General features: G+C 64.1%; 97 protein-coding genes and 2 pseudogenes. 54 read left to right on the forward strand and 45 right to left on the reverse strand.

The window, feature by feature from the left end; genetic code table 11:
* The first annotated feature begins 233 nt into the window (after positions 1-233).
* The 9 genes from AC3WLT_RS02850 (at position 234) to AC3WLT_RS02890 (ending at position 9,936) form a co-directional block, all read left to right on the forward strand.
* On the forward strand, positions 234-980 hold the full coding sequence (locus tag AC3WLT_RS02850) for an AzlC family ABC transporter permease (protein WP_492590422.1): 747 nt from the start codon (positions 234-236) through the stop codon (positions 978-980).
* Entirely contained in the window at positions 977-1,300 is a 324-nt protein-coding gene (locus AC3WLT_RS02855; RefSeq protein ID WP_492590423.1) for an AzlD domain-containing protein, read from the forward strand. Before AC3WLT_RS02850 ends, AC3WLT_RS02855 begins: the two co-directional genes overlap by 4 nt.
* Positions 1,301-1,575: 275 nt before the next feature.
* The gene (locus AC3WLT_RS02860; protein WP_492590424.1) at positions 1,576-2,769 is read left to right on the forward strand and encodes a phosphoglycerate kinase; all 1,194 of its coding nucleotides are present in this window, start codon (positions 1,576-1,578) and stop codon (positions 2,767-2,769) included.
* Between the two features lie 439 nt (positions 2,770-3,208).
* A complete protein-coding gene (gene pyk / locus AC3WLT_RS02865; RefSeq protein WP_492590425.1) occupies positions 3,209-4,645 on the forward strand; it encodes a pyruvate kinase in 1,437 nt (478 codons plus the stop codon).
* Between the two features lie 292 nt (positions 4,646-4,937).
* Positions 4,938-6,002, forward strand: a complete 1,065-nt coding sequence (gene fba / locus AC3WLT_RS02870) for a class II fructose-bisphosphate aldolase (protein ID WP_492590426.1) — start codon at positions 4,938-4,940, stop codon at positions 6,000-6,002.
* A gap of 132 nt (positions 6,003-6,134) precedes the next feature.
* A complete protein-coding gene (locus AC3WLT_RS02875; RefSeq protein WP_492590427.1) occupies positions 6,135-7,025 on the forward strand; it encodes a phosphoribosylaminoimidazolesuccinocarboxamide synthase in 891 nt (296 codons plus the stop codon).
* A gap of 41 nt (positions 7,026-7,066) precedes the next feature.
* The gene (purE, locus tag AC3WLT_RS02880) at positions 7,067-7,585 is read left to right on the forward strand and encodes a 5-(carboxyamino)imidazole ribonucleotide mutase (protein ID WP_492590428.1); all 519 of its coding nucleotides are present in this window, start codon (positions 7,067-7,069) and stop codon (positions 7,583-7,585) included.
* A gap of 109 nt (positions 7,586-7,694) precedes the next feature.
* Complete coding sequence (locus AC3WLT_RS02885) at positions 7,695-8,891, forward strand: 5-(carboxyamino)imidazole ribonucleotide synthase (RefSeq protein WP_492590429.1); 1,197 nt, start codon at positions 7,695-7,697, stop codon at positions 8,889-8,891.
* Between the two features lie 10 nt (positions 8,892-8,901).
* Positions 8,902-9,936, forward strand: a complete 1,035-nt coding sequence (locus AC3WLT_RS02890) for an L-threonylcarbamoyladenylate synthase (protein ID WP_492590430.1) — start codon at positions 8,902-8,904, stop codon at positions 9,934-9,936.
* 213 nt (positions 9,937-10,149) lie between these two features.
* Here AC3WLT_RS02890 and AC3WLT_RS02895 read toward each other — a convergent pair whose 3' ends face one another.
* The 3 genes and pseudogenes from AC3WLT_RS02895 to dacB all read right to left on the reverse strand — a co-directional run bounded on the left by AC3WLT_RS02895 (position 10,150) and on the right by dacB (position 13,581).
* Positions 10,150-11,313 (reverse strand): SGNH/GDSL hydrolase family protein, encoded by a 1,164-nt coding sequence (locus AC3WLT_RS02895; protein ID WP_492590431.1) that lies wholly within the window; start codon positions 11,311-11,313, stop codon positions 10,150-10,152.
* Positions 11,314-11,503: 190 nt separating this feature from the next.
* Positions 11,504-11,728: pseudogene (locus AC3WLT_RS02900) on the reverse strand (sterol desaturase family protein); the annotation flags it as partial.
* A 203-nt stretch (positions 11,729-11,931) separates the two neighbouring features.
* A complete protein-coding gene (dacB, locus tag AC3WLT_RS02905; protein ID WP_492590432.1) occupies positions 11,932-13,581 on the reverse strand; it encodes a D-alanyl-D-alanine carboxypeptidase/D-alanyl-D-alanine endopeptidase in 1,650 nt (549 codons plus the stop codon).
* Positions 13,582-13,761: 180 nt separating this feature from the next.
* Here dacB and AC3WLT_RS02910 point away from each other — a divergent pair, with 180 nt between their 5' ends.
* The 6 genes from AC3WLT_RS02910 to AC3WLT_RS02935 all read left to right on the forward strand — a co-directional run bounded on the left by AC3WLT_RS02910 (position 13,762) and on the right by AC3WLT_RS02935 (position 19,550).
* On the forward strand, positions 13,762-14,424 hold the full coding sequence (locus AC3WLT_RS02910) for a response regulator (RefSeq protein WP_115098934.1): 663 nt from the start codon (positions 13,762-13,764) through the stop codon (positions 14,422-14,424).
* 4 nt (positions 14,425-14,428) lie between these two features.
* The gene (locus AC3WLT_RS02915; protein WP_492590433.1) at positions 14,429-15,730 is read left to right on the forward strand and encodes an ATP-binding protein; all 1,302 of its coding nucleotides are present in this window, start codon (positions 14,429-14,431) and stop codon (positions 15,728-15,730) included.
* Positions 15,731-15,886: 156 nt separating this feature from the next.
* Positions 15,887-17,404: a DegQ family serine endoprotease gene (locus AC3WLT_RS02920; protein ID WP_492590434.1), complete on the forward strand. Its 1,518-nt coding sequence runs from the start codon at positions 15,887-15,889 to the stop codon at positions 17,402-17,404.
* Positions 17,405-17,720: 316 nt separating this feature from the next.
* Positions 17,721-18,218 carry a carboxypeptidase regulatory-like domain-containing protein gene (locus AC3WLT_RS02925; protein ID WP_492590435.1) on the forward strand — a complete coding sequence of 166 codons (498 nt, stop codon included), beginning with the start codon at positions 17,721-17,723 and terminating at the stop codon, positions 18,216-18,218.
* A 153-nt stretch (positions 18,219-18,371) separates the two neighbouring features.
* On the forward strand, positions 18,372-18,776 hold the full coding sequence (locus tag AC3WLT_RS02930) for a DUF427 domain-containing protein (protein ID WP_492590436.1): 405 nt from the start codon (positions 18,372-18,374) through the stop codon (positions 18,774-18,776).
* A 33-nt stretch (positions 18,777-18,809) separates the two neighbouring features.
* Positions 18,810-19,550: an SRPBCC family protein gene (locus AC3WLT_RS02935; protein ID WP_492590437.1), complete on the forward strand. Its 741-nt coding sequence runs from the start codon at positions 18,810-18,812 to the stop codon at positions 19,548-19,550.
* A 196-nt stretch (positions 19,551-19,746) separates the two neighbouring features.
* Here the strand turns inward: AC3WLT_RS02935 and AC3WLT_RS02940 are convergent, their stop codons facing one another.
* Positions 19,747-20,742 carry a helix-turn-helix domain-containing protein gene (locus tag AC3WLT_RS02940; protein ID WP_492590438.1) on the reverse strand — a complete coding sequence of 332 codons (996 nt, stop codon included), beginning with the start codon at positions 20,740-20,742 and terminating at the stop codon, positions 19,747-19,749.
* A gap of 164 nt (positions 20,743-20,906) precedes the next feature.
* Here AC3WLT_RS02940 and AC3WLT_RS02945 point away from each other — a divergent pair, with 164 nt between their 5' ends.
* Positions 20,907-21,539: a cysteine hydrolase family protein gene (locus AC3WLT_RS02945; RefSeq protein ID WP_492590439.1), complete on the forward strand. Its 633-nt coding sequence runs from the start codon at positions 20,907-20,909 to the stop codon at positions 21,537-21,539.
* A gap of 134 nt (positions 21,540-21,673) precedes the next feature.
* Here the strand turns inward: AC3WLT_RS02945 and AC3WLT_RS02950 are convergent, their stop codons facing one another.
* On the reverse strand, positions 21,674-22,342 hold the full coding sequence (locus AC3WLT_RS02950; protein ID WP_492590440.1) for a TetR family transcriptional regulator: 669 nt from the start codon (positions 22,340-22,342) through the stop codon (positions 21,674-21,676).
* Between the two features lie 428 nt (positions 22,343-22,770).
* On the opposite strand from AC3WLT_RS02950, the gene AC3WLT_RS02955 reads away from it, so the two are divergent.
* From AC3WLT_RS02955 to AC3WLT_RS02965, 3 genes are read left to right on the forward strand one after another with little or no spacing between them, the layout of a single operon-like run.
* Positions 22,771-23,985, forward strand: a complete 1,215-nt coding sequence (locus AC3WLT_RS02955; RefSeq protein WP_492590441.1) for an efflux RND transporter periplasmic adaptor subunit — start codon at positions 22,771-22,773, stop codon at positions 23,983-23,985.
* Between the two features lie 15 nt (positions 23,986-24,000).
* The gene (locus AC3WLT_RS02960) at positions 24,001-27,210 is read left to right on the forward strand and encodes an efflux RND transporter permease subunit (protein WP_492590442.1); all 3,210 of its coding nucleotides are present in this window, start codon (positions 24,001-24,003) and stop codon (positions 27,208-27,210) included.
* Position 27,211: 1 nt separating this feature from the next.
* Complete coding sequence (locus tag AC3WLT_RS02965) at positions 27,212-28,759, forward strand: efflux transporter outer membrane subunit (protein WP_492590443.1); 1,548 nt, start codon at positions 27,212-27,214, stop codon at positions 28,757-28,759.
* A gap of 152 nt (positions 28,760-28,911) precedes the next feature.
* On the opposite strand, the gene AC3WLT_RS02970 is transcribed toward AC3WLT_RS02965, so the two are convergent.
* The gene (locus AC3WLT_RS02970) at positions 28,912-30,321 is read right to left on the reverse strand and encodes a nucleobase:cation symporter-2 family protein (protein WP_492590444.1); all 1,410 of its coding nucleotides are present in this window, start codon (positions 30,319-30,321) and stop codon (positions 28,912-28,914) included.
* A gap of 442 nt (positions 30,322-30,763) precedes the next feature.
* On the opposite strand from AC3WLT_RS02970, the gene AC3WLT_RS02975 reads away from it, so the two are divergent.
* From AC3WLT_RS02975 to fghA, 3 genes are all read left to right on the forward strand, one after another.
* Positions 30,764-32,227, forward strand: coding sequence for a xylulokinase (locus AC3WLT_RS02975; protein ID WP_492590445.1), 1,464 nt, complete (start codon positions 30,764-30,766; stop codon positions 32,225-32,227).
* A 349-nt stretch (positions 32,228-32,576) separates the two neighbouring features.
* Positions 32,577-33,683, forward strand: a complete 1,107-nt coding sequence (locus tag AC3WLT_RS02980; RefSeq protein ID WP_492590446.1) for an S-(hydroxymethyl)glutathione dehydrogenase/class III alcohol dehydrogenase — start codon at positions 32,577-32,579, stop codon at positions 33,681-33,683.
* Between the two features lie 25 nt (positions 33,684-33,708).
* Positions 33,709-34,560: an S-formylglutathione hydrolase gene (gene fghA, locus AC3WLT_RS02985; RefSeq protein ID WP_492590632.1), complete on the forward strand. Its 852-nt coding sequence runs from the start codon at positions 33,709-33,711 to the stop codon at positions 34,558-34,560.
* 70 nt (positions 34,561-34,630) lie between these two features.
* On the opposite strand, the gene AC3WLT_RS02990 is transcribed toward fghA, so the two are convergent.
* The 3 genes from AC3WLT_RS02990 to AC3WLT_RS03000 are packed head-to-tail and all read right to left on the reverse strand — an operon-like array spanning position 34,631 to position 37,309.
* Entirely contained in the window at positions 34,631-35,413 is a 783-nt protein-coding gene (locus tag AC3WLT_RS02990) for a metal ABC transporter permease (protein ID WP_492590447.1), read from the reverse strand.
* The gene (locus AC3WLT_RS02995; RefSeq protein WP_492590448.1) at positions 35,406-36,353 is read right to left on the reverse strand and encodes an ABC transporter ATP-binding protein; all 948 of its coding nucleotides are present in this window, start codon (positions 36,351-36,353) and stop codon (positions 35,406-35,408) included. Before AC3WLT_RS02995 ends, AC3WLT_RS02990 begins: the two co-directional genes overlap by 8 nt.
* Positions 36,353-37,309 carry a metal ABC transporter solute-binding protein gene (locus tag AC3WLT_RS03000; RefSeq protein WP_492590633.1) on the reverse strand — a complete coding sequence of 319 codons (957 nt, stop codon included), beginning with the start codon at positions 37,307-37,309 and terminating at the stop codon, positions 36,353-36,355. Before AC3WLT_RS03000 ends, AC3WLT_RS02995 begins: the two co-directional genes overlap by 1 nt.
* 465 nt (positions 37,310-37,774) lie before the next feature.
* Here AC3WLT_RS03000 and AC3WLT_RS03005 point away from each other — a divergent pair, with 465 nt between their 5' ends.
* From AC3WLT_RS03005 to AC3WLT_RS03030, 6 genes are all read left to right on the forward strand, one after another.
* Complete coding sequence (locus AC3WLT_RS03005; RefSeq protein WP_492590449.1) at positions 37,775-38,557, forward strand: L-iditol 2-dehydrogenase; 783 nt, start codon at positions 37,775-37,777, stop codon at positions 38,555-38,557.
* 79 nt (positions 38,558-38,636) lie between these two features.
* Positions 38,637-39,959 carry an ABC transporter substrate-binding protein gene (locus AC3WLT_RS03010; RefSeq protein WP_492590450.1) on the forward strand — a complete coding sequence of 441 codons (1,323 nt, stop codon included), beginning with the start codon at positions 38,637-38,639 and terminating at the stop codon, positions 39,957-39,959.
* Between the two features lie 165 nt (positions 39,960-40,124).
* Positions 40,125-41,060 carry a carbohydrate ABC transporter permease gene (locus AC3WLT_RS03015; RefSeq protein ID WP_492590451.1) on the forward strand — a complete coding sequence of 312 codons (936 nt, stop codon included), beginning with the start codon at positions 40,125-40,127 and terminating at the stop codon, positions 41,058-41,060.
* The gene (locus tag AC3WLT_RS03020; RefSeq protein ID WP_492590452.1) at positions 41,057-41,941 is read left to right on the forward strand and encodes a carbohydrate ABC transporter permease; all 885 of its coding nucleotides are present in this window, start codon (positions 41,057-41,059) and stop codon (positions 41,939-41,941) included. The genes AC3WLT_RS03015 and AC3WLT_RS03020 overlap by 4 nt, the downstream gene beginning before the upstream one ends.
* A complete protein-coding gene (locus tag AC3WLT_RS03025) occupies positions 41,938-42,627 on the forward strand; it encodes an HAD family hydrolase (protein WP_492590453.1) in 690 nt (229 codons plus the stop codon). The genes AC3WLT_RS03020 and AC3WLT_RS03025 overlap by 4 nt, the downstream gene beginning before the upstream one ends.
* Before the next feature lie 140 nt (positions 42,628-42,767).
* Positions 42,768-43,877: an ABC transporter ATP-binding protein gene (locus AC3WLT_RS03030; protein ID WP_492590454.1), complete on the forward strand. Its 1,110-nt coding sequence runs from the start codon at positions 42,768-42,770 to the stop codon at positions 43,875-43,877.
* A 117-nt stretch (positions 43,878-43,994) separates the two neighbouring features.
* On the opposite strand, the gene AC3WLT_RS03035 is transcribed toward AC3WLT_RS03030, so the two are convergent.
* The 3 genes from AC3WLT_RS03035 to dalD form a co-directional block, all read right to left on the reverse strand.
* Positions 43,995-44,945 carry a sugar-binding transcriptional regulator gene (locus AC3WLT_RS03035; protein WP_492590455.1) on the reverse strand — a complete coding sequence of 317 codons (951 nt, stop codon included), beginning with the start codon at positions 44,943-44,945 and terminating at the stop codon, positions 43,995-43,997.
* Between the two features lie 85 nt (positions 44,946-45,030).
* On the reverse strand, positions 45,031-46,512 hold the full coding sequence (xylB, locus tag AC3WLT_RS03040; protein ID WP_492590456.1) for a xylulokinase: 1,482 nt from the start codon (positions 46,510-46,512) through the stop codon (positions 45,031-45,033).
* 67 nt (positions 46,513-46,579) lie between these two features.
* Positions 46,580-48,016, reverse strand: a complete 1,437-nt coding sequence (gene dalD, locus AC3WLT_RS03045) for a D-arabinitol 4-dehydrogenase (protein WP_492590634.1) — start codon at positions 48,014-48,016, stop codon at positions 46,580-46,582.
* 388 nt (positions 48,017-48,404) lie between these two features.
* On the opposite strand from dalD, the gene AC3WLT_RS03050 reads away from it, so the two are divergent.
* From AC3WLT_RS03050 to AC3WLT_RS03080, 7 genes are all read left to right on the forward strand, one after another.
* Positions 48,405-49,385, forward strand: a complete 981-nt coding sequence (locus AC3WLT_RS03050) for an AraC family transcriptional regulator (RefSeq protein WP_492590457.1) — start codon at positions 48,405-48,407, stop codon at positions 49,383-49,385.
* Between the two features lie 134 nt (positions 49,386-49,519).
* Positions 49,520-50,452, forward strand: a complete 933-nt coding sequence (locus tag AC3WLT_RS03055) for an ABC transporter substrate-binding protein (protein WP_492590458.1) — start codon at positions 49,520-49,522, stop codon at positions 50,450-50,452.
* 63 nt (positions 50,453-50,515) lie between these two features.
* On the forward strand, positions 50,516-52,036 hold the full coding sequence (locus tag AC3WLT_RS03060; RefSeq protein ID WP_492590459.1) for a sugar ABC transporter ATP-binding protein: 1,521 nt from the start codon (positions 50,516-50,518) through the stop codon (positions 52,034-52,036).
* A complete protein-coding gene (locus tag AC3WLT_RS03065; protein WP_492590460.1) occupies positions 52,023-53,102 on the forward strand; it encodes an ABC transporter permease in 1,080 nt (359 codons plus the stop codon). The genes AC3WLT_RS03060 and AC3WLT_RS03065 overlap by 14 nt, the downstream gene beginning before the upstream one ends.
* A 37-nt stretch (positions 53,103-53,139) precedes the next feature.
* Positions 53,140-54,240 (forward strand): alcohol dehydrogenase catalytic domain-containing protein, encoded by a 1,101-nt coding sequence (locus tag AC3WLT_RS03070; protein WP_492590461.1) that lies wholly within the window; start codon positions 53,140-53,142, stop codon positions 54,238-54,240.
* A gap of 34 nt (positions 54,241-54,274) precedes the next feature.
* Complete coding sequence (locus AC3WLT_RS03075; RefSeq protein ID WP_492590462.1) at positions 54,275-55,819, forward strand: FGGY-family carbohydrate kinase; 1,545 nt, start codon at positions 54,275-54,277, stop codon at positions 55,817-55,819.
* Positions 55,816-56,553, forward strand: coding sequence for an SDR family oxidoreductase (locus tag AC3WLT_RS03080; RefSeq protein ID WP_492590463.1), 738 nt, complete (start codon positions 55,816-55,818; stop codon positions 56,551-56,553). The genes AC3WLT_RS03075 and AC3WLT_RS03080 overlap by 4 nt, the downstream gene beginning before the upstream one ends.
* Before the next feature lie 134 nt (positions 56,554-56,687).
* Here the strand turns inward: AC3WLT_RS03080 and kynA are convergent, their stop codons facing one another.
* Genes kynA through kynB form a run of 3 tightly spaced genes read right to left on the reverse strand, consistent with a single transcriptional unit; the run spans position 56,688 to position 59,599 of the window.
* Positions 56,688-57,647: a tryptophan 2,3-dioxygenase gene (gene kynA / locus AC3WLT_RS03085; protein ID WP_492590464.1), complete on the reverse strand. Its 960-nt coding sequence runs from the start codon at positions 57,645-57,647 to the stop codon at positions 56,688-56,690.
* A 10-nt stretch (positions 57,648-57,657) separates the two neighbouring features.
* Entirely contained in the window at positions 57,658-58,908 is a 1,251-nt protein-coding gene (gene kynU, locus AC3WLT_RS03090; RefSeq protein ID WP_492590465.1) for a kynureninase, read from the reverse strand.
* A gap of 28 nt (positions 58,909-58,936) precedes the next feature.
* A complete protein-coding gene (gene kynB / locus AC3WLT_RS03095) occupies positions 58,937-59,599 on the reverse strand; it encodes an arylformamidase (protein WP_492590466.1) in 663 nt (220 codons plus the stop codon).
* A gap of 130 nt (positions 59,600-59,729) precedes the next feature.
* Here kynB and AC3WLT_RS03100 point away from each other — a divergent pair, with 130 nt between their 5' ends.
* A complete protein-coding gene (locus AC3WLT_RS03100) occupies positions 59,730-60,239 on the forward strand; it encodes an Lrp/AsnC family transcriptional regulator (protein WP_492590467.1) in 510 nt (169 codons plus the stop codon).
* A gap of 46 nt (positions 60,240-60,285) precedes the next feature.
* Here AC3WLT_RS03100 and AC3WLT_RS03105 read toward each other — a convergent pair whose 3' ends face one another.
* A complete protein-coding gene (locus AC3WLT_RS03105) occupies positions 60,286-60,795 on the reverse strand; it encodes a flavin reductase family protein (RefSeq protein WP_492590468.1) in 510 nt (169 codons plus the stop codon).
* Positions 60,796-61,075: 280 nt separating this feature from the next.
* Between AC3WLT_RS03105 and msrA the strand changes: the two genes are divergently transcribed.
* Positions 61,076-61,624 (forward strand): peptide-methionine (S)-S-oxide reductase MsrA, encoded by a 549-nt coding sequence (gene msrA, locus AC3WLT_RS03110; RefSeq protein ID WP_492590469.1) that lies wholly within the window; start codon positions 61,076-61,078, stop codon positions 61,622-61,624.
* 100 nt (positions 61,625-61,724) lie between these two features.
* On the opposite strand, the gene AC3WLT_RS03115 is transcribed toward msrA, so the two are convergent.
* From AC3WLT_RS03115 to pdxH, 3 genes are all read right to left on the reverse strand, one after another.
* Entirely contained in the window at positions 61,725-63,158 is a 1,434-nt protein-coding gene (locus tag AC3WLT_RS03115; protein WP_492590470.1) for a DUF72 domain-containing protein, read from the reverse strand.
* 94 nt (positions 63,159-63,252) lie between these two features.
* Positions 63,253-64,467 (reverse strand): class I SAM-dependent methyltransferase, encoded by a 1,215-nt coding sequence (locus AC3WLT_RS03120; RefSeq protein WP_492590471.1) that lies wholly within the window; start codon positions 64,465-64,467, stop codon positions 63,253-63,255.
* Between the two features lie 149 nt (positions 64,468-64,616).
* Entirely contained in the window at positions 64,617-65,258 is a 642-nt protein-coding gene (gene pdxH / locus AC3WLT_RS03125) for a pyridoxamine 5'-phosphate oxidase (RefSeq protein ID WP_492590472.1), read from the reverse strand.
* 227 nt (positions 65,259-65,485) lie between these two features.
* On the opposite strand from pdxH, the gene tcdA reads away from it, so the two are divergent.
* Positions 65,486-66,340, forward strand: a complete 855-nt coding sequence (tcdA, locus tag AC3WLT_RS03130) for a tRNA cyclic N6-threonylcarbamoyladenosine(37) synthase TcdA (RefSeq protein ID WP_492590473.1) — start codon at positions 65,486-65,488, stop codon at positions 66,338-66,340.
* Between the two features lie 196 nt (positions 66,341-66,536).
* Here the strand turns inward: tcdA and trxA are convergent, their stop codons facing one another.
* Positions 66,537-67,385, reverse strand: coding sequence for a thioredoxin (trxA, locus tag AC3WLT_RS03135; protein WP_492590474.1), 849 nt, complete (start codon positions 67,383-67,385; stop codon positions 66,537-66,539).
* A gap of 82 nt (positions 67,386-67,467) precedes the next feature.
* Entirely contained in the window at positions 67,468-68,343 is an 876-nt protein-coding gene (locus tag AC3WLT_RS03140) for a pirin family protein (RefSeq protein ID WP_492590475.1), read from the reverse strand.
* A 254-nt stretch (positions 68,344-68,597) separates the two neighbouring features.
* Between AC3WLT_RS03140 and AC3WLT_RS03145 the strand changes: the two genes are divergently transcribed.
* Entirely contained in the window at positions 68,598-69,479 is an 882-nt protein-coding gene (locus AC3WLT_RS03145) for an EamA family transporter (RefSeq protein WP_492590476.1), read from the forward strand.
* Between the two features lie 128 nt (positions 69,480-69,607).
* On the opposite strand, the gene AC3WLT_RS03150 is transcribed toward AC3WLT_RS03145, so the two are convergent.
* Positions 69,608-71,212: an N-acetylmuramoyl-L-alanine amidase gene (locus AC3WLT_RS03150; protein WP_492590477.1), complete on the reverse strand. Its 1,605-nt coding sequence runs from the start codon at positions 71,210-71,212 to the stop codon at positions 69,608-69,610.
* Entirely contained in the window at positions 71,194-71,778 is a 585-nt protein-coding gene (tsaE, locus tag AC3WLT_RS03155) for a tRNA (adenosine(37)-N6)-threonylcarbamoyltransferase complex ATPase subunit type 1 TsaE (protein WP_492590478.1), read from the reverse strand. The genes AC3WLT_RS03150 and tsaE overlap by 19 nt, the downstream gene beginning before the upstream one ends.
* Before the next feature lie 17 nt (positions 71,779-71,795).
* On the opposite strand from tsaE, the gene queG reads away from it, so the two are divergent.
* The 3 genes from queG (at position 71,796) to xerD (ending at position 74,559) form a co-directional block, all read left to right on the forward strand.
* On the forward strand, positions 71,796-73,037 hold the full coding sequence (gene queG, locus AC3WLT_RS03160; RefSeq protein WP_492590479.1) for a tRNA epoxyqueuosine(34) reductase QueG: 1,242 nt from the start codon (positions 71,796-71,798) through the stop codon (positions 73,035-73,037).
* A 119-nt stretch (positions 73,038-73,156) separates the two neighbouring features.
* On the forward strand, positions 73,157-73,627 hold the full coding sequence (locus AC3WLT_RS03165; RefSeq protein WP_492590480.1) for a methylated-DNA--[protein]-cysteine S-methyltransferase: 471 nt from the start codon (positions 73,157-73,159) through the stop codon (positions 73,625-73,627).
* The gene (gene xerD / locus AC3WLT_RS03170) at positions 73,624-74,559 is read left to right on the forward strand and encodes a site-specific tyrosine recombinase XerD (RefSeq protein ID WP_492590481.1); all 936 of its coding nucleotides are present in this window, start codon (positions 73,624-73,626) and stop codon (positions 74,557-74,559) included. The genes AC3WLT_RS03165 and xerD overlap by 4 nt, the downstream gene beginning before the upstream one ends.
* Positions 74,560-74,600: 41 nt before the next feature.
* On the opposite strand, the gene AC3WLT_RS03175 is transcribed toward xerD, so the two are convergent.
* Positions 74,601-76,163 (reverse strand): class I adenylate-forming enzyme family protein, encoded by a 1,563-nt coding sequence (locus AC3WLT_RS03175; RefSeq protein WP_492590482.1) that lies wholly within the window; start codon positions 76,161-76,163, stop codon positions 74,601-74,603.
* A 140-nt stretch (positions 76,164-76,303) separates the two neighbouring features.
* On the opposite strand from AC3WLT_RS03175, the gene ybaK reads away from it, so the two are divergent.
* Complete coding sequence (ybaK, locus tag AC3WLT_RS03180; protein ID WP_492590483.1) at positions 76,304-76,795, forward strand: Cys-tRNA(Pro) deacylase; 492 nt, start codon at positions 76,304-76,306, stop codon at positions 76,793-76,795.
* 113 nt (positions 76,796-76,908) lie between these two features.
* Positions 76,909-77,553: a glycerol-3-phosphate 1-O-acyltransferase PlsY gene (gene plsY, locus AC3WLT_RS03185; protein WP_492590484.1), complete on the forward strand. Its 645-nt coding sequence runs from the start codon at positions 76,909-76,911 to the stop codon at positions 77,551-77,553.
* 122 nt (positions 77,554-77,675) lie between these two features.
* Here the strand turns inward: plsY and AC3WLT_RS03190 are convergent, their stop codons facing one another.
* Positions 77,676-78,161 carry a YajQ family cyclic di-GMP-binding protein gene (locus AC3WLT_RS03190; RefSeq protein ID WP_018421633.1) on the reverse strand — a complete coding sequence of 162 codons (486 nt, stop codon included), beginning with the start codon at positions 78,159-78,161 and terminating at the stop codon, positions 77,676-77,678.
* Positions 78,162-78,333: 172 nt separating this feature from the next.
* On the opposite strand from AC3WLT_RS03190, the gene murB reads away from it, so the two are divergent.
* Positions 78,334-79,374, forward strand: a complete 1,041-nt coding sequence (murB, locus tag AC3WLT_RS03195) for a UDP-N-acetylmuramate dehydrogenase (protein ID WP_492590485.1) — start codon at positions 78,334-78,336, stop codon at positions 79,372-79,374.
* Positions 79,375-79,601: 227 nt separating this feature from the next.
* On the opposite strand, the gene AC3WLT_RS03200 is transcribed toward murB, so the two are convergent.
* Positions 79,602-80,828: an argininosuccinate synthase gene (locus AC3WLT_RS03200; RefSeq protein ID WP_492590486.1), complete on the reverse strand. Its 1,227-nt coding sequence runs from the start codon at positions 80,826-80,828 to the stop codon at positions 79,602-79,604.
* Between the two features lie 252 nt (positions 80,829-81,080).
* Complete coding sequence (argF, locus tag AC3WLT_RS03205; protein ID WP_492590487.1) at positions 81,081-82,010, reverse strand: ornithine carbamoyltransferase; 930 nt, start codon at positions 82,008-82,010, stop codon at positions 81,081-81,083.
* 442 nt (positions 82,011-82,452) lie between these two features.
* Between argF and AC3WLT_RS03210 the strand changes: the two genes are divergently transcribed.
* Entirely contained in the window at positions 82,453-82,791 is a 339-nt protein-coding gene (locus tag AC3WLT_RS03210; RefSeq protein WP_492590488.1) for a DUF3579 domain-containing protein, read from the forward strand.
* 192 nt (positions 82,792-82,983) lie between these two features.
* Here AC3WLT_RS03210 and rpsT read toward each other — a convergent pair whose 3' ends face one another.
* Complete coding sequence (gene rpsT / locus AC3WLT_RS03215; protein WP_020069158.1) at positions 82,984-83,262, reverse strand: 30S ribosomal protein S20; 279 nt, start codon at positions 83,260-83,262, stop codon at positions 82,984-82,986.
* 547 nt (positions 83,263-83,809) lie between these two features.
* Between rpsT and murJ the strand changes: the two genes are divergently transcribed.
* Both murJ and AC3WLT_RS03225 read left to right on the forward strand, forming a co-directional pair.
* Complete coding sequence (gene murJ, locus AC3WLT_RS03220) at positions 83,810-85,360, forward strand: murein biosynthesis integral membrane protein MurJ (RefSeq protein WP_492590489.1); 1,551 nt, start codon at positions 83,810-83,812, stop codon at positions 85,358-85,360.
* Between the two features lie 5 nt (positions 85,361-85,365).
* Positions 85,366-86,208 carry a SirB1 family protein gene (locus tag AC3WLT_RS03225; RefSeq protein WP_492590635.1) on the forward strand — a complete coding sequence of 281 codons (843 nt, stop codon included), beginning with the start codon at positions 85,366-85,368 and terminating at the stop codon, positions 86,206-86,208.
* Between the two features lie 96 nt (positions 86,209-86,304).
* Here AC3WLT_RS03225 and AC3WLT_RS03230 read toward each other — a convergent pair whose 3' ends face one another.
* The 5 genes from AC3WLT_RS03230 to lpxK all read right to left on the reverse strand — a co-directional run bounded on the left by AC3WLT_RS03230 (position 86,305) and on the right by lpxK (position 90,350).
* Positions 86,305-87,063: a 3-hydroxyacyl-CoA dehydrogenase gene (locus tag AC3WLT_RS03230; protein WP_492590490.1), complete on the reverse strand. Its 759-nt coding sequence runs from the start codon at positions 87,061-87,063 to the stop codon at positions 86,305-86,307.
* 260 nt (positions 87,064-87,323) lie between these two features.
* Positions 87,324-87,989: an adenylate kinase gene (adk, locus tag AC3WLT_RS03235; protein ID WP_492590491.1), complete on the reverse strand. Its 666-nt coding sequence runs from the start codon at positions 87,987-87,989 to the stop codon at positions 87,324-87,326.
* 215 nt (positions 87,990-88,204) lie between these two features.
* Positions 88,205-89,005 carry a 3-deoxy-manno-octulosonate cytidylyltransferase gene (kdsB, locus tag AC3WLT_RS03240; RefSeq protein WP_492590492.1) on the reverse strand — a complete coding sequence of 267 codons (801 nt, stop codon included), beginning with the start codon at positions 89,003-89,005 and terminating at the stop codon, positions 88,205-88,207.
* A 144-nt stretch (positions 89,006-89,149) separates the two neighbouring features.
* Positions 89,150-89,353 carry a Trm112 family protein gene (locus AC3WLT_RS03245; RefSeq protein WP_492590493.1) on the reverse strand — a complete coding sequence of 68 codons (204 nt, stop codon included), beginning with the start codon at positions 89,351-89,353 and terminating at the stop codon, positions 89,150-89,152.
* Entirely contained in the window at positions 89,334-90,350 is a 1,017-nt protein-coding gene (gene lpxK, locus AC3WLT_RS03250) for a tetraacyldisaccharide 4'-kinase (RefSeq protein WP_492590494.1), read from the reverse strand. Before lpxK ends, AC3WLT_RS03245 begins: the two co-directional genes overlap by 20 nt.
* Positions 90,351-90,958: 608 nt before the next feature.
* On the opposite strand from lpxK, the gene xseA reads away from it, so the two are divergent.
* Both xseA and sodB read left to right on the forward strand, forming a co-directional pair.
* Positions 90,959-92,338, forward strand: coding sequence for an exodeoxyribonuclease VII large subunit (gene xseA / locus AC3WLT_RS03255; protein WP_492590495.1), 1,380 nt, complete (start codon positions 90,959-90,961; stop codon positions 92,336-92,338).
* Between the two features lie 196 nt (positions 92,339-92,534).
* The gene (sodB, locus tag AC3WLT_RS03260) at positions 92,535-93,113 is read left to right on the forward strand and encodes a superoxide dismutase [Fe] (RefSeq protein ID WP_492579061.1); all 579 of its coding nucleotides are present in this window, start codon (positions 92,535-92,537) and stop codon (positions 93,111-93,113) included.
* A 164-nt stretch (positions 93,114-93,277) separates the two neighbouring features.
* Here the strand turns inward: sodB and AC3WLT_RS03265 are convergent, their stop codons facing one another.
* Positions 93,278-94,720, reverse strand: coding sequence for an NYN domain-containing protein (locus AC3WLT_RS03265; RefSeq protein ID WP_492590496.1), 1,443 nt, complete (start codon positions 94,718-94,720; stop codon positions 93,278-93,280).
* A gap of 196 nt (positions 94,721-94,916) precedes the next feature.
* Positions 94,917-95,564, reverse strand: coding sequence for an ATP-dependent Clp endopeptidase proteolytic subunit ClpP (gene clpP / locus AC3WLT_RS03270; protein WP_492590497.1), 648 nt, complete (start codon positions 95,562-95,564; stop codon positions 94,917-94,919).
* Positions 95,565-95,836: 272 nt separating this feature from the next.
* Between clpP and AC3WLT_RS03275 the strand changes: the two genes are divergently transcribed.
* On the forward strand, positions 95,837-96,802 hold the full coding sequence (locus tag AC3WLT_RS03275) for a sigma-70 family RNA polymerase sigma factor (RefSeq protein ID WP_492590498.1): 966 nt from the start codon (positions 95,837-95,839) through the stop codon (positions 96,800-96,802).
* On the opposite strand, the gene AC3WLT_RS03280 is transcribed toward AC3WLT_RS03275, so the two are convergent.
* From AC3WLT_RS03280 to AC3WLT_RS03290, 3 genes are all read right to left on the reverse strand, one after another.
* Positions 96,758-98,032, reverse strand: a complete 1,275-nt coding sequence (locus AC3WLT_RS03280) for an EAL domain-containing protein (RefSeq protein ID WP_492590636.1) — start codon at positions 98,030-98,032, stop codon at positions 96,758-96,760. The two genes, AC3WLT_RS03275 and AC3WLT_RS03280, sit on opposite strands and share 45 nt — an antisense overlap.
* A 262-nt stretch (positions 98,033-98,294) precedes the next feature.
* Entirely contained in the window at positions 98,295-99,755 is a 1,461-nt protein-coding gene (mdtD, locus tag AC3WLT_RS03285; RefSeq protein ID WP_492590499.1) for a multidrug transporter subunit MdtD, read from the reverse strand.
* A gap of 176 nt (positions 99,756-99,931) precedes the next feature.
* The gene (locus AC3WLT_RS03290) at positions 99,932-101,347 is read right to left on the reverse strand and encodes an aminotransferase-like domain-containing protein (protein WP_492590500.1); all 1,416 of its coding nucleotides are present in this window, start codon (positions 101,345-101,347) and stop codon (positions 99,932-99,934) included.
* Positions 101,348-101,553: 206 nt separating this feature from the next.
* Between AC3WLT_RS03290 and AC3WLT_RS03295 the strand changes: the two genes are divergently transcribed.
* Positions 101,554-101,859, forward strand: a complete 306-nt coding sequence (locus AC3WLT_RS03295; RefSeq protein ID WP_492590501.1) for a DUF2917 domain-containing protein — start codon at positions 101,554-101,556, stop codon at positions 101,857-101,859.
* A 76-nt stretch (positions 101,860-101,935) separates the two neighbouring features.
* Here AC3WLT_RS03295 and AC3WLT_RS03300 read toward each other — a convergent pair whose 3' ends face one another.
* On the reverse strand, positions 101,936-103,171 hold the full coding sequence (locus tag AC3WLT_RS03300) for a citrate/2-methylcitrate synthase (RefSeq protein ID WP_492590502.1): 1,236 nt from the start codon (positions 103,169-103,171) through the stop codon (positions 101,936-101,938).
* Between the two features lie 116 nt (positions 103,172-103,287).
* Between AC3WLT_RS03300 and AC3WLT_RS03305 the strand changes: the two genes are divergently transcribed.
* Positions 103,288-104,679, forward strand: a complete 1,392-nt coding sequence (locus AC3WLT_RS03305; RefSeq protein WP_492590503.1) for a CoA transferase — start codon at positions 103,288-103,290, stop codon at positions 104,677-104,679.
* Positions 104,680-104,730: 51 nt separating this feature from the next.
* Here AC3WLT_RS03305 and AC3WLT_RS03310 read toward each other — a convergent pair whose 3' ends face one another.
* Positions 104,731-105,477 (reverse strand): GntR family transcriptional regulator, encoded by a 747-nt coding sequence (locus tag AC3WLT_RS03310; RefSeq protein WP_492590504.1) that lies wholly within the window; start codon positions 105,475-105,477, stop codon positions 104,731-104,733.
* A 181-nt stretch (positions 105,478-105,658) separates the two neighbouring features.
* Between AC3WLT_RS03310 and AC3WLT_RS03315 the strand changes: the two are divergent.
* A pseudogene (locus tag AC3WLT_RS03315) lies at positions 105,659-106,482 on the forward strand (aldo/keto reductase).
* 65 nt (positions 106,483-106,547) lie between these two features.
* Here AC3WLT_RS03315 and AC3WLT_RS03320 read toward each other — a convergent pair.
* The 5 genes from AC3WLT_RS03320 to AC3WLT_RS03340 form a co-directional block, all read right to left on the reverse strand.
* Complete coding sequence (locus AC3WLT_RS03320) at positions 106,548-107,009, reverse strand: hypothetical protein (protein WP_492590505.1); 462 nt, start codon at positions 107,007-107,009, stop codon at positions 106,548-106,550.
* A gap of 216 nt (positions 107,010-107,225) precedes the next feature.
* Positions 107,226-109,382: an ABC transporter ATP-binding protein gene (locus tag AC3WLT_RS03325; protein WP_492590506.1), complete on the reverse strand. Its 2,157-nt coding sequence runs from the start codon at positions 109,380-109,382 to the stop codon at positions 107,226-107,228.
* Positions 109,379-110,257 (reverse strand): ABC transporter permease, encoded by an 879-nt coding sequence (locus tag AC3WLT_RS03330; RefSeq protein WP_492590507.1) that lies wholly within the window; start codon positions 110,255-110,257, stop codon positions 109,379-109,381. Before AC3WLT_RS03330 ends, AC3WLT_RS03325 begins: the two co-directional genes overlap by 4 nt.
* Entirely contained in the window at positions 110,254-111,273 is a 1,020-nt protein-coding gene (locus tag AC3WLT_RS03335) for an ABC transporter permease (protein WP_492590508.1), read from the reverse strand. Before AC3WLT_RS03335 ends, AC3WLT_RS03330 begins: the two co-directional genes overlap by 4 nt.
* Positions 111,274-111,301: 28 nt before the next feature.
* A complete protein-coding gene (locus AC3WLT_RS03340; RefSeq protein WP_492590509.1) occupies positions 111,302-112,966 on the reverse strand; it encodes an ABC transporter substrate-binding protein in 1,665 nt (554 codons plus the stop codon).
* Positions 112,967-113,282 lie beyond the last annotated feature (316 nt).

Genomic DNA, 113,282 nt, shown 5'->3' on the forward strand with positions numbered 1-113,282 from the left:
GGGGACTTCCTGCGGGGCGGAAAACCCGGGGGGCGGCCCGGCGTTTTCTTGTGAGGCGGTGCGAAGACCGGTATTTTAGCGTCTTTTGCACACGGAACGGGCATTTGGCCGCATTCCGGGCGCTATAATTCGGCGCACGCATAATTCAAATCCGAATGCGCCAGCGGGTGCTTGATGACCTGGTGCCGACTTCCCTTCGTTGCGGCGCGTTTGGCGCCAACGCGTTTCGCCTCATGCTCGCTCGCCTGTCAGACCTCGATCGCCGTGCCTTCCGTCAGGGCGCGCGCGACTATTCGCCCACGCTGATGGCGATTTTTTCCTGGGGCCTCGTGACCGGCATTGCGATGAGCAAGTCCGTGCTCACACTGCCGCAGGCGCTGACCATGTCGCTGCTGTGCTACGCCGGCTCGTCGCAACTGGCGGTGCTGCCGCTGCTGGCGGCCAGGCTGCCGGTGTGGACCGTGCTGCTCACGGCCGCGATGGTCAATACGCGTTTCGTGATCTTCAGCGTCGGTCTCGCGCCGCATTTCTCCTATCTGCCGATGTGGCGGCGCATCGTGCTCGGCTATTTCAACGGCGATGTGATCTACCTGCTGTTCCAGAAGAAAAGCTTCCCGACCGGTTACGTGCCGGGCAAGGAGGCCTATTTCTGGGGCATGGCGTTCTGCAGCTGGCTGTCGTGGCAGGTGTCCTCGATCGTCGGCATTCTGCTGGCGAGCCTGATTCCGGACACCTGGGGGCTTGCGCTGGCGGGCACGCTGGCGCTGCTGCCGATCATGGTGTCGGCGATCGCGACGCGCTCGACGCTGGCTGCGGTCAGCATCGCCGGCATCGTTTCGCTGCTGGCCTTCGACCTGCCTTACCGGCTCGCGCTGCCGCTGGCGGTGATCGCGGCGATCATCGCGGGCAGTGCGGCCGATCTGATGGCTGAGCACGCCGACTTGCGCCGCATCCGCAACAGCGCGGGAGATTCCCCATGACGTCCACGCAGATCTGGCTGGCCATTTTCGGCATGACCTTCGTCACCGCGGTGACACGCGCGATGTTTCTAATCGGCGGCGAGCGAACCGTGTTGCCGGAGCGCGTGCAAAGGATGTTGCGCTACGCGCCGGCCGCGGCGCTCGCCGCCGTCGTGCTGCCCGACGTGCTGACCACTCCCGAGGGCCTGTCTTTCGCGCCGTCGAATCACGAGTTTTACGCGACGCTGTCCGGTCTCGTGTGGTTTTTGTGGCGCCGCACCATGCTTGGCACGATCGTCGTCGGGATGGTCGTATTTACGCTCATGCGGCTCTTCATGTAATTGAGCAGGCTTGAAATGCTGCGTTGCGGCATGTGTGTGGCATCTTTCGAATACGGGACATTCGCCGAGTTGCGGGTTAGAAGGCAACGTGGATCAGTTAAAATGCACTTTTCCGGGATAACCGCGCCGGTGCATAGCGCGAGAGCCGCGGCGCATGCCGCCGGCGCCCGATTCAGCGGAGCCGCTGCTGTGCCGAAGCGCTGGAGTTCTGTTTTGCGCTGTGCGTCAGTGCGCCGTCCGTCACCGCCTTCTCATCAACTCGCACATACACGCCCATGAACAAGGTATTGCGTCTCTCCGATCTGATCGCCGAAGGCAAGCTATCCGGCAAACGCGTGTTCATCCGCGCCGATCTGAACGTGCCGCAGGACGACCAAGGCAACATTACCGAAGACACCCGTATCCGCGCCTCCGTGCCGGCTATCAAGGCCGCGCTGGACGCCGGCGCCGCCGTGATGGTCACCTCGCACCTGGGCCGTCCGACCGAAGGCGATTTCAAGCCGGAAGACTCGCTCGCCCCGGTCGCCAGGCGCCTCGCCGAGTTGCTCGGACGCGACGTGCCGCTGGTCGCGAACTGGGTGGAAAACGGCGTGAACGTGGTGCCGGGCCAGGTCGTGCTGCTGGAAAACTGCCGCGTCAACAAGGGCGAAAAGAAGGATTCCGACGAGCTCGCGCAAAAAATGGCGAAGCTCTGCGACGTCTACGTGAACGACGCATTCGGCACCGCGCACCGCGCCGAAGCCACCACCCACGGCATCGCCAGATACGCGCCCGTCGCGTGCGCCGGCCCGCTGCTGGCCGCTGAACTCGAAGCGCTCGGCAAGGCGTTGGGCTCGCCGAAGCGCCCGCTGGTGGCGATCGTCGCCGGCTCGAAGGTGTCGACCAAGCTGACCATCCTGAAGTCGCTGGCCGAGAAGGTCGATCAGCTGATCGTCGGCGGCGGCATCGCCAATACGTTCATGCTGGCCGCGGGCCTGAAGATCGGCAAGTCGCTCGCCGAAGCGGATCTGGTGAACGAAGCCAAGGCCATCATCGACGCAGCGAAAGCGCGCGGCGCCTCGGTGCCGATTCCGACCGACGTGGTCACGGCCAAGGCGTTTTCGCCGACCGCCAAGGCTGAAATCAAGGCCGTCGCCGACGTTCAAGACGACGACATGATCCTCGACATTGGACCGGAAACGGCCAAGGTCCTCGCCGCACAACTGGAAAAAGCCGGCACGATCGTGTGGAACGGCCCGGTCGGCGTGTTCGAATTCGATCAGTTCGGCAACGGCACGAAGACGCTGGCTGACGCGATCGCCCGGTCGTCGGCGTTCTCGATTGCAGGCGGCGGCGATACGCTCGCAGCGATCGCCAAGTACGGCATCCACGACAAGGTCAGCTACATCTCGACGGGCGGCGGCGCCTTCCTCGAATTCCTCGAGGGCAAGAAGCTGCCGGCGGTCGAAGTTCTGGAATCGCGGGCTTAACGTGGCGACGCGCTCCCCAACGGCAAAGTCTGCAAAGGCGCGCGGCGGCAAGTCGCCGCGCAACAACGCGGCAGCGACGGCAGGGGAGCGCGCAGCGCGCTCCGCCACTAAGCCGGCCACGCTGGCCGCTGTTATCCAGCAAGAAGAATCCGGGTCGCCCCGCGCGCTCGCGGAGTTGACCACTGCCGGCGAGGCGGCGGAATTGTCCGGTGGACAAGCCGCCGCTCAATCCGCCCCGTCGCAGGCAGAACTCCCGGACGGCGAGGTCGTGCTCGCCTCCCCACCGGCGCCCCCCGTGCCGGTGTCGAACACCGCTTCACCCCATAAAGCGACGCTGGTTTCAACCGGCGCGCAGCCCCTGGCAGCATCCTTCGGTGCGCAGCCTCCGCATCCGACTCGCAGCGCTCTTTCCAGCGATCCTATCCAGACGAGGAGACTCATGCATCGCGCCACCAAGATTGTCGCTACCATCGGACCGGCTTCCAGCACGCCGGAAATCCTCCTGCAAATGATTCAGGCAGGACTGGACGTGGTGCGGCTCAATTTCTCGCACGGCACCGCCGATGACCACCGCCAGCGCGCCGAATTCGTGCGCGAAGCGGCCCGCCAGGCCGGCCGCGAAGTCGCCATCATGGCCGACCTGCAAGGCCCGAAGATCCGGGTCGGCAAATTCGAAAACGGCAAGACCACGCTGATCGCGGGCAACCCGTTCATCCTCGACGCAGACTGCGAACTCGGCAACGATGATCGCGTCGGCCTCGACTACAAAGACCTGCCGCGCGACCTGAAACCGGGCGACGTGCTGTTGCTCAACGACGGCCTGATCGTGCTGAACGTGGTCCGCGTGCTCGGCAGCGAGATTCACACGACCGTGAAGATCGGCGGCGAACTGTCGAACAACAAGGGCATCAACCGCCAGGGCGGCGGCCTGACGGCGCCGGCGCTGACCGCGAAAGACATGGAAGACATCCGCACCGCGATGTCGATCGGCGTGGATTTTGTCGCGGTATCGTTTCCGAAGAACGCGACCGACATGGAAATGGCCCGCCAGCTCGCGAATATCGCGGGCGCGCCATACGGCATCAAGCCGAAGATGATCGCGAAGATCGAGCGTGCGGAAGCGATTCCGGCGCTGCAAGGTATCCTCGACGCGTCGGACGGCATCATGGTCGCGCGCGGCGATCTGGCTGTGGAAGTGGGGAATGCCGCAGTCCCCGCGCTGCAAAAGCGCATGATCCGGATGGCGCGCGAATCGAACAAGTTCGTGATTACCGCGACCCAGATGATGGAGTCGATGATTTACGCGCCGGTGCCGACCCGCGCCGAAGTGTCGGACGTCGCCAACGCCGTGCTCGACGGCACGGACGCGGTGATGCTGTCGGCGGAATCGGCGGCGGGCAAGTACCCGGTGCAGACCATCGAAACGATGGCGGCGATCTGTCTCGAAGCCGAGAAGTCGGAAGAGTCGGAACTGGACAAGGATTTCCTCGACCGCACGTTCACCCGGATCGACCAGTCGATCGCGATGGGCGCGCTCTTCACGGCCTATCACCTGGGCGCGAAGGCGATCGTCGCGTTGACCGAATCCGGTTCGACCGCACTGTGGATGTCGCGCCACTCGACCCACGTGCCGATTTTCGCGCTCACGCCGCGGGTCGGCAGCGAACGGGCCATGGCGCTGTACCGCAACGTGACCTCGCTGCATCTGGACACCAACACCGACCGCGACACCGCGTTGCAACAGGCGTTGGAAACCGTGGTCCGCAAGGGTTACGCGGCGCGCGGCGACATGGTGGTGCTGACCGTCGGCGAGCCGATGGGGCAGGCCGGCGGCACGAACACGCTGAAAATCGTACGGGTCGGTGAACCGTATTGATTACGCAGCAACCATCTTGCATGGGATCGGAGTAAGCGCTATGGGACCAGAGTAAGCGCTAAAGCGCTAACTCTGGTCGACACAGGGGACTGCACGATCGGCACAGGCTTGATCGAGCGAAGCAGGCTGCATCGCCCCGCGAGAGGCGGCGCACAGACTCCGGGCGCGCGTGCGGCGAATGCACGCCGGGTGCTTTAGGGAATGTGTGAGCGGGTAGGTGGTTTGCTTCGCGATAAAATCGCCCAAAAGATGCCGGCGGTACAGAATTCTTTTCAATCTAAGGAGTTACAGCATGCCTCTCGTATCAATGCGTCAACTGCTGGACCATGCTGCCGAAAATGGCTACGGCCTGCCGGCATTCAACGTGAACAACCTGGAGCAGGTGCAGGCGATCATGGCGGCGGCCGACAAGGTCAACGCCCCGGTCATCATGCAAGCTTCGGCCGGCGCGCGTAAGTACGCGGGCGAGCCGTTCCTGCGCCACCTGATCGAAGCAGCGGTCGAGTCGTATCCGCATATTCCGGTCGTGATGCACCAGGACCACGGCCAGTCGCCGGCAGTCTGTATGGCGGCGATCCGCAGCGGCTTCACCAGCGTGATGATGGACGGTTCGCTCGAAGCCGACGGCAAGACGGTCGCTTCGTACGAATACAACGTCGAGGTGTCGCGCAAGGTGGTTGAAGCGGCGCATTCGATCGGCATCACGGTGGAAGCGGAACTGGGCGTGCTCGGTTCGCTGGAAACCATGAAGGGCGACAAGGAAGACGGCCACGGCGCGGAAGGCACGATGACCCGCGAGCAACTGCTGACCGATCCGGAGCAGGCTGCGGACTTCGTCAAGCTGACCCAGTGCGACGCTCTGGCGATCGCCATCGGCACCTCGCACGGCGCGTACAAATTCAGCAAGAAGCCGACGGGCGACATTCTGTCGATCCAGCGCATCAAGGAAATTCACCAGCGCATTCCGAACACCCATCTGGTGATGCACGGTTCGTCGTCGGTGCCGCAGGAGCTGCTCGCGGAAATCCGCGAATTCGGCGGCGACATGAAGGAAACTTACGGCGTGCCGGTTTCAGAGATTCAGGAAGGTATCAGGAACGGCGTGCGCAAGGTCAACATCGACACCGACCTGCGTCTGGCGATCACCGGCGCGATCCGCCGCTACATGGCGACGAATCCGGGCAAGTTCGACCCGCGCGATTACCTGAAGCCGGCGCGTGAAGCCGCGATGAAGATCTGTATCGAGCGCTATACGCAATTCGGCTGCGAAGGCCAGGCCGGCAAGATCAAGCCGGTTTCGCTTGATAAAATCGCGGAGAAGTACAAGTCGGGCGAGTTCGCGCAAGTCGTCCGCTAAGCTGTCAATAAGCTCTGCGCCTGGCCGTTCGGCCAGGTTGTCGTTAGATCGCCGTTCCCGCATCATCCGGGGAACGGCGTTTCCCTTTTGTTCCGGTCACACTTTTTGCCTCACTTTTAGCGAACCACGACGATGTCTACCCTTTACGAATCCACGCTCCGCTCGCTGCCGCTGCTCGGCCGCGGTAAAGTCCGCGACAACTATGCGGTGGGCAACGACCAGTTGCTGATCGTCACGACCGACCGTCTGTCGGCGTTCGACGTCATCATGGGCGAGCCGATTCCGAATAAGGGCCGCGTGCTGAACCAGATGGCCAACTTCTGGTTCGACAAGCTCCAGCACATCGTGCCGAATCACCTGACGGGCGTCGCGCCCGAATCCGTGGTGGCGGCAGATGAAGTCGAGCAGGTGAAGGGCCGCGCCGTAGTGGTGAAGCGCCTCGAGCCGATTCTCGTCGAAGCGGTGGTGCGCGGTTATCTGGCCGGCAGCGGCTGGAAAGACTATCAGGCAACCGGTGCGGTTTGCGGCGTGGAGTTGCCGCCGGGGCTGCAAAATGCGCAAAAGCTGCCCGAGCCGATTTTCACGCCGGCAGCCAAGGCCGAAATGGGCCACCACGACGAAAACATCACCTACAACGAGATGGAACGCCGCATCGGCACCGAACTGTCGGCCACGATCCGCGACATCTCGATCAAGCTGTACAAGGAAGCGGCTGACTATGCGGCCACGCGCGGCATCATCATCGCGGATACGAAATTCGAGTTCGGCTTGGACAATCACGGCAAGCTGTACCTGATGGACGAAGCGCTGACCGCCGATTCGTCGCGCTTCTGGCCGGCGGATCAGTACCAGGTCGGCACCAACCCGCCGTCGTTCGACAAGCAGTTCGTGCGCGACTGGCTGGAAACCCAGCCGTGGAAGAAGGAACCGCCCGCACCGAAGCTGCCGGACGACGTCGTCACGAAGACGGGCGAGAAGTATCAGGAAGCGCTCGAACGCCTGACCGGGCAGAAGCTCGCTTAATCCCGGTTATCGCGCCGCTCGAGAGACAAGGAAGCCGTAAGATGAGTGAAGTCCAGACCGCCCATACGCATAGCGCACCCGTTGTCGGCGTGCTGATGGGGTCCAGTTCCGATTGGGAAGTGATGAAGAACGCCGTGGCGATCCTGCAGGAATTCGGCGTGCCGTACGAGGCGAAGGTCGTGTCCGCGCACCGGATGCCCGACGAGATGTTTGCGTATGCGCAGAGCGCGCGCGAGCGCGGCATTCGCGCGATCATCGCGGGCGCGGGCGGCGCCGCGCATCTGCCGGGCATGCTGGCCGCCAAGACCACGGTGCCGGTGCTTGGCGTGCCGGTGGCGAGCAAGTATCTGAAGGGTGTGGATTCGCTGCATTCGATCGTGCAGATGCCCAAGGGCGTGCCGGTTGCGACGTTTGCGATCGGCGAAGCGGGCGCGGCGAATGCGGCGCTGTTCGCGGTGTCGATCCTGAGCGGCACGAGCGCCGAGTATGCAGAGAAACTGGCAGCGTTCCGCGTGCGCCAGAACGAAGCGGCCCACGCGATGGTGCTGCCTGCGCTGTAAGCGCAAAGGCTGATTGCTCTTTTAGACGTCCCCATGTCTGACCCCCGGCCGGGCGCGCGTGCACGAATTGCACGAATGCATGCGCACCCGGCCGCGACCAACCACTAAGATGAACCCAGACAACACACCGGTTTCACCGATTCTGCCCGGCGCATGGCTTGGCATGGTCGGTGGCGGCCAGCTCGGCCGCATGTTCTGCTTTGCCGCCCAGGCGATGGGCTATCGCGTCGCCGTGCTCGACCCGGACGAAAACAGTCCGGCGGGCGCCGTCGCCGACCGCCATCTGCGCGCGTCTTACGACGACGAAGCGTCGCTTACCGAACTCGCGCGGCTGTGCGCGGCGGTGTCGACCGAATTCGAGAACGTGCCGGCTGCGAGCCTCGACTTTCTCGCGAAGACCACCTTCGTCAGCCCGGCTGGCCGTTGCGTCGCGGTGGCGCAGGACCGGATCGCCGAGAAGCGCTTTATTGCGTCGTCGGGCGTGACGGTGGCGCCGCACGTGGTGATCGAATCGTCGGATGCGCTTGCCGCGCTCGACGATGCGAAGCTCGAGACCGTGCTGCCCGGCATCCTCAAAACCGCGCGCCTCGGCTACGACGGAAAAGGCCAGATTCGTGTGCGCAACGCCGAGGAAGTGCGCGAGGCGCATGCGTCGCTGGCGGGCGTGCCGTGCGTGCTGGAAAAGCGCTTGCCGCTGAAATTCGAAGTGTCCGCGCTGATTGCGCGCGCGTCGAGCGGCGCGTCGGTGGTGTATCCGCTCGCGCAGAACACGCATCGCGAGGGTGTGCTGTCGCACACCATCGTTCCCGCGCCGGATGCGAGCCCGACGCTGGTTGCCCAGGCGCAGCAAGCCGCGCTGCAAATCGCCGACAAGCTCGGCTATGTGGGCGTGTTGTGCGTCGAGTTCTTCATTCTGGAAGACGGTTCGCTGGTGGCCAACGAAATGGCGCCGCGTCCGCACAATTCCGGCCACTACACCGTCGATGCCTGCGCGACCAGCCAGTTCGAACAGCAGGTGCGCGCGATGACCGGCATGCCGCTCGGCGACACACGTCAGCATTCGCCGACGGTGATGCTGAACATTCTCGGCGACGTCTGGTTCCCGGACGGCCCGAAGCGCGCGGCGGTCACGCCGCCGTGGCACGAAGTGGCGGCGATGCCGGCGGCGCGATTGCATCTGTACGGCAAGGAGGAAGCGCGTTGCGGCCGCAAGATGGGTCACGTGAACTTCACCGCCGCGACGCTCGAGGAAGCCCGCACGTCCGCTCGCGATTGCGCGCGGCTCCTGCACATCCTCAGGAGCTGACGCGAGCGCCATGCCGGATCAAACCAAACCCTCCGAGGGCGCTGTGAGCGCTGCGCAGATCGAGCACGCGGCAGCGTTGCTGGATGCCGGCGAGCTGGTCGCGTTTCCGACTGAGACCGTCTATGGTCTGGGCGGCGACGCCGAGAGTCCGGAAGCGGTCGCGCGCATATACGCGGCGAAGGGGCGGCCGGCGAATCATCCGGTGATCGTGCATCTGGCGCCGCAGGGCGATCCGCACTACTGGGTCGAGCATTTGCCTGCCGAGGCGCAGCGCCTGATCGACGCGTTCTGGCCGGGGCCGCTGACGTTGATTCTGAAGCGCGCCGCGAGGATTCCGGCGGCGGTGAGCGGCGGACAGGATTCGGTGGGGTTGCGGTGTCCGTCGCATCCGGTTGCGCAAGCTTTGCTGGAGGCGTTCAGCGCGTTGCGCGGCGGGCATGGTGGTGTGGCTGCGCCGTCGGCGAATCGTTTTGGCCATGTCAGTCCGACTACGGCGCAGCATGTGCGGGACGAGTTTGGCGGCGCGATTCATGTGCTGGACGGTGGCGCGTCGGATGTCGGGATTGAGTCCACGATTCTGGATTTATCGCGGGGGTTTCCGGCGCTGCTGAGGCCCGGGCGGGTGACGCCGCAAGACATTGCCGATGTGCTCGGCGAGGCGCCGCGATTGGCCGATGGTTCGGATGCGACCGCGCCGCGGGCTTCCGGGACGTTGAAGGCGCACTATGCGCCGCAGACGCCGTTGGCTTTGCTGCCGTTCGATGCGCTTGAGCCTTTGCTCGCTGCGCGGCAGAGCGGCGAACGCGTGGCGTTGGTGGCGCGGGTTTCTCGCGCTGGGCGGTGGGTGGATGCGGATGGCGTGCATTTCATTGCCGCGCCTGAGGATCCGCATGTTTATGCGCGCGAGTTGTATGGCTTGCTGCGCGCGCTGGATCGAGCGAACGTGACACGGATTCTGATCGAGAAGCTGCCGGATACGATCGAGTGGATCGCCGTCAATGATCGGCTCGGGAGAGCGGCGGCTGCTTTTGAAGCGCAAAGTTGAGGTTTTTTGCGCGTAACGCCTAGCCGGGTTGTTTGCCTGCGGCGTTGGTTTTTATTGATTCTTTTTGCCTTCGCGGCGCTTTGGGTTGTGCGCCGTAGACCGACAGTCCATCGCGCCGCTGTGCGGGCAAAAAAGCAAAAACGCCCAGCCAACCAGATAGCCGGGCGTCCCGCGAAACAAAAACCTCACCGCCGCGTAGCGGCAAAAACCAAACTATTTCCCAAGCCCGCTAGCAGCGACCTGCGACTGCACATACTGTGCAAAAAGCGCGTGCACATGCGTAGTCGGGTGCACCGTATCAGCAAACATATAAGTCTGGTCAGCGCCCGCGACCGTCAAAGTTTGCGGTGAGCAGAACAACGACGAAGCAAACGCCGTCGGATCAGGTTCGCCGAACTTGGCCGCGGCCGTCGCCATCGCGGTCAGATTGCAGGCCGTGTCCGTGTTCGTCACGGTAAAGCCGCTGGCCGACGCATTGGCCATCAGCTTGTCCTGCCACGTGAACACATCGATCGGAATGACTTTGCTGTAAATGCCGGCCTGCTGCAACGCACCGAAAAACGCGGCGTTGTAGACCTGCGTGATGCCCGTGATCAAAGCCGGTGCCTGTGCGCCCAAAGTCTTGACCTCCAGCAGCGCCAACGGCGTCGAGCCGATATCCGGCACATTCGACACCACCACATGGGTCGCGCCGCTCTGCAAGATCACGCCGACCTGTTGAGCCAACGCAGCCGCCACCGGCCCAAGCGTCTTGAGCGTTTCCGTTTGCACCGCCAGCTGGCTGTTCATGCCGCCCGCGATGTCCGTCGTGATCGCGGTCGCCAGCGCCGGGAGTTGCGTGAAGATGTCGTTCGCGCCGCCGTTCACCAGCACCAGCTGATTCGAATTGAAGCTGCCGTGCGCGCTCAGATAGTTCTGCACCTGCGTGACAATCGGCACCGTGGTGGCCTGCGCGTAACTCGGCTGGCCAGCCGGCGCATGACCCGGACCGTTCGGGTCCACCACACGCGCGCCGCCCTGCGCATAGCCAAAACCGGAAGTGTTCACGAGCGGCTGGCCAAAGCCGCCGAGCGCCGCCGCCGTCAGCGTGTCGCCATAGTACTCGGCAACCTTTTGCGTCCACACTTCGCCAGGGTTGGTCGTGAAACGGCCGCCGCCGAAGCTCGCCTGAATCACCGGCGCATACGTGCCGGCATCCGACAAGCTGTCGCCGAACGACACGACCTGCAATTTCACACCGCCAGCAGGCGTGCTGCTGCTCGAGCTGTTGTTATCGCTGCTGCCGCCGCAAGCCGCGAGCAGCGCAAACGCGGCACTGGCGATAGCGATCTGCGTGACGCGTACGAAACTGCGCTTCTTCGATGCTGTTTGTTTCATGTTGACTGCATCTCCTCGTATGTTTGGCCCTTGTGCCATGTGCTGCAGGCAGCGCCCGCCGCGTCGGCGGCGTGGCGACAGCTTACAGAATCTTCTACGGCTTGCGCGACGTTCGAAACGCGGCCGTATTGTTCTCATTGATGCTGGTTTCTTTGCCCGATACCGCAGACCTGGCGGCGCGGCGCGCGTGATAATCCGCAGCCCATGCGGGCGGCGCGAACAGCGCGCGCAATTTATTGCGCCAGCCACGCACGGCTTGCTGCATCAGTGCGAGCGCGGCGTTGCAGAGCGTGTCGCGCCAGCTATAGAGCCGCGCGCCGGGGCGCGTGCGCCGCAGGTGCCGCGCCTCCCAGCCGATGCATGCGAGAAAGACTGGCGCCATGGCGAGCAGCAGCAATTCGGCATCGAATTGCATCGGGTCTTCCTCCGTGGTCCCTGGCCGCTGCGCTTGCCGTAGCGGACGTTGTCGTTATCGTTTGATTGGGCCACGCCCGCGCGGCCGTAACCGGCGCGCAGCTCATGCACCGCGCATTGCGTTTTCCGCGCGCCCTTCAAACACTGCCCGACAGCGTACACGCTCGGACGCGTTGCCGCGTGCGGCTTCGCTAGAAGGAATCCTCAATGGGCTCCGCGCTTGTGCGGGTTTTTCCTGGGCTTGCTGCGCGTCGGGTCAGCGGCTTCCGCAAGCGGTTGCGTGAAACCCTGAGCGGGGCCCTGATACACCCATTCGAGCAACGCGTCGTGCGCGGCGCGCGCGGCTTCCGAATGCGAGTCGTTGATCAGGCTGACGACGACATAGCTGTTGCCGTCCGCCGACGCGACATAGCCCGCGATCGCCCGCACGTCGCGCAGCGTGCCGGTCTTGATGTGCGCGTTGCCGCCCGCGCCCTGGTTGGTCAAGCGGTTGCGCATCGTGCCGTCGACGCCCGCGATCGGCAGCGACTCGACGAATACCTGAGCCACCGGGCTCGCGTTGGCCCGCTGCAGCAGATCGGCGAGCGCGAGCGCGGTGACGTGCTCGTCGCGCGACAGGCCCGAGCCGTTGTCGAGCGTCAGGTACTCCATGTTGATCGCGTCGCGGCGCAGGAATGCCTGGATCGCGCGCGCCGATTTGGCCGGCGTGGCGGGCGGCTGTTCTTCCATCGCGCCGATCGTCAGGAACAGGTTGCGCGCCATCGTGTTGTTGCTGAACTTGTTGATGTCGCGAACGATGTCGGACAGCATCGGCCCCTGGTGCGTCGCGATCAGGCGCGCGCCGGTGGGCACCTGGCCTTCGCGGGTTGCGCCGCTGAAGGTGCCGCCGGTTTGCTGCCACAGCGCGAGGAAGCCGCCCGCGAAGAACGCGGAGTGATCGAGCACGGCAACGTTGATCGTGCGCGGGCCGCAGCGCACCGAGTAGTCGCCGTTGAACGACGCCACCACCGTGCCATTCGGCTGCGGCGTGACGCTCGGCGAGACGGAGGCCGCGTCGCCGCGGCAGGGGCCGTTGACCGCGCGCATCTGATTGTCGATCTGCAATTGCGCGAGCGCGGGCAGCACGTCGATCGCGACGCTGCCGTCCGGCGACGGCGTCAGCGTGAACGACAGCGATTTGAACGCATACAGCAGAGGATCGGGGCCGACGTTGTACGGCGCGGTGGTGTCGTCGTCGAAGGGCGGCAGGTCGCGCGTCGAGGCGTCGAAGTAGCGTTTGTCGAGCACCAGCGCGCCGTCGAGGCCAGTGATACCCGCCTTGTGGATCTTCTGCACCAGATCGATCAGTTCTTCGGGCACGAGCTTCGGATCGCCGGTGCCCTGAATGTACAGATTGCCGTGCAGCACGCCGTTGCCGTCCACCGTGCCGTCCGCGTAGGCGCTGGTGCGCCAGCGATAGTCCGGGCCGAGTATCGACAGGCCGGAGTAGGTGGTGACGAGTTTCATCGTCGAGGCGGGCATCATCGGCTTACCGGCGTTCAGCGCGACGATCGGCGTGCGGTCGCCGACCTTTTCGACCACCACGCTGATCGACGACAACGGCACGTGAGCGCGCTGCAAGCCGGCCATCACGGATTGCGGCAGAACCGTGCTGACGTTGACGCTTGGATGCTTCGCCTTGACGCGGGCCTGAGCGGACAGTGGCAGCGCCGTGCCGCAGGCGAGTGCGGCGCAGGCGAGCAGCAACGCCGCCGTGCGCGCCGCGAACCGGCGTGGCGTGGGACCGGCAGTGGCACAACGGAGCGGGCGCGGCGCCACATGGCGTGCGAGAGAAGACAGGAAAGCGTGCGTCATGGACGGGCGAAAAAGCAGGATTTCAGGGCGTAGAGCACGGGCATTCATTCAGCCGCGCGACGCAAAGCGCCCATTGTAGAGACATGCCGTGAGGCTGCGGTGAAAAAGCGTCGTGCGACGCGCACCTCGGGGGCGGGCGCTAGAATGCGGCATCAATGAATGTTTCAGGACCGTACTGCCATGCGCATTTTGCTAGTCGAAGACGACCGGATGATTGCCGAGGGCGTGCGCAAAGCGCTACGCGGCGAAGGCTTCGCGGTCGACTGGGTGGAAGACGGCGAGGCGGCGCTGAGCGCGGCGGCCAGCCAACCTTACGATCTGGTGCTGCTCGACCTCGGCCTGCCCAAACGTGACGGCCTCGACGTGCTGCGTACGCTGCGCGCGCGCGGCCATGCGCTGCCGGTGCTGATCGTCACCGCGCGCGACGCGGTCGCCGATCGCGTCAAAGGCCTCGATGCCGGCGCCGACGATTACCTCGTCAAACCTTTCGATCTCGACGAACTCGGCGCCCGCATGCGCGCGCTGATTCGCCGGCAATCGGGCCGCAGCGATTCGACGATCCGCCACGGCAATCTGACGCTCGATCCGGCCTCGCATCAGGTCACGCTCGACGGCGCGCCGGTCGCGTTGTCCGCGCGTGAATTCGCGCTGCTCGAAGCGCTGCTCGCACGGCCGGGCGCGGTGCTCTCGAAGAGCCAGCTCGAAGAAAAGATGTACGGCTGGGGTGAGGAAATCGGCAGCAATACCGTCGAGGTCTACATTCACGCGCTGCGCAAGAAACTCGGCGCGGATCTGATCCGCAACGTGCGCGGTCTCGGCTACATGATCGCGAAGGACGCCTGAGCCGATGCGTTCGATTCGCCGTCAATTGTTGTTCTGGCTGCTGGCGCTGGTGCTGCTCGGCGTCGGCATTGCGGGTTGGCTGATTTACCGGCAGGCGCTCGCCGAAGCCAACGAACTGTTCGATTACCAGCTGGAGCAGATCGCCGCGGCGCTGCCGTCGGAACCATTCTCGCAAGTGCTCGGTTCGCGCGACACCGGCGACGAAGGCATCGTGCTGCAAATCTGGAATCGCAACGGCGTGCTGATGTACTACTCGCGTCCGCGTGCGCCGCTTGCGCCGCGTGCCGAACTCGGCTTTTCCACCGAGCATACCGACCGTGGGGATTGGCGCGTGTACGGCGCAATCGTCGGCGATAACGTCGTGCAGCTGGCGCAGCCGGTGTCCGTGCGCAACCGGCTGGCGGCGAATGTCGCGCTGCGCACCTTATGGCCGCTGATCGTGTTGCTGCCGCTGATGGGCCTTGCGGTGTGGATGATCGTCGGGCGCGGGCTCCGGCCGCTGCGGCGCGTGACGAGCGCGCTCGACGCGCGTCGCCCGGAAGCGTTGGATCCGTTGCCCGATCAGGGCCTGCCGCTCGAAGTGCAGCCGCTCGTGCGCGCTCTGAACGGCCTGCTCGAGCGGCTCGCCACCGCGCTCGACATTCAGAAAGCTTTTGTCGCCGATGCCGCGCACGAACTGCGCACGCCGCTCGCCGCCGTGCAGATTCAATCGCAACTGGTGGCGCGCGCGAAAGACGATACGGCGCGCAATGAAGCGCTCACCGATCTGCAAGCCGGCGTCACGCGCGCGACGCGTCTTGCCGAACAGTTGCTGGCGCTCGCGCGTTCGGAGCCGGACGGTCTGACCGTCAGCGACGCGATCGATCTGCGCGCGCTGCTGCGTGACTGTGTCGCGGCTTACGCGCCGCTTGCGCAGAATCGTGGCGTCGATCTCGGCATCGAGGCGAGCGAGGCGGCCAGGGTGACCGGCGACGCCGACGCGCTGCGTGTGATGTTCAACAACCTCGTGGACAACGCGACCAAGTACACGCCGCGCAGCGGCCGTGTCGACGTCAGCCTGCATGTGGAAGACGGGCACCCGGTGGTGCGGATCGCCGACAGCGGGCCGGGCATCGAGCCGTCCGAACGCGATCGCGTGTTCGATCGCTTCTATCGCGCCGGCGCCGGCGCGAACCGCGTGCGCACCGACGTGGCGGGCACCGGCCTCGGCCTCGCGATCGTGCGCCGCATCGCCACGCAACATCACGCGGCGGTGACGCTCGACGAATCGCGGGCGGGCGGATTGCAGGTCACCGTTCGCTTCTGAACGTGCAGCTTCCTGTAGGGAAAGAGGCTTAAAACAGCCTTAAAACCGGGCTAAATCAGGGCTCAAGCGATCTGGCGCTGCTTAAGACTCTTTTAAGCGATGCCACGTACGCTTCGTGACATCCAGAAGCCTCTCTCTCCCAGTCAGGAGTACACGATGAACGCGAAAACCTTGTCCCGTAGCGCTATAGCAGTAGCGCTCGCCGTTGCGTTGTCCGCCGGTTATGTGGCGGGACATCGCGACGTTCCCGCGCCGCAGGTCATCACGCCGGCGCAAGCCGCGATGATGCCCGCCGAAGCCGCCGCGAAAACAGGCATTCCCGATTTCTCCGGGTTGGTCGAAACCTACGGCCCGGCCGTCGTCAACATCAGCGCGAAGCATGTGGTCAAGCAGGCCGCGCTGCGTGGCAACGGCGGCGGTAACGGGGGCGGCGGCAATCAGTTGCCGATCGATCCGAGCGATCCTTTCTACCAGTTCTACAAGCACTTCTTCGGCGGCGTGCCGGGCATGCAGGGCGGCGACGGCGGCGATGCGCCGGATCAGCCGAGCGCGAGCCTGGGCTCGGGATTCATTGTCAGCAATGACGGCTATATCCTGACCAATGCGCACGTGGTGGACGGCGCGAACGTCGTGACCGTGCGGCTGACCGACAAGCGCGAATTCCGCGCCAAGGTGATCGGCGCCGACAAGCAGTCGGACGTCGCCGTATTGAAGATCGACGCGAGCAACCTGCCGACCGTGAAGATCGGCGACCCGCGTCAAAGCAAGGTCGGGCAGTGGGTGGTCGCGATCGGCTCGCCTTACGGTTTCGATAACACCGTGACCTCGGGCATCATCAGCGCGAAGTCGCGCTCGCTGCCTAACGAAAATTACACGCCGTTCATCCAGACCGACGTGCCGGTCAATCCGGGCAACTCGGGTGGTCCGCTGTTCAATCTGCAAGGCGAAGTTATCGGCATCAACTCGATGATCTACTCGCAGACCGGCGGCTTCCAGGGCCTTTCGTTCGCGATCCCGATCAATGAGGCGATCAAGGTCAAGGACGATATCGTCAAGACCGGCCACGTGAGCCGCGGACGGCTCGGCGTCGCGGTGCAGGGCATGAACCAGACGCTCGCCGATTCGTTCGGGATGCAGAAGCCGCAAGGCGCGCTCGTCAGTTCGGTCGATCCGGGCGGTCCGGCCGCCAAGGCCGGCTTGCAGCCGGGCGACGTGATCCTGTCGGTGAACGGCGAGCCGGTGGGCGACTCGACGGATCTGCCGTCGCAGGTCGCGGGTCTCGCGCCGGGCAGCTCGGCCACCGTGCAGGTGTGGCGCGACAAGGCCACCAGGGATCTGAAGGTGACCATCGGCTCGCTGTCGGATGCGAAGCTCGCCTCGGACAAGGCCGATCAGCCGGCGCAGTTGCAAGGCCGTCTCGGCGTGGCAGTGCGGCCGCTCACGCCGGAAGAGAAGAACGGCGCGTCGGTGTCGCACGGTCTGCTGGTGCAGCAATCGGGCGGGGCGGCTGAAAGCGCCGGCATCCAGCCGGGCGACGTGATTCTCGCGGTCAACGGCCGTCCGGTGACGAGCGTCGATCAGCTGAAGCAGATGATCGCCGGCGCCGGCAACAGCATCGCGTTGCTGATCCAGCGCGACAATGCGCAGATCTTTGTGCCGGTCGATCTTGGCTGATTTTTGACCTGACTTTGGCCTGCTTTTGGTCTGATGGTTGGTCGAAGTTTTGGCCCGGTTTCTGGCCAATTCTCTGACCAATTCGCCAAGGTTCATGAAGTAACGCTTGCCGGTCTGTTGCACTTACTGCCGACAGACCGGCTTTCTTTTACCGCTTCGGGCGCCATCGAAAATCTCGCCGAGCGCCACCCGGCGCGGCGAAGCAGCGGTTTGAGCGCGATGCGACCAGCTTGTTGGCATGCAGGTTGCGTCTTCTGAGTCAATCCGGCCCTCTCCAGAGGGACCGGATGGCGAGAACCTTAAAGGGAGCGAACCGATGAAAACCCAACGCAATCAGCGAAGGATCGTAGCCGCTGCGGTGTGCGCAGCGCTCACGCTCGGTCTGGCGGGCGGCGCTTATGCGCAGCAGGCGAGCGAAGTGGCAGGCGGCACGACCACCGATGAAACTAGCGCCGGCAACGCCAACGGTGGCGGCCTGCCGCAAATTCAGCAGCAGGGCGACGTATCGTTCGTGTCGGGCGGCGTCGGTCTCGACGAATCGAAGGCGTTGCAGCAGGCGCAAAACCAGTGGCCGCTGTCGTTGCGTTTTACGGGCCCCGGCTCCGACTATCTCGCCGACGTCCACGTGCGGGTGGTCGATGCCCATAACGGCGAGGTGCTGAGCGCCACGTCGCGCGGACCGTACATGCTGGTCAAGCTGCGCCCGGGCCGCTACACCGTTCACGCGCAATACAAGGATCGCGACCAGTCGAGGGCGGTGACGGTCCCTGCCAAAGGCAGCGCCAAGGCTGCGTTCTACTGGAATATCCAGTAATCGCCTGGTTTTCCTGACCTTTTGCCGTGCGGATCGTCCGGCAAAGCGCAGGAAGGCCGCGCAATCGGCCGGAGTTTGGCTGATAATGAAGCCGCGGGTGCGCCCCGCGGCTTTTTTTGTTTGCACGACCACACATCATCACGGAGCCGAGACATGAGCGATGCCTTGACACCTCACGGAAGCCCAAGCCCGGGCGCCGGCGCAAGCTCGGGCGGGCACACCGTCGTCATTACCGGCAACCACCACCGGGTTCGTGTGATTCACGGCGGCGTCACGATGGCCGACACGCAAGCAGCCTTGACGCTCGCCGAAACCGGTCTGCCAGACGTGTTCTATTTTCCGCGCGCCGACGTGAACATGGCGCGGCTCGAACGGTCCACGCATACTTCGCATTGCCCGTTCAAGGGCCATGCTTCGTACTTTCATTTGCGCACCGAAGACGGCCTGATCGAAAACGCCGTGTGGACCTATGAGACACCGCTCGAAGCGGTGCAACAGATCAAAGGGTATCTCGCGTTTTACGCATCGCGCGTCGACCGTATCGATCAGACATCCTGATCCCGCAGTCGCGCGTTCATCGGGGAGGCTGTCATGGAACTGAACGACGCGTTGAGAATTCCGCTCGCGCCTTCCGACGTTTGGGACGCGTTGCAGGATCTCGCTTTGTTACGTGCCAGCCTCGACAACTGCGAGTCGTTCACGCGGCTTGGCCGCGGCGAATATGCGTTGACCCTGACCGTGCCGCTTGGACCTTTGCGCGCGCGTTACGAAGCGCGCGCGCATGTCGCCGGCCAGGACTCCGGGCCGGCGGAGGCGCAGCGCCGCACCATCAACTTCAAGGCTCGCGCCGAGGGCATCGGCTCGCTGCGCGGACAGATCGAAGTCAGGCTGCGTGCGGAAGATGCCGCGCTCGGCATCGGCAGGGAGCGCGGCACGCGGATCGATTACACGATCTGGGCGACGTCGTCCGGGCCGCTCGCCGAGCTGCCGGCGCGGCAGCTCGAAAACGCGCTGCATCGTCTCGCTGACGACTTTTTCACCGAATTCGGCGCGGTTGTCCGGGCCAAGCATGGGCAAGGGCCGAACCGCGCGCGCGGTTCGTCGGCGCGTCGTCAGCACGTCTTTCTACGGCCGATCAATCTCAGCGGCATCACGCGGCGTCCGCGCCCGCCCGAGCATGGCAATACGCTGACCGGGCGCGCCGCCAGCGCCTCGCACGGGGTTTCGCATCGCGAGCCCAATCCGCATGCGGTCCCTTACTGGGCGTGGGCGGCGATGATTTTTCTGGTCGCGCTGCTGCTGTATGTCGCGCGCTGGGTCAGCGAGCACTGACGGCGCGGCTTGGCGCGGATCGACTCAACTCGCCGACGCGCTGCTGCCGCTCCGCTGCCGTGTTGCCGTCGTGCCGCTGCCTTGTTGCTGTCGCGCCGGCGCGACTACGAAATCCCGGTGACTCGCTACGAAACGCTGTTGGCTGCGTGGGGCCTTTGCGGCCCCCGCAGGCTCTCACGCGTCTCCATATACGCGTTCATACGCCGCGAAACTCGCGCCGCCACGCGGACGGCGAAGTGCGGAACGCCTCCGCGAAATGCTGCCGCAACGAGGCCGTCGAGCCAAAGCCCGCGATTCCCGCAATGGCTTCGATCGACTTGTCCGAGCTTTCGAGCAATTGCTGCGCGCGGGCGAGCCGTTGCGACAGCAGCCACGCGCCGACGGTCGTGCCGGTGGCGAGACGGAAGCGCCGCGTGAAGGTGCGGCGGCTCATCAGCGCGCGCTCGGCGAGCGAGTCGAGCGTGTGCGGCGCGTCCAGATTTCCGCTGACCCAATCGAGCAGGCCCGACAACCGGTCGCCGCGCACGTTCGGCGGCACAGGCTGCTCGATGTATTGCGCCTGGCCACCCTGCCGATGCGGCGGGACCACGAGTCGGCGCGCCACATGGTTCGCCGCCTGCGCGCCGCACATCTTGCGCAGCACGTGCAGACAGCAGTCGAGTCCGGCGGCAGTGCCCGCCGAGGTCAGCACGTTGCCGTCGTCGACGTAGAGCACGTCGGGGTCGAGGCGCACGCGCGGATAGCGGCGCGCGAAATCGTCGGCCCATGCCCAGTGGGTGGTCGCTGGCCGCTCGTCGAGAATGCCGGCGGCGGCCAGCACGAACGCGCCCAGACACAAGCCGACCAGCTGCGCGCCACGTGCATGCGCGGCCCGCAGTGCATCGAGCAGGGCCGCGGGGGGCGCTTCGTCCGGATCGCGCCAGCTCGGCACGATGATCGTCTGGGCGTCAGCGAGCGCTTCGAGCCCATGCGTGACGGCGATCGAGAAGCCGGCGGTGGTGGTCAGCGCGCCCGTCTCAGCCGCGCACACGCGAAAATCGAAGTCGGGCAAGCCGCCGCCGCTGCGGTCCTCGCCGAAGACGACGCAAGGCACTGAAAGATGGAACGGGCTGATGCGGTTGAACGCAACCACCGCGACGATGTGGCGAGGCGCGGCGGCCGCGTCGGCTGATAAAGAGATCGGTGCCGTCATCTGCCATCCCATGAAATTCAACGATGGCCCGATTCTAGCGAATCTTGTCATTTGGGTCACTTTCCGTAAGACTGCGGCAAGCGAACAATGCAGTCATCGCCGCTGCCTGTTCAGCGCCCATCCCGGGCCACGCAGCGCGAGCCTTATCTGACAGGAGTCTTGCCATGACCACACCACGCCGCGCGCTGATCGTCATCGACGTGCAGAACGAATACGTGACGGGCGATCTGCCGATCGAATACCCGGATGTGCGAACCTCGCTCGCCAACATCGGCCGCGCGATGGATGCGGCGCGTGCCGCCGGCGTGCCGGTGGTGGTCGCGCAGAACTTCGCGCCGGCCACCTCGCCGCTGTTCGCGCGCGGCAGCGACGGCGCGGAGCTGCATCCGCTGGTGGGCACGCGCGCTCGCGATCACTACGTGGAGAAGTCGCTGCCGAGCGCCTTCACCGGGACCGATCTGGCTGACTGGCTCGCCGCGCAGCAGATCGACACGCTGACAGTAGTCGGCTACATGACGCACAACTGCGACGCCTCGACCATCAATCACGCGTTGCACATGGGCCTCGCGGTCGAATTCCTGCACGACGCGACGGGCTCTGTGCCGTACGAAAACAGTGCGGGCTTTGCGAGCGCGCAGGACATTCATCGGGTATTCAGCGTCGTGCTGCAGTCGCGCTTCGCGGCGGTGGCAAGCACGGAGCAATGGATCGCGGCAGTGAAGGGCGGGACGCCGCTCGAACGCAGCAATATCTACGCTTCGAACCAGAAGGCGCGCGCCAGCCAGGCGGCGGTGTGAAGCGGTGGCGGCGTGAAGCCGTAACTCATCCTATAGCGGCACCCACATAGCGGCACGCGCAGGCACGCGTAAACGGCGGCGGGCGGGTTGCGTGAATGCACACCCGCCCGCCGCCTGGAATCCGCCGTATCTATCTAGGTAGCTGACCGATCGGAGCGCCGCGCCGCATGGTCCTTGCGCAGCGCCGGGCTCAGCCGCAGCGCGTCGAACATCCCTTCGACCATCTGCTCCGCATGCGCGGCGAAATCGGTGGCGTCCGGCAGGAACAGCATGTCGCGCAGCGCACCGCTGACGAACGCATGCACCATCGACGCCGCCAGCTTCGTGTCGAGGTCGGCCGGCATTTGCCCTTTGGCGATTGCATTGCGCAGACCGGTTTCGATTTTCGTGAGCCCTTCGCGCATGTTGGTCTGATATCGGGCCATCACCGGGCCCATATCTTCGACGAACTCGCATTTCAGAAACAGGATGTCGAACACGCGCCGGCGGCGCGGGTCGTTCGTGGTGTCGCGCAGACAGACCGTGCAGATTTCCATCAGGCGTCCGAGCGGGTCGGGCTCATTCGGGTCTTGCGCGGCGGCCTTGAGTTCGTCCAGCGGCAGCAGCACGCGGTCGAACATCTCGGTAAACAGATCGCCTTTGTGCGCGAAATGCCAATAAATCGCGCCGCGCGTGACACCGGCGGCTTGCGCAATGTCGGCCAGCGACGTGCGCGATACACCCTTCTCGAAGAATACCCGTTCGGCCGCGTCGAGAATGCTGTTGCGCGTCTCCTGCGCCTCTTCCTTGGTTCTTCTGACCATATTGGTGTGATCTTTCGTGATTGTGGGGTTTTCCCGAGCGGTTTTAAGTGCGCTCAATGACAATCTGTCTTTAGTTAACCGTTTTGTGAGTCGATCTTGCAGGCCCTCGCCCACAAGAGACGCAAACGCACTTTTACATGCATTCGTGAATGTATATATAATAGCATCCCACGATCGGATAGCCCAAGCCGTGACGACCAGTTAATATCCGTCACTGTTGCCTTTCAAAACGCTCTTATGCCGTGCCCGGACGGGCGGCGTCGTGCGGCATTTCCCCGGTATGGCGCATTTCTCTCAGGATGCCCCTGCAGGTTCGGTTTGCATCCATGGGTTTCCGGTCAGGCGTCGCAAGACGCATGTTGCGCTGTCGTCTCCGGGGTAGGGATGCGCGCACTTTTTCATTCTCAGTCATTGACAGAGGTCGCTCCATGCGCGTCGAACGGGTTCCATTCCGCTTAATCTGTGCCGCGACGGCTGCCGTATTGCTGGCAGCGTGCGGACCAAAACAATCGGCCCCGCCGCAACAAACGCCCGAAGTGGGCATCGTTACCGTCCAGCCGACGACGGTGCCCGTCGTCACTGAATTGCCCGGCCGCACCAGTGCGTTCCTCGTCGCGCAGGTGCGCGCACGGGTCGACGGCATCGTGCTGCGCCGCGAGTTCACCGAAGGCAGCCAGGTCAAGGCCGGCCAGCGTCTGTACAAGATCGATCCGGCGCCGTACATCGCGACGTTGAACAACGCGAAGGCGACGCTTGCCAAGGCGCAGGCCAACCTCGTGTCGACCACCGCGCAAGCGAACCGCTACAAGGTGCTGGTCGCGGCCAACGCGGTCAGCAAGCAGGACTACGACAACGCGGTCGCCGCGCAAGGCCAGGCAGCGGCTGACGTAGCCGCCGGCAAGGCCGCGGTCGACACGGCGCAGATCAACCTCGGCTATACGGATGTCGTCTCGCCGGTGACGGGCCAAGTCGGCATCTCTCAGGTAACGCCGGGCGCGTATGTGCAAGCGAGCGCGGCCACGCTGATGTCGACGGTCCAGCAACTCGACCCGGTTTATGTCGACCTCACGCAATCGAGCCTCGACGGCCTCAAGCTGCGCCGCCAGGTGCAGGAAGGCCGCCTGAAGACGAACGGGCCGGACGCCGCGAAGGTCACGCTGATTCTTGAAGACGGCCGCACCTACCCGGAGAAGGGCAAGCTGCAGTTCACCGACGTCACGGTCGACCAGGGCACCGGTTCGGTCACGATCCGCGCGATCTTCCAGAACAAGGACCACGTGCTGTTGCCGGGCATGTTCGTGCGCGCGCGCATCGACGAAGGCGTGAACGACCGCGCGATCGTCGTGCCGCAAACGGGCATTACGCATGATCCGAAGGGCCAGCCTACTGCGTTCGTGGTCGGTCAGGACGACAAGGTCGCCGTGCGCCAGCTGGTCACGTCGTCGACGTACGGTCCGAACTGGGTGGTCGAAAGCGGCCTGAACCCGGGTGACCGCGTGATCGTGCTCGGTACCGACAAGGTGCGTCCGGGTATGGCGGTCAAGACGGTTCCGGCGCAACTGCCTGCATCCGGCACTGCGGCTGAAGGTGCGCCGGCGGCAAGCGGCGCCCAGCCGGCCTCCGCTGCATCGGCCGCGCAATAACAGGGAGCCTGTTACATGGCAAAGTTCTTTATTGATCGCCCGATTTTTGCATGGGTGATCGCCATCATTCTGATGCTCGCGGGCATCGCGTCGATCTTCAGCTTGCCGATCGCGCAATACCCGACCATCGCTCCGCCGGGGGTGCAGATCAGCGCCGTCTATCCGGGCGCGTCGGCGAAGACGGTGGAAGACACCGTCACGCAGGTGATCGAGCAGCAGATGAGCGGCCTCGACCACCTGCTGTACCTGTCGTCCACCTCGGACGACTCCGGTACGGCGACCATCACGCTGACGTTCGCGGCCGGCACGAATCCGGACATCGCCCAGGTGCAGGTGCAGAACAAGCTGCAGCTCGCCACGCCGCTTCTGCCGACAATCGTGCAGCAGCAAGGGATCAACGTCACCAAGTCGAGCAGCAGCTTCCTGCTCGTGCTGGCGTTCACTTCCGAAGACGGCAGCATGAACAGGACCGACCTCGCGAACTACGTGGCGTCGAACGTCAAGGACTCGATCAGCCGTCTCGACGGCGTGGGCACCGTGACGCTGTTCGGCACGCAGTACGCGATGCGGATCTGGCTCGACCCGGTGAAGCTGAACAACTTCGGTCTGACGCCGGTCGATGTCCAGACCGCGCTGCAGGCGCAGAACGTGCAGGTGGCGGGCGGCTCGCTCGGCGGCACGCCTTCGGTGCCGGGCCAGATGCTGCAGGCGACCATTACCGAGGCGACGCTGCTCAATACGCCTGCGCAGTTCGGCAACGTGCTGCTGAAGGTGAACCAGGACGGCTCGCAGGTGCGCATCAAGGACGTCGCGCGCATCGAGCTGGGCGGTGAAAACTACAACTTCGACACGCACTACAACGGTCAGCCGACCGCCGGTCTCGGCATTCAGCTCGCGACGGGCGCCAATGCGCTGCAGACCGCGAAGAACGTGAAGGCGAAGATCGACGAGCTGTCGAAGTATTTCCCGCACGGCCTCGTCGTGAAGTACCCGTATGACACGACGCCGTTCGTGCGCCTGTCGATCGAAGAAGTGGTGAAGACGCTGCTCGAAGGTATCGTGCTCGTGTTCCTCGTGATGTACCTGTTCCTGCAGAACCTGCGCGCGACGCTGATTCCGACGATCGCCGTGCCGGTAGTGCTGCTGGGTACGTTTGCGGTCATGAGCGTGGTGGGTTTCTCGATCAACACGCTGTCGATGTTCGGTCTCGTGCTGGCCATCGGCCTGCTGGTGGACGATGCGATCGTGGTGGTGGAGAACGTCGAGCGGGTGATGGCCGAAGAGGGGTTGTCGCCACGCGACGCAACCCGCAAGGCGATGGGCCAGATCACCGGTGCGCTGATCGGCGTGGCGCTGGTGCTGTCGGCGGTGTTCGTGCCGGTCGCGTTCTCGAGCGGCTCGGTCGGGGCGATCTACCGGCAGTTCTCGCTGACGATCGTGGCGGCGATGGTGCTGTCGGTGCTGGTCGCGTTGATTCTCACGCCGGCGCTGTGCGCGACGATCCTCAAGCCGATCCCGCAGGGTCATCACGAAGAGAAGAAGGGTTTCTTCGGCTGGTTCAACCGGACTTTCGAAACGAGCCGCGACAAGTATCACTCCGGCGTGCATCACGTGATCAAGCGCTCGGGCCGCTGGCTCATCATCTACCTGGTGGTGATCGTCGCGGTGGGCATGCTGTTCGTGCGGCTGCCGAAGTCGTTCCTGCCGGATGAAGACCAGGGGATCATGTTCGTGATGGTGCAAACGCCGGCCGGCTCGACGCAGGAGCGCACGGCGCACGCCCTCAAGGACGTATCGGACTACGTGCTGACGCAGGAAAAGGACATCGTCGAATCGGCGTTCACAGTGAACGGCTTCAGCTTCGCGGGCCGTGGTCAGAATGCCGGTCTCGTGTTCGTGAAGCTGAAGGACTACGCGCACCGCCAGCACGCGAACCAGAAGGTGCAGGCGCTGATCGGCCGGATGTTCATGCACTTCTCGTCGTACAAGGATGCGCTGGTGTATCCGGTGAATCCGCCGTCCATTCCGGAACTGGGTACGGCGTCGGGCTTCGACTTCGAGTTGCAGGACCGTAGCGGTCTGGGCCACGCGAAGCTGATGGAGGCGCGCAACATGCTGCTCGGCATGGCGGCGAAGGATCCGTCGCTGGCGCTCGTGCGTCCGAACGGCCTGAACGATACGCCGCAGTTCAAGATCTCGATCGATCACGAAAAGGCGGCTGCGCTGGGTGTGTCGCTGTCGGCGATCGACCAGACGTTCTCGATCGCGTGGGCCTCGCAGTACATCAACAACTTCCTCGATACCGACGGCCGGATCAAGAAGGTGTACGTGCAGGGCGACGCGCCGTTCCGGATGAATCCGGAGGACCTGAGCAACTGGTACGTGCGCAACACCGCAGGCGGGATGGCGCCGCTCAGTTCGTTCGCTTCAGGCATCTGGACCTACGGTTCGCCGAAGCTCGAACGCTACAACGGCATTTCCGCGGTCGAAATCCAGGGTGCCGCTGCCGCTGGCAAGAGTACCGGCCAGGCGATGTCGGCCATGGAAGCGATCGCGGCGAAGCTGCCCGCGGGTATCGGCTACGAATGGACGGGTCTGTCGCTGCAGGAACGCCAGTCCGGTTCGCAGGCGCCGATTCTGTACGGCATCTCGATCCTCGTCGTGTTCCTGTGTCTCGCCGCGCTGTATGAAAGCTGGTCGATCCCGTTCTCGGTGATCATGGTGGTGCCGCTCGGCGTGCTGGGTGCATTGCTCGCCGCCACGCTGCGCGGGCTCGAGAACGACGTGTTCTTCCAGGTGGGTCTGCTGACCACGGTGGGGCTGTCGGCGAAGAACGCGATCCTGATCGTGGAATTCGCCCGCGAGCTGCAGCAGAGCGAAGGCATGGGGCCGATCGAGGCCGCGCTGGAAGCGGCGCGCCTGCGGTTGCGCCCGATCCTGATGACCTCGCTCGCGTTCATTCTCGGTGTGATGCCGCTCGCGATCAGTAACGGTGCGGGTTCGGCCAGCCAGCACGCGATCGGTACCGGCGTGATCGGCGGGATGTTGACGGCGACCTTCCTCGCGATTTTCATGATCCCGATGTTCTTCGTCGTGATCCGCGCGAAATTCGGCGGTGAGAAGGAAGACCCGGATGCGGCGCTCGCACATTACAACCAGCACCATCCGCATGATCCGCAGGGTGGCGGGTCGGCTGGTGAAGGCTCGGGCAAGGACGGACATTGAGATGCAAAAACACTCTTTGATTGCAGTGGCGGTCGCGTTCCTCGCCGCGGGTTGCACGATGGCGCCGAAGTACGAGCGTCCGGCCGCGCCCGTGCCGGGGGCCTTCCCGGCCGGCGGCGTGTACGAAACGCAGCCGGGCGCGACCCAGCCGGGCGGGGGGCGGCCGGGTGCAACGGGCGCCGCGCGCAGCGCGAATGGTCAGACGGCGGCCGATATCGGCTGGCGTGATTTCTTCGTCGACGCGCGTTTGCAGCGGCTGATCGAAATCGCGCTGAAGAACAACCGCGATCTGCGCGTGTCGGTGCTGAATATTCAGGCGTCGCAGGCGCAGTATCAGATCACCCGCGCGGCGCTGTTCCCGACGCTCAACGCGGCGGCGTCGCAAACCAGACAGCGCACGCCGAAAGATCTGACGTCGACTGGCCTGACGATCTCCAACTCCTACTCGGTCGGTCTGAACGCCTCGTGGGAAATCGACTTCTTCGGGCGGATCCAGAGCCTGAAGGACCAGGCGTTGGCTCAGTACCTGGCCACTGCTCAGGCGCGCAAGGCGGCGGAAATCTCGCTGGTGTCGCAGGTGGCGAATCAGTACCTGACGGTGCTCGAACTCGACGATCTGCTGAAAGTCACGCAGGGCACGCTGAAGACCGCACAGGAGTCGTACCGGATCACCAAGCTGCAGTTCGATACCGGCACCGGTTCGGAACTCGATTTGCGGCAGTCGCAAACGGTGGTCGAGCAGGCCAACGCGAACCTGCAGTCGCAGGCGCGTCTGCGGGCTCAGGCTGAGAATGCGCTGGTGCTGCTGATCGGCGAGCCGTTGCCGGCCGATCTGCCGCCGGGCTCGACGCTCGACAACCAGAATCTCCTCACGGATATTCCGGCGGGCTTGCCGTCCGATCTGCTGACTCGTCGGCCGGACATCGCCGAAGCCGAGGAGAATCTGCTCGCGGCCAACGCGAACATCGGAGCGGCACGTGCGGCGTTCTTCCCGAAGGTCTCGCTGACCGGCAGTTTCGGCACGCTCAGCCCCACGCTCGGCGGTCTGTTCAAGCCGGGTTCGGCGGCGTGGAGCTTCGCGCCGTCGATCACGCTGCCGATCTTCGAAGGCGGCCAGAACAAGGCCAATCTCGATCTCGCCCACGTGCAGAAGAACATCCAGATCGCCACGTACGAAAAGGCAATCCAGACGGCCTTCCGCGAAGTGGCGGACGGACTGGCGGCACGCGGCACGTACGATCAGCAGATCCAGGCGCTGGAGCGCAATACCTTTGCCGAACAGCGCCGGCTGGATCTGTCGAATCTGCGTTATACGAACGGCGTCGACAGCTATCTGTCGGTGCTGACCGCGCAGACCGATCTGTATTCGTCGCAGCAGTTGCTGGTTACCGCGCGGATGCAGCGTCTGCAGAACCTGGTCACGCTGTATCAGGCTCTGGGCGGCGGCTGGATCGAACGGGCCGGCGAGCAGCCGCGTCCCGCCGATGCACCGGTCGATTATGGCGCGGCAAGCGCACCGGTGGCGGCTTCGGCAGCCACCGCGGGCTAAGTCTCGTAGCAGCCGGCGCGCGGGGCGGGTTTCTGTTGCAGGGAAGTCGCCTCACGCAGCCAGCAATAAAAAAAACGCCACGGCATGCCGTGGCGTTTTTGTTTGGTGCGCTGCGCTCGCTTGCACGGCTCTGGCCATCTGGCTATCGACACTCAATGCAAGTCCGCCGCCCGCAGCATCTCGTCGCGCTGCGGTTCATGGCCGCCGCGTCCGCCGAAATCATGTCCTGCCCGGCGAATTTCGCTCTTCGCTTTCTTCTCGCTCCTGACGCCGTTGAAGATCAGGTTCAGCACGACCGCCGACACCGATGCCAGCAAGATCCCGCTATGCAGGAGCGGCGACAGCGCAGGTGGCAGCTTCGAGAAAAAGTGTGGCGACACCACCGGCACCAGACCCAGACCGATGCTCACCGCGACGATGAACAGGTTGTCGTGGTTCTTCACGAAGTCGACCTTCGACAGCACCTTGATGCCGTTCGCCGCGACCATCCCGAACATCACGATGCCCGCGCCGCCGAGCACGAAGGCCGGCACCGACGCCACTACCTGCGCCATCTTCGGGAACAGACCCAGCAGCACCAGGATCACGCCGCCCATCGCGCACACAAAGCGGCTCTTCACGCCCGTCACGCCGATCAGGCCGACGTTCTGCGAGAACGAAGTATGCGGGAACGAGTTGAAGATGCCGCCGATCAGCGTGCCGAGGCCGTCGACGCGCAGGCCGCGCACCAGCGTCTTCTGATCGACCGGACGATCGACCATGTCGCCGACCGCGAGGAACATGCCGGTCGATTCGATGAAGGTCACGAACATCACGGTGACCATCGTCGCGATCGAGAGCGGATCGAAATGCGGCAGGCCGAAGTGGAACGGCATCACGAAGCCGACCCACGGTGCGTGCGTGACGCCGTCCATGTTGACGCGGCCGAGCGCCAGCGCGATCACGAAGCCCGCCACGATGCCGAGCAGCACTGAGATGTTGGCGATAAAGCCCTTGGCGAACCTGTTGATGAGCAGAATCAGCATCAGCACAACCAGCGACAGGCCCAGATAGATCGGATTGCCATAGTCAGGATTGCCGACCCCGCCGGCCGCCCAGTTGATGCCCACCCCCATCAGCGACAGGCCGATCACCGAGATCACCACGCCGACCACGACCGGCGGGAAGAAGCGCAGCAGCTTGCCGATCGCGGGCGCGAGGATGATGCCCACCACGCCCGCCGCGATCGTCGAGCCGAAGATGTCGAGAATGCCGAGTGAAGGATTGGTGCCGATCGCGACCATCGGGCCGACGGCGGCGAACGTGCAGCCCATGATGACCGGCAGACGGATGCCGAAGATCCACAGACCGAGCGTCTGAATCAGCGTGGCGATGCCGCAGGAAAAGAGATCGGCGCTGATCAGGAACGCGATCTGGTCTTTCGGCAGTTTGAGCGCCGCGCCGATAATCAGCGGCACCGCAACCGCGCCTGCGTACATCACCAGAACGTGCTGAATGCCGAGCGTGAGCAACTGGCCCGCGGGCAGCCGTTCGTCGCACGGGTGAACCGTGTTCGATTGCATATCGTCTCTCTCCACCATCTCGTTTTGGGATGGCTCCAAGGTATGCGGAACGAAAAAGTGCAACAAGACCGCTGGGGCCTATTCCGGTCTTCCCGGCGACGATATGCGTGAGGGCCATTTGAAAGCCAAAAGAAATGCGCGCGCCGCGCAAAACGGCGGCGAGCCCTATGCAGCGGTGGCACGTGGCGGCGCGCGGCGTCGCCCGACTCAATCGGATATGTGTGAGAATCAATGAGGTATATCTGGCTTTGCGCATAGTGCTGTTTTCGTGCGGCCCGCGGCGTAGCGGGGTTAACCCGCGAATCCCCGCGAATCCCCGCGAATCGCGGTTTTGCGCGAGTTCGGGCGTGCTTTCGGAGCGGGCCCGCGATGATGGAAAATGCAGCATTCCCGGCACCTTCTGCGTGCTTATTCCCCTGACCAACCTGGCGTTTTTCCGCTCATGAGTTTTCTTGGCATCGACCTCGGCACCGGCTCCCTCAAAGTAGCAATCGTCGACGAAAACGGCCGCGAGCAAGCGGCGGCGAGCGTCGCTTATGCGCTCGATACGCCGCATCCAGGTTGGGCTGAAACGTCGGTGCAAACCTGGTGGCGCGCACTGTGCGAAGCGGCGGCGCACTTGCCCGCCGGTCTGCGCCGCGAGGTTCGGGCGATCGGCTTCTCCGGACAGATGCACGGTGTCGTGTTGATCGGCGCCGATGGCGAAGCGGTGCGCCCCGCGATGCTCTGGCCCGACACGCGCGCCTTGGCGTTGCTCGATCTATGGCCCGAGCCGCAACCCAATCCGGTTGCGCCCGGCATGGCCGGTCCGTTGCTGCGCTGGATCGTGCAGCATGAACCGCAGTCCGCACATAAGACGCGTTGGGCGTTGCAACCGAAGGACTGGTTGCGCGTCGCATTGGGCGGCGTGGTTGCGACCGATCCGTCCGATGCCTGCGCGACCGCGCTCGCCGATCCCGCGGGCGGGTGGGATCGCGCGTTGCTCGAGCGGCTCGAATTGCCGCATGAATGGTTTGCGCCGTTGGCGCCCTCGTATGCGGCGGGCGGCGTGTTGTCAGAGCAGGCCGCGCAAGCGCTCGGTCTGCGCGCCGGTATCGTGCTCGCAACCGGCGCCGCCGATACGCCATGCGCGGCGCTCGGCAGCGGTCTTGCTCGCGACGGCGATGCGCTGCTCACCACCGGCACCGGCGGGCAGATCGTCGTGCTCGCCGAACACGCGCCCGGCGCGGTGAGAGGTCTGCATCGTTATCGCGCGGCGAGCGATCACTGGTATCGGATGGCGGCGATGCAAAACGTCGGCGTCGCGCTCGAACGTGTGCGCGGCTGGCTGTCGTATGAATGGGCCGATGCCTATCGGGATGCATTCAGTGATGCTGTCGGCGACACTGATACCGCCGCGGCAGGTCTCACGTTTCTGCCGTACCTCACCGGCGAGCGCACGCCCTGGCTCAATCCGGCGGCGCGTGGCGGCTGGCTCGGCCTTGCACTCGACCACACGCGCGGCACGATGATGCGGGCGGCCTTCGAAGGCGTTGCGTTCTCGTTGCGCGCCGGGCTCGATGCGATTCGTCAGAGTGGCGCGACGGTCAGCACCTTGAAGCTGGCCGGCGGCGGTTCCGTCGATGCGCGCTGGCGGCAGTTGCTCGCCGACGCGCTGAACGTCGAGTTGCATGCGGTCGATTGCCCGAACGCGGCGCCGCGCGGCGCGGCGATTCTCGGCGGCCTGGCGAGCGGCCACTGGCAGGCGGGTGATCTTGCGGGACTGGCTCCGGGCGCAACGCGTGTCGCCGGTCCGCGAGGCGATGCGGCGCTTGCCGAACGTTACGCGCGCTTTCTCGATCTCTATGGCCGCGTCGAAACCTGGTTCGGTGAAACCGGCTGTCCGCAACCGGCCGTCCGTGACTGAGCGCCCGCGAGTGGCGCTCCGCAACCGGGCCTCCGCAACCGGGCCGTCCGCAACCGGGCCTCCGCAACCGGGCCTCCGCAACCGGGCTTCCGCAACCGGGCTTCCGCAACCGGCCCTGCGCAGCCAGTCCGATGTCACGTTCAGACAATGCCGCGACGCACTTTGCAATACCATTACGGCTTTCGTGCGCTAAGTTAGCCGTGGGCACGCGCTGCCGCGTACGAGCGACAACATCCGTGCGCGACGTGGCACGCCAATTAACTGCAGCAGCCGAACCGCAACACCGGCGCGCCGCGAGATAGTCCGCCGCGACGCGCCACGCATTCACAGACTCACAGGAGCATTCACGATGAAGACCAAAGCAGCAATCGCATGGAAAGCCGGCGCCCCGTTGACGATCGAGGAAGTGGATCTGGAGGGTCCGCGCGCCGGTGAAGTGCTGATCGAAGTGAAGGCGACGGGCATCTGTCACACCGACTACTACACGCTGTCCGGCGCAGATCCGGAAGGCCTCTTCCCGGCGATTCTCGGTCACGAGGGCGCGGGCGTGATCGTCGATGTCGGTCCGGGCGTCGGCACGCTGAAGAAGGGCGATCACGTGATTCCGCTCTACACGCCGGAATGCCGCCAGTGCAAATTCTGCCTGTCGCGCAAGACCAACCTCTGCCAGGCGATCCGCGCGACGCAAGGCAAGGGTTTGATGCCCGATGCTACGTCGCGTTTCTCTCTGGATGGCAAGCCGCTGTTTCACTACATGGGCACGTCGACGTTTTCGAACTACATCGTCGTGCCGGAAATCGCGGTTGCGAAGGTGCGTGAAGACGCGCCGTTCGACAAGATCTGCTATATCGGCTGCGGCGTGACGACGGGCGTGGGCGCGGTCGTGTACTCGGCGAAGGTCGAGGCGGGCGCGAACGTGGTGGTATTCGGTCTCGGCGGCATCGGCCTGAATGTGATCCAGGGCGCGAAGATGGTCGGCGCGGACAGGATCATCGGCGTCGACATCAATCCGGGCCGCGTCGAACTCGCCAGGAAGTTCGGCATGACGCACTTCATCAACCCGAACGAAGTCGAAAACGTCGTCGATCACATCGTGCAACTCACCGATGGCGGCGCCGATTACTCGTTCGAGTGCATCGGCAATACGAAGGTGATGCGCCAGGCGCTGGAGTGCACGCACAAGGGCTGGGGCCAGTCGTTCATCATCGGCGTGGCGGCGGCGGGCGAAGAGATCAGCACGCGGCCGTTCCAGCTGGTGACCGGGCGCGAGTGGAAGGGCTCGGCGTTCGGTGGCGCGCGCGGGCGCACCGACGTGCCGAAGATCGTCGACTGGTACATGGAAGGCAAGATCAACATCGATGACTTGATCACGCACCGTCTGCCGCTCGAACGCATCAACGAGGGCTTCGATCTGATGAAGAAGGGCGAGTCGATCCGCTCCGTCGTGCTGTACTGATCCGGCTCGGAGAAGGAAGATGGCGATGCTAGAACTTTTGTCGTCGCACGCCTGCCACGGCGGCGAACAGCACATCTATCGGCACGACTCGCAGACCATCGGTCTGCCGATGCGCTTTTCAGTGTATCTGCCGCCGCAGGCCCTGCAGGCCAACGCGAACGTGCCTGCGCTGTTCTATCTCGCGGGCCTGACCTGCACGGAAGAAACCTTTCCGATCAAGGCCGGCGCGCAGCGCTTCGCGGCGCAGCACGGCATCGCTTTAGTCGCGCCGGACACGAGTCCGCGCGGCGCAGGCGTGCCGGGCGAAAGCGCGGCGTGGGACTTCGGCGTGGGCGCGGGTTTTTACGTCGATGCCACCCAGCAACCGTGGGCGAAGCACTATCGGATGTACTCGTACGTGCGGGATGAGTTGCGCGAAACGGTGCTCGCGAGTCTGCCGGTGGACGGCACGCGCCTCGGTATCTTCGGGCATTCGATGGGCGGTCACGGCGCATTGATGCTGGCGCTGCGCAACCCGGCGATCTACCGCTCGGTGTCGGCGTTCGCGCCGATCGCCGCGCCTTCACGGTGCCCTTGGGGCGTGAAGGCATTCAGCGGTTATCTGGGCGAAGACCGCGAGACGTGGAAGCAGTACGACTCGAGCGAGCTGATCGCACAGGCGTCGCACAAGTTTGCGGCAGGGATTCTGGTCGATCAGGGACTGGCGGATCAGTTTCTCGGCGAGCAGTTGAACCCCGACGTGTTCGAAGCCGCTTGCAAGGCGGCAGGGCAGCCGCTGTCGCTGCGCCGTCACGCAGGCTACGACCACGGTTACTACTTCATCTCGACCTTCATCGAAGATCACATCGCGCATCACGCGAAGGTGCTGCTCGGTTGAAATGCTGCGGAACGATAGCGACGGCATGCAAGCGTGCCGCCGCTATTTCCACGAGCTCCACGAGCGCGATTCAACGCCGCCTCAGCAAACTCCCGCCATACACTACCGCCGACAGCACAGTGATCCAGAAGCTCGTCGGCCAGTCGGTATAGAACGCCAGCGTCAGACCCAGCCACGCCTGCACCAGCGCGAACACGGCGGCGAGCACGAGACCGGTCGAGAGTCGCGTCGATATGTTTTGCGCCGCGGCGGCCGGGCCGACCATCAGCGTGAACACCAGCAGCACGCCCACGATCTGCGTACACGCGGCCACCGCCAGCGCCGCGATCGCCAGAAACAGCACCGACACCAGACGCAGCGACACACCCTTGGCTTCGGCCAATTCCGGTTGCAACGAAGCGAATAGCAGCGGCCGCATGATCGCCGCGAGCGCCAGCAAACTGACCACGCCCAGACCCGCGAGCACGCCGAGCGTCGACGCGTTCACGCCGAGCACATTGCCGAACAGGAGCGCGGTGACTTGCGTCGCGTAGGCGGTGAAGAAGTGCAGGAACAGCAAACCGAAGCCGAGCGAGAGCGACAGGATCACACCGATCGCCACATCGCGTCCGGCGAGCCGCTCGCCGAGGGCGCCCATGCCGACGCCCGCGGCCAGCGTGAAGCCGATCATCCCCCAGATCGGCGAGATGCCGATCAGAACCGCACCGGTCGCGCCGGTGAAGCCGACGTGCGACAGTGCGTGACCCGCAAAGGTCTGTCCGCGCATCACCAGAAAATAGCCGACCACCCCGGACAGCAGCGCGACGATCCCCGACGCCGCGAACGCGTTCACCATGAAATCGTATTCAAACATCGTGCGTGTGTCCGTCGCGTGAGTCGTGCTGGTGTGAGTGACCATGGGCATGCGAATGCGCGAGGCCGCCGTTCTCGTCCTGTTCGTGCTCGTGATCGTGCTTTTCGACTTCGACGTCGCCCGACATCACGAAGATGCGGCCGTTCACGCGCATCACGTCGATCGGCGAACCGTACAGGCGCGACAGCACCGGTCTGGTAATCACTTCATCGACGGTGCCGAGCGCAGCGACACCGCTGCCGAGATACAGCACGCGATCGAGCGAGTTCAGCAGCGGATTCAGTTCGTGCGCTGAAAACAGCACGGCGATGCCGAGTTCCTGCTGCACGCGCCGCACCAGTTCGACCACGCTCTTCTGATGATGCGGATCGAGGCTGATCAGCGGTTCATCGAGCAGCAGCAGTTTGGGATTGCCCAGCAGGCATTGCGCAAGCAGCAAGCGCTGACGCTCGCCGCCCGACAGTTCCGACAACGGCCGCTCCGCCAGCTTGCGCCCGCCCACCAGATCCAGCACGCGCTCGACATCCGCTCGGGTTGTGCTGTCAGCATGCGGCAGACCCCAGCGGTGTCCGTCCGCGGCCATCGCGACGAAATCGCGGCCACGCACGCGACGCCCGGCAAGCGCGCTACGCGTTTGCGGCATATAGCCGATCGACGCATTGCCGCGCTCGACCGGTTGCCCCAGCACGCGAATCGCGCCGCTGACCGCCGGTACGAGGCCGAGCACGGCGCGCATCAGCGTCGTCTTGCCCGCGCCGTTCGGCCCGAGCACACCGATGAATTCGCCCTGGTTCACCACGAAGCCGGTGTCGCGCAGAATCGCGCGACCGCCGAGTTCGAGCGTCACGTGCTCGAGTTCGAGCACAGGCGCGTTGCTTCCTGCATGGCCTGATGCATTGGCAGGGGGATGGGCTGGCGCGCTGCGGCCAGTTGCATTCATTACGTTTTTCCTTTGGTGGCGGAGGCGCTCGCGCCGCCGGCGTCGCCCGCGGCCAGCGCCTTGGAGAGCGCGTCGAGCTGCGTCAGCATCCACGTCTGATAGGTCTTGCCGGCCGGTTCGGTTTCGGTGACGCTCATGGCCGGCACCTTCGATTGCTGCGCGAGCTTCAACATGCGTTTGGTCAGGGCCGCGGTTGCCTGGCTGTTATAGATCAGAACGCGCACGCGCTTTTCGCGCAGATCGCGTTCGAACGCGGCGATATCGGTCGCGCTTGCTTCAGTACTGTTCATCGTCGCCATCTGGAAGGGCAGATTGCGCATCGTCAGGCCCACCGCGTCCGACATATAGCCGAACACCGGCTCGGTCGCCGTCACCGGCACGCCCGCGTAGCGGCCGTGCAGCTCGGCGACCTTGGCGTCGATCGGTTTGAGCGAATCGAGAAACTTCGCGAGGTTCGCATCGTACGCCGACTTGTGCGCCGGGTCAGCCGCGACGAGCGCCGCGCTCACTGCGCGCGCTACCGCCGGTATGGTCGACGGTTCGTACCAGAGGTGCGGATTGTCGCCGCTTTTCTTGCCGACGAGATCGGCGGCGACGATCGTGGTGCGCTTCGCGCTCTTCGAGGCGGCCAGCAGTTTGGCCATCCACGGATCGTAGTCGGCGCCGTTGTAGACCACAAGGCTCGCATGCTGCAACGCGCGCGCGGTCTTCGGGCTGGCTTCGAACAGATGCGGGTCCTGATCCGGATTGCTGAGGATGCTGGTTACCTCGACCCGGTCGCCGCCGAGCTGCTGCACCACATCGCCGTAGAAATTTTCCGCCGCGACCACCGGGATTTTCGCCTCCGCGGCGAGCGCGCCATGACCGAGCGCCAGCGCGGCAGCGCCCGCGGCCACGTACTTCGACAGCTTCAGCGCACGGCGCGCCTCGTTCCACATCGAGCCGATTATTTTCATCGTTGTTCCCTGTTGCGTGAGAGTTGAATGAACGATCTCCGCGTATATCTGGCGCCGCAGCGGCGTGAGCCCGAGACGGTGCGAGGCGGCGTGCGCTTCGGCATGCGCGAGCCGCACGGCGTGGTGTTCTGCAATCGTCGTAGCCATCGGCGCGGACCTCCTGACGAACTGGCAAGGCTTCGAAGCGAAGCGAGTTCGAAATGATATAACGTATCTCGAATTTTTGTCAGCGTCTCGAGCAGAAAGCGGATTGGCTGTTTGCGATTTCTCGTATTAGTGTGGATCGAGGTGGATCGAGCAGGCGCGAGGCGCTGGAATCCTGCCGCGCTGCACCATCGAAATCTGGTCGCGCGCCTTGACATGACCCTGTGCGTATCCGATCATTCGATCACTAACAGAGCAATTGTTCGCGCAGTGAGCGTTCGCTCACTGCGCTTCAAGAAGCAAACCAACCGGAGACAAGCAGTGGCAGCACGATTGCAAGACAAGGTGGCCATTCTTACGGGCGCGGCAAGCGGAATCGGTGAAGCCGTGGCCCGCCGATATCTGGATGAAGGTGCGCGGGTCGTGCTCGTCGACGTGAAGCCGGCCGACAGCTTCGCGCATGAGCTGCTCGCCGCTTATGGCGACCGCGTCCTCGCGGTCAGCGCCGACGTGACGCGCCGCGACGACATCGAACGCATCGTGGCGAGCACGCTGGAGCGGTTCGGCCGGATCGATATCCTGTTCAACAACGCGGCGCTGTTCGATATGCGCCCGCTCCTCGACGAATCCTGGGACGTGTTCGACCGCCTCTTCGCGGTCAACGTGAAGGGCATGTTCTTCCTGATGCAAGCCGTCGCGCGGCAGATGGTCGAGCAGGGCCGCGGCGGCAAGATCATCAATATGTCGTCGCAAGCGGGCCGGCGCGGCGAGGCGCTGGTGTCGCACTACTGCGCGACCAAAGCCGCCGTGCTCAGCTACACGCAATCCGCCGCGCTGGCGCTCGCGCCGCACAAGATCAATGTGAACGGCATCGCGCCGGGTGTCGTCGATACGCCGATGTGGAACGAGGTCGATGCGCTCTTCGCCCGTTATGAAAACCGGCCGCTCGGCGAGAAGAAGCGTCTCGTCGGCGAAGCGGTGCCGCTCGGCCGCATGGGCGTGCCGGACGACCTGACCGGCGCCGCGCTGTTTCTCGCGTCGGCGGATGCAGACTACATCACCGCGCAAACCCTGAACGTCGACGGTGGCAACTGGATGAGTTGAGCCCGGAACATCGAACGAACCAGGAAACCACGGCAGAACAAACGCAGCACCACATAACGTACGTGAAAGGAGACAAGTCATGAAACCATCCCTCAAATCCGCGCTGAAGACGGTCGGCGCCGGCGCTGTCGCATGCGCCGCGCTGAACGCCTCGGCGGCCACGGTGACGATCGCCACGTTGAACAATCCGGACATGATCGAGCTGAAGAAGCTCTCGCCCGCTTTCGAGCAGGCGAATCCGGACATCAAGCTCAACTGGGTGATTCTCGAAGAAAACGTGCTGCGCCAGCGCGCCACCACGGACATCACGACCGGCAGCGGCCAGTTCGACGTGATGACGATCGGTGAGTACGAAACGCCGCAATGGGGCAAGCGCGGCTGGCTCACGCCGCTCACCGGACTGCCAGCCGATTACGATCTGAACGACGTCGTGAAGACGGCTCGCGACGGCCTCTCGAGCGGCGGCCAGCTGTATGCGCTGCCGTTCTACGTCGAAAGCTCGATGACGTACTACCGCAAGGACCTGTTCGCGGCTAAGGGCCTGAAGATGCCCGATCAGCCGACCTATGACCAGATCGCGCAATTCGCCGACAAGCTCACCGACAAAGCCAACGGCATGTACGGCATCTGCCTGCGCGGCAAGGCGGGCTGGGGCGAAAATATGGCGTACAGCACGACGGTGGTGAACACCTTCGGCGGGCGCTGGTTCGATGAGAAGTGGAACGCGCAGCTCACGTCGCCGGAATGGAAGAAGGCGATCACGTTCTACGTCGATCTGCTGAAAAGAGACGGTCCTCCGGGAGCGAGCTCGAACGGCTTCAACGAAAACCTCACGCTGATGTCGTCGGGCAAATGCGCGATATGGATCGACGCGACTGTGGCGGCCGGCATGCTCTATAACAAGCAGCAGTCGCAGATCGCGGACAAGGTCGGTTTCGCCGCGGCGCCGGTCGCGGTCACGCCGAAGGGTTCGCACTGGCTGTGGGCATGGGCGCTGGCGATTCCGAAGTCGTCGAAGCAGACGGAAGCGGCGAAGAAGTTCATCACGTGGGCGACTTCGAAGCAGTACATCGAACTGGTGGCGAAGGACGAGGGCTGGGCTTCGGTGCCTCCGGGCACGCGTCACTCGACGTACGCGCGTCCCGAGTACAAGCAGGCTGCACCGTTCGGCGACTTCGTGCTGAAGGCGATCGAAACGGCGGACCCGGACCATCCGACGGCGAAGCCGGTGCCGTACACCGGTGTGCAGTTCGTCGGCATTCCTGAGTTCCAGTCGTTCGGCACGGTGGTCGGACAGAGCATCTCCGGCGCGATTGCCGGACAGATGACGGTCGATCAGGCGCTGGCAGCCGGTCAGGCAACCGCCGACCGCGCGGTCAAGCAGGCTGGGTATCAGAAGTAAGCCGCTCTGCAGGCAACCCAGTCACGTGAAACGCGCCGGCTGACGCCCGTCAGCCGGCTCATGCAGCACAGCGGGCCGTCCCGCCGGATTCGCCTTGCGCGACAGCAAAACCGTGTCGCGGCAGGCAAGGCGCCGGCCCGCGCATTACCGAACAGGTGGTCAACCATGCGTCATCTGCGCCTTCCTCTCATGCATGTTCATCCTCAGACAGAAAAAGAACGCGAAGTCCGCAAGGCCAATTCCGCCCGCTGGCTAGTCTCGCCGTCGGTCGGCGTACTGGTGCTGTGGATGGCGATTCCGCTCGCGATGACGATCTGGTTTTCGTTCTCGCGCTACAACCTGTTGAACCCGGATCTCAAGGGCTTCGCCGGTTTCGACAACTACAAGTTTCTCGCCGGCGATCCGTCGTTCGGACCGTCGATCGGGCACACGCTCGAACTGATCCTCTCGGTGCTGGTGATCACCGTGGTGGGCGGCGTGCTGATGGCGATCCTGTTCGACCGCAAGTTCTACGGTCAGGGCGTGGCGCGCCTGCTCGCCATCGCGCCGTTCTTCGTGATGCCGACCGTGAGCGCGCTGATCTGGAAGAACATGATCCTGCATCCGGTGTACGGCCTGATCGCGAGCGGCATGCGCGCGCTGGGCATGCAGCCGATCGACTGGTTCGCCGACTATCCGCTGACCGCCGTGATCATGATCGTCGCGTGGCAGTGGCTGCCGTTCGCGTTCCTGATCCTGTTCACCGCGATCCAGTCGCTCGATCAGGAGCAGAAGGAAGCGGCGCGCATCGACGGCGCGGGTCCGTTCTCGATGTTCTTCTACATCACGCTGCCTCACCTGAGACGGGCGATCGCGGTGGTCGTGATGATGGAGACGATTTTCCTGCTGTCGATCTTCGCCGAAATCTATACGACCACGGGCGGCGGTCCGGGCACCGCGACCACCATTCTGTCGTACCTGATCTTTTCGCTGGGCCTGCAACAGTTCGACGTCGGTCTCGCGTCGGCAGGCGGCATTCTCGCCGTGGTGCTGGCCAATATCGTGTCGTTCTTCCTCGTGCGGATGCTCGCGAAGAACCTGAAAGGGGAGTACGAAAAATGAGCCAAGTTGCCGCTACGCCGGCGTCGGCCGCGACGCCCGCTGTGTCCGTTACCGTACCGGCCAAGTCGCCGTTCGAGGGAATTCGCCGCGGCATTCCCGGCGTGATCGCCTGGCTGGTCGCGCTGCTGCTGTTCTTCCCGATCTTCTGGATGACGATCACCGCGTTCAAGACCGAGCAGCAGGCGTATTCGTCGTCGCTGTTCTTCATCCCGACGTTCGACAGTTTTCGCGAGGTGTTCGCGCGCAGCAATTATTTTTCGTTCGCATGGAATTCGGTGATGATCTCCGCGGGCGTGACGGTGCTGTGCCTGCTTCTCGCCGTGCCGGCCGCGTACGCGATGGCGTTCTTTCCGACGCGCCGCACGCAGAAAGTGCTGCTGTGGATGCTGTCGACCAAGATGATGCCGTCGGTCGGCGTGCTGGTGCCGATCTATTTGCTGTGGAAAAACAGCGGGCTGCTCGATACCGTGTCCGGTCTGATCATCGTCTACACGCTGATCAATCTGCCGATCGCGGTGTGGATGTCGTTCACGTACTTCGCCGAAATTCCGCGCGACATTCTCGAAGCCGGGCGCATCGACGGCGCGGTGACGTGGCAGGAAATCGTCTATCTGCTGATGCCGATGTCGCTGCCGGGGCTCGCATCGACAGCGCTCCTGCTGGTGATCCTGTCGTGGAACGAAGCGTTCTGGAGCATCAACCTGTCGAGCTCGCACGCCGCGCCGTTGACCGTGTTCATCGCGTCGTATTCGAGTCCTGAGGGGCTGTTCTGGGCCAAGCTGTCGGCGGCTTCGCTGCTGGCGGTCGCGCCGATCCTGATCGTCGGCTGGTTGTCGCAGAAGCAACTGGTGCGTGGCCTCACCTTCGGGGCGGTCAAATGACGGCAGCCAACTTCGCGCTGATCTGCGATTGCGACGGCGTGCTGATCGACAGCGAAGCCGTGGCGGCGCACATGCTGGTGCTCGAACTGGAAGCGCGCTGGCCCGATACCGAGGTCGAGCCGGTGGTGCTGCCGCTGCTCGGCCTGCGTATCGAGAAGGTGCTGCAAGGCACGGCGGCGCATCTCGGCAAAAGCCTGTCCGCCGACGATATCGACGCGATCCGCCGCGCCGTGGAAGCGGCGGCGATGCAGGCGCTGGCGGTCGATGGCATCGAGGCCGCGCTGGCGCAGGTGCCACTCGTCAAAGCCTGCGCGAGCAACAGCTTCCGGCCGTATGTGGAGACCGTGCTTGCGCGCACCGGCCTCGTCAGGTTTTTCGGCGAGCGCCTCTTTTGCGCCGATGCGGTGCCGAATCCGAAGCCCGCGCCCGACGTTTATCTGGCTGCCGCGCGAGGCCTTGGCCTCGCGCCCGCGGCGTGCCTCGTGGTGGAAGACAGCGTGACCGGCGTAACGGCGGCGAGCGCGGCGGGCATGACGGTGCTCGGCTTCATCGGCGGCGGTCATGCGGGCGATGCGCAAATCGACGCGTTGCATGCCGCAGGCGCGCGTCACGTATTCGACGACATGCAGCAATTACCGGAGCTGGTCGCGCAATGGACGCTAAGCGCGACGGCGGCCACGCCCTGAGCGCAGCACGAGACGGCGCATGTAAACGAAGCAACACGAAGCAACACGAAGCAACGCCGAACCAAGCAACGCCGCTGAAACAACGGACAAGCAGTACGCAACAACACATAGCAACACACCGCATTACACGGAGACACATCATGGCAAGCCTGACTCTGCGCAATATCGCGAAGCGCTACGACGAAAATGAAGTGATGCGCGACATCAATCTCGACATCGCGGACGGCGAGTTCGTCGTGTTCGTGGGCCCGAGCGGTTGCGGTAAATCGACACTGATGCGGATGATCGCCGGCCTCGAAGACATCAGCGCCGGCGACCTGACCATCGACGGCACGCGCGTGAACGACGTGCCGCCCGCCAAGCGCGGCATCGCGATGGTGTTCCAGTCGTACGCGCTATATCCGCACATGACGCTGTACGACAACATGGCGTTCGGCCTGAAACTGGCGGGCACGAAGAAGCCCGAGATCGACGTGGCGGTGCGCAATGCGGCGAAGATCCTGCACATCGACCATCTGCTCGATCGCAAGCCGAAGCAGCTCTCGGGCGGTCAGCGCCAGCGCGTCGCGATCGGCCGCGCGATCACGCGCAAGCCGAAGGTGTTCTTGTTCGACGAACCGCTGTCGAATCTCGACGCCGCGCTGCGCGTGAAGATGCGCCTCGAATTCGCCCGTCTGCATGACGAATTGAAGACCACGATGATCTATGTGACGCACGATCAGGTCGAGGCGATGACGCTGGCCGACAAGATCGTCGTGCTGTCGGCGGGCAACGTCGAGCAGGTCGGCAGCCCGACGATGCTCTATCACGCGCCGGCCAACCGCTTCGTTGCGGGCTTCATCGGCTCGCCGAAAATGAACTTCATGGAAGGCGTGGTGCAGTCGGTGTCGCGCGACGGCGTCACGGTGCTCTACGAAACCGGCGAGACGCAGCGCGTCGCGGTGGAACCGTCCACCGTCAAGCAGGGCGACAAGGTGACGGTCGGGATTCGTCCGGAGCATCTGCATGTCGGCACGACCGAGGACGGCGTCTCGGCTCGCACGATGGCAGTCGAATCGCTCGGCGACGCGGCTTATCTGTACGCGGAATCGAGCGTCGCGCCGGATGGCCTGATCGCGCGGATTCCGCCGCTCGAGCGCCAGTCGAAAGGCGCGGTGCAGAAACTCGGCGCAACGCCGGAGCATTGCCATCTGTTCGACAGCGATGGGAAGGCATTCCATCGCAAGATCGTCGAGGTGCTGGCCGCGTGACGATTGGGCAAGCGGCGGGGCAAGCGGCGCGCGCGCCGCTTGGCTTTTTCAACCACGCTCAGGATGACGGAAGGTTGGCCAGCCCGGCTCGATAGGCCGCGCCGGCCAGCGTCGTGCTCAGGCTGCTTCGAGCGCCGCCCGGGCGCACAGTTCGTCGGTCACGAGCCCCGACAGCCAGCCGCCTTTGAGCACTGCGATCACCGCGTCGCGCTTGCGCGCACCGCCGGCAAAGCCGATGGTCGGGCGCTTGGGCGGCGTGTCGAGCGCGATGCTGGTGACGCGCCGGCCGGTCGGCGATTCGACGTGCGCGCCGGCTGCGTCGATCGGCAAGCCGAGCATTTCGGCGACCGCGCCGTTCTGCATCAACTCCTTCACTTCCGCCGACGTAATGAAGCCGTCTTCGTGCAGCGGACACTTCGGCCCGATATTGCCGATGCCGACAAACGCGACATCCGCCTGAGCCGAAAGCGATTCGACGATCCGGTACAGCCGGTGATTGCACCACTGCGCACGCTCCGCCTCACTATCGGCGAGCAACGGCGCCGGCAACAGGAAATGCTTGCCGCCGGTCTTCTCGGAAATGTGCAGCGCGACGTCGTAGCGGTTCGAGGAGCCGTCCGAGGCGATCGCCCCGACCATCGACACCAACCGGTGCTGCGGACGCTCCAGCTGCGCGATCTGATCGACCGCGGCCTTCAGCGTACGGCCGCTGCTGACCGCGACCACCATCGGTTTGTCTTCGCCGAGATAGCGTTCCATGACCTGGGCGCCGGCCACCGCGAGTTTGCGGTCGACTTCCTCGGAAGTGTCGTTGTCGATCGGCACCACTTCGCACATGCTCAGGCCGTAGCGCTTCGACAACTGATCGGCGAGCGCGAGGCAATCGGCCAGTTGATGATCGACCCGCACGCGGATCAGATTCTTCTCCACCGCGAAGGCGACCAGCCGTTGCGCGACCGGACGCGATACCTGCAGCTTCTCGGCGATTTCGTTCTGGGTATTGCCGGCGACGTAGTAAAGCCACGCGGCGCGCGTGGCGAGGTCGAGTTTTTCTGTGGACTTGGGCACGGTGATGTTTCGCTTGAAGTGCGCCGATGATAGCAGCCGAGGTTCGCCTCGCCCCGCGGCGCGAACCCGGCTGCGGTTTGCCGGGTCAGGCGAGCGGCTGGCGCGCCGGCTCGAACAACGGGCGCACGTGGCGGTAGAGCGCGCGATACGCTTCGAGGCGCGTGCGCAGCTCGGCGTGCCGCTGCGGATTCGGCGTGAACTCCTTTTCGATCGGCGGTTTGGTCAGCACCTTGGCGGGGTCGCCGCCGGCCGCCAGCCAGCCAAGGCGAGCCGCGCCCAGCGCCGCGCCGGTTTCGCCGCCGCCGTGCTTGCGGGTGGCGGTGTCGAGCGCGTCGGCGAGCAGTTGCGCCCAGTAGTCGCTGCGGGCGCCGCCGCCGAGCAGCGACAGCGCTTTCGCCTCGGTGCCGGCGGCGCGCAATGCGTCGAGGCCGTCGGTCAGCGCGAGCGTCACGCCTTCGAGCACCGCATAGCCGAGCAACGCGCGGTCGGTCGCGTGAGTCATGCCGAAGAACACGCCCTGCGCATACGGGTCGTTGTGCGGCGTGCGTTCGCCGGACAGATACGGCAGGAACAGCGGCGCGGTGTTCAACGCAGCAGGCGCGAGCGCCTCGATTTCGGCGAGCAGCGTGGGCTCGTCGGTGGAGGTGAGCTTGCAGACCCAGCGCAGACAACTCGCCGCCGACAGCACCACGCTCATCTGATGCCAGCGATCCGGAATCGCGTGGCAGAACGCGTGCACCGCGGACGCCGGATTCGGTCTGAAACTATCGCCGACCACGCACAGCACGCCCGACGTGCCGAGCGACACGAAGCCGTCGCCCGGTTGCGTCGCGCCGATGCCGATCGCGCTGGTCGCATTGTCGCCGCCGCCGGCCGCGACGATCACGCCGTCGCTCAGGCCAAATTCACGCGCCACCTCGGGCAGCAGCGTGCCGGACGGCGCGCTGCCTTCGCACAGGCCCGGCATCTGCGCGCGCGTCATGTCGCAGGCGGCGAGCAGCGCATCGGACCAGTCGCGTTTGGCGACGTCGAGCCACAGCGTGCCGGCCGCGTCCGATGGATCGGACACCTTGCGGCCGGTCAGTTGCAGGCGCAGGTAATCCTTCGGCAGCAATACGCAGGCGGTTTGCGCGAAGATATCCGGTTCATGGCGCGCGACCCACAGCAGCTTCGGCGCGGTGAAACCCGGCATCGCCAGATTGCCGGCGACGCGGTGCAGCTCCGGCGCGCGCTCGGTCAGCTCCGCGCATTCCCTGTCGCTGCGCATGTCGTTCCACAGGATCGCGGGCCGCAGCACGCGATCCTGCGCGTCGAGCAGCACGGCGCCGTGCATCTGCCCCGAGAGGCCGATACCGCGGATCTGCGCGAATTCGTCGGGATGCCGGGCGCGCAGCGCGGCCAACGCCGTACGCGTGCCGGCCCACCAGTCGGCGGGATTCTGTTCGGCCCAGCGCTGATGCGGGCGCGACACGGTAAACGGTGAGCCTGCAGTGCCGATCACGCGTCCATCGGAGGCGAGCAGCAGGACTTTCACTTCGGACGTGCCGAGGTCGATGCCAAGATACATGGGCGCGGAACCTTCGTCGTTAGGGATGCGCTACTTTAGCCGCACACGGTGCGCGGTGCCATGCGCGTTAAGCCTGGCACCCTGGTTGGGCGCCTGAAGCCTGGCGTTTGCTCAACCACACGTCGACGCGCGCCAAGGCGCCCGCCAACGCGCTTTCCAGTTCAGGCGTCTGCGCCATGCTGCCCCACAGCAGCCGGTCTGCGGCGAAGGCCTGCAGCGGATCGGGCGCCGCGAAAAAGCCGCGCGCGACGCGCTCGTCCATCACGCCATCCTGATACGCGTACGGCAGCTTGCCGGCCTGCCAGCGGTCGAGAAAGCGGAAGAACAACGCCGGCAGCATCGCGGTCGCCGCCGGCGTGACGCCGCGCTCGAAGCATTCGGCGAGCGTCGGCGCGATGAAGCCCGGCAGCTTCGAAAAGCCGTCGGCCGCGACGCGCTGGTTGGTGTCCTCGATATAAGGATTGCTGAAGCGTTCGAGCACCACGTCGCGATAGCGTTCGAGATCGAGCGGACTCGGCGTGAGACACGGCATCACGTCTTCGGTCACGTAATCGAAGGCGAACCGGCGAATGTCCAGGTCCAGCGTGCCTTCGTGGATGTAGTTCAGCCCGACCAGCGTGCCCGCCCACGCGATGCAGCTATGCGTCGCGTTGAGAATGCGGATCTTCGCTTCCTCGTAAGGCAGCACGGAGTCGACCAGTTCCGCGCCGACTTTTTCCCACGCCGGACGGCCGGCAATGAACCGGTCTTCGATCACCCATTGAATGAATGCCTCGCCCATCACCGGGCATGCGTCGTCCACACCGGTGGCCGCCTTCACGCGTTCGCGCACGTCCGGGGTGGGGCGCGGCGTGATGCGATCGACCATCGAGCTGGGGCTCAGCGTGTTGTCGTCGAACCATTGCGCCAGGTCGTTCGCGCCGCGCCGTTCGAGAAACTCGCTCATGCCCGCGTGAAAACGCTCGCCGTTGCGGCGCAGGTTGTCGCAGGTTTGCAGCGTGACCGGGCCGGCGCCGCGCTTCATGCGCGCGTCGAGAATGGCCGCGAGCGCGCCGTAGATCGTGGTGTGGCCGCCTTTCAGATCGGCGGCGAGATCGGCGTTGGCGGTGTCGAGTTCGTCGTGTTCGTTAAGGTAATAGCCGCCCTCGGTGACGGTGAACGCGATGATCTTGCAAGCCGGATCGGCGCCCGCTTCGATCAGCGCGTCGAGACTCGCGGACCACGGCACCACGCGCTCGATCGAACGAATCGTCTCGTATGCGCGTTCGCCCTGCGGCGTGACGGTCTCGAGCGTATAGACGCCTTTTTGCGCGGCGAGCGCATCGAGCACGGCATTCATGTCGCTGCGAATATTGCCGACCGTCAGCGACCAGTGCGGCTCGCCGGGCGGCCGCATTTCGTTCAGTCGATGGAGATACCACGCCTGATGCGCGCGATGGAACGATCCCGCGCCGATGTGCAGGATCACGTGTGCGGCCGCGCCGCTGCCTTGCCCGCTGTTCATATGCGTCTCCTGAATGTCTTTCATCGCACGGCTCGGAGCGTGCGTTTTTCTAGGCTGGAGCATTTGCTCTGTCTGTGAGCGAATGATCGTACCCGGCGAAACGAAAGTCAAGGCGGCGCGCACGGCTTTTCGTGGCGCAGCGCGGCGTGGCGGGGTTCCCGGCAGGGCTTGCGGCCTGGCGGCGCTTTGTGGGCAGCGTCTGAGCGAGGCTATTGCGTTGCATCAAATTTGACTTCGAGCTCGTCAGGACTAACCCGAATGCAAAAAAGTATCGGTTGGCGGTTTCATTTCTAGTGGTGGATCACGCGCTGGAAGTCTACTTTTCGCTATACAAGACGAAGATCAGCGGCGCCCTCAGCGAGCCGCTTCATGGAGGAAGGAGGACGCGATGCAACCCGATCTCGAACTCGTTGCCGTACGCCGCGACGAATCGTTCAAAGTGTGGTCGCACGGCTATCCGTATCGCACGGTGCGCTGGCATTTTCATCCCGAGTACGAAATCCATCTGATCGTGGCGACGACCGGCAAGATGTTCGTCGGCGACCATATCAGCAGCTTCGCACCCGGCAACCTGGTGCTGATGGGCCCGAACCTGCCGCATAACTGGGTCAGCGACGTGCCGGAAGGCGCAACCATCGCGCAGCGCAATCTGGTGGTGCAATTCGGTCAGGCGTTCGTGTCGAACTGTCTCGAGAGTTTTCCGGAGTGGCGTCAGGTCGAAGCGCTGCTCGCCGACTCGCGCCGCGGCGTATCGTTCGGCGCGCAAACGAGCGCGGCGATCCAGCCGTTGTTCCTCGAATTGCTGGCGGCGCGCGGGCTGCGCCGCCTCGTGCTGTTCATGTCGATGCTCGAAATACTGATGAACGCGGAAGACCGCGAGACGCTCGCAAGCCCCGCGTACCAGGCCGATCCGGCCCGCTTTGCGTCGACGCGCATCAATCACGTGCTGTCGTATATCGGCAAGAACCTCTCGGGCGAGTTGCGCGAGTCGGATCTGGCGCAACTCGCCGGGCAAAGCGTCAGTGCGTTTTCGCGCTACTTTCGCCGTCACACCGGGCTGCCGTTCGTGCAGTACGTGAACCGGATGCGCATCAACCTCGCTTGCCAGTTGCTGACCGACGACGCGTTGAGCGTCACCGATATCTGCTTCAAGGCGGGCTTTAACAACCTGTCGAATTTCAACCGGCAGTTCCTCGCGGTGAAGGGCATGGCGCCTTCGAAGTTTCGCCGCTATCAGCAACTGAACGACGCGAGCCGCGACGCCTCCGAAGAAGCGGCGGCACGCGGCGCGGGCATCGACAACGCGCCCGCGATCGTGCTGGCGCCTGGGTTGCCGCGCACCGTCGCCGCCGCTTATCCACCAACCTAGCCCTACGCAGCCCCGCTTAAGCGTTAAGCCTACGCGTTAAGCCGAAGCGTTTCACTTCACCCGCGTTTCAACACGCATCGCGCTGTCCAGGACAGCGCGAGGGACGTGCTCACTTTTAAATAACGGAGACAACCATGACGCAATTCACCTCGAAGCAGGCATCGTTGAAGACCTTCGCGACGCTCGCGCTCGGCCTGTCGTTCATCGCCGCGCCGGCTGCGCAAGCCACGCCGCTGAAAATCGGCATGACGTTCCAGGAGCTCAATAACCCGTACTTCGTGACGATGCAAAAGGCGTTGAACGAAGCGGCGGGGACGATGGGCGCCACGGTGGTTGTCACCGACGCGCATCACGACGTCAGCAAACAGGTCAGCGACGTCGAAGACATGTTGCAAAAGAAGATCGACATTCTGCTCGTGAATCCGACCGACTCGACCGGCATTCAGTCGGCGGTGAGCTCAGCGAAGAAGGCGGGCGTGGTGGTGGTCGCCGTCGACGCGAACGCGAACGGTCCGGTCGATTCGTTTGTCGGCTCGAAGAATTTCGACGCGGGGCAGATGGCTTGCGAGTACCTCGCGAAGTCGCTTGGCGGCAGCGGCGAAGTGGCGATTCTCGACGGCATTCCGGTCGTGCCGATTCTCGAACGCGTGCGCGGCTGCAAGGCGGCGCTCGCGAAAGCGCCGGGCGTGAAGCTCGTCGATACGCAGAACGGCAAGCAGGAACGTGCGACGGCGCTGTCGGTCACCGAGAACATGATTCAGGCGCATCCGAATCTGAAGGGCGTGTTCAGCGTGAACGACGGCGGCTCGATGGGTGCGCTCTCGGCAATCGAATCGTCGGGCAAGGATATCAAGCTCACCAGTGTCGACGGCGCGCCGGAAGCGATTGCCGCGATCCAGAAACCGAATTCGAAGTTCATCGAAACCTCCGCGCAGTTCCCGGCTGACCAGGTGCGCATTGCGCTCGGCGTCGCGTTGGCGAAGAAGTGGGGCGCCAATGTGCCGAAAGCGATTCCGGTCGACGTGAAGATGGTCGACAAGAGCAACGCCAAGGGCTTCAGCTGGTAAGCCGAATGCGGGTTGCCGTGCTCTTTCGTCAAAGCGCGGCAGCTCGCGGTAGAGGAGGACCCGATGGACACGATACTCAAGCTCGACAACATCACCAAAAGCTTTCCCGGCGTGAAGGCGCTGCAAGGCATTCATCTCGAGATCGCGCGCGGCGAGATTCACGCATTGCTCGGCGAAAACGGCGCGGGCAAGTCGACGCTGATGAAAATCCTGTGCGGCATCTATCAGCCGGATGAAGGCACGATCACGATCGAAGGCGAAGCCCGCCACTTCACGAACTATCACGATGCGGTCGCCGCGGGCGTCGGCATCGTGTTTCAGGAGTTCAGCCTGATTCCGTATCTGAACGCGGTGGAGAACATGTTTCTCGGCCGCGAGTTGAAGAACGGCCTGGGTCTGCTCGAACGCGGCAAGATGCGGCGCGCAGCGGCGGAGATTTTCGAGCGGCTCGGCGTGGCGATCGATCTGGCGGTGCCGATTCGCGAGTTGTCGGTCGCGCAGCAGCAGTTCGTTGAAATCGGCAAGGCGTTGTCGCTGCAAGCGCGCATTCTGATTCTCGACGAACCGACCGCAACGCTCACCCCCGCGGAAGCGGAGCATCTGTTCGCGATCATGCGCGACCTGAAGAAGCAGGGCGTCGCGATGATTTTCATCTCGCATCACCTCGAAGAAATTTTCGAAGTGTGCGACCGCATTACGGTGTTGCGCGACGGCCAATACGTCGGCATGACCGAGGTCGCGCAATCCGATGTGAGCCGCCTGGTCGAGATGATGGTGGGGCGCCGCCTCGAAAGCAGCTTTCCGCCGAAGCCGCCGTTGCGCGCCGACGCGAACATCGTGCTCGAAGTCGGCAAGCTGCAATTGCGTAAAGACAGCCCGGTGCTGAGCTTTACGCTGCGTGAAGGCGAGATTCTCGGCTTCGCCGGACTGGTCGGTTCGGGCCGCACGGAGACCGCGCTGGCCGTGATCGGCGCGGACCCGGCTTACGTGAAGGAGATCCGCATCAACGGCACGGCCGCGAAGCTGGCCGATCCCGCCGACGCGTTGCGAGCCGGCGTCGGCATCCTGCCCGAAAGCCGCAAGACCGAAGGCCTGATCACCGGTTTCTCGATCAGGCAGAACATCTCGATCAACAACCTCGGCAAATATCGTTCGCTGCGTTTCTTCATCGACCAGCGCAGCGAAGCACGCGCGACCGCGGACATCATGAAGCGCGTCGGCGTGAAGGCACCGACGATGCATACCGAGGTCGCAACGCTGTCAGGCGGCAATCAGCAGAAGGTGGTGATCGCGCGCTGGCTGAATCACCACACCCACATCCTGATCTTCGACGAACCGACGCGCGGCATCGACGTCGGCGCCAAAGCCGAAATCTATCTGCTGATGCGCGAACTCACCGCGCGCGGCTACTCGATCATCATGATCTCGTCCGAACTGCCGGAGATCGTCGGCATGTGCGACCGCGTCGCCGTGTTCCGGCAAGGCCGCATCGAAGCGCTGCTCGAAGGCGGCGAGATCGACTCGAACGCCGTGATGACCTATGCAACAGCCGGCACCCGTGGAGCGACACATGAACACGCCTAATCCTTTTTCTTCGCCGAAAACGCCGACCGTCAGCGGCGACGCTCCGAAGGAAGTCCTCTTGGGGGGCGCCCCGAAGGAAGTCCCCCGCCCCGAAGGTGGGGGATCGGGGGACACGCCGGGGGCGCCGATGCGCGTCATGTGGGCCGCGTTGAAACGCTCGACGCTGTTCTACCCGTTCATCGGTTTGCTGGTGGTCTGTCTCGTCATGGTGTTCGCGAGCGACAGCTTTTTGTCCGGCGCGAATCTGGAGAACGTGCTGCGCCAGGTGTCGATCAACGCGATCATCGCTGTCGGCATGACGTGCGTGATTCTGACCGGCGGGATCGATCTGTCGGTCGGATCGGTGATGGCTCTCGCGGGCACGCTCGCGGCCGGCTTGATGGTCGCCGGGATGAATGCCGCGGCTGCGCTGGCGGCAGGTGTCGCGGTGGGGTTGGGCTTCGGCGCGGCGAACGGTTTCTTCGTCGCCTACGCCGGCATGCCGCCGATCATCGTCACGCTCGCGACGATGGGGATCGCGCGCGGTCTCGCGCTGATCTACACGGGCGGCTATCCGATCGACGGGTTGCCGGATTGGGTCAGCTTCTTCGGCAGCGGCAAGATGTTCGGCATCCAGGCGCCGGTGGTGATCATGGTGGTGATCTATGCGATTGCGTGGGTGTTGCTCGAACGCATGCCGTTCGGCCGTTACGTGTACGCGATCGGCGGCAATGAGCAGGCCACGCGTCTGTCCGGTGTGCGGGTGGCGCGCGTGAAGCTGATTGTCTACACGCTCGCCGGATTGACGTCCGCCTTCGCCGCGATCGTGCTGACCGCGCGCCTGATGAGCGGCCAGCCGAACGCGGGCGTCGGCTTCGAACTCGACGCCATCGCCGCGGTGGTGATGGGCGGCACGTCGATCTCCGGCGGGCGCGGCTCGATCATCGGCACGTTGATCGGCGCGCTGTTGCTCGGCGTGCTGAACAACGGGCTGAACATGGTCGGCGTGAATCCTTATGTGCAGAACGTGATCAAGGGCGGAATCATCTTGCTCGCGATCTACATCAGCCGCGACCGCAGAAAGTAACTCTCCACTGACTTCCCTTCTTAAGCAGGACCATGCAATGACGAACCACTACGACTCGCAAACCGACAAGCAGAACATGACAGCCATCGTCTGTCACGCGCCGAAAGACTATCGCGTCGAGCAGGTAATCCGGCCCCGTGCGCGAACCCATGAACTCGTGATCCGCATCGCCGCGTGTGGAATTTGCGCAAGCGATTGCAAATGCCATTCGGGCGCGAAGATGTTCTGGGGCGGCCCAAGTCCGTGGGTCAAAGCGCCGGTGATTCCGGGCCACGAGTTCTTCGGTTTCGTTGAGGAAATCGGCGAGGGCGCGGCCGAACACTTCGGCGTAAAAACCGGCGACCGCGTGATCGCCGAACAGATCGTGCCATGCGGCAAGTGCCGCTATTGCAAATCCGGTCAGTACTGGATGTGCGAGGTGCACAACATCTTCGGCTTCCAGCGCGAAGTGGCGGACGGCGGCATGGCCGAATACATGCGCATTCCGCCCACTGCGATCGTCCACAAGATCCCCGACGGCATTTCGCTCGAAGACGCCGCGATCATCGAGCCGCTGGCGTGCGCCATTCACACGGTGAATCGCGGCGACCTGCAACTCGACGACGTAGTGGTGATCGCGGGCGCCGGACCGCTCGGTCTGATGATGACGCAAGTCGCGCATCTGAAGACGCCGAAGAAACTGGTGGTGATCGACCTGGTTGAAGAGCGTCTTGCGCTCGCGCGCGAATACGGCGCCGACGTGACGATCGATCCGAAGCGGGACGACGCGCTGGCCATCGTCCGATCGCTGACTGACGGCTACGGTTGCGACGTCTACATTGAAACGACCGGTGCGCCGATCGGCGTCAACCAGGGCATGGACATGATTCGCAAGCTCGGGCGTTTCGTCGAGTTTTCCGTGTTCGGCGCGGAGACCACACTGGATTGGTCGGTGATCGGCGATCGCAAGGAACTCGACGTGCGCGGCGCGCATCTCGGTCCATACTGCTATCCGATCGCCATCGATCTGCTGGCGCGCGGGCTCGTCACGTCGAAAGGGGTTGTCACGCACGGCTTTTCGCTGGAAGAATGGGACGAGGCGATCAAGGTCGCCAACTCGCTCGACTCGATCAAGGTATTGATGAAGCCGCGTGCCTGAACGCTCGGAATAAGCGGCACTTAACGGAGACTTTATGGACTACGTCATCGGCGTCGATATCGGCACGCAGAGCACCAAGGCGCTGCTGGTCGATCAGCACGGCGCGATTGTCGCGCAGCATGCGTCGAGCTATCAGCCGGATACGCCCAAGCCGCTATGGGCCGAGCAGTGGCCGGCGGTGTGGTTGAAGGCGGTGGTGGAGTGCGTCGCCGCGTGCGTGCGAAAGGCGCAGGAGGCGGGCGTCGCGGCGAAGTCGATCAAGGCGGTATGCGTGAGCAGTCTGTACGGCGGTTCGGGCATTCCGGTCGATAGCGACATGCGGCCGCTTTATCCGTGTCTGATCTGGATGGACCGGCGTGCGACCGACCAGGTCGAATGGGTGCGCAACAACGTCGATCTCGAACGGCTCCATACGATTACCGGCAACGGCGTGGACAGCTATTACGGCTACACGAAGATGCTGTGGCTGCGCGATCAGGAGCCGGACGTGTGGGCGCATACGCGTTACTTCCTGCCGCCCAATGCGTACGTGATCTACAGGCTGACCGGCGAAGTGGCCGTCGACCATAGTTCGGCGGGCAACATCGGCGGCATCTACGACATCGCGAAGCGTGACTGGTCCGACGAAGCGCTCGACATGCTCGGCATTCCTGCGACGATGATGCCGGAGCGGCTGGTGGAAGCGTCGGACGTGGTGGGCGGATTGCTGTCGCAGTGGACCGAACAGCTGGGACTCGAAGCGGGGACGGCGATCGTCGCGGGCGGCGTCGATGCGGCGGTGGCGACGTTCGCCGCGGGCGTGACGCGCGCGGGGCAGCACGTCGCGATGATCGGCACCAGTATGTGCTGGGGCTATATCAATCAGAGCGTCGATGCGCGGCATGGTTTGATCAGCATGCCGCATGTGTTCAACGGCCAGCGCGACATCTACATTTTCGGCGGCGCGATTACGGCCGGTGCGTCGGTGACGTGGTATCGCGAGCAGTTCTGTCATGCGGAGACTGAAGCCGCGCGCGCGACGCCGCACGGCGATCCGCATCGTTTGCTCGAAGAAGCGGCTTGCAGGATTCCGGCGGGTGCCGACGGCGTGATGTTTTTGCCGTATCTGATGGGCGAGCGCAGTCCTGTATGGGATGCCAGGGCAAGCGGCGCGTTTGTCGGCTTGAGTTTGTTTCACACGCGAGCGCATCTGTATCGGGCGGTGCTCGAGGGTGTGTCGTTTGCGTTGAAGCACAACATCGAAGCGGGGCGCAAAGGCGCGCAGTCGCTGGACGACAAATTGATCGTGGTCGGCGGCGCTGCGCATTCGGATCTGTGGATGCAAATCATTGCCGACATCACCGGCTATCCGGTCTACACGATCGCACAGGAAGTGGAGGCGGCCATGGGGGCGGCGTTGCTGGCTGCGGTGGGCGTCGGGTTGATTTCGCGCGAGGAGGCGCAAGGCGGGTGGGTGACGTTGATCGAGCGCGCTGAGCCTGACGCCGCGCAAATGGTTTTGTATGAACGGCGATTCGGCGTTTATACGGATTTGTATCCGGCGTTGAAGCCGGTGATGCATCGGTTGCAGACATCATGAACACTACTTTCGATTTTTCCGGCCGCTCGATTCTTGTTACGGGCGCATCGAGCGGGATTGGACGAGCGACCGTCGAGGTCTTGTGCGCCAGTGGCGCGAGTGTGATTGCGGCGGCGCGGAACGTGAACGAGCTCGCGCGATTGGCTGAGGAGACGGGCTGCGAGCCGCTGGTGCTCGACGTGAGCGATGAAGCCGCTATTGACGAAGCGCTGGGATCGCTCAATGCGTTTGATGGGCTGGTGAATTGTGCGGGGATTGCTTTGCTCGAGCGCGCGGTGGATACCACCGGGGCTAGTTTTGATCGTGTGATGGCGGTGAATGCGCGTGGCGCGGTGCTGGTTGCGCGGCACGTCGCGCGCGGGATGATCGCGGGCAGGCGCGCCGGCAGCATTGTGAATGTTTCCAGTCAAGCCGCGCTTGTGGCGCTGGATGATCATTTGAGTTATTCGGCTTCCAAGGCGGCGCTTGACGCTGTTACTCGCTCCTTGTGTGTCGAGTTAGGGCCCTTCGGCATTCGGATCAATAGCGTCAACCCGACTGTGACGTTGACGCCTATGGCGGTGCAGGCATGGAGCGATCCTGCCAGGAGAGAGCCCGCTTTGATGGCTGTTCCTTTGCGGCGCTTTGCCGAGCCTTTTGAAGTGGCAATGCCGGTCGCGTTTTTGCTCAGTGAGGCGGCTTCCATGATTAGCGGGGTTTGTTTGCCAATCGATGGCGGGTATACCGCCAGGTGAGATTTTTTGCCTTTGGCGGTGGCATTCGCTGGTTTGCCTGCGGCGGTGGGTTTTTCTAGCTGTATGCCTACGGCGTTGGCCGCCGCAGGCGTACAACCAAGGCGCCGCGTAGGAAAAAACCAAAAAGCAAAAACCTACAACATCGTCCTCACATGCCAAAGCTCAGGAAACAACACGACATCCAGCATCTTGCGCAGATACGGCGCCCCACTCGTCCCGCCAGTGCCCTGTTTAAACCCAATAATCCTCTCAACGGTAGTCACATGCCGGAACCGCCATTGGCGAAAAGCATCTTCGAGATCGACGAGTTCCTCAGCCATCTCATACAGCTCCCAATGCTGGGAAGGATTCCGATAAACCTCGAGCCAGGCGGCCTCGACGGAAGCGTCATGAGTAGTAGGCTGAGTCCAATCCCTCTCCAACCTGGAAGGTGAAATGGCAAACCCGCGACGAGCCAACAACCGGACGACTTCGTCATAGAAGGAAGGCGCCTCCAGCGATGCCTTCACCTCGGCAAAAACCTCAGCCCGATGCGCATGCGGCTTGAGCATCTGGTCATTCTTATTCCCCAGCAAAAACTCGATCTGCCGATACTGATAAGACTGAAACCCGGAGGAACTACCGAGGTAAGGCCGCATCGCCGTGTACTCGGACGGCGTCATCGTCGCGAGAACGCTCCATGCCTGCACGAGCTGCTCCATGATCCGCGAGACCCGCGCCAGCATCTTGAACGCCGGCGGCAACTCGTCACGATGCACCGCCTTCAGCGCCGCGCGCAATTCATACAACGCGAGCTTCATCCACAGTTCGCTCGTCTGATGCTGAATGATGAACAACATCTCGTTGTGATCCGGCGACAACGGATGCTGCGCATTCAGCACCGTCCCCAGCGACAGATAATCGCCGTAACTCATCGACTCCGAAAAATCGAGCTGCGCGTCGTGCCAGCCTTCGCCGGAAGCAGCACCAGCACCAGCACCAGCACCAGCACCAGCACCAGCACCAGCACCCGCCGCACCGCTGCCATGCCCAAACGGGCAACCCTGCGCCGGTTTCTCTTCCGGCAGACCAGGTGTTTGCATATGATCGGTCATCGAGTGCTCCTCAGGTCACAGCGCCGCGCGCGGCAAATTCAGGTGCCCGCCAGGTCTCTTGCGTCAGCACGTCGCGCAGCGTTTCCACCGCATCCCACACATCGACAAAGCGCGTATACAGCGGCGTAAATCCGAAGCGCAACACGTGCGGCTCGCGATAGTCGCCGATCACGCCACGCGCGATCAACGCCTGCATCACCTCGTAACCATGCGGATGCTCGAAGCTCGCATGCGAGCCGCGTTGCGCATGCTCGCGCGGCGTCACGAGCGTGAGCGGAAATTCGCCGCAACGCGCTTCGACCAGTTCGATGAACCGATCGGTCAGCGCCAGCGACTTCTTGCGGACCGCCTGCATGTCGGTTTGCAGGAACACGTCGAGTCCGCATTCGACCAGCGCCATCGATACCATCGGCTGCGTGCCGCACAGGAAGCGGCCGATGCCGTCGTCGGGCTGATACGCCGGGTCCATCCGGAACGGCGCGCGATGTCCCCACCAGCCGGACAGCGGCTGCGCAAACTCGTTCTGATGACGCTGCGGCACCCACACGAAGGCCGGCGAACCCGGGCCGCCGTTCAGATACTTATACGTGCAGCCCACCGCGTAGTCGGCGCCGACGCCGTTCAGATCGACCGGCACCGCGCCCGCCGAATGCGCGAGGTCCCACAGCGCGAGTGCGCCCTTGTCATGAATCAGTTTCGTCAGCGCGGCCATGTCGTGCATGTAGCCGGTGCGGTAGTTCACGTGCGTGATCATCGCGATGGCCGTGTCGTCGCCGATCGCGGCGGGCAACTCGGATGGGTCGTCGACGAGGCGCAATTCGTAGCCGCGGTCGAGCTGCTCGATCAGCCCTTGCGCGATGTACAGGTCGGTCGGGAAATTCGAACGCTCGGAGACGATCACGCGGCGCTTCGGATCGCGCGCGTTGGCCACGCGCACGGCCGCCGAGAGCAGCTTGAAGAGGTTGATCGAAATCGTATCGGTGACCACCACTTCGTTGTCGGCCGCGCCGATCAGCGGCGCGAGCTTGTTGCCGAGGCGCCGCGGCAGTGCGAACCAGCCGGCGGTATTCCAGCTCCGGATGAGGCCTTCGCCCCATTCGGCGCCGATCACGGTCTGCGCGCGCTGAGCGGCGGCGGCCGGCGGCACGCCGAGCGAGTTGCCGTCCAGGTAGATGGTCGCCGGCGACAGCGCGAACTGGTCGCGCAGGGCGGCAAGCGGGTCGGCGCGGTCGAGCGCCAGTGCTTCGTCACGGTGGTTCATGGTGGTCCAGTCAGAGAGATCGGCGTGATCAGAGAGAGTCGGGCAACGCTGTGGACAGCGACTCGGGCAAGGCGCGCAACACGGCGCGCACAGGGCTCGCATCGAGCGTGGTCAGCTTGAGCGGCAGCGCGATCAGTTCATAGTCGCCGGGCGCAACGGCGTCCAGCACGATGCCTTCGAGGATCGCCATCCGATGCGCGCGAATCCGCTGGTGCGCGTCCATCGTCTTCGATTCCTGCGGATCGAGCGACGGCGTGTCGATGCCGATCAGCTTCACGCCGCGGGCAGCCAGCAAGTCGATGGTTTCCGGCGCGACCGCGCAGAACGCGCTGTCCCAGGCGGTGGTCGGTGCGTTGTTGTAAGTGCGCAGTAAGACGCGCGGCGGCAGAGCATCGAGCGAGCCGGCCAGGTGTTGTGGCGTCACAACAGGCGAAGCGCCGATGCAATGAATCACGCGGCAGCGGCCAAGGTAAGCATCGAGCGGCACCTGGCCGATCGCGGCGCCTTCGGCGTCGTAGTGCAGCGGCGCGTCGGTGTGGGCGCCGGTGTGCGGCGACAGCGTCAGCCGCGCGACGTTGACGGGCGAGCCCGCCTCCATGCGCCACACGCGTTCGATGCCGACCGGCGTGTCGCCCGGCCAGACCGGCGTCGCGGTATCGACGGCGGGGGTGATGTCCCAGAGTGTGTCCATGTCTCCAGTGGCTAGAGGTGTCTATTGGGGAATGATAGGCGGCTTGTTGCGAAATGTGATTGCGAAAAAATCTCCTTCCTCGCCTTGTCTTGGAACATAATTTGAGACAAATGGGAAAGGGAGACCGAATATGAACGCGATCTCGCTCGACGCCACCGATTGCCGTATCTTGACGGTGCTTCAGCAAGAAGGACGGATCAGCAATCTCGACCTGGCGGAGCGCATCTCGCTCTCGCCGTCGGCGTGTCTACGGCGCCTGCGTCTGCTGGAAGAGCAGGGCGTCATCGAGCATTACCGCGCGTGTCTGAACCGCGAGGTGCTGGGTTTCGAACTGGAGGCGTTCGTGCAGGTGTCGATGCGCAACGACCAGCAGAACTGGCACGAGCGCTTTGCGGAAGCGCTGCGGGATTGGCCGGAAGTGGTCGGCGCGTTTGTCGTGACCGGCGAGACCCATTACCTGCTGCGGGTGCTCGCGCACAATCTCAAACACTATTCGGATTTCGTGCTGCAACGCCTGTATACGGCGCCGGGCGTGATGGATATTCGCTCGAATATCGTGCTGCAGACACTGAAGGAAGATTCGGGCGTGCCCGTGTCGCTTGTGACGAAAACCAGCGGCCATAGCGCGCCGCACAACTGAGTCAGGCTGCCGCCGGCTTTGCTTGCACTACGCGGCGGCGTGGCGTTCAAATCGATTTGAGTCCGTGGAACTGGCCGTTCTGGAAGATCAGCGGCGCGATTTCCGCGGCGTTCTCGTGCACGCCGCAGCGTTCCACCTCGCCGACGAAAATCACGTGGTCGCCTTCTTCGTAGCGGCTGCGGTTATGACATTCGAACCACGCGAGCGCACCGTCGAGCACCGGCATGCCGGTGTCGCCTTCGGCATGCGACACGCCTTCGAAGCGGTCACCCTTCACGGTGGCGAAGCGCTTGCACAGATCGAGCTGCGAAGCGGCCAGCACGTTGACGACATAATGACTGTTCGCCCGGAACACCGGCATCGACGCCGAGCGCGTCGCGAGGCTCCACAACACGAGCGGCGGATTGAGCGAGACCGAATTGAACGAGCTGGCGGTGATGCCGATCAGCTGGCCGGACGCCGCGCGCGTGGTGATCACGGTGACGCCTGTGGCGAATTGGCTGAGCGCCTGTTTGAAGGCGGCCTGGTCGAAGTTAGGCGGGCTGGCGCGCTTCATTGGACGGCAGCCTTCGGCGCAAGCCGGGAGAACTCCCGGGTGAACTCATCGTGCGCGTGGCCGGAAACAAATGATTCGAAAGTCATAGTGAAAATCGTCGATTTGTCCCAATTTTAACTGCAATCGCGGCGGACTGGCCGCGACCCCTGCCGTTGAGTGGAAAAACCGCTAAGCTGGAAATTCTCGATCGCGGTACGAGTGTGGCGGGCAAGCAGATATCGAGCGAGCGGCGGGCGACCAACCGGCATCGGCGGACTATGAGAATCAAGGAGCGAGCAGCATGAGTCAGACAGGCGAAGTCGCCACCCTCGGTGGCGGGTGTTTCTGGTGTCTCGAAGCGGTGTATCTGGGCGTCGAGGGCGTGAATTCGGTGGAATCGGGCTATGCGGGTGGCCAGACGCGGCATCCGACCTACGAGCAGGTCTGCGACGGCGAGACCGGTCACGCGGAAGTCGTGAACGTCGATTTCGATCCGGCGAAAATCAGTTATCGCGAGATTCTCGACATTTTCTTCGCGATCCACGATCCGACCCAGTTGAACCGGCAGGGCAACGACGTCGGCACACAATACCGTTCAGTGATTTTCACGAACTCCGACGCGCAGCGCGAAACGGCGCTGGAGGCGATTCGCGAGATCGGCGCCGAAGGGATCTACGACGGCCAGATCGTCACTCAGGTGCTGCCGCTCGACGACAACTACTGGCCGGCCGAGGCCTATCACCAGGACTACTTCGCGCAGCATCCGAATCAGGGGTACTGCTCGTTCGTGGTGGCGCCGAAGGTCGCGAAGTTTCGTCAGAAGTTCGCGCATCGGATCAGGGCGAGCTGAGCGGCGTGCCCTGGCCGTTAAAGGCAAGGGATGGCCTGGGCGGTGGCTCGGTTAGCCGCTTGTTGGCCTGGCCGTCAGGCGCTTGCCGGCGCAGTGCTGTTCAGCCTTGCTTGCTGAGCTGGCCTTCGCGTTCGCGGTCGTCTTCGCCTTCGCCTTCGCAGGACTCATTCTCGTCCGGCTGCGGCTGCGGCTGCGGCTGCGGCTGCGGCTCATGCTCATGAGCGAGGCGCGCGTACGCTTCGACGATCGCGCGCGCCAGCTCCACGCAGCTTAACGGCGCCGAACCTTCCGCCTTGTTGTTGACCGCGATCACCACCGGCTGGCCGGCCAGCGCGTAGCGCGCGGCCAGTTCGGCGAGCGCGGCGCGGGTGGACGGGTCCTGGTCGACGAGCCGGTTGAACGGCTCGTACCTGGCCTTCGCCTGCTCGTATTTGGAGCCGCCGTGCAGACTCCAGCGCACGATCAGCGGCCCGGCCGGCTCGCCGTCGAGCAGCGCGAGCGCAGCCGCCTGGCGCAGCGGGTCCGGCATGCGCGCATGAATCCCCACGCAATACCGCACGCCCGCCGCTTTCAGCGTGCGGATGAAGCGCGGCGTCAGCAAACTCGCGTCGCGGATTTCGACCGCGTAGCAGGTGCCTGCCGACAGCGTCGGCAACGCCGTCAGGAACTCGGCCAGGCGTTCGATGAACACGGCCGGCTGCGCGACCATCTGATCCGGCAACGGCGAGAGCTGGAATACCAGCGCGCCGGCCTTCGCGCCGAGGCCTGCGAGGCAAGGCGTCACGAACTCGTCGATCGCCATGTGCGCATTCAGAAAGCATGGGTTCAGCGAAACCGGCTCGCCGCGTTCGGCACGAACGGTGGCGTCGGTGATCGTCATCGGCGCTTTGACGATGAAGCGGAAGTGGTCCGGCACCTGCTGCGCGTAGCGCAAGTACTCGGTGACCGTGAGCGCCTGGTAAAACGACCGGTCGATGCTGACGGTCTTCAGAAGCGGATGCGCGCCGTAGGCGCTGAGACCGTCGCGCGAGAGCTTGCTGTTGCTGTATTCGTCGCCGTAGACGATGCCGTTCCAGCCCGGAAACGACCATGTCGAGGTGCCGAGATGGACCTGCGGCGGCAGTTCGGCAGCAAGGGCGAGAAGCTCTGCCGAAGGCGGGGCGGCCACGACGTCGCGGGCGCGGCGTTTCCTGTGGGCGTCGGCAAGGGCCGGCGAGGCGGCGGAGTCGGGCTCAGCGGCGATGTCCGGCGCGTCCTCTTCCTGCCAAAGCGTGACGGCGCCGCTTGCTTTTGCACGCGGCTGACGCCGCCGCTCAGGCTGCGCTGTATCGGAAGGCGTTGCGCTTGCTGACGTTGCGGCCGCGGTCGCGGCATCGGCGGACGGGCGCTGGAGCGTGCCCCCGGCAGCAGGCGCCGCCGATGCCGGCGTGTGCTCCACTGGCATCCCAAACAGATCGAACTGCACGGCTTCGGCATTCTCGCCGTGCTCGACATTCAAGGATTGTTCAACTTCGCTCGTCCCGCTCTGATCCATCGATGCTCGACCTGCTGTTTAAAGTTTGCGCCGTGGCTCCTGCTCATGTATCCGGATGCACCTGGATTCGACACGTCGCCGCGGGGCAACCGTATCACAGCGGTTTGTCGTACATGTCACGGCGCGACCACGGCAAGGTTTTCGCGCTGCGGCCGGCTTTGCGGCACACCACCTGGTAGATCGAGACGTCGTCGTTTTCGAACGCGTACGCGCAGCCTGCGAGATACACGCGCCAGATGCGGAATTTTTCGTCGTCGACCAGCTTGCGGGCTTCTTCCGCGTGCGTCTCGAAGTTTTCCGCCCAGATGTCCAGCGTGTGCGCATAGTGACGGCGCAAACTTTCGACGTCAACCGCCTCGAGCCCGCCACGCTGCATCGATTCGAGCGCGAGGCTGATGTGCGGCAGTTCGCCGTCCGGGAACACGTAGCGGTCGATGAACTCGCCGCCGCCGAGCGCGGTCTCGCCGCTCTCCGCATCGCTCGACGTGATGCCGTGATTCATCGCGATGCCGTCGTCCACCAGCAGATCGCGGATCTTTTCGAAGTAAGCCGGCAGATTCTTACGGCCCACGTGTTCGAACATGCCGACACTCGTGATGCGATCGAACTGCCCTTCGACGTCGCGGTAATCCTGCAGACGAATCTCAATCTGGTCTTCGAGACCCGCGGCTTTCACGCGCGCGGTGGCGAGATCGAACTGGTTCTGCGACAGCGTCACGCCCACGCACTTCGCACCGAACTTCTGCGCCGCGCGCAACACGAGCGCGCCCCAGCCGCAGCCGATATCGAGCAGGCGCTGCCCGGGCTGCAACTGGATTTTGGTGAGGATGTGGTCGATCTTCTTGATCTGCGCGGTGGCGAGATCTTCGTCGCCGTTCTCGAAGTACGCGCACGAGTACACCATGTTCTCGTCGAGCCACAGCTTGTAGAACTCGTTCGAGACGTCGTAGTGATACTGGATCGCCTTCTTGTCCGACGACTTCGAGTGATTGAAGTAGCGCCGCACGCGCGCCAGCTTGCTGGCGCTGGTGACCGTGTTGCGTGCGAGCTGATAGCTGATGTTGATGATGTCCGACAGCTTGCCTTCGATGTCGATCTTGCCCTTCACGTACGCCTCGCCGAGATTGTCGAGGCTCGGTTCGAGCAGGTAGGGCAGCGCCGTGGCGCTCTTCACGTGCAGCGTGACCTGGGGCGCGGCAAACTGCCCGAAGTCATGTTGCTGGCCGTCCCACAACACAAGGCGCGCCGGCAGATTCGCCCTGGTTTTTACGTCTTCCACCCACTGCGCCAGCTTCTTCTCCCAGAACATGTGATTTCTCCGTGTCCATTGAATTAAAGCAAAGCCTGTGTGGACCGCCGCTCACCGCGGCGTGACTCCTATGCCGCGAAGTGGCGCGCTCCGCGCCTCTCGCGCACGCGGCCTGGTTGGCGGCGTGCACGGAGACGTCATGTTCCGATTCAAGGCGATAGGCGTGCGATGTGCCAGTCGCTGCTTTCGCTTGAACGCGTGTAGAGCAGGCGGTCGTGCAAACGCGACGGCCGGCCTTGCCAGAATTCGATTGCTTCGGGTACCAGACGATAGCCGCCCCAATGCGGCGGGCGCGGCGGTTGGTCGCCGTATTGCAGGCTGATTTCACGTTCGCGTGTTTCGAGTTGCGAACGGCTTTCAATTATCTGACTTTGATTCGATGCCCACGCACCGATACGGGAACCGAGCGGGCGCGACGCGAAATACGCGTCGCTTTCTTCTGCGCTGGTCTTGACGACGCGGCCCTCGATCCGCACCTGGCGTTCGAGCTCGATCCAGTAGAACAGCAGGCTCGCATACGGATTGGCGGCGAGTTCGCGGCCCTTGCGGCTTTGGTAGTTGGTGAAGAACACAAAGCCGCGCTCGTCGACGCCCTTGATCAGGAGGATGCGCGCCGACGGCCGGCCGCGCGAGTCGACCGTGGCCAGTGTCATCGTATTCGGCTCGGGCAGTTTGGCTTCGACCGCTTGTGCGAACCACGCTTCGAATTGACGGAACGGGTTGCGGTCGACATCGGCAATGTCCAACGAACCAAGCGAATAATTTTTACGAAGTTCGGCGAGTGTGGTCATTTTCTTATGCGAACGCTACAGTCCGGCCAGTATAGCTAAGGAGCGAAATTTTTGCGCGCGGGCCGGTCAAGGTTTGGCGCCGCCAGTTAGCGCGCGCAATGCGTTTGAGCGCGATCAGGCAAAATACGGCTGCGAACGCCTAAGTGGCGTCACTGAGTGTTGTTACTCAGCGGCATCACTGAGCGTTGCCACTGTCTGTTTGCCTGCTTTTCAACGAGCCTTCCATCATGCCCAGCGCCACCACGCAATTTGATCTTACTACCAGCCTCGACGGGAGTGAAACCGCCGATCGCGCGCGGCGCTTCGGCGGTATCGCCCGGCTGTATGGCGCGTCGGCGCTCGCTGCGTTCGAGCGTGCGCACGTCGCGGTGATCGGAATCGGCGGAGTCGGCTCGTGGGTTGCGGAGGCTCTCGCGCGCAGCGCGGTCGGCACGCTGACGCTGATCGATCTCGACAACGTCGCCGAGAGCAACACTAACCGACAGATCCACGCGCTCGACGGCAACTACGGAAAACCGAAGGTCGAGGCGATGGCTGAACGCATCGCGGCGATCAATCCGTTTTGCGATGTGCGGCTGGTGGAAGACTTCGTCGAGCCGGATAATTTCGCCTCGACGCTTGGCGGCGATTTCGATTACGTGATCGATGCGATCGACAGCGTGCGCACGAAAACCGCGTTGATCGCCTGGTGTGTCGAGAAGAAGCTGCCGTTGATCACGGTGGGCGGCGCGGGCGGCCAACTGGACCCCACGCGCATTCGCATCGACGATCTCGCGCTGACGATCCAGGACCCGTTGCTGTCGAAAGTACGTGGGCAATTGCGCAAACAGCACGGCTTTCCGCGAGGTCCGAAAGCGAAGTTCAAGGTGAGCGCGGTGTATTCAGACGAGCCTCTGATCTATCCGGAAGCAGCCGTCTGCGATATCGATGAGGAAGCCGAGCACGTGAGCACGTCGCCGGGACATACGGGGCCGGTCGGTCTGAATTGCGCGGGGTTCGGTTCGAGCGTGTGTGTGACCGCGAGCTTCGGTTTTGCGGCGGCCGCGCATGTGTTGCGGGCGTTGGCGAAACAGGCGGGATAGTTCTGCTAAATGCGCTCTGGTAAAGGCGCTCCTCTGGTAACGGCGGGTTGAAGCTGAGGTTGAAGCGTCGGTCAAAACGGCGGCCATGAAGCGGCCATGAGGCGGCCATGAAGCGGCCATGAAGCGGCCATGAAGCGGCGGCAGGTTCAGGCGCGGCGCATAGGTCAAACAGGCCGCGCCTGAACACGGCACAAAATTAAAACAGCGACGCGCTCAGCTTGCGCCGCCACTGCGACACCAGCTCCGGCTGGTGCGCGGCGAGATCGAACACCGAGAGCATCGTCTTGCGGCCGATGTCGTCGCGGAACGTGCGATCACGCTGCACGATCGCCAGCAGATGCTCGAGTGCGCCCGCGTAATTGCGGCGGGCGATCAGCGCGCTAGCCAGATCGAAGCGTGCTTCGAGATCGGCCGGGTCCGCGGCCACGCGGGCTTCGAGTGCGTCGGTGGGCGGCAGATCCGCTGCGGCATCCGCGGCGTCGAGGCGGGTCTTGATCGCGTTGAAGCGCGGGTCGATGCCTTGGGTGGTTGTCGGCGACAGCAAGTCGACTTCATTGCGGGCTTCGTCGATCCGATTGTCTTGCAGCAGCAGTTCGATCAGGTCCATGCGCGCTTCGTCGAAGCCTGGATCGTAGGCGAGCGCGGCTTGCAGCGCTTCGTATGCGTCTTCGCGGCGGCCTTCGGCGAGCGCGGCCTGCGCTTCCATGCGCGCCACATCCGCGCCTTGCGGCACGAGGCGGTCGAGAAACTCGCGCAGCTGACCTTCCGGCAGCACGCCGACAAACTGATCGACCGGCCGGCCGTCGGCAAACGCCATGACGTGCGGAATGCTGCGCACCTGAAAGTGCGCCGCCAGTTCCTGATTCTCTTCGACGTTCACCTTCACCAGCTTCCATTTGCCGGCGGCTTCGGCTTCGAGCTTTTCCAGCATCGGGCCGAGCGTCTTGCAGGGGCCGCACCACGGCGCCCAGAAATCGACCAGCACAGGGGCCAGCGTCGACGCGGTAATGACGTCTTTTTCGAAAGTGGCCAGAGTGGTGTCCATTGCGTCCTCGTCGATAAAACGGATTATTGATTTAGTTGGGGCCGAGCACCGCGAATTCAATGCGCCTTGCGCTCATTGACGCTCATTTGCGCACCGGCAGCGGAATCCATTCGGTTTCGCCCGGCACCTTGCCCATTTCCTGATTCGTCCAGGCGGTCTTGGCGGCCTCGATTTTTTCCCGCGAACTGGCGACGAAATTCCACTCGATAAAGCGCTCGCCGTCCAGTTTCTCGCCGCCGAGCAGCATCACGCGCGCGCCGTGGGTGCTGGCGAGCGTGACGGTTTCGTCGAGCGCCAGCACGGCCATCTGGCCCGCTTCGAGCGGTGTGCCGTCGATCTCCAGATCGCCTTCCGCCAGATAGACGCCGCGTTCCTCGTGCTCCGGTTCGAGCGCGAAGGCGCCGCCCGGCGCGAACTGCGCGGCGACATAGAGCGTGCCGGAAAATGTCGTGACCGGCGAGGTTTCGCCGAACGCCGTGCCGGCGATTACGCGCAGCGTGACGCCATTGCGCTCGACCACCGGCAGCGTATCCGCCGCGTGATGAGCGAAGGACGGTTCGGTGTCTTCGTCGGCGAGCGGCAGCGCGACCCACGTCTGGATGCCGTGCATCGTCTGACCGCTCGCGCGGTCTTCAGGCGGCGTGCGCTCGGAATGGACGATGCCGCGGCCGGCGGTCATCCAGTTGACGTCGCCGGGGAGGATCTTCTGCTCCGAGCCGAGGCTGTCGCGATGCATGATCGAGCCTTCGAACAGATATGTGACGGTCGCGAGGCCGATGTGCGGGTGCGGCCGCACGTCGAGACCCACACCGGGTTCGAGCGTGGCGGGGCCCATGTGGTCGAAGAAGATGAACGGGCCGATCAGGCGCGCCGCCATGGCCGGCAATACACGCCGCACGGTGAGATTGCCGACGTCGCGCAGATGCGGCTTGAGGACTGCTTTGATCGAAGAGGACATGGACTGGCTCGGCTGGGAAGGGTGGCTTGGGGGCTCAGTAGACGATTCTACTGCGGTGCGCCAAATGCTGCGGTTTGCGGCGGTCCGGCGGTCCGGCGTTCCGGCGCTCCAGCGGTCCGGCGACCCAGCGACCCAGCGATCAGGCGATCAGGTTACCCAGCGATCAAGCGTTCCGGGAATCCGTAGTGCGCGCGAGCGCTAGACGCTTCCGGCTCCGCTACACTGCCAGCTTCAACAATTAAACGGAGACTGGGATGTCGCCCAGGGACCTACTGCTCGCGCTGGTCGTCGTCGTCGCGTGGGGCGTCAATTTCGTCGTGATCAAGGTGGGCCTGCATGGCGTGCCGCCGATGCTGCTCGGCGCGTTGCGCTTCACGCTCGCGGCGGTGCCGGCGGTGTTTTTCGTCAAACGGCCGCGGATGCCGTGGCGCTGGCTGCTCGTGTACGGCGCGACCATCTCGTTCGGCCAGTTCGCCTTTCTGTTCTCGGCGATGTATGTCGGCATGCCGGCCGGGCTTGCTTCGCTCGTGTTGCAGGCGCAGGCGTTTTTCACGCTGATTTTCGCGGCGCTGTTTCTGCGCGAGCGCTTTCGCGTATCGAACGTCGTCGGTCTGCTGATCGCGGCGGGCGGCCTCGCGGTGATCGGCCTGCAAGGCGGCCACGCGATGACGCTCGCCGGCTTCGTCCTCACGCTGTGTGCCGCGTGTTGCTGGGCGCTCGGCAACATCGTCACCAAGAAGGTCGGCAATGTCGATCTGGTCGGACTGGTGGTGTGGGGCAGTCTGATTCCTCCGTTGCCGTTTTTAGCGCTCTCGTATGCATTCGAGGGGCCGCAGCGGATCGTCGCAGCGTTGTCCGGCATCGGCGCGATGTCGATCTTCGCGGTGGTGTACCTTGCGTTCATCGCGACGCTGCTCGGTTACGGCCTGTGGAGCAGGCTGTTGTCGCGCTATCCGGCGAGCCAGGTGGCGCCGTTTTCGCTGCTGGTGCCGATTGTCGGGCTGGCGTCGGCGTCGCTGTTGCTCGACGAGCGGTTGTCCGCCGAGCAGGTCGTCGGCGCGCTGCTGGTGATGGCGGGGCTGGCGGTGAATGTGTTTGGCGGCTGGGTCGTGCAACGGCTATCGCCGGCACGCTGATCGCCGGTGCATCGTGACGGAGTTGAAAAAACGGCCGCCTCGAGCGGCCGTTTTTCTATCGCGCGAGTCGTGACGTGAATGACATGACGGTGACATGACATAGCGCCGCGCGGCGACACGCCGCGGCATCAAGTCATGCGGTTTTTCGCCAACGGAGGATTTGCCGCGAAATAGCGTTTGATGCCGTTCATGATCGCATCGGCCATCTTGTCGCGATAGGCGTCGTCGTTCAGGCGCCGCTCTTCGTCCGGATTGCTGATGAAGGCGGTCTCCACAAGGATCGACGGAATGTCCGGCGCCTTCAGCACCGCAAACCCCGCCTGTTCGACCGAACCCTTGTGCAGCTTGTTGATGCCGCCGATTTCCTTCAGCACGAAGTTGCCGTAGCGCATCGAATCGCGAATCTGCGCGGTGGTCGACATATCGAACAGCGCGCGGTTGACGGTTGCGTCGGCCGATTTGATGTTGATCCCGCCGATCTGGTCCGACGAGTTCTCCTTGTTCGCCATCCAGCGCGCGGCCGCGCTCGACGCGCCGTGGTCGGACAACGCGAATACCGACGAGCCCTTCGCATCGGGCGTGGTGAATGCGTCGGCGTGGATCGACACGAACAGGTCCGCGCCGACACGCCGCGCTTTCTGCACGCGCACATTCAGCGGCACGAAGAAGTCGGCGTCGCGCGTCATCATCGCGCGCATGTTCGGCTGCGCATCGATCTTCGCGCGCAGCTTCTTGGCGATGTCGAGTGCGACGTGTTTCTCGTACGTACCCGAGCCGCCGATTGCGCCCGGGTCTTCGCCGCCGTGGCCAGGGTCGATCGCGACAGTCAGGAGACGCACGGTGTTGCTCTTGCCGGATTTGGGCGCGGTGAACGCGTAGGTATCGTCGCCGTCGCTGTCGCCGCCATTGATGCCGCCGCTGGTGCCACTGCTGGTGCTACCACTGCTGCCCCCTTTGTTGCGGGCAATCGCGGTGGGCGGCGCCGCCGGCGTAGCCGGCGCTGAGGGCTTGCCCAGGATCGGCGGAACGGGCGCCGGTGCCGGCGTGATGTGCACCGGCGGACGCGGCACGTTGGACGCGGACCCGCTGCTGCCGTTCTGCGCGTAGCGCTCGAAGAACGCTTCGCTGTTGTCGGCGGTGGGCGGCGTGGTGCCGGGGCCGCTCAGCGTGGCCGGCGGTGCGCTGTTTTCGTTCAGGCTCTGTTCCTTGCGCTCGGTCTGCGCGAGCAGATCCATCAGCGGATCGGGCGCGACGGCGGGGTACAGGTCGAACACGAGCCGGTACTTGTACGCGCCGACCGGCGTCAGCGTGAACACCTGCGGCTTTACCGAACCCTTCAGGTCGAACACCATTCGCACGACATGCGGCTGATATTGGCCGACGCGCACCGACTGAATTTGCGGATCGTTCGGCGTGATCTTCGACACCAGATCCTTGAGCGCCTGATCGAGATCGAGGCCGTTCAGATCGACTACCAGCCGGTCCGGGCCTTGCAACAGCTGCTGGGTGTTTTGCAAAGGCTGATCCGATTCGATCGTCACGCGCGTGTAATCCCGCGCCGGCCAGACGCGCACGCCGAGCACGGAACTGGCTCGCGCGAGACGCGGCGCAACGAGGCCGAGCACCAGCGTGGAGGCGCCCGCGCGCAGAATCTGCCGGCGCCGCCAGTTATGCGTTGCGGTCGCCGCCGATTCGATCGAGCGGAACGGTTTGATCAACATCTTTCGAGACATGCCTTTCCTGATTCGCTGTATGCCCGTGCGACGAGCACCCGGCCGTCGCCCTCGCTGTCCAGCTCGAGCGAGAAGACGAGATCCGGCACGCCTAACAGACGCCCTGCGCGTTGCGGCCATTCGACGAGGCAGACCGCGCCGCTGTCGAAGTACTCGCGAAAGCCCGCGTCGGCCCATTCGGCCGGATCGGTGAATCTGTACAGATCGAAGTGATAGAGCGCGAGTTCCCCTGCGGGCCGCTCGAGCACATACGGTTCGACGAGTGTGTACGTCGGACTGCGCACGCGGCCGATGTGGCCGAGGCCGCGCAAGGTCGCGCGCACGAGTGTGGTTTTGCCGGCGCCGAGGTCGCCGACGAGTTGTACATGCAGTCCGTGGAATGCCTGATCGTCTCTCGCGCCCGACGCGTGTTGCCGCGCTTTTTGCTGCATGCCGCGCATGCTTTCGATCGCCTGCGCGAAACGCGCGCCGAATGCGTTGGTGGCGACTTCGTCCGCGAGCGCGAAAGAGCGTTCGAGCAGGACATCGGCGGGCGGTTGGATCGCGAGATCGGAATTGACGGGCATTCTCGTAAAATGGAGTGATGAACCGAAGTCCGGAGTCCCCAGTTTCCTGCACGCCTGCGTCTGCTGACGATGCGCGTGCCGTGCGTCATTTCGATGAAGCGGCGCTGGAAGCGCTCGCGCGACGCATCAAAACGTGGGGCCGTGAACTGGGTTTCGGGGCGATCGGCATTAGCGATACCGATCTCTCCGCTGCCGAAGCGCCGCTTGCAGCATGGCTGGAGGCGGGTTGCCACGGCGAGATGGATTATATGGCGAAACACGGGATGAAACGCGCGCGGCCCGCCGAGCTTGTGGCCGGCACGCGACGTGTGATTACCGCCCGCATCGCCTATTTGCCCATGCAGACGCCGAGCGGAAAGGCGGCCGAAAGCGCGTTGTCCGATGCGGCGCCTGTGCCGCAAGACTGGCGCGCAGCCGAACATGCGCGGCTCGCGGACCCGTCGGCGGCGGTGGTGTCGATCTATGCGCGGGGCCGCGATTACCACAAGGTGATGCGTAACCGTTTGCAACATCTGGCCGAAAAAATCGAAGCGGAGATCGGTGCGTTCGGCTATCGCGTGTTCACCGATTCCGCGCCGGTGCTGGAAGTCGAACTCGCGCAGAAGGCGGGTATCGGCTGGCGCGGCAAGCACACGCTGCTGCTGCAACGCGACGCCGGTTCGCTGTTTTTTCTCGGCGAGATCTATGTCGATGTGCCCTTGCCCACGGATGCCGAAACCGCGCCCGAACAGGCCCCCGAAACCCCCGGTTCGCACTGCGGCAGTTGCACGCGCTGCATCGCCGCGTGTCCGACCGGCGCGATCGTTGCGCCATATAAGGTCGACGCGCGGTTGTGCATTTCATATTTGACGATCGAATTGAAGGGCAGTATTCCCCTGGAATTGCGGCCGCTGATCGGCAATCGTGTGTATGGCTGCGACGATTGTCAGCTCGTGTGTCCATGGAACAAGTTCGCGCAGGCCGCGCCGGTCGCCGATTTCGACGTGCGGCACGGGCTCGATCGCGCGACGCTGGTCGAGCTGTTCGCGTGGAGCGCGGACGAGTTCGATACGCGCATGCAGGGCAGTGCGATTCGCCGCATCGGCTATGAGTGTTGGCTGCGCAATCTGGCGGTGGGGATGGGCAATGCGCTGCGCGCGCCGGCTGGTAGCTTGAGCGGAGATGCGCGCGAGGCGATTGTGGCCGCGTTGCGCTCGCGCACCGACGACCCTTCCGCCCTGGTGCGCGAGCATGTGGAATGGGCGTTGGAAGCGGCGTAAAGTAGCGGCATTCCGGTGGGGCGTCTGTTCCTGGTTTGTTCCTGCTGGAGCGCCTGGACCCCATGCAGGTACGCTATCCTGGAACCTGAAACACCGTGCCAGTCATGAGGCAAGCAACCATGTTCAACGCAGTGATCGATGCGCCGTTCGGCAAGGTCGGCATCCGCCTCGAAGGCGGCGCAGTGCGCGAGATCGTTTATCTGCCGGAGTCGGTGCAGAATGTTGCGCCGGACACGCCGTTGGCGAAGCAGGCCGTCGAGCAGATCGAGCGCTATTTCGAGCGGGCGTCCGCGAAGTTCGAATTGCCGCTCGCGCCGGTTGGTACCGCGTTTCAGAAACGCGTCTGGCAGGCGATCAGCGACATCCCGCCCGGCGTCGTGCTGACCTACGGGCAATTGGCGAAGAAAGTGGGCAGCGCGCCGCGTGCGGTGGGGCAGGCGTGCGGCGCCAACTATTTTCCGATCGTGATTCCGTGTCATCGGGTGGTGAGTTCGAGCGGCATCGGCGGCTTTGCGAATCACGCCGAAGACGGCTTCTTTCGCAACGTCAAGCGCTGGCTCCTGGCGCATGAAGGCATTCCCTACGCATGAGCGGCACACTGACTGACGACGCGCCCGCCGCGTCACCCCTGTTTCTGGCGAGCTCGGCGTCGATCGACGCTTTCTGCGACGCGTTGTGGCTCGAGCACGGCCTGTCGCGCAACACGCTCGACGCATACCGCCGCGATCTGCGGCTGTTTTGCGAATGGCTCGCGCAAACCCGCAACACGTCGCTCGATACCGCCAGCGAAGCCGATCTCGCCGCCTATAGCGCGGCGCGTCAGAAAGACAAATCGACTTCGGCGAACCGGCGGCTTTCGGTGTTTCGCCGCTACTACGGCTGGGCGGTGCGCGAGCATCGGGCGAATGTCGATCCGACGCTGCGCATCCGGTCGGCCAAACAACCGCCGCGTTTTCCTTCGACGCTCACCGAAGCGCAAGTCGAAGCGCTGCTCGGCGCTCCCGATATCGACACGCCTCTGGGCCTGCGCGACCGCACGATGCTCGAACTGATGTACGCGAGCGGTTTGCGCGTCACCGAACTCGTCACGCTGAAGACGGTGGAAATCGGGCTGAACGACGGCGTGGTGCGCGTGATGGGCAAGGGCTCGAAAGAGCGCCTGATTCCGTTCGGCGAAGAGGCGCACGGCTGGATCGAACGCTATCTGCGCGAAGCGCGGTCGGCGCTGCTGGGCGCTCGCGCGGCCGACGCGCTGTTCGTCACGACGCGCGCCGAGGGCATGACGCGTCAGCAGTTCTGGAACATCATCAAGCGGCACGCCGCGGCGGCCGATGTGCACGCGCCGCTGTCGCCGCACACGCTGCGGCACGCGTTTGCAACGCACTTGCTGAACCACGGCGCCGACCTGCGCGTCGTGCAACTGCTGCTCGGCCATACTGATATCTCGACCACGCAGATCTATACGCACGTGGCCCGTGAGCGCTTGAAGTCGCTGCATGCGCAGCATCATCCGCGGGGGTGATCGCGCTTGCTATCACGGTTGCCATGGTCGTTGCCGTTGCGTTAAACGAACTCGCGCAGCCGGTGCTTGAGAATCTTGCCCGTCGATGCCGCCGGCAACGCGGCGAGGACTTTCACTTCGGCAGGACGCTTATACGGCGCGAGACGTGCGCCGCACCACGCGATCAGTTCCGCAGGCGTCACCTTGGCGCCCGCCGTCAATTCGACGAATGCGACAACCTCCTCGTTGCCTTCGGCCGCGCGTCCGATCACCGCCGATTGCACGACCTCCGGATGCGCGTTCAACACATGCTCGACCTCGGCCGGATAGACGTTAAAACCCGAGCGGATGATCAACTCCTTGCTGCGCCCGACGATATGCAACGCGCCGTCCGCCTCCTGGCGCGCCAGATCGCCGGTCCTGAGCCAGCCGTCGGCGGTGACGGTTGCGCGAGTCTGCTCCGGGTTGCGGTAATAGCCGAGCATCACGTTCGGTCCGCGCACCCACAGCTCGCCGATCGCGCCCGGTGCTGCCTCGATGCCGTCGAGCCCGACGAACCGCACCTCGACCCCCGGAATGACCTCGCCGGCCGAGCAATCGCTGCGCGGCGCATCGAGCATGGTGTGTGAAACGGTCGGGCTGCTTTCGGTCATGCCGTAGCCGTTGTGCAGCGGCAGGCCGTAGACGCTTTCCACCTGCGCTTTCAGCGCGGCGTCGAGCGGCGAGCCGCCCGAATAGGCAAAGCGCAGATGTGGCGCGGACCACGCGTGGCCGTGCGTCTGCAAATGTTCGAGCAGTTTCGCGTGCATGGCCGGGACGCCCTGGAAGATCGACACGCGCTCTTCGGCGAGCGCGCGGCGCACGGCTTCCGGCGCGAAACGCGGCGCGAGGCGCAGCGCTGCGCCGGCGTGCAGACTGCCGAGGCAAACCGATGCGAAGCCGTACACGTGCGAGATCGGCAGCACGGCGTACACGACGTCGTCCGGACCGACTTTGCGCAGGCGGCTCGACACGGCCGCGATGAACAGCAGATTGCGGTGCGACAGCATCACGCCCTTCGGCGCGCCGGTTGTGCCGGTGGTGTAGATCAGCGCGGCACATTGGCGCTCGCCGGCGGATTCGACGGGTTCCGCTTTCACGGTGTCGTCCACCGCGTAGGACCATGCGCCGATATCCGGCGTGATGGCGGGCGCCTGGCGGGCTTGATGGCGCTGCGCGTGCTGTTGCGCATCGGCCGAGCTTTCGACCGCATACGCGACCACGCGAGGCTGCGCATGCGCACGGATCGTATCGAGCTCGGCAGCCGACAGGCGCGCGTTCGATACCAGCGCCCACGCATCGAGCCTCGCGGTTGCAAACAGCAGCACGATCTGCACGATGCTGTTTTCCGCGACGATCATCACGCGATCGCCGCCGCGCACGCCCCATTCGCGGAGCAGCGCGGCAACGGCGTCGACGGCTTCCAGCAGTTGCGCATTGGTGAGACGGCGGGCATCCTCGATCAAGGCGACGTGCTGCGGATCGCGCGCGGCCGCGAGCGCGGGAATCGCGGCGATGCGCGCGGGCAACGCGGCGAGCAGCGCGGGAATATCGATGGCATGGCGAGTGGACGAAGCGAGGCTCAAGGCTGTCTCCGGAAAACGGTGTGATGCCCGGCATGCGTTGCGCCGGAAGATTTTCGAACGATCGTGCCACAGCCGCCGAGCCCGCACAATTGACCGTTCGGCAAATAGCCGTTGCGCAAACTCGCCATTACAATGCGCCGATGAGCAAATCCAGACACGTCTCCGAAACGCCCGCGACGCAGTTTTTGCGCCGTCACGGCGTCACGTTCGGCGAACATCCTTACGATTATGTCGAGCACGGCGGCACCGGGGAATCGGCGCGCCAGCTCGGGGTGGACGAACATCACGTCGTCAAGACCCTGGTAATGGAAGACGAGCACGCCAGGCCGCTGATCGTGCTGATGCACGGCGACCGTACCGTCAGCACCAAGAATCTCGCGCGGCAGATCGGCGCGAAACGCGTCGAGCCGTGCAAGCCCGAGGTGGCGAACCGGCATTCCGGTTATCTGATCGGCGGCACCTCGCCATTCGGCACGCGTAAGCAGATGCCGGTGTACGTGGAGTCCACGATTCTGGAACTGGACCGGGTCTGGCTGAACGGCGGGCGGCGCGGCTTTCTGGTCAGCATTGCACCCGCGGTCTTGACCGAATTGCTGGCGGCCAGGCCGGTGCAATGCGCGAGTGTCGATTGACGTTTGCCTGAATGTTTTCCGGACGGGCGGGTTCGGTAGAATGTGCGCCGTTTCGTTCCCTGTTGCGGTTGGGGTATCGAGTTTCAGACCGCCGATCCTTATAAGAGTCCCAGATGCAAAACCTGATCGTTGCTGTCGTTGCCTACCTGATCGGTTCGGTGTCGTTCGCCGTGATCGTGAGCGCCGCGATGGGGCTGGACGACCCGCGCTCGTACGGCTCGGGCAACCCGGGCGCCACCAACGTGCTGCGCAGCGGCAGCAAGAAGGCCGCGATTCTCACCCTGATCGGCGATGCGTTCAAAGGATGGCTGCCGGTGTGGTTCGTCGTGCACTTCGGCGCACGTTTCGGGCTCGATGACACCTCGGTGGCGATCGCGTCGGTCGCCGTGTTCCTTGGTCACCTGTATCCGGTCTTCTTCCGCTTCAAGGGCGGCAAGGGCGTGGCCACGGCGGCGGGCGTGCTGCTCGCGATCAACCCGATTCTCGGCCTCGCGACCGTGCTGACGTGGCTGATCGTGGCGTTCTTCACGCGCTATTCGTCGCTGGCTGCATTGGCCGCGGCGGTGTTCGCACCGCTCTTCGACGGCTTTCTGTTCGGGCCGCACGTCATTGCGCTGGCCATCGTCGTGATGAGCTCGCTGCTGGTGTGGCGGCACCGTGGCAACATCGCCAAGCTGATGCGCGGCCAGGAAAGCCGCATAGGCGACAAGAAAAAGGCCGACTCGGCAGCGAGCACGGCGGCTGGCAACGATCTTTGAGAGGCTGCGGGCTGCGCCTCCAGTCACGCCGCTAAATGACGCGGCTGAGTTGTGCCTTCAAGGCGCGCCGACAGGCGGGACGCCTTGGCCCGGCCGCCGCGTTGGCGCGCCAGGAGCGGGTTTTAGTCGCGGAAGTTGTTGAAGTCGAGCGGCGTGTCGGTCACGTCCTTGCGCAGCATCGCGATCACGCTTTGCAGATCGTCGCGCTTGGCGCCGGTGATACGTACCGCGTCACCCTGAATGCTCGCCTGCACCTTGATCTTGCTGTCCTTCACGAGGCGCACGATTTTCTTCGACAGATCGCCGGACACGCCCTTCTTGATCTTGATGACCTGTTTGACCTTGTCGCCGCCGATCTTCTCGATCTTGCCGTAGTCGAGGAAGCGCACGTCTACGTTGCGCTTGGCCATTTTGGACAACAGCACGTCTTTCACCTGTCCGAGCTTGAAGTCGTCGTCCGCGTAGGCCGTGATTTCGTTTTCCTTGTGTTCGACGCGCGCGTCCGACCCTTTGAAGTCGAAGCGGGTTGAAATTTCCTTGTTGGACTGCTCGATCGCGTTCTTGACTTCGATCATGTTCGCTTCGCAGACGACGTCGAACGATGGCATTGCTTTCTCCCAATAGTGCTGCGGTGCGTGACGCGGCCGGACGGCTGCGCACGGGGCACTCGCTATAATCACGGACCGGACGTCATTTTACCGACGCCACTCCCTTTTGCCCAAGGCCGCCGCGCATTGTCGCTTGGCCGGGGCCAGATGTCGTTTCATTCTTCTCATTCTGATGTCCCAATCCGATTCCGCCGCGTTCATTGCCGGCTATCCGCTGAAGACCCATAACACGTTCGGCTTCGATGTTCGTGCGCAGTTTGCGTGCCGGATCGAACGCGAAGCGCAGCTGATGGCGGCCGTGCGCGATCCGCGAGTGGTGGGGCTGCCGCGGCTGGTGCTGGGCGGCGGCAGCAATGTCGTGCTGACTGGCGACTTCGGCGGGCTGGTTTTGCTGGTCGCGTTGCAAGGCCGCCGTCTCGTGCGCGAAGACAACGACGCCTGGTATGTCGAGGCGGCCGCCGGCGAGCCGTGGCATGACTTCGTCGCATGGACTTTGGCGCAAGGATTGCCCGGGTTGGAGAACCTCGCGCTGATTCCGGGCACGGTGGGGGCGGCGCCGATCCAGAACATTGGCGCGTATGGGCTGGAGATGTGCGAGCGTTTTGCGGCGCTGCGGGCGGTCGAGCTAGCGACTGGCGAGGTCGTGGAACTCGACGCCGAGGCGTGCCGGTTCGGTTATCGCGACAGTTTTTTCAAGCGGGAAGGGCGTGACCGTTTCGTGATTACGTCGGTCACGTTCCGCTTGCCGAAGGTTTGGACGCCGCGGGCCGGGTATGCGGATATTGCGCGCGAACTCGCCGCGAGCGGCCAAGGCGACGCGCGGCCCACTGCGCAGGCGATCTTCGATGCGGTGGTCGCGGTTCGGCGTGCCAAGCTGCCCGATCCGCTGCAACTCGGCAATGCGGGGAGTTTCTTCAAGAATCCGGTGGTCGAGGCGGCGCAGTTTGAAGCGCTGAAGGCGCAGGAGCCGGAGCTCGTGTCCTATCTTCAGCCGGATGGCCGGGTGAAGCTTGCAGCGGGCTGGTTGATCGATCGATGCGGCTGGAAGGGCCGTGCAATGGGCGCTGCGGCCGTGCACGAGCGGCAGGCGCTGGTGCTGGTGAATCGCGGCGGCGCGAGCGGCGCGGAGGTGTTGGCGCTGGCGCGGGCGATTCAGGAGGATGTGCTGGCGCGGTTTGGGGTTGAGCTGGAAGCGGAGCCGGTTTGTTTGTGATGGCTTGAATTGACTGCATGGCGTAAAGAAAAAGGCGCCGGGAGTTTTCTCCTGGCGCCTTTTTTGCTTCCGTGTTTTGATTTCGGCGCTTAACTTCGCTGTCGCGAAGTTAGCCTTCACCGAAATGCACGTCCTCAGCTACGCTGACTGGGCATTTTGGTTCCGGCCCGCGCCTTCGGCGCTTAACTTCGCTGTCGCGAAGTTAGCCTTCACCGAAATGCACGTCCTCAGCTGCGCTGACGACGTGCATTTTCTGCAATCCGCATGCGCAGCGCGTTCAGCTTGATGAACCCGCCAGCGTCGGCTTGATTGTATGCGCCGCCGTCGTCGTCGAACGTGGCGATGGTCTTGTCGAACAGCGTTTCCTTCGAATCGCGAGCGACAACCGACACGCTGCCCTTGTACAGCTTCACACGCACCCAGCCGTTGACCTTCTCTTGCGTATGGTCGATCAGCACCTGGATCGCGCGGCGCTCCGGGCTCCACCAGTAGCCGTTATAAATCAGCGACGCATAGCGAGCCATCAGGTCGTCCTTCAGGTGGGCCACTTCACGGTCGAGCGTGATCGACTCGATGCCGCGGTGCGCCTTCAGCATGATCGTCCCGCCCGGCGTTTCATAACAGCCGCGCGACTTCATGCCGACGTAACGGTTTTCCACCAGATCCAGACGGCCGATGCCGTGCTTGCCGCCCAAACGGTTCAGTTCGGTCAGCATCTCGGCCGCCGACAAACGCTTGCCATTGATCGCAACCGGATCGCCGTGCTCGTATTCGATGTCGATGTATTCAGCCTGGTCCGGAGCCTGTTCCGGCGACACCGTCCAGCGCCACATTTCCGGCTCGGCTTCGGCCTTCGGATCTTCGAGGTGACGGCCTTCGAACGAAATGTGCAGCAGGTTCGCGTCCATCGAATACGGCGCGCCGCCCTGCTTGTGCTTCATTTCGATCGGAATGCCGGCCTTTTCGGCGTACGCGAGCAGCTTTTCGCGCGACAGCAGATCCCATTCGCGCCACGGTGCGATCACCTTGATGCCCGGTTCCAGCGCGTAGTAGCCGAGTTCGAAGCGAACCTGGTCATTGCCCTTGCCGGTTGCGCCGTGCGACACCGCTTGCGCGCCGGTTGCGCGGGCGATCTCGATCTGACGCTTGGCGATCAGCGGACGCGCGATCGACGTGCCCAGCAGGTACTCGCCTTCGTAGATCGTGTTGGCGCGGAACATCGGGAACACGAAATCGCGCACGAACTCTTCGCGCAGGTCTTCGATAAAGATGTTTTCCTGCTTGATGCCGAGTTGCAGGGCTTTCTTGCGCGCCGGTTCCAGCTCTTCGCCCTGGCCGATGTCGGCCGTAAACGTGATGACTTCGGCGTCGTAGTTGTCCTGCAACCACTTCAGGATGACGGAGGTGTCGAGGCCGCCCGAATAGGCGAGCACGACTTTCTTGATATCGCTCATGGTGAACTCGTAGCTGGAGAAAGCGGGAAAACAGGGCGCGCCGGGCGTTCCGGAGCGCGGAAAAACACTATTTTGACACTAAACCGCCGGGTGCCCGCGTTTTTGGGACGGTGCGGCGGTGTTAGCCGGGTCCGCTTGCGACTACAAACCTCGGCTGGATGCGTGGCGCCGACGTGGTTGCCTTGCCTCGTATATCAAGGCCACGTCGCAAGGTCCCGTCGCGCTTCACGCAAATGCTGCGCGATAGCTCGCTCAGTGATTCAGCTTGCCGAGCAGCAAATATTCCATCAAAGCCTTTTGCACGTGCAGACGGTTTTCCGCTTCGTCCCACACGACGCTTTGCGGGCCGTCGATCACTTCCGCGCTGACTTCCTCACCGCGGTGTGCGGGCAGGCAATGCATGAAGAGCGCATCTGGATTCGCGCGCGCCATCATGTCGGCATCAACGCACCAGTCTGCGAACGCTTTTTTGCGCGCTTCGTTTTCGGCTTCGAAGCCCATGCTGGTCCACACGTCTGTGGTGACCAGGTCGGCGCCAGCGCAGGCTTCATGCGGATCGTCGAATTCCTGGAAGAAGGGCGCGCTCCCGGGCGCGACCAGCGCGCGGTCGAGCTTGTAGCCCGGCGGCGTGGACAGGCGCAGCTTGAAGCCGAGAATCTGCGCGGCTTCGATCCACGTGTACAGCATGTTGTTGGCGTCGCCGACCCACGCGACCGTCTTGCCGCGAATCGGCCCGCGATGCTCGAAGTACGTGAAGATGTCCGCCAGCACCTGGCACGGGTGATATTCGTTGGTCAGCCCGTTGATCACCGGCACGCGCGAATTCTCGGCAAAGCGCTGGAGGATGTCCTGGCCGAAGGTGCGGATCATGATGATGTCGACCATGCGCGAGATCACTTGCGCTGCGTCTTCGATCGGTTCGCCGCGGCCGAGCTGCGTGTCGCGCGTGCTCATGAACACGGCGTGGCCGCCCAGTTGGAAGATGCCGGCTTCGAACGACAGGCGCGTGCGCGTCGAGTTTTTCTCGAAGATCATCGCGAGCGTGCGGTCGTGCAGCGGATGGTAAGTCTCGTAGTTCTTGAACTTACGCTTCAGAATGCGTGCGCGTTCCAGCACGTACTCGTAGTCGTCCAGCGAGAAATCCTTGAACTGCAGATAGTGGCGAATTTTCTTGGCGGTCATGAAACAAATACGGCGGTCTCACCCGGCAGGATTGCCGGACGGCGCCGCCGTCGTTTGTGGTAACTCAATGCAGCATAAAGGATTTCGCCTCGTTTGACGAGTCGCCCAAAAGGCTGGTGAAGGCGTGTGAAAGCCTCGCGCAACCTTCGGACGAGACTTATGTGCACTGCGGGAAAAGGTCTGCTGCGCTATAATCCGCGGGTTATCCCAAAGCCCAGCAGGCCGGTATTTCGCTTGCGGGACACGGCTCGCGCGCCCGGAAAGCTGTCCTGGCGGTGCGCCGTCATGACGATCGCCAGGGCGGCTGTGTGCAGCCTTCTTTTGCGGTCTCTGGCGGCGCGGTTCGCCATAGGGGCGTGCACGACGTGTTCAGGCAGTTAAAGAGCCGATTTACCGTCCGCGTTGCTCTCACCTCGCTGGGCAGTCACACAGGTATTCCTACATGGCCGAAGCACCCCCAACCGAATATTTCATTCAGGGCATTACCTCGACCGGAAAAAGATTTCGGCCGAGCGACTGGTCGGAGCGGCTCGCGGGCGTGATGTCGTGCTTCGGCCCGGGCGCCAAGGGGCCGAACGCTTACCTGCAATACTCGCTGTACGTCCGGCCAACCATGATCGGCGACCTCAAATGCGTGATTCTGGATTCGCGCTTGCGCGACATCGAACCCATGGCCTTCGATTTCGTGCTCAACTTCGCGAAAGACAACGACCTCGTCGTGACAGAGGCGTGTGAGTTGCCCCCCGAGCACGGCACGCAGCAAGGCAAAAACGCGCGTTAAAGCGCAAGCGAGCATCAGCAAAAAAACAAAAACCCGCCGGCAGCGGGTGTTTTTGTGTCCGCAGCATGGGCTTCGGCGCGCAACCCGTCGGTCGCGAAAGATCATGAAGCGCCAAGCAAAAAAGCCCGCCGAAGCGGGCTTTCATGACGCAGCGGAAACAGGAGGTAGCCCACCGAAGCGGGCTGGCCGGATTTACTGCGCTGCGGACGCTTGCAGACCCTTGATGGCTGCAGCGAGGCGGCTCTTATGGCGAGCTGCCTTGTTCTTGTGAACGATTTTCTTGTCGGCGATGATGTCGATGGTCTTCGACGACGCCTGGAAGATTTCAGCGGCCTTAGCCTTGTCGCCGGCGTCGATCGCCTTGCGCACAGCCTTGATAGCCGTGCGGAACTTCGAGCGCAGTGCCGAGTTGTGCGAGTTTGCCTTGGCGGCCTGGCGGGCGCGCTTGCGTGCTTGTGCGGAGTTAGCCATGACGGTTCCTTATCCTGTTCCTGTTTCCAGTACCTGACCTTCAAGTGGTGAGGCGCTGCTTTTTGATCCGAACTCTTGGAAGCGATTGCCCAAGAGCGCAAAAGTGTCGAAATAATCGACGAATTAGCCGATCGAACTACGTGAAGGCGGGCTCGTGTTCGGGGTGTTTCGAGGCCGGGTAGTGCACTTCAGTGCAACTTTGGACCCCGTCCGAAAATTGAGCGAGCTTCGAAACCGACAATTATAGCAACAAAATCAGGCACGTGGCAACGGGCAATGAACAACCCGAATGAGCCGGTCCGGTGCGCGAAGCCTTCCGTTCCGTAAGCCGCCACGCGCCGCGCGCCTGCTGGTGCGCTCGTTTGTGCGCGTTTGTACGTTTATCGGCGCGATGGCAGGAGGCTCGCGACTGGCCCGCGAGCCAGCCGGCGCAAGCAACTAAAAACGTCTCGATCGGCCTTCCGGTCGAACGTCTGCGGCTCAAATCGGTCCGAATCGCGTCCTGCCTCATCGTCCGCACTTGCGGCACCCGTATAATAAGCGCCCCATGAATCTATTCCGAGCCCTGCTGACGGTCAGCGGCTTCACGCTGCTGTCGCGCGTGACCGGACTGGCCCGCGAAACACTGATCGCCCGCGCGTTCGGTGCCAGTCAATTCACTGACGCGTTCTACGTCGCCTTCCGCATTCCGAACCTGCTGCGCCGCATTTCCGCGGAAGGTGCATTCTCCCAAGCCTTCGTGCCGATTCTCGCCGAGTTCAAGAACCAACAGGGACACGACGCCACCAAGGCACTCGTCGACGCCACCTCGACGGTGCTCGCCTGGGCGTTGGCGATCCTGTCGGGGATCGGCGTGGTAGGGGCGTCGGGCGTGGTGTTCGCCGTCGCGTCCGGTTTGGCGCATGAGGGCCAAGCCTACGCGCTCGCGGTCACCATGACGCGCATCATGTTCCCGTACATCATTTTCATCTCGCTGACGTCGCTGGCGTCGGGCGTGCTGAACACATACAAGAACTTCTCGCTGCCGGCGTTCGCGCCGGTCCTGCTGAACGTCGCGTTCATCGTCGCGGCGGTGTTCGTCGCGCCGCATCTGCAAACGCCGGTGTACGCGCTCGCGTGGGCGGTGATCGCGGGCGGCGTGCTGCAGTTCGTGGTGCAACTGCCGGGTCTGAAGAAGATCGACATGCTGCCGCGCATCGGCCTCAATCCGCTGCGGGCGCTTGCGCATCGCGGCGTGAAGCGGGTGCTCTCGAAGATGGTGCCGGCGATGTTCGCCGTTTCGGTCGCCCAGATCAGCCTGATCATCAACACCAATATTGCGTCGCGGATCGGTCCGGGCGCGGTTTCGTGGATCAACTACGCCGACCGCCTGATGGAGTTTCCGACCGCGCTGCTCGGCGTCGCGCTCGGCACGATCCTGTTGCCGAGTCTGTCGAAAGCACACGTCGACGCCGATCCGCACGAATATTCGTCGCTGCTCGACTGGGGGCTGCGCGTGACCTTCCTGCTGGCCGCGCCGAGCGCAATCGCGTTGTTTTTCTTCGCCGAGCCGCTTACCGCGACGCTGTTTCATTACGGCAAGTTCGACGGCAATTCGGTCGTGATGGTCGGCCGCGCGTTGGCGGCTTACGGCATCGGGCTGATCGGTCTGATTCTCATCAAGATTCTCGCGCCCGGTTTCTACGCGAAGCAGGACATCAAAACGCCGGTGAAGATCGGCGTCGGCGTGCTGATCGTCACGCAGTTGAGCAACTACCTGTTCGTGCCGATTTTCTCGCATGCGGGCCTCACGCTGAGCGTCGGGCTGGGCGCGTGCGTCAATGCGCTGTTGTTGTTCATCGGCTTGCGCAGGCGCGGCATCTATATGCCGTCGAAGGGCTGGCTGAAGTTTTTCGTGCAATTGCTCGGTGCCTGCCTCGTGCTGGCCGGCGCGATGCATTGGCTGGCGATCAGCTTCGACTGGATCGGCATGCATAACCGGCCGGTCGACCGCATCGTCTTGCTGGGCGCGTGCCTCGTTCTGTTCGCCGCGCTATATTTCGGTATGCTTTGGCTGATGGGCTTCAAGTACGCGTATTTCAAAAGGCGAGCGAAGTGATCACGATGACGCGGGTTCTCGACTATTTCAGCACACTCGTCGCCGAAGACGACAGCCTGCCGCTGACCGAGGCGGCGCTCTCGCTCGCGCAGGACGCTTATCCCGATCTCGATCTGCAAGGCACGCTCGCCGAGATCGACGAGCTGGTGGTGCGTCTTCAGCGCCGCATGCCGGACGACGCCGACATCAAGCAGAAAGTCGGCATCCTGAACCGGTTTTTCTTCCGCGAACTGGGTTTCGCCAGCAACCTCAACGATTATTACGATCCCGATAACAGCCATCTGAACGCGGTGCTCAAGCGCCGCCGCGGCATTCCGATTTCGCTGGCGGTGCTGTATCTGGAGATGGCCGAGCAGATCGGCATTCCGGTGCGCGGCGTGTCGTTCCCGGGTCATTTTCTGCTGCGCGTGACGACGCCCGATGGCGACGTGATGCTCGATCCGACCAGCGGGCATTCGCTGTCCGAATCGGAGATGGTGGAGATGCTGGAGCCGTATGTGGCGTCGGCGGGCGAGTCGGTGAGCCGGACGCTGCGCATGCTGCTGCAACCGGCGACGCGGCGCGAGATCATCGCCCGTATGCTGCGCAATCTGAAGTCCACTTATCTTCAGACGGAACGCTGGCAGCGGTTGCTGGCGGTGCAGCAGCGCCTCGTGATCCTGTTGCCGGAAAGTATCGAAGAAGTGCGCGACCGTGGCTTTGCTTACGCGCGGCTCGATTATCTGCGCCCGGCACTCGAGGATCTCGAACGCTATCTCGGCGATCGACCGGATGCCGAGGACGCGACGGTGGTGGAGTCGCAGCTGCACGAGTTGCGGCAACGCACCCAGCACAACGACCGCGACTAGAAACGGTCTCGATCAAAACAGAACGCCTGCGCATGACATCATGCGCAGGCGTTTTTCATTGGCGCGGCAGCACTGACCCACCGTGTGAATGCGGGCTTACTTCGGCTGCATGCGGATCGCGCCGTCCAGACGAATCACTTCGCCGTTGAGCATCGGATTGTCGAAGATCTGCTTGGCCAGCATCGCGTATTCCGCCGGTTTGCCCAGACGCGGCGGGAACGGCACCATCGCGCCGAGCGCGTCCTGCACTTCCTGAGGCATGCCGAGCAGCATCGGCGTTTCGAAGATGCCCGGGGCAATCGTCATCACGCGGATCGCGTTGCGCGACAGGTCGCGCGCGATCGGCAGCGTCATGCCGACCACGCCGCTTTTCGACGCCGCATAGGCCGCCTGGCCGATCTGGCCGTCATACGCGGCCACCGACGCCGTGTTGACGATCACGCCGCGCTCGCCGTTCGCGTTGGGTTCGTTCTTCGACATCGCCGCAGCAGCGAGCCGGATCATATTGAAGGTGCCGATCAGGTTGATCGAGATGGTGCGCACAAACGAGTCGAGCGGATGCGGTCCGTCCTTGCCGACCGTCTTGATGGCCGGCGCGACGCCCGCGCAATTGACGAGGCCACGCAGCGTGCCGAGCTTCGTGGCAGCTTCGACCGCTTGCGTTGCGTCTTCTTCGCGGCTCACGTCGCATTTGACGAACACGCCACCGAGTTCTTTCGCGAGCGCTTCACCTGCCTCCTGGTTCAGGTCGGCGAGCACCACCTTGCCGCCGTGCTCGACGAACAGGCGCGCGGTAGCGGCGCCGAGGCCGGACGCACCGCCGGTGATCAGGAATACGTTGTCACGAATCTCCATGTCTTCTCCTTTGCTTCGGTTCAGTAATGTCGAGATCGAATATTTTTTCGATGAACGATTGTAGCGGCTATGTTGCAGCGCGGAAAGCGGAGCGGGCGGCGGGCGCATCGGCCCAGTGTGACGGCGCGCGAAGGAACCGCTATGGATGGCTAAATAATGCTGGGCGTGGCGTATAGCGGCGAGCGCAACGCACGCGGCGGCCGGCAATAAAAAACCCGCCGGTACGGGCGGGTTTTTTAACAGCTGACGCCAATGCGGATTTACTTCAGCGCTTCGAACGCGCGTTCACGAATCTCATCGACCGTGCCGAGGCCCGAAATGCGCCGATACTGCGGCGCCTTCAGCGGCGACGACGGGTCGCTGTTCTTCGCCCAGTTGTTGTAGTATTCGATCAGCGGCTTGGTCTGCGCAACATACACGTCCAGACGCTTCTTGACCGTTTCTTCCTTGTCGTCGTCGCGCTGGATCAGCGGCTCGCCCGTCACATCGTCCACGCCTTCGACCTTCGGCGGATTGAACTTGACGTGGTACGTCCGGCCCGACGCGGCGTGCGAGCGGCGGCCGCTCATACGCACGATGATCTCGTCGAACGGCACATCGATTTCCAGCACGTAGTCGATCGCGACGCCGGCTTGCTTCATCGCTTCGGCTTGCGGGATCGTGCGCGGAAAGCCGTCGAACAGATAACCGTTCGCGCAGTCCGGTTGCTGCAGACGCTCTTTCACCAGGTTGATGATCAGCTCGTCCGTAACCAGTTCGCCGGCATCCATGAAGCGCTTCGCCTCGATGCCGAGCGGCGTGCCTGCCTTGACGGCCGCGCGCAGCATGTCGCCGGTGGAAATTTGCGGAATGCCGAACTTTTCCTTGATGAAGTTTGCCTGAGTGCCCTTGCCCGCTCCGGGAGCACCCAAAAGGATCAAACGCATGTGATATCTCCAGATCTATGTGAATTCTTTGGCGGCGCTGTAGCCATCCCACGATTCGTCGAGGGACCCGCATCGGCTGCCGCGGCGCGCCTCGCGCTGCGCGTCGAAAACGACGGCGCTGCAAGACGACGACGGCGCGACCGGGTGCAAACCCTGACTCTCGCTTTTAGCGGGAGGCGCGCAGAACCGCCCGATTATGCCATGGGTTTTTCCGCTCAAGCCCCGAATAAAGCTTGCACGCGCGCCAGGTCGGCGGGCGTGTCGACGCCGGGCAGCGGTACGTCCCGGGTGACGAGCACCGCGATGCGCTCGCCGTGCCACATCGCGCGCAGTTGTTCGAGCGCTTCGGCCTGCTCGATCGGCGAGATCGCAAGACTCGGGTAAGTGCGCAGGAATTGGGCGCGATATGCGTACAGGCCGATATGCCGATGAACCACCGCGGACGCAGGCGGCGCGGGCATTGCGGCCACATTGGGCCAGTGCGGCTGATACGCGTCGCGTGCCCAGGGAATTGGCGCGCGCGAGAAATACAGGGCGATGCCGCGCTCATCGAGCACGACCTTGACGACGTTCGGATTGAAGATTTCGGCGGGGTCGGCAATCGGGTGCGCCGCGGTGGCGATCGCGCAGCCGCTGCTGGCCGCGAGGTGCGACGCCACGCCGCACACCAGCGCCGGGTCGATCAGCGGTTCGTCGCCTTGCACGTTCACCACGATCGTGTCGTCGCTCCAGCCGAACTGCGCCGCCACTTCCGCGAGACGGTCGGTGCCCGACGGATGATCGGCGCGCGTCAGAACGGCTTCGAAGCCGTGCTCGCGGGCCACATCGAGCACGGCTTGCGCGTCGGAGGCGACCAGCACCTGTTGCGCGCCCGATTCGCGCGCGCGCTCGGCGACCCGCACCACCATTGGCTTACCGCCGATGTCGGCGAGCGGCTTGTTGGGCAGACGCGTCGAGGCGAGCCGGGCCGGCACGACGGCGATGAACGGGGGAGTGGTGGCGTTAGCGTGGGTCATCGGAAAGACGAGCGGCGATGAAACCGGAAGAAAGCGCCCGCGATTGCAGGCGAGCGCCGACGAAATTGAACGCAAATGCGGATCGCAAAAGCAGATCGGGAACGCGGGGTTTTCGGCAAATGCCGCAACCCCGCCAGCACAAACTCAGGCGACGGAGCCCGGATTCAGGTCGACGGGCGTGCCTTCCACGGTTTGCCGGGCTTCGTCCACGAGCATGACGGGAATGCCGTCGCGGATCGGGTAGGCGAGCTTGTCGGCATTGCAGATCAGTTCCTGCGCCGGACGGTCGTAGCTGAGCGGGCCCTTGCAGATCGGGCAGACGAGAATTTCAAGCAGGCGAGCGTCCACGGACTTTCTCCACAACTAATGCGATGAGGCGATGATCGAGCGCGGCTTCGACCGGGACAACCCAGATGCGCGCATCGTGCCAGGACCCTAATTTTACCGCATCCTTTTCCGTTATCAGGATGGCATCGGCGTCCACGTCTGTAAAAGGATTGCGCTCGAACGCATAGTGATCGGGCAACGCGCGGGTAGCGGGCGTGAGGCCGGCGGCGCGCAGCGTCGCGAAAAAACGCTCCGGCGCGCCGATGCCGGCAGCCGCCAGCACGCGCTCGCCGCTGAAATGCGCGAGCGGCCGGCGCAGCGCGGGATTGTCGAGATGCCAGGCGTCGGCGGGCGCGAGTTGCAGTGCGAAGGTGTTCGGCCACGCCGGCAGCGCGCGCGCATACGGATCGTTGATCAGCGTTGCGTCGCGGCGGCGCGACAGCGGCTCGCGCAGCGGGCCGGCCGGCAGCAGGAAACCGTTGCCGCCGAGGCGGTGATCGAAGACCACCAGTTCGACATCGCGTGCGAGGCGGTAATGCTGCAAGCCGTCGTCGCTGACAATCACGTCGACCTCGCGATGCGCGGCGCACAACGCCTGGGCGGCCGCGACGCGGTCCGGGCAGACCCACACCGGCGCACCGGTGCGGCGTGCGATCAGCAGCGGTTCATCGCCGCCGACGCTCGCCGCCGCCGCGGGCGTGACCGGCGTCGGCGCCTTGACGCGCGCGCCGTAGCCGCGCGACACCACGCCGGGCGTAAAACCGGCCGCGCGCAACGCTTCGACCAGCGCGATCACCGTCGGCGTCTTGCCCGTGCCGCCGACGGTCACGTTGCCGACCACCACCACCGGCACACCGACGCGCACCGATTTCAGCCAGCCGAGCGAGAAGGCGGCGCGGCGCGCGGCGGCAACCGCGCCGAATATGCAGGCGAAGGGCGTCAGCGCCCACGCGAGCGGGCCGCGCTGCTGCCATTCGCGTGCGAGGCGAGCTTCGAGACGGTTGTTCAGATCGCTCATCGGCAAGCCGCCGGGATGTGCGGCGCATGACGCGCCGGAAGGGGCCAGGACGTCGGCGTAGAAGCGCTAGGCGCGATACACGGGGCAAGCATCAACGCGGTTCTCCGGGCAATCGAAATCATCGCGAAGTCATCGCGAAGTCATCGAAAAGGCAGTTGAAATCGAGGCGGCGGCATTCACTGCCCAGCGTCTGACGCCGTCTGCAGTGTGCCGTAACGGCGTGCGCCGCGGGGCATTCAGCACGCCGTCGAACCCGCCACTCTAGCGCGCGTGCGTCGTGCGCGGCAAGTCGCGCGCCGGACGGCGCACCGCGAATTGACACTTTGGCGAGGCGCTCAATCTGTGGATAACTTTGTGGAGAACCTGCCTCCCGATGGGCTGAGAGGGCCATTCCGAGCGCTCCGGATCGGCAATCATTCTCGTTAGTGAGATATAAACCCCATATAAATCAAAGACATGCTTCGGGTTTTCAAGGCCTGGCGGCCAATTTGGCGGAATTCGCCTGACGGCTCCGGCGATGTGGACACTTTTAACAATCAATACGATGTGCTGGACGTCGCTGGCCGCTCGGTCTATCGTCTGTCCGGCCAGTCAAACACATTCCTCGCATGAATCCCGAAAGCCCTTTTTCGTCGTCGGCCGTGCCCGGCGGCGAGGTCGTCGTTCCCGTATCCGCGCTCAATCGCGCGATCAGCACGATGCTCGAACGCTCGTTTCCGCTCGTCTGGGTCGCCGGCGAAGTGTCGAACTTCACGCGCGCCGCAAGCGGCCATTGGTATTTCTCGATCAAGGACGCGCAGGCGCAGATGCGCTGCGTGATGTTCCGCGGTCGTGCGCAATACGCCGAATTCACGCCGCGCGAAGGCGACCGCATCGAAGTGCGCGCGCTGGTGACGATGTACGAGCCGCGTGGCGAGCTGCAACTGAATGTCGAAGCGGTGCGCCGCACGGGGCAGGGGCGTCTCTACGAAGCATTCCTCAGGCTGAAAGCGCAGCTCGAAGCGGAGGGCCTGTTTGCCGCTGAACGCAAACGCGCGTTGCCGGCTCATCCGCGCGCGATCGGTATCGTGACGTCGTTGCAGGCGGCCGCGTTGCGCGATGTGTTGACCACCTTGAGCCGTCGCGCGCCGCATATTCCGGTGATCGTTTATCCGGCGCCGGTGCAGGGCGCGGGCGTCAGCGCGAAACTGGCCGCGATGGTCGAAACGGCGAACGCGCGGCGCGAAGTCGACGTGCTGATCGTGTGCCGAGGCGGCGGTTCGATCGAAGACCTGTGGGCCTTCAACGAAGAAGTGCTTGCGCGCGCGATTGCGGAAAGCGCGTTGCCGGTGGTGAGCGGTGTCGGTCACGAAACCGATTTCACGATCGCCGATTTCGCCGCCGACGTGCGCGCGCCGACGCCGACCGGCGCCGCCGAACTCGTCAGTCCGCAGCGGGTGTTGTTGCTGCGCGAACTCGACCATCGGCATGCGACGCTCGCACGCGGCTTCGGCCGAATGATGGAGCGGCGCGCCCAACAACTCGACTGGCTCGCGCGCCGGCTCGTATCGCCGGCCGAGCGGCTCGCGCGGCAGCGCACGCACTTGCAGCAACTGAGCTTGCGGCTGGCGTCGGCGGGTGCGCGTCCGGTGCGCGACGCACGAGCGCGGTTTTCGCTGCTGCAGATGCGCTGGCAGCGCTGGCGTCCCGATCTCGCCGCGCATCAGGCGACACTGAAGGGCCTCACGCAGCGTCTCGACGCTGCATTGTTACGCCAGCATGAACGTCAGACCGCTCGTATCGCGACGCTCGCCGCGCGGCTCGAAGTGCTCAGTCCGCAGCGCACGCTGGAACGCGGCTATGCCGCTTTGCTCGATGCGCAAAGCGGCCGTGCGGTGCGTGCGCCGTCGTCGTTGAAACCCGGGCGGCGCCTGACGGTGCATCTCGCCGAGGGCTCGGCGGACATCGCTCTGGCCGATGTGCAACCGCGCCTTACCGACGGTTTCTGACACTTCGCCGACACCGTATTTTTGACCTCGCAAACCGCAGGCGCGAGCACTCATTACGCTATCCGTGCAGCATGTTCGCCGATGCCGGACATAAAGTCCGTTGGTTTGCGGGGTTATTCCAAGTCGCCTACAATCCAGTGCTCTACAGCGTTATCCGCAGACTCCCCACAACAGATACAGACAGAAGGAAAGCACCATGGAACATACGCTCCCGCCGCTGCCGTTCGCGAAAAACGCTCTTGCTCCGCACATGTCGGAGGAGACGCTCGAGTTTCACTACGGCAAGCATCACCAGACCTATGTGACTAACCTGAACAATCTGATCAAGGGCACCGAGTTCGAGAACCTGTCGCTCGAAGAGATCGTCAAGAAGGCATCGGGCGGCCTTTTCAACAATGCAGCGCAAGTGTGGAATCACACGTTCTTCTGGAACAGCCTGTCGCCGCAAGGTGGCGGTGCTCCGAGCGGCGCACTTGCTGACGCGATCAACGCCAAGTGGGGTTCCTTCGACAAGTTCAAGGAAGAATTCGCCAAGACCGCAGTCGGCACGTTCGGCTCGGGCTGGGCATGGCTGGTGAAGAAGGCTGACGGTTCGCTCGACCTGGTGTCGACGAGCAACGCTGCTACGCCGCTGACCACGGACGCCAAGGCACTGCTGACGATCGACGTGTGGGAACACGCGTACTACATCGACTATCGCAATGCGCGCCCGAAGTTCGTCGAAGCGTACTGGAACATCGTGAACTGGGCATTCGCCGAGAAGAATTTCGCGTGAAATTGCCGGTGAACGTCGCGCCGCACCAGGCGGCGACGCTCACGACGACGTGATGTGAAAAAAGCCCCTGTCCGTTGCGGACAGGGGCTTTTTGTTTGCAGCGCGTGATGTGCCGCGTTTGTTGCGAGCCTCTTATGCGAGGACCTGAGGCCCGCGCGAGACGCTCATTCCGCGTCGCTCGTCGCTGCTGTTCTACGCGGACGGCGGCTGCGTGCCGCGGATTTGCGTGCGGCCTTTTTTGCCGCAGCGGGTGCTGCTTCTTGCGCCGGCTGCGCGGGTGCTTCAGGAGGCGCCGCGATCTCCGGTACTTCATCGATCGTTCGCTTGGCGGCCTTTTTCGTTTTCTTCGCTGCTGTCTTGCGCGGTGCACGTTCCTTACGGCGCTCGGCCGGACTGCCGTGCGCTTCTTCTCGTCCTACTTCTTCGGCCACGGCGACCGGTTCCGCGGCGAAGGTTTCCGGCTCTATCCAGGCGTGCGTCTGCTGTTCAGAAGGGGATTCGCTGAGCGCGGGCGCTTGCAGGTCCGCTTCGGTTTCCGCATCGGCCTGCACTCCCGCTTCGGTTTCGCGGCCATGTTCGACAGATGCTCGCTCGTCGCGAGCGGCTTCCTGCTGACCACGCGCTCCCTTGCGATTCCCACGTCCTCTGCGGCGTGACTCATGTTTGCCGCCCGACTCGGCGGCGACCGTTTCCGCTGTCTGCGTTTCATACGTCTGCTCCGCCGATTCAGCCTGTTCAGCCTGTTCAGTCTGTTCGCCTGTCACATTCGCGGCCGTGCTCCGATAAACATAGGCACCCGACTTTTCGTCGCGGCCAAATTCGAGCAGCCCGCGCGCGTGAGCTTCTTCGAGCAGATTGCCGAACGCGCGAAAACCGTAGTACGTCTCGTTGAAATCCGGCTTGCGGCGCTTGATGGCATTCTTCAGCACCGACGCCCAGATCTTGCCGCTGTCGCCACGCTCGGAGGCCAGCGCGTCGAACGTTTGCACAGCGATCTCGATCGCTTTGGTACGGCGTTTTTCGAGGTCTTCCTTGCTGCGGCTCTTTTCTTCATCCGGCGCGCGTTTGGCCGTTGGCTGGGCGCTCTGCTGCGGTCGCGACGACTCGCGTTTGGCTACCGCGCGCTGACTTTCGCGCACGAGGTCGTCGTAAAAGAAAAACTCGTCGCAGTTCGCGATCAGCAGGTCGGAGGTGGATTGCTGGACGCCGACGCCGATCACCTGCTTGGCGTTTTCACGCAGCTTCGACACCAGCGGCGAAAAATCCGAGTCGCCGCTGATGATAACGAAGGTATTGACGTGCGATTTGGTGTAACAGAGGTCGAGCGCGTCGACCACCAGCCGGATATCGGCCGAATTCTTGCCCGACTGGCGCACGTGCGGGATTTCGATCAACTCGAAATTGGCCTCGTGCATCGCGCCTTTGAAACTCTTGTAGCGGTCCCAGTCGCAATACGCTTTCTTCACGACAATGCTGCCTTTGAGAAGCAGACGCTCGAGCACCAGCTTGATGTCGAACTTGTCGTACTTCGCGTCGCGCACGCCGAGCGCAACGTTTTCGAAGTCGCAGAATAGCGCCATGCTGACGGTTTCACTGGATGACGCCATGTATATCTCCATTGAAGCGATCGTCAAACTCGACGAATCGCGACCATGATAGCGATTCCTGCGAAGGTGATCAGCTTTTGTGTTTCGGCGCGCACCGATGCGGGAAACAAAAAGCCCGCGGAATTCGAGGGCTTTTTTGCACAATGCGCGAGCCGTGCGGGCGCTTGATGAGCGCGGAGGACGGCGTTTTGCCTCGCTACCTGTCGTGGTAATGGGACGCACCGCTTAGCGCTGCGCGCGTCTCGAGCACTTCGTCGATCAGGCCATAGTCCTTCGCGCCGTGTGCCGACATGAAGTTGTCGCGATCGGTGTCGCGCCCGATCTCCTCGAGCGTGCGCCCTGTGCGCTCGGCCATCATCGCGTTCAGCCGTCCGCGCAGATAGAGCACCTCCTTCGCTTGAATCTCGACGTCCGCGGCTGTGCCCTGGCTGCCGCCCGACGGCTGGTGAATCATGATGCGCGCGTTCGGCAGCGCATACCGCTTGCCGCGTTGGCCGGCGGTCAGCAGGAAGGTGCCCATGCTCGCGGCAAAGCCCGTGCACAGCGTCGACACTTCCGGCTTGATGAACTGCATCGTGTCGTAGATCGCGAGGCCGTCGTACACCGAGCCGCCCGGCGAATTGATGTAAAAAGAAATATCCTTGTCGGGATTCTCGGATTCAAGAAACAGCAGCTGCGCGACGATCAGACTGGCCGATTGTTCGTTCACCGGACCGACCAGGAACACGATGCGCTCGCGCAACAGGCGGGAATAGATGTCGTACGCGCGCTCGCCGCGGCCGGATTGTTCGATCACGGTGGGCACGAGGCCGAGGCCGGTGACGGATGGATAGCTGGAATGCATGCGGGCCTCGTTCATGTGGCGCGGTAGTTCGCGGGAGTGGGTGGTCGATCGGGACACCGTGCCTCTGCTGCGCCGGTTGTTGTCCCTATGACGAAGGCGCGCACGGCGGCGTGACAGATTTATTTTTGCGCCTGGCTGTCACATCGGCGGGTGCCTGGCCGTCAAGCTGAAAAGGATGCCGGCAGCGGCGCGCCCGGACAACGGCGGGACAACGGCGCAGGCGGCGCAGGCGGCGCGCGCTTTTCAATACGCACGATCTGGGAGGTCTACGGATGACGGAACAAGGAATCGACAAGGCATCCGGCTTCGAGGCCGTGCGCGCTCGCCTGCTCGCGCTGGCGTACCGGATGCTGGGCAGCCGCGCCGAAGCGGAAGACGTGGTGCGGGACGTCTGGCTCAAATGGTATGTCGCCGACACGCAAGAGGTGCTCACGCCGGCCGCCTGGCTCACCACGGTCGCCACGCGCGTGGCCATCGACCGGCTGCGGCATCTGCAGCGCGAACGCGCGTCGCAGGCCGCCAGCTGGCTGCCGGAGCCGTGGCTCGACGAGGTCGCGCCGTCGGCTGAAGAACTGGCTTTGCGCGCGTCGGAGATGTCGTACGGCGTGATGCTGCTGCTCGAACGTCTGAAGCCCGACGAGCGGGCGGCGTTCGTGCTCCACGAAGCGTTCGAGTGCGACTACGCGGAGATCGCGAAAATCCTCGAGCGCACGCCGGTCCATTGCAGGCAGATCGTCCATCGGGCCAAGGCGCGTTTGCAGCGCGCGGGCGCGCCGCTGGAACGGCCGGATCCCGCCGCGCACGCGCGGATCGTGGAACGCTTGCGTACGGCGCTGGAGGCGCAGGATCGGGCCGGCTTGCTGCGCCTCTTTAGCGACGCGCCGGAAGTCGTCAGCGATGCGCCGGAGTGTGCGTCTCTGGGTGCGCCGGAACCGGCGGCGTTGGGCTGGATGGACAAGGTGGCGTCGCTCGCGCAGCAGGCGAGCCATGCCGAGGTGGTGTCGATCGACGGGGCAATGGGTATCGCGCTGCTCGTCGAAGGCGAGGTGGTCGGGGTGATCGACGTTTCCACGGACGGCGCAGCCAGGATCGTCGCGTTGCGCGCCGTGACCTGTGCGGCGCGGTTGCAGTCGGTCAATCGCGTGCTAGGCCGCGCGGCGGTCACGCACCTGCTCGCACGCATCCGGCAGACCTCAATTACGGTGCGCCGCGACTTCCCAGTTGATGTCGACGCATAGCACCTGGGTGCCGTGCGGAGTATGCGCGGCGATCGAAGCGGTCACGCACAAATGCGCTTCGTTGATCGACAGATAGGGTGGGGTGAGATGCACCTGGCCGGGCACGCGCATCGCCTGAATGAAGTACGGCCGGCGCTCCCAGCTCGCGCCTTCCGAATGCAGCAGCGGCCGGAAGCGCTTTGCGCGTTGCGAGGCGCGGCCAGACGGCAGCACGTTGTCGCCGATCTGGCGGCCTGAACCGTCGAGCACGAAGCAGCGCGCCGTCTCGCCGAGCGTGAGCAGCGGCGTGGTTGCCTGGGCGACCGATTCGCCGGCCATCAGTTGCGCGCTCGCGGTTTCCAACGCCGTCACGTACGGAGCGAGCCGCGCGGACTGCGCGCGCTGGCGGCCGGCGACCCGCTCACGCAGCGCTGCGGAAAGCGCGTCCATCAGGCCGGCCGCGACTTGCGGCTTGACCGGCTCGACGCTCGGGCCGGCGAAGTACGCGCCCTGCACGAAGTCGACGTTGCATTCGAGCGCGATCAGCGCGTCGCGCTCGGTAGTCAGGCCGCCCATCAGCACCAGCTGCCCGGATTCGTGCAATAGCGAAACGAGTCCCGGCAACACGCGCTCGATATGCGAATGCTCGCTGGCTTGCGCGAGAATGCAGCGGTCCAGCGTGACGATGTCGGGACGCAGATTCCACACGCGATCGATGTTCGAATGCTTCGCGCCAAAACCGTCGAGCGCGATCAGGAAGCCGGATTTGCGCAGGGCGTCGATGATTTCGGCGAAACGGGTGGTTTCGCCGCCGGCCTGTTCGGACACTTCCAGCACCACACGCTGCGGCGGCAAGCCCAGCGCCTTGAGGCCGGCGAGCAATGCATCGCCGTAACTGGTGTCCATCAGCGCCGCCGGGTGCAGGCTCAGGAAAAGCCATTCATCGTGGCTGTCGAACGCGTTGAAGTTGCCCAGATGCAGCGATTCGGCGAGCCGCCCGAGTTCGAGCAGGTCGCCGCGCCGCGCGGCTTGCGTGAAAACTTCGTGCGACGGCACCTGCAGCGCATGTTCGTCGTGTGCGCGCAGCGAAGCGTGATAACCGATCGCGCGCCGGTGCGACACCGAGAAAACCGGCTGGAACACGCTGAAAACGGTGTAGCTGCCGTATAGCACGGTGCGCCGGGAGCCTTCGTCGCCGGCCATCGGGCGCGGCGGCTGGAAGCCGGGAGGATCGAGTTCGATCATGCTCATCATGTCAGTCGTCTGGAGGTGGCGGCGCGCTGCATGTCTGGCACGGCGCGAAACGTGAGTTTACCGGATAGGCGAGCAAGAATTGTGCGCGTTCAGAAAGCGCGTAATGCGCGCTCTGTTCTGACGATTGTGCTCTAACCCGTGCGTGGAGGCGATGATGCGCACTTCGCTGGTGCGGTTCGCGCCCTGTTGCGGGTCGGCGGCGCGGCCGCGTCGAGCGCGGCTCTCGCTACCGATTGGCCGCTGAAAAGCGGCGCGCGGGTCAGGTCCGCTCCGATGGATCGGTCTTTTTCGCGAGCGTGCGGATGTCCGGCGCCAACTGCGCGAAGATCCACGACGAGCCTGCCGTGATGATGCCGACACACAGGAAGGTCGCATGAAACGCGGGCAGCGAGTTGGCGGCCGTCACGCGCGGCATCAGGCCGGTGAAGGTCGCGAGCAAGGCGCCGGCCACCGTCACGCCGAGGCTCATCGAGAGCATCTGAACCAGCGAGAACAGGCTGTTGCCGCTGCTCGCGCCGCCGGTGCCGAGGTCTTTCAGTGTCAGCGTGTTCATCGCCGTGAACTGCATCGAGTTGACGCCGCCGAAGAAGGCGAGTTGCACGACCCGCAGCCATAGCGGCTGACCGGCGCTCGTGAGCGCGAAGCTCGCCATGGTCAAGCCCACCAGCACCGTGTTGACGATCAGTACGCGTCGATAGCTGTACCTGATGATCAGCTTCGTGACGAGGCGCTTGGACGCCATGCCTGCCGCCGCCACCGGCAGCATCATCATGCCGGCTTCGAACGCGCTATAGCCGAGACTCACCTGCAATAGCAGAGGGATCAGATAGGGCATCGCGCCGCTGCCGATCCGCGCGAACAGATTGCCCAGCAGGCCGACGCTGAAGGTATGAATCTTGAATAGATCGAGCGAGAAAATCGGCGCGGGCTCGCGCACCGCGTGCAGACCATAGGCGACAAAACACGCGAGGCTCAGGATCAGCAGTACCAGCACGGCCGCATGCTGAATGCCGAACTCGGTATGGCCGTCGAGCGCGACCGAAATTGCCACCATGCCGACGATCAGCAGCAGATAGCCTTTCAGATCGAACCTGCCCGTTTGTTCGTTGCGGCTATCCGGCATGAAGATGAACGTCGCAATGCAGCCGACGATGCCCACCGGCACGTTGATCAGAAAGATCCAGTGCCATGACGCGATCTTCACGAGCCAGCCGCCGAGCGTCGGTCCGATCAGCGGCCCGATCAGCCCCGGAATCGCGACAAATGACAAAGCCGGCAGATAGCGTTCCGCCGGAAAGGTGCGCAGCACGGCGAGCCGCCCGACCGGCAGCAGCATCGCGCCGCCCACGCCCTGCACCACGCGAAAGATCACCAGCTGATTCAAGGTATGCGCGTTCGCGCACAGCAGCGAGCCGACCGAGAACACGAGGATCGCGCTGAAGAACACGCGCCGTGTGCCGAACTTGTCGGCGAGCCAGCCGGACACCGGGATCATCACCGCCATCGTCAGCGAATAGGCGATCACCACCGATTGCATGCGCAGCGGCAATTCGCCGAGGCTCGCTGCCATCGCGGGCAGCGCGGTGTTGACGATGGTCGAATCGAGCGTCTGCATGAAGAAGCCGGTGGCGACGAGCCACAGCATCACCGTGAGCGAGCGGGCCGAGGGAGCCGAAGGGACGGGCGAGGCGAAAGCGGGCAGGGTCGGCGGCGTGGACATGGAGGGCGGCTAGGCGCGCAGGGACGGGCTGGGGAGCCGCTATTCTAGGGAAAAGCGCGCCCCGGCGCAGCGAGCGGACGGCGGCGATCGCTGCGCTGTGGCCTGAACCGCGTGCCATCCGCATTTTTCCAGCGTGTTTCCGGCGTGCTTTCCGTGTAATCCCCGGGGTCAGCCGGTCAGCGCGGGGGCAGCGCGGCGGCAGCGCGGAAAAACGCCTGGGCGCGCGGCTCGTTGCCGAACGCCACGTGAATCCTAATCCACGGACTCACTTCCGTGTTGGGCCGGAAATAGCTGCCGGGCACCACGGTCACGCCGAGCGGCGCGCCGCATTCCACCAGCCGCCCAGCATCGTCGATATGCGGCACGCGTGCCCATACGAACTTGCCGCCTACCGGCTTTTCGAACAGCTCCCAGCCGGCGTCTTCGAGGGTCTGAATGGTCGAGCCGAGCGCGTCGCGCATGCGCCGGCGCAGCCGCTCCAGATATTTGCGGTACGCGCCGCGCTCCAGCATCGATACGGCAACCGCTTCGGCAAAACGTGAGCCGCCGATGCTCGTCAGCATCTTGATATCGACCAGATCCTTGATGATCGCGTGACTCGCCACCACACAGCCGATTCGCAGCGACGATGACAGCGTCTTCGACAGGCCGCCCACGTAGATCACGTGTTCGAGCTGGTCGAGTGTGGCGAGCCGGTCGGTGACTTCGGTCTGGAGATCGGCGTAGATGTCGTCTTCGATGATCGAGAAGCCGTGTTCGCGCGCCAGTTGCAGCAGCCGGAACGCAACCGGCGGCGCGATCGTGGTGCCGGTCGGATTGTGAAACACGGTGTTGATGAAGAACAGTTTCGGCCGATGCAACTGCAACTGCGCTTGCAGCACGTCGAGATCGGGGCCGTTGCGCGTGCGCGGAATGCCGATCAGCTTCACGCCGTGCAGTTTCAGCAGGCCGTACAGGTTGTAGTAGCCGGGGTCCTCGACGAACATCGTGTCGCCGGCTTTCAGCATGTAGCGCATCAGCAGGTCGAACGCCTGGCTCGCGCCGTTGGTGATCAGAATCTGCGACGCGTCAGCCTGAATCCCCAATTGACCGATGCGGCTTTGCAGATGCTCGCGCAGCGTCAGATTGCCGAGCGGCGTGGCGTAGTCGACCATGCTCGCGGGGTCGGTGCGCGACACGTGGCGGATCGCCTGCGCAATGCCGTCCATGTCGCGCCACGCTTCGGGGATGGTGCCGCTGCCGAGCTTGAGCGTCTCGCCCGGGTGATTGAACTGCTGCAGGATATGCCCGGATTCGTCCTCGGCGCGGCGCGGGTCCGAGGTGCCCTGGCAACTCATGCCCGCCGGCAGGCGGTCGGCCACATAGAAGCCCGAGCCGTGGCGCGGGTCGACGTAGCCAAGCGACACCAGCCGGTCGTATGCCTCGATCACCGGGAAGCGGCTCACGCCGTAATCGGCGGCGAACTGGCGGATCGACGGCAGCTTCGAACCGGGGCGCGCGATGCGCGAGCGGATCCACGTGGTGACGCCCGTCACGATCTGCTCGGTGAGCGGTACGCCGTTGTCGCGATCGAGTTCGATTTCGAGTTTCATGCGGTGCTTTCCTGGTCGCTGGACCGCCGGGCCGCCGAACTGCCCTGTTGCCCGAGCTGCATCGCCAGGCCTAAACGCGATCTTTGCCAACTGTCCGGTTTTTCGACTGAACAGTTCCGATGAAACTGTTCGGAACTGTGCATGTGATTTCGATCATCGCACGCCAATAATGGGACAACACAAAAGTTCTTTGAAGGAGAAAGGCGATGCGTGAAGTCCGTATTTTCGAACTGGAACATGGCGAGCCCGCGGCGGCCTGGCGTGTCGCGCGTACGTCGATCTTCAAGGTGATCTCGGGCGAAATCTGGCTGACCGTCGAAGGTGACGCCGAAGATTACTGGCTGGGAATCGGCGAATCGTTCGCGTTGCCGCGCGGCGCGGTGGCATGGGTCAGCTCGGGTGAGGCGGGCGCGCGCTTCGCGCTGGCTAGCGGCTCGGAGCGGTCCGCGGCGATGCCCGCGCGCACTTTGCCGGGTTTGAACTGGCTGCCGCGTTGGCTGGGTGCGGCTTGACCGGACTGGCGTGGGCGGCGTGGGTAACGTGGGCGGCGTAGTGGGCGGCGTAGTGGGTGACGTGCTGGGCGGCGTCTCAATCCGCCGCCTCGTATTCGCCGATGTAGCGCGCGCGTGGCCGGATCAGCCGGCCATCGCGGGTTTGTTCCATCGCGTGCGCGATCCAGCCGACCACCCGGCCGACCGCGAACAGCGTGAACGCGGCGCCCGCCGGCAGGCCGAGCACCCGTTCGATGGCGGCGAGCGCGAAGTCGACGGTCGGTTCCGTGCCGGTCGTGTCGCGCACCGTGCGCGCGAGCGCTTGCACGTCGCCGAGCGGTGAGCGAGCCGGCGCGCAGTCGGCAAGCATTTCCAGCAGCAGACGCGCACGCGGGTCGCCGTTCGGATACAACGGATGGCCGAAGCCCGACAGCACCGGTCCCTGTGCGCCGTGCTCGTGGCGCGCAAGCCGGTTCGCGAGATAGCGGTCGAGATCGGGCGCGCGCGACGCTTCGTCTAGCAGCGCCGCGATGCGCACGGTCTCGCCGCCGTGGCGGGGCCCGGCCAATGCGGCCAGACCGCCCGCCACCGCGCCGAACAGATGCGTGCCCGTCGACGTAATGCAGCGAACCGTGAAGGTCGAGGCATTCAATTCATGATCCGCGCAGGCTACCAGCGCCGCGCGCAGCAGCCCGGCCTGCTGCCGGTTGCGCACCTGCCACGCAGACGCCAGTTGCCGATGGAGCGGTTCGTTCGACGGCGCCGCCGAGATCATCGCGGCGGCCACCAGCCGCATCACGGCGCAGGCGGTATCGAGTTGCGCATCGCGGCCGAGCGCCCACACGCGCGGCATTTGCGCCGCGGCGGCCGGCAGCAGCACGAGCGCGCGATCGAGCGGCGTGCTGTCGCTCCAGAGCTTGAGCCACGCCGCCCACTGGGCGCTGGCGAGCGGCACCGCCGGCGCTTCGGCGATCCGCCTTGCGCTGCATTCCCACAACAACGCGGCGACATCCTCCAGCGATGCCGCGCGCGCCAGTTCCGTCGCATCGTGCCCGCGATACAGCAGGCGGCCGTCGGCCACCAGCGTGATCGACGATTCGAGCACCGGCACGCCCCAGTCCAGCACCTTCTGCGCGACCTTGCCGGCGCGCTTGCCGTCTTCCTTGCGTTTGGCGAGGCGGCGTACTTCGGTTGCATCGTAGAGCCGGTGCTTGCCTTGCGCGTCCGGCGACGAACGAAGCATGCCGCGGCTCACGTAGGCATAGAGTGTCGGCACGGTGATGCCGAGCGCGGCGGCGGCTTCGGTAGCAGTGAGGGAATTCGAGGTCGGCATGGAAAAGCGCGGAAACCGAAGAAATCAATATATGTTGATTATCATAATCAAGATTGATTGAAGCAGTGCGGAATTCTAGACTCGGTGCACTGCCTTTCTGCTTCAACGCGAACGCCATGACGCCCGAACTCGCTCTCTCATATCTGTGGAATACCGCCGGCTGCGACCCGGTCGCGCTCGATTCCGTGTCGCTTGCCGGCAGCGATCCGGCGCTGCCGTCGGTCTATCGTGTCGGCACGTTGGCTTCGGCGACCATCGCCGCGACCGGCCTCGCTGCGGCCGAATGCCTGCGTTTGCGCGACGGTCGCCGGCAACGCGTGACGGTGGAGATGCGGCGCGCGCTGGCGTCGTTTCGCAGCGAACGCTATCTGCGCATCGACGATGGGCCGCCGCCTGCTTTGCGCGACCCGGTGACGGGTTTTTACTCGACCCGCGACGGCCGCTGGATTCAGTTGCATACGAATTTTCCGCATCACCTCGAAGGCGTGCTGAAGGTGCTCGGCTGCGCGAACGATCGAGCCGTGGTGGCCGCCGCGGTTCGCGGCTGGGACGGCGCGACGCTCGACCAGACGCTCGCCGACGCCGGCTTGTGCGCCGCGTTGATTCGCACGCCCGACGAGTGGGCGGCGCTCGACCAGGCGAAAGCGATCGCCCGGCTGCCGCTGTTCGAGATCGAGCGGATCGGCGACGCGCCGGTTGAGCCGCTTGGGCGGGGCCGTGCGGATCGGCCGCTGGCCGGTGTGCGGGTGCTGGATTTGTCGCGGATCATCGCGGGGCCGGTGGCGGGGCGGGCGCTTGCGCAGCATGGCGCCGAGGTCTTGCTGATCAACGGGCCGCATTTGCCGAACATCGCGCCGCTGGTGATCGATAACGGGCGGGGTAAGCGCTCGGCGGTGCTGGACTTGCGGGATGTGGCCGCGCGCGAGACGTTGCTTGGGTTGGCCGGTGGCGCGGATGTGTTTTTGCAGGCGTACCGGCCGGGGGCTTTGGCTGCGCGTGGGTTTGGTCCATCAGACCTGGCGCGGGTGCGGCCGGGGACGATTTATGTGTCGGTTTCCGCCTATGGGCAGGAGGGGCCTTGGGCTGGGCGGCGCGGATTTGACAGTCTCGTGCAGTCGGCCAGTGGGATTGCTTTTACTGAGCGCGAGGCGGCCGGGTGGGATGAGCCTAAGCATTTGCCTTGTCAGGCGCTGGATCACGCGACTGGATATCTGGCCGCCTTCGGCGCGATGGTCGCGCTTGGGCGGCGGGCCGCTGAAGGCGGGAGTTGGCATGTCAAGGTTTCGCTCGCGCAGACTGGGCGGTGGTTGCAGTCGTTTGGTGTCTTACCCGACGGGTGGAAGGCTGACGATGTGTCTATCGATGACGTGCGCGACTGTTTGGCGCGCGTCGATTCGGAGTTCGGACGCGTTTCGGGTGTTTTGCCTGCCGAGCTTTTGTCGGAGACGCCTGCCTTTTTTGGGCTGCCGCCAGCCAGGGTGGGGGCGCATGAGGCTAAATGGGTTTAGCTTGGGTTTAGCTTGGGTTTAGCTTTTTTCCGCCGCCAAAGGCAAAAACCCCTACCTCCTCAACTCAGCAACAAAGTCATAGTAGTCGTTGCGGCAATACGTATCGGTCAACTCGATCGCCCGCTGATCGGCGGTATACCCAATCCGTGTAATCAACAACAGCGCCTCGTTAGGGGCAATGCTCATCTGCTGCGCGATCTCGTCATTCGCGTTCACCGCGCGAAAGTGCTGCAACGCGCGAACGATCGACAGTCCGCGATTCTCCAGGTACGTGTACAACGAATCCCCAATCGCCTGAGGATCGGGAATCACCGCGGCAGGGAAGGTGGAATTCTCCACAGCCATCACGATGCCGTCAGCCAACCGCAAGCGGCGCAATCGGGTCACCGCCGCCGCAGGCGACAAACCAAGCTGAATGACTTCATCCCGGTTAGCCGGCACGATCTCGCGCGATAGCCACTTGGAACTCGGCGTGAAGCCGCGCCGCCGCAGCATCTCGCTGAAACTCGACAGACGCGACAGCGGATCTTCATAGCGCGGCGTGATGAAACTGCCCGCACCCTGAGTGCGGCGGATCAAGCCCTGCTCGACCAGCAAAGCAATCGCCTTGCGCGACGTAATGCGCGAGACGCCGAGTGCCTCGGATAGCACGCGCTCCGATGGTAGCGCCTCGCCAGCGTTCCAACGGTTCTCGTGAATCGCATTGCCGAGCTTGCGAGCAAGTTGCAGATACAGCGGCGTGTCGTTTTCCGGGTCCGGGCGCAGGTCGCGCCAGCGGTCTTCCGAGGCAGAGGTCATGGGGCTTACGCAAGAAGGGCAAGCGGCAATTCTATGACATCGGCGCGCTCCGTTATAGCGGGCTTTTGCCTGGTGGCCGATCCAATGCTCATTCAACAGCTAAACTCGTCACTGGAATTTCCACTGAAATGAGCGGTGCGCTCGCGCACCACCGCGCGCCCAGCCACCTCAAGGAGAAAGCATGACGACCGATATCGCCAGCGTGAGCTTGCCCGACGGCGAACGCATTCCGAAACTGGGGCAGGGCACATGGGAGATGGGCGAGCAGCCGCCGCGCTGCGCTGCGGCATCGAATTGGGGATGACGCTGATCGATACGGCGGAGATGTACGGCGACGGCGCGACTGAATCGCTCGTCGGCGAAGCGCTTGCCGGTCTGCGCGACCAGGTGTTTCTCGTCAGCAAGGTGTATCCGCACAACGCTAGCCGGCGCGGTGTGATCGCGGCTTGCGAACAGAGCCTCAAGCGTCTGAAGACGGATCGGCTCGATCTGTATCTGCTTCATTGGCGCGGCTCGGTGCCGCTCGCAGAGACCGTCGAGGGGTTCGAGGCGTTGCGCCGCGCGGGCAAGATCCGGCACTGGGGCGTGAGCAACTTCGATACCGGCGACATGGAAGAACTCGTGGCGACGCCGGGCGGCGAGGCGTGCGCGACCAATCAGATTCTCTACAACGTCGCGCGCCGCGGGCCGGAATTCGATTTGTTGCCGTGGCTCGCCGCGCGCCATATGCCGGCGATGGCGTACAGCCCGGTCGATCATGCACGCTTGCCAAAGCGCTCGCCGCTCGACGACATTGCCGACGCGCGCGGTATCTCGGTGTTTCAGGTGGCGCTCGCGTGGGTGTTGCAGCAACCCGGCGTGTTCGCGATTCCGAAAGCAGGCCGCGTCGAGCACGTGCGCGACAACCATCGTGCGTTGCAGCTGCAACTCGGCGCCGCGGAACACGCCGCCATCGACACGTATTTCAAACCGCCGCGCCGCAAGCGCCCGCTTGAAATGCTGTAGGCAAAGCGGCGCCGTTATCGAAACGCGAGAGGCCGCTCGCGGCGTTTCGATTCGCGGCGCAAGCGTCAATTGCAGCCGTGATGCAGGTGCACCGAACCCAGCACGGCGACTTCCGCGGGCGTGTGCTTGAGCGAATCTTCATTGACCTGGGCGGCATCGGCGACGAACTCATCGACGATCGACGACACCTGCGTGTTGCGCAGACACAGCGACACCCGTTGCGTTTCGTTAGCCGGCAGCGACGCGCGCTGTCCGAGGAACAGCACGCCGTATTGATAGCCGTGGATGATGCCGCGAATCGCGCCGACGCATTGGCCCTGCGCGACGTTGTCGGTTTTCTGCTTGCAAGTCTGCGCGAGCGAGTAGGCGGAGAAAGTCGGATCGACCGGCGGCGCAGCCTGCGACAGCGTTTGCGGCCGCGGTTGCGCGGGGGTTTGTGCATGAGCGAGCGATGCGAGGCCGAGGGCGGCGGCCATAAGCAGGCCGGCGGCCGCGCGCGCTGCGCAGTGGGGGACATTTCGTTGCATGTTGTAGGGCCCTCATATCGAACATTGAATCTGATATGAGGCAATCGCTGCGGTTTGGTTCCAGGCGCGCCGCGCTGCCATCGATTGTTCTGGTTTCAGGTGTGCGCGAGAGGGAAGGGGTTGCTGCTTGTGGCACCGGATAGGACGGTGCGATGCACGCGAGGGAAAACCGCACGAAAACGTTTCGGGGATGCAACGAGCTGCAGGAAAGCCGCGCTATTCGTCGCGCGTGGCGTTTTCCGGCGCGTCGCCGGTGGTCTTGCCGTCGTCGTCGCGGATGGCGGATTGCAGCACGCGCAATTCATCGGCGGGGATATGGCAGCGGATCCGATGAACGGGCGGCCCGCCGGCATGGTCGGCGTCGGCTGCGTGAAACGGTGGATCTTGCTGCTCGCAGATCGCCCCGAGCTTGCGCGGACAGCGCGTGTGAAACACGCAACCGGATGGCAACGCTGCCGGGCTCGGCAGATCGCCGGACAGGCGTATGCGTGCTTTGCTGTCGTGGGCGTCGAGTGTCGGCACCGACGATAAAAGCGCTTCCGTATAAGGATGATGCGGTCCGTCGAACACCGCGGCCGCAGGTCCGATCTCCAGCAGCCTGCCGAGGTACAGCACCGCGATTCGATCAGACAGATAGCGCACCACGTGCAGATCGTGAGAGATGAACACGTAGCTCACGCCGCGCTCGCGCTGCAGATCGGCGAGCAGGTTCAGGATCGCGGCTTGCACGGAGACGTCGAGCGCGGAGGTCGGTTCGTCGCACACCACCACGCGCGGTTCGCCGGCAAACGCACGCGCAATCGCCACCCGCTGCTTGAGTCCGCCTGACAGTTGCCGCGTGCGCGAGCCGAGGTAGCGCTCGGGCAAACGCACGGCGGCCGTCAACGTGGCAAGCCGTTCGTCGATAGCCGGGCCTCGCAACGCGGCGAGGCGCGACAGCGCGCGGCCGATCAGACGCTTCACCGAATGCGCGCGATTGAGCGCGGAGTCCGGATTCTGGAACACGATCTGCAGCGACTTGACCTGCTCGTCGTTGCGGCGCGTAACGCGTGCGGCGAGTTGCGTTCCGTCGAGTTCGAGCACACCGCCTGGGTCCGGCGTAAGCAGGCCGAGCATCAGCTTGGCGAGCGTCGTCTTGCCGCTGCCCGATTCGCCGACAAGGCCGAGCGTTTCACCGCTCGCGAGATCGATCGAGACGTTGTCGACAGCGCGCAGCGGTGCGCCGGATACGTGAAAAGTCTTCGAGAGTTTTTCCGCGCGGAGCACGAGGGCAGGGCGCCCGTTTTCCCGGAGGGTTTCCTGCGGCGGCAGTGCTTGCGATGTCGCACGCGGCAGTTCGACCGCACGTTCGTGGTAATGGCAGCGCGACATCTGATCGCCGTGGGCGGCGCTCACCCGATAGGGCGGCGGGGCTTCGCGGCGGCAACGGTCGTCGGCGAGGCGGCAACGGTCCGCGTAGATGCAGCCATGGGTGGCCGAGCCGGGCAAGGGCAGGTTGCCCGCGATCGTATCGAGCCGTTCGGTGTCCTTGCTGCGCCCGGCAGTGGGCAGACAGCGAAGCAGTCCAACCGTATAAGGATGGCGTGGCCGCGCGAACACATCCTGAGTCGCGCCTTCTTCAACGAGCTTGCCCGCATACAGCACGCCGACGCGCTCGCACATCCGCCCGATCACCGCGAGGTTGTGGCTGATGAACAGCACGGCCGTGCCGAGTTCTTCGCGCAGTTGCGCGACGAGGTCGAGCACTTCGGCTTCGACGGTGGCGTCGAGACCGGTGGTCGGTTCGTCGAGAATCAGCAGCGCCGGGTTCGATGCGAGCGCCATCGCGATCACCACGCGCTGCTGCATGCCGCCCGATAGCTGATGCGGATAGCTGTCCATGACGCGCTCGGGTGCGGCGATACGCACACGCTGCAGCATGTCGAGCGTGCGCTGCACGGCGTCCTCACGCGCGACACCGGCGGCTTCGAATGCTTCGGTGACTTGCCGCGCGATCGTCAGCGAAGGATTCAGCGCGCGGCCCGGGTCCTGATAGACCATCGAAATCGCGTGCGCGCGCATCGTGCGCAACGCATCGGCATCGAGCTTCTGCACGTCCTGGCCGGCGATGATGATCTTGCCGGCCTTGACCTTGCCGTTGCGCGGCAAATAGCGCAGCGCGGCCATCGCCACTGTCGATTTGCCGCAGCCCGATTCGCCGACGAGTCCGTACGCTTCGCCGCGCCGCACGCGAAACGACACGTCTTGCAGCACTTCGCGGTCGCGCCCGCGCATCCGGTACGTCACCGTCAGACCGACGACGGTCAGCGCATCCGCGCGATCGCTCTTCGACACGTCGAAGGCGGGAAACGAGGCGGGCGGCGGGCCGTTCATCGGTCGAGGACCCCCTGCACGCTATCGGCAATCAGATTCACACCGACCACCAGCGTGGCGATCGCGCCGGCCGCGAACACGACCGTCCACCACGCGCCGCCCGCCATCAGCGTGTACGACTCGGACAGCGCGAGTCCCCAGTCGGCGGAAGGCGGTTGAATGCCGAAGCCGAGAAACGACAGCGTCGCCACCGCGAAGATCGCGTACCCGAGACGCACGGTCGCCTCGACGATGATCGGCGGCAGCACGTTCGGCAGGATCTCCGCGAACATGATGTACGGCGCCCGTTCGCCACGCAGTTGCGCGGCGGCGACGTAGTCCAGATGCCGTTCGGCGAACACGGCGGCGCGAACCGTGCGCGCGGTGATCGGCGTGAAGGTGATGCCGATCACGAGGATCACCGTGAAGTTCGACGCGGCGACAGCGGCCAGCGCGAGCAACGCGACGATCACGAGCGGCAGCGCGAGTACGGCGTCGATCGCGCGGCCGACCACGTTATCGACCCAGCCCTCGAAGTAGCCGACGATCAACCCCAACGCGGTGCCCGCCAGCGTGCCGAGCAAGGTCGCCAGCGGCGCGATCGTCAGAATGTCGCGCGCGCCGACGATCACCCGCGAGAACACGTCACGGCCGAGCTGGTCGGTGCCGAACCAGTGCATGCCGTCGGGCGGCGTCAGCGAGTTGAGCGGATCGGACGCATACGGATCGAGGCGCACGATCCATGGCCCGGCGATTGCGCAGACGATCCACCACGCGACGATCAGCACGCCGACCACGAATGTGGGCGAACGCAGCAGCACGCGCAGCTGGTCGAAGCGCGGCTCGGTGGGCGGATGTGGAGTAGGCGGCGCGGGTGGCGGGGCGATGGTGCTCATTCGGCGCCCCGCACCCGCAGCCGCGGATTGAGCAGCACATGCAGCGCATCGGCGGCGAGGTTGGCGACGGTGTAGATCACGCCGACTGTCAGCACGCCCGCTTCGAGCATGGGAAAGTCTTTGGCCTTCGCGGCGTTGTAGATCAGCGAGCCGATGCCTTGATAGTGGAACAGCGTCTCGACCACCACGAGGCCGCCGATCATGTAGCCGAACTGGGTGGCGGCGACGGTGATGGTCGGCAGCAGCGCATTGCGCAACACGTGCCGCCAGATCACGATACGGCGCGGCAAGCCTTTGAGGATCGCAGTGCGCGTGTAGTCGGCATCGAGCGCTTCAACGGTGCCCGCGCGCGCCATGCGGGCAATGTAGCCGAAGAACACCAGCACCAGCGGCAGCACCGGCAGAATCAGATATCGCAACTGTTCGAGCGCGCTCGCTTCGGGCGGATACGACGCTTCGATCGGCAGCCAGCGCAGCCACACGCCGAACACCAGAATCAGCACGATCGACGAGACGAACTCCGGCACCACGGTCGCCGACAAACCGGCAATGCTGATCGTGCGATCGAGCCAGCGTCCCGCATGCATCGCCGACCACACGCCACCCGCAATGCCGAGCGGCACGACGACGACAAAGGCGAGCACACCGAGCTTCGCGGAATGCGCGAGCGCGTCGGCGATAAACGGCCCGACCGGCTCGCGGTACGCATACGAGAGCCCCATGTCGCCGCGCACGAAATGCGTGATCCACTCGATGTATTGCGTCAGCAACGGACGGTCCGCGCCGAGCTGATGATTGAGCGCGGCGACCGCACGCGCATCGGCGAGCGGCCCCAGGATCGCGCGGCCGATATCGCCGGGCAGCAACGCGCCGCCCGCGAACACGATCACCGACAGCAGCCACAGCGTGATCAACGACAAACCCACGCGCGTCGCAAGAAAACGCACGACGCGGCCCGCGTTGCCGTTCGCGCCGCCCGAGGCGCGAGGTGCGGAAGGGGTCACCGTGGTCGACATCGTGATCTCCTGCCGAAGCGCAGCGCGCTTACGCGCTCAACACCGCGCGGTCGAAATAGAGCTGCGCGAGCGCGGTGAAGCGCACACCGTTCACGCCTTTACGCATCGCGATCAGCTGATCGTAGAAGAACGGAATGATCAAGGGTGTCTCGTCGAGCAGCAGTGTCTGGATCTGTCCGGAGAGTTTCTTCTGCGAGCCGAGGTCGATCGCCGCGACGAACTGCGCGACCAGTTGATCGTATTGCGGGTTCTTGAAGTGCGCGGCGTTCCACGTGCCGTTGCTGGTGAGCGGCGCATTCAGAAACACGTTCGGCACGCCGCGATGACCATAATCGGTGATGCCGAGCGGCGAGTCGAGCCAATCGGATTTGCCCGGCGTGCCCGCGCCGTAATACAGCGACTGGCTCTCGACCTTCAGATTGATGCGCACGCCGATCGCCTTCGCTGCGTTCTGTACGACCACCGCGAGGTCGGGAATCTCCATGTATTTTTCGGTCGTGAGCGTCACGTCGAAACCGTTCGGCACACCCGCTTGCGCAAGCAGTTGTTTCGCCTTCGCGATATCGATCCTGCGTTGCGGGACGCCCGCATCCGACGCCGGAAACACCGGAGCGAACGGGCTGTCGTTGCCGACTTGCGCGCGGCCCTTGAACAGGCCGCGCACCAGCACGTCGCGATCGAGCGACAACGCGAGCGCCTGACGCACGCGCTTGTCCTTGAATAGCGGATTGTCGTTGCGCATATGGATTTGCCGATGCGCGCTCGACTTCACGCCGACCGCTTTGAAGTCTGGATTGTTCAGAATGCCGGCGCCGCCCTGCACGGTGAAGGTGCCCATCACGTCGGCCTGGTGGCCTTGCAACGCGAGCATTTGCGCCTGTTCGTCGGCGTAGAACGAGAACTGTACGCGCTGCGGTAACGCTTTGTCGCCCCAGTAATCGGGATTGCGCACGAACGACGCGCCGACCTTCGCCTGATACTTCTCGAGCTTGAACGGACCGGTGCCGATGAAGCTCTTTTCATAGCCTCCTGCATAGTTGGCAGGCAGGATCACGGCGTTGTAATTGTCGGAGGAAACGTAATACGGAAAGTTGCCGTTCGGCGCGTCGAGATGGAACGCCACCGTGTGGTCGTCGAGCACTTTCGCGCCGCCTTTCGACAGCACGCCTTTTAGCACCGAGAGCGCCGCCGAGCCGCTGGCCGGATCGGCGAGACGGTCGAAGGTGGCGGCGACGTCTTTCGCCGTGAACAGCTGGCCGTCGTGGAACTTGACGTTCGGACGCAGCTTGAAGGTCCACACGTCGCCCTTGTCGTTCGGCTTCCATGACAGCGCCAGCGCAGGCTTCAGCACGAGGCGCTCGCCGTCGTCGTCGATCAGGAATTCGCCGGTTTGATTCAGCAGCGCGAGGCTCGCGGCGTCGGTGACGGTCAACGGGTCGACCGCGCCGGCAGGCGTCAGATGGGCGACGCGGATGGTCGCGTTGGCCGGGCTCTGCGCGCCTTGCGCACGCGCTCGCGGCACGTTCAGGATGCCGCCGCCGGCCAGCGACAAACCGATCACGCTCGCATGGCGCAGCAGCTCGCGGCGCGTGATGCGGCCCGCGAGGAATTCGTCGATGGCGTGGTTGCCGTAGGGATCGGCGGTGCGGCGGGTTGCGTCGAGTTCGGGGAGTCTGTCCGCGGGAGTCTTCATCGATGGAGTGTCCAGTCCGTTCTGCTGTCGGTTCTGAAGGGCCGCGCCGAATGCACGCGACAGGGCGACGATATTGCAACGGCAAAAGCGCAACGGCAAAAAGCGGTTTCAGTTTAAGCGATTGCCCGCGGATTCGGCGTGCCGGTGAGTGCGTCAGGTTGCCGTTTGGCGGATAAAAGGACCCGCGTGTGCCGTGACGACAACGCTTGTTGGCGCCGCCGCGCGGCGTATGGCGCACGGCGGCTGACGTGATTGATGCCGCAGCGCGGGAATCGCTGCTGCCGTGGCGTCCTTACCGACCGGCTGCCGCTGCCAC

This window comes from Paraburkholderia sp. FW306-2-2C-D06C (genome assembly GCF_058781505.1).

Bases quoted from the DNA above. Each gene is read 5' to 3' on its own strand.
- AC3WLT_RS02850 (WP_492590422.1), top strand. From the start codon at position 234: ATGCTCGCTCGCCTGTCAGACCTCGATCGCCGTGCCTTCCGTCAGGGC.
- AC3WLT_RS02855 (WP_492590423.1), top strand. From the start codon at position 977: ATGACGTCCACGCAGATCTGGCTGGCCATTTTCGGCATGACCTTCGTC.
- AC3WLT_RS02860 (WP_492590424.1), top strand. From the start codon at position 1,576: ATGAACAAGGTATTGCGTCTCTCCGATCTGATCGCCGAAGGCAAGCTA.
- pyk (WP_492590425.1), top strand. From the start codon at position 3,209: ATGCATCGCGCCACCAAGATTGTCGCTACCATCGGACCGGCTTCCAGC.
- fba (WP_492590426.1), top strand. From the start codon at position 4,938: ATGCCTCTCGTATCAATGCGTCAACTGCTGGACCATGCTGCCGAAAAT.
- AC3WLT_RS02875 (WP_492590427.1), top strand. From the start codon at position 6,135: ATGTCTACCCTTTACGAATCCACGCTCCGCTCGCTGCCGCTGCTCGGC.
- purE (WP_492590428.1), top strand. From the start codon at position 7,067: ATGAGTGAAGTCCAGACCGCCCATACGCATAGCGCACCCGTTGTCGGC.
- AC3WLT_RS02885 (WP_492590429.1), top strand. From the start codon at position 7,695: ATGAACCCAGACAACACACCGGTTTCACCGATTCTGCCCGGCGCATGG.
- AC3WLT_RS02890 (WP_492590430.1), top strand. From the start codon at position 8,902: ATGCCGGATCAAACCAAACCCTCCGAGGGCGCTGTGAGCGCTGCGCAG.
- AC3WLT_RS02895 (WP_492590431.1), bottom strand. From the start codon at position 11,313: ATGAAACAAACAGCATCGAAGAAGCGCAGTTTCGTACGCGTCACGCAG.
- dacB (WP_492590432.1), bottom strand. From the start codon at position 13,581: ATGACGCACGCTTTCCTGTCTTCTCTCGCACGCCATGTGGCGCCGCGC.
- AC3WLT_RS02910 (WP_115098934.1), top strand. From the start codon at position 13,762: ATGCGCATTTTGCTAGTCGAAGACGACCGGATGATTGCCGAGGGCGTG.
- AC3WLT_RS02915 (WP_492590433.1), top strand. From the start codon at position 14,429: ATGCGTTCGATTCGCCGTCAATTGTTGTTCTGGCTGCTGGCGCTGGTG.
- AC3WLT_RS02920 (WP_492590434.1), top strand. From the start codon at position 15,887: ATGAACGCGAAAACCTTGTCCCGTAGCGCTATAGCAGTAGCGCTCGCC.
- AC3WLT_RS02925 (WP_492590435.1), top strand. From the start codon at position 17,721: ATGAAAACCCAACGCAATCAGCGAAGGATCGTAGCCGCTGCGGTGTGC.
- AC3WLT_RS02930 (WP_492590436.1), top strand. From the start codon at position 18,372: ATGAGCGATGCCTTGACACCTCACGGAAGCCCAAGCCCGGGCGCCGGC.
- AC3WLT_RS02935 (WP_492590437.1), top strand. From the start codon at position 18,810: ATGGAACTGAACGACGCGTTGAGAATTCCGCTCGCGCCTTCCGACGTT.
- AC3WLT_RS02940 (WP_492590438.1), bottom strand. From the start codon at position 20,742: ATGACGGCACCGATCTCTTTATCAGCCGACGCGGCCGCCGCGCCTCGC.
- AC3WLT_RS02945 (WP_492590439.1), top strand. From the start codon at position 20,907: ATGACCACACCACGCCGCGCGCTGATCGTCATCGACGTGCAGAACGAA.
- AC3WLT_RS02950 (WP_492590440.1), bottom strand. From the start codon at position 22,342: ATGGTCAGAAGAACCAAGGAAGAGGCGCAGGAGACGCGCAACAGCATT.
- AC3WLT_RS02955 (WP_492590441.1), top strand. From the start codon at position 22,771: ATGCGCGTCGAACGGGTTCCATTCCGCTTAATCTGTGCCGCGACGGCT.
- AC3WLT_RS02960 (WP_492590442.1), top strand. From the start codon at position 24,001: ATGGCAAAGTTCTTTATTGATCGCCCGATTTTTGCATGGGTGATCGCC.
- AC3WLT_RS02965 (WP_492590443.1), top strand. From the start codon at position 27,212: ATGCAAAAACACTCTTTGATTGCAGTGGCGGTCGCGTTCCTCGCCGCG.
- AC3WLT_RS02970 (WP_492590444.1), bottom strand. From the start codon at position 30,321: ATGCAATCGAACACGGTTCACCCGTGCGACGAACGGCTGCCCGCGGGC.
- AC3WLT_RS02975 (WP_492590445.1), top strand. From the start codon at position 30,764: ATGAGTTTTCTTGGCATCGACCTCGGCACCGGCTCCCTCAAAGTAGCA.
- AC3WLT_RS02980 (WP_492590446.1), top strand. From the start codon at position 32,577: ATGAAGACCAAAGCAGCAATCGCATGGAAAGCCGGCGCCCCGTTGACG.
- fghA (WP_492590632.1), top strand. From the start codon at position 33,709: ATGCTAGAACTTTTGTCGTCGCACGCCTGCCACGGCGGCGAACAGCAC.
- AC3WLT_RS02990 (WP_492590447.1), bottom strand. From the start codon at position 35,413: ATGTTTGAATACGATTTCATGGTGAACGCGTTCGCGGCGTCGGGGATC.
- AC3WLT_RS02995 (WP_492590448.1), bottom strand. From the start codon at position 36,353: ATGAATGCAACTGGCCGCAGCGCGCCAGCCCATCCCCCTGCCAATGCA.
- AC3WLT_RS03000 (WP_492590633.1), bottom strand. From the start codon at position 37,309: ATGAAAATAATCGGCTCGATGTGGAACGAGGCGCGCCGTGCGCTGAAG.
- AC3WLT_RS03010 (WP_492590450.1), top strand. From the start codon at position 38,637: ATGAAACCATCCCTCAAATCCGCGCTGAAGACGGTCGGCGCCGGCGCT.
- AC3WLT_RS03015 (WP_492590451.1), top strand. From the start codon at position 40,125: ATGCGTCATCTGCGCCTTCCTCTCATGCATGTTCATCCTCAGACAGAA.
- AC3WLT_RS03020 (WP_492590452.1), top strand. From the start codon at position 41,057: ATGAGCCAAGTTGCCGCTACGCCGGCGTCGGCCGCGACGCCCGCTGTG.
- AC3WLT_RS03025 (WP_492590453.1), top strand. From the start codon at position 41,938: ATGACGGCAGCCAACTTCGCGCTGATCTGCGATTGCGACGGCGTGCTG.
- AC3WLT_RS03030 (WP_492590454.1), top strand. From the start codon at position 42,768: ATGGCAAGCCTGACTCTGCGCAATATCGCGAAGCGCTACGACGAAAAT.
- xylB (WP_492590456.1), bottom strand. From the start codon at position 46,512: ATGTATCTTGGCATCGACCTCGGCACGTCCGAAGTGAAAGTCCTGCTG.
- dalD (WP_492590634.1), bottom strand. From the start codon at position 48,016: ATGAACAGCGGGCAAGGCAGCGGCGCGGCCGCACACGTGATCCTGCAC.
- AC3WLT_RS03050 (WP_492590457.1), top strand. From the start codon at position 48,405: ATGCAACCCGATCTCGAACTCGTTGCCGTACGCCGCGACGAATCGTTC.
- AC3WLT_RS03055 (WP_492590458.1), top strand. From the start codon at position 49,520: ATGACGCAATTCACCTCGAAGCAGGCATCGTTGAAGACCTTCGCGACG.
- AC3WLT_RS03060 (WP_492590459.1), top strand. From the start codon at position 50,516: ATGGACACGATACTCAAGCTCGACAACATCACCAAAAGCTTTCCCGGC.
- AC3WLT_RS03065 (WP_492590460.1), top strand. From the start codon at position 52,023: ATGAACACGCCTAATCCTTTTTCTTCGCCGAAAACGCCGACCGTCAGC.
- AC3WLT_RS03070 (WP_492590461.1), top strand. From the start codon at position 53,140: ATGACGAACCACTACGACTCGCAAACCGACAAGCAGAACATGACAGCC.
- AC3WLT_RS03075 (WP_492590462.1), top strand. From the start codon at position 54,275: ATGGACTACGTCATCGGCGTCGATATCGGCACGCAGAGCACCAAGGCG.
- AC3WLT_RS03080 (WP_492590463.1), top strand. From the start codon at position 55,816: ATGAACACTACTTTCGATTTTTCCGGCCGCTCGATTCTTGTTACGGGC.
- kynA (WP_492590464.1), bottom strand. From the start codon at position 57,647: ATGACCGATCATATGCAAACACCTGGTCTGCCGGAAGAGAAACCGGCG.
- kynU (WP_492590465.1), bottom strand. From the start codon at position 58,908: ATGAACCACCGTGACGAAGCACTGGCGCTCGACCGCGCCGACCCGCTT.
- kynB (WP_492590466.1), bottom strand. From the start codon at position 59,599: ATGGACACACTCTGGGACATCACCCCCGCCGTCGATACCGCGACGCCG.
- AC3WLT_RS03100 (WP_492590467.1), top strand. From the start codon at position 59,730: ATGAACGCGATCTCGCTCGACGCCACCGATTGCCGTATCTTGACGGTG.
- AC3WLT_RS03105 (WP_492590468.1), bottom strand. From the start codon at position 60,795: ATGAAGCGCGCCAGCCCGCCTAACTTCGACCAGGCCGCCTTCAAACAG.
- msrA (WP_492590469.1), top strand. From the start codon at position 61,076: ATGAGTCAGACAGGCGAAGTCGCCACCCTCGGTGGCGGGTGTTTCTGG.
- AC3WLT_RS03115 (WP_492590470.1), bottom strand. From the start codon at position 63,158: ATGGATCAGAGCGGGACGAGCGAAGTTGAACAATCCTTGAATGTCGAG.
- AC3WLT_RS03120 (WP_492590471.1), bottom strand. From the start codon at position 64,467: ATGTTCTGGGAGAAGAAGCTGGCGCAGTGGGTGGAAGACGTAAAAACC.
- pdxH (WP_492590472.1), bottom strand. From the start codon at position 65,258: ATGACCACACTCGCCGAACTTCGTAAAAATTATTCGCTTGGTTCGTTG.
- tcdA (WP_492590473.1), top strand. From the start codon at position 65,486: ATGCCCAGCGCCACCACGCAATTTGATCTTACTACCAGCCTCGACGGG.
- trxA (WP_492590474.1), bottom strand. From the start codon at position 67,385: ATGGACACCACTCTGGCCACTTTCGAAAAAGACGTCATTACCGCGTCG.
- AC3WLT_RS03140 (WP_492590475.1), bottom strand. From the start codon at position 68,343: ATGTCCTCTTCGATCAAAGCAGTCCTCAAGCCGCATCTGCGCGACGTC.
- AC3WLT_RS03145 (WP_492590476.1), top strand. From the start codon at position 68,598: ATGTCGCCCAGGGACCTACTGCTCGCGCTGGTCGTCGTCGTCGCGTGG.
- AC3WLT_RS03150 (WP_492590477.1), bottom strand. From the start codon at position 71,212: ATGTCTCGAAAGATGTTGATCAAACCGTTCCGCTCGATCGAATCGGCG.
- tsaE (WP_492590478.1), bottom strand. From the start codon at position 71,778: ATGCCCGTCAATTCCGATCTCGCGATCCAACCGCCCGCCGATGTCCTG.
- queG (WP_492590479.1), top strand. From the start codon at position 71,796: ATGAACCGAAGTCCGGAGTCCCCAGTTTCCTGCACGCCTGCGTCTGCT.
- AC3WLT_RS03165 (WP_492590480.1), top strand. From the start codon at position 73,157: ATGTTCAACGCAGTGATCGATGCGCCGTTCGGCAAGGTCGGCATCCGC.
- xerD (WP_492590481.1), top strand. From the start codon at position 73,624: ATGAGCGGCACACTGACTGACGACGCGCCCGCCGCGTCACCCCTGTTT.
- ybaK (WP_492590483.1), top strand. From the start codon at position 76,304: ATGAGCAAATCCAGACACGTCTCCGAAACGCCCGCGACGCAGTTTTTG.
- plsY (WP_492590484.1), top strand. From the start codon at position 76,909: ATGCAAAACCTGATCGTTGCTGTCGTTGCCTACCTGATCGGTTCGGTG.
- AC3WLT_RS03190 (WP_018421633.1), bottom strand. From the start codon at position 78,161: ATGCCATCGTTCGACGTCGTCTGCGAAGCGAACATGATCGAAGTCAAG.
- murB (WP_492590485.1), top strand. From the start codon at position 78,334: ATGTCCCAATCCGATTCCGCCGCGTTCATTGCCGGCTATCCGCTGAAG.
- AC3WLT_RS03200 (WP_492590486.1), bottom strand. From the start codon at position 80,828: ATGAGCGATATCAAGAAAGTCGTGCTCGCCTATTCGGGCGGCCTCGAC.
- argF (WP_492590487.1), bottom strand. From the start codon at position 82,010: ATGACCGCCAAGAAAATTCGCCACTATCTGCAGTTCAAGGATTTCTCG.
- AC3WLT_RS03210 (WP_492590488.1), top strand. From the start codon at position 82,453: ATGGCCGAAGCACCCCCAACCGAATATTTCATTCAGGGCATTACCTCG.
- rpsT (WP_020069158.1), bottom strand. From the start codon at position 83,262: ATGGCTAACTCCGCACAAGCACGCAAGCGCGCCCGCCAGGCCGCCAAG.
- murJ (WP_492590489.1), top strand. From the start codon at position 83,810: ATGAATCTATTCCGAGCCCTGCTGACGGTCAGCGGCTTCACGCTGCTG.
- AC3WLT_RS03225 (WP_492590635.1), top strand. From the start codon at position 85,366: ATGACGCGGGTTCTCGACTATTTCAGCACACTCGTCGCCGAAGACGAC.
- AC3WLT_RS03230 (WP_492590490.1), bottom strand. From the start codon at position 87,063: ATGGAGATTCGTGACAACGTATTCCTGATCACCGGCGGTGCGTCCGGC.
- adk (WP_492590491.1), bottom strand. From the start codon at position 87,989: ATGCGTTTGATCCTTTTGGGTGCTCCCGGAGCGGGCAAGGGCACTCAG.
- kdsB (WP_492590492.1), bottom strand. From the start codon at position 89,005: ATGACCCACGCTAACGCCACCACTCCCCCGTTCATCGCCGTCGTGCCG.
- lpxK (WP_492590494.1), bottom strand. From the start codon at position 90,350: ATGAGCGATCTGAACAACCGTCTCGAAGCTCGCCTCGCACGCGAATGG.
- xseA (WP_492590495.1), top strand. From the start codon at position 90,959: ATGAATCCCGAAAGCCCTTTTTCGTCGTCGGCCGTGCCCGGCGGCGAG.
- sodB (WP_492579061.1), top strand. From the start codon at position 92,535: ATGGAACATACGCTCCCGCCGCTGCCGTTCGCGAAAAACGCTCTTGCT.
- AC3WLT_RS03265 (WP_492590496.1), bottom strand. From the start codon at position 94,720: ATGGCGTCATCCAGTGAAACCGTCAGCATGGCGCTATTCTGCGACTTC.
- clpP (WP_492590497.1), bottom strand. From the start codon at position 95,564: ATGCATTCCAGCTATCCATCCGTCACCGGCCTCGGCCTCGTGCCCACC.
- AC3WLT_RS03275 (WP_492590498.1), top strand. From the start codon at position 95,837: ATGACGGAACAAGGAATCGACAAGGCATCCGGCTTCGAGGCCGTGCGC.
- AC3WLT_RS03280 (WP_492590636.1), bottom strand. From the start codon at position 98,032: ATGAGCATGATCGAACTCGATCCTCCCGGCTTCCAGCCGCCGCGCCCG.
- mdtD (WP_492590499.1), bottom strand. From the start codon at position 99,755: ATGTCCACGCCGCCGACCCTGCCCGCTTTCGCCTCGCCCGTCCCTTCG.
- AC3WLT_RS03290 (WP_492590500.1), bottom strand. From the start codon at position 101,347: ATGAAACTCGAAATCGAACTCGATCGCGACAACGGCGTACCGCTCACC.
- AC3WLT_RS03295 (WP_492590501.1), top strand. From the start codon at position 101,554: ATGCGTGAAGTCCGTATTTTCGAACTGGAACATGGCGAGCCCGCGGCG.
- AC3WLT_RS03300 (WP_492590502.1), bottom strand. From the start codon at position 103,171: ATGCCGACCTCGAATTCCCTCACTGCTACCGAAGCCGCCGCCGCGCTC.
- AC3WLT_RS03305 (WP_492590503.1), top strand. From the start codon at position 103,288: ATGACGCCCGAACTCGCTCTCTCATATCTGTGGAATACCGCCGGCTGC.
- AC3WLT_RS03310 (WP_492590504.1), bottom strand. From the start codon at position 105,477: ATGACCTCTGCCTCGGAAGACCGCTGGCGCGACCTGCGCCCGGACCCG.
- AC3WLT_RS03320 (WP_492590505.1), bottom strand. From the start codon at position 107,009: ATGCAACGAAATGTCCCCCACTGCGCAGCGCGCGCGGCCGCCGGCCTG.
- AC3WLT_RS03325 (WP_492590506.1), bottom strand. From the start codon at position 109,382: ATGAACGGCCCGCCGCCCGCCTCGTTTCCCGCCTTCGACGTGTCGAAG.
- AC3WLT_RS03330 (WP_492590507.1), bottom strand. From the start codon at position 110,257: ATGAGCACCATCGCCCCGCCACCCGCGCCGCCTACTCCACATCCGCCC.
- AC3WLT_RS03335 (WP_492590508.1), bottom strand. From the start codon at position 111,273: ATGTCGACCACGGTGACCCCTTCCGCACCTCGCGCCTCGGGCGGCGCG.
- AC3WLT_RS03340 (WP_492590509.1), bottom strand. From the start codon at position 112,966: ATGAAGACTCCCGCGGACAGACTCCCCGAACTCGACGCAACCCGCCGC.